Below are 115,343 nucleotides of genomic sequence, written 5' to 3'. Positions count from 1 at the left end.
AACCGTCCGCTCTTGTGATCACCGGATCGTAAATATCCAGCGGTGTTTGTTTGAGCTGTGCCGCATTTTTCAGCGATTCGCGATACAGCGCCACGGTTTTTTCGACAAATTTGGCGCCGTCCCAAACGGCGATATCGTCACCCGCGTCGCCGCTCACTGCGGTACGTTCGTGAATTTGCCAGCGATTTTGCTGGTAATAGCTCCAATACATTTCCGCGATCACGGAATGCAGCACCGGCGTCACCGGAAAACGGCTTTCCGCCGCTTCTTTTTCCAGTTCCGCAATGCTTTTTTCGAGGGTCATTTCTTCAAATTGGCCGCGCAATTCGGTTCGTTTCAGCAAGGCTTTCACGAGTTGCGCCGCGTTATTTTCGGTTTTGGCGATGGTGTAAATCGAATCCACCACTTCCAGCGCCGATTTTGGCAATCCTTTTCCGCTGTGTTGGTCAACCTGTTCCCACAATCGCAAATATTCTTTTTCAGCCATTTTTTTGCCCTGCGATTGCACGTTGAACAGAAATCCCGAAAGCACTAAAACCACAATCAACGCAGTTTGCCAAATATGTTTCATTCAATGATCCTCTTATTATTTCATGATTTATCATTATTATCACCAAACCTGTAATTGTTTCAACCTTTGCGAAAATCTCCGAAATATCGCATAAAATGGGGGGCATATCTACCGGGAAATGAGAAAATCCGCCGCTCACAATTCTGTAAAAAATTGTGATAAATGAAATTTTGTGGTTTCGGTTAATTTAAATGGGGGTTTAAAATTTGTCTGCAGAATAATTATTCGCCATCGCAAAGGGTTGCCGTTGCGATGACGAATTCAATGTGTTCATCAATTTTTCGGTTGGCGATCATCTCTGTCCGATTTTTCCGGTATGTGGATCTGCACATCATCGTTTTTCAGCACGCGGATGGCGTAGATGATGAACCAAATAACGTGTCCAACCAAAACCAAAATGAGCAGCGCAATCCAGAATGTTTTCATTCATTCACCCGGCCGATTTTTGTAACCTATTGTAAATCTTTAGCTTCGATGCTGCGATTCCATACTTCGTTTCCGGCTGTGTCAAAAATGGTTATTTTCAGAACACGTTCCCGGCGTGGTCCGTTCACTTCCAGCACTGCAAAATTGCGGTCGCCGTAAAATGTGCCGTCTTCGCGATAGCGATTGGCTTCGTTGGCAGCGCGCGGGTTTGGTCCGGCGGTCAGCGGCGAAACGGTTAAATCGTAAATCGGGTAATCGCGATAGCGTTCCAGTTTGGACAGTTCGGTGTGGTGCCGGTCGCCATCCAGAAAAAATACGCCGGGAATGCGTTCCTGCGCAATTGCGTTGAGTATCCGCTCGCGCTCAGCCGGTAATGTGCTGAAGGTTTCGTAACGATCGAAGCTGTTCAAAAATTGTCCGCCAACCACCACAAATTTGAACGGCGCAAAACTGCCCTTCAGCGCGTCGATCAACCATTCGATTTGGGCATCGCCAAGGATGGTTCGTTCGCCGGTGGTGCGGTATTCCGGGCTGCGGTTGGAACGATTATCCAGCATAAAAAAATCGAGATCCGCCCACTGAAACATTGTTGTCACGCCCGGTGAACTTTCCAGCCCGAAAGATGGATTTCCCCAAAATAATTTGAAGGTTTCCAGCGTGGTTGCTTTTTCGCGGAAGCTGCGATCGCTATTGTTCGGGCCGTAATCGTGATCGTCCCAAATAGCGAAATGATGGGTGGAACCCCACAACGGCTGCAATTCCGGCAGCGAACGGGTGTGGGTGTAGCGATGCAAAATGCCGCTGCGGCTGAACCAGTCCGCTTCGCGGAGATAGGTGTTGTCGCCCATCCAAATCATAAATTCCGGTTGTTTTTGGTGAATCGCCGTGAAAATTTCGTAATTCGCGCCATACGGCGTGCCGGGGCGATCGTAAACGGGTTCGTTCACATACGCGCAACTGCCGATTACAAATTTGACCGCCGGCGGATCTTCCCGCCATTGCCATAATTTTTGGGTCTGGAATTTGAGCGGGTAGGGGCGCTTTACCACTTTTCCGTTGATCAGCAATTCGTATTCGTAAACCAATCCAGGTTCCAATAGTCCGATAGGAATTTTAGCCGTATAAGCATCTGATTTTTTGGTGTTTACTTCGTCAGAAATTTTGGCTGAATTGCGTTTACCCGCTTCCCAATACCGGAACGAAATTTTCGCCGGTTGATTGGTTTGCGCCCACAACAGCACTTCGCGCATTTCCGAATATCCGACCATCGGTCCGGATTGTAACAAAGATTCCTGAGCAAAAAGTGTTGCCCAAAATAGTAAAATGATTGGTAAGCAACGTAAGGTGCGCATGTTATCTCCCCAGGTTTTGCAGCGGTCAATATTTGATGCAGTGTTGATTATCTTGGACATAACCGGAATGTTAACAACTGTTTGGCAGGTTGGTTTTGGGCAGAATTCCTGCCCTGATTTGCAAAAATTAAGTGGTTTCTTTACCACGACCATTTTGCGGGTCTTCGAAAATTTCCATCGTATTTGGGCCGCGCTGCTCAGCTTTTCGCAGGGCTTTTCGGGCGTTTTCGATCAATTCATTCACCGATTGCCCCATTTGCGGGTATTCAACAACGCCGCAATTGACGTAAACTTTTTCAACATGTCCGTCGACCCACGGGCGTTTTTGGGCAATTTTGCGATAGATTTCCTGGAATTGCGAGAATACTTCACGCAACACCTGCTCCGGCCACAACAGGGCAAATTCCGAGTCGTTCATTTTAAAAAGATAGGTGTTTTTTCCAAACAATGGAATGGTAAAAGCCAGCACTTCGCGTACCAAACGATCGTAAATTTGCGGGGCGAGATCCGCTTTCGCGGTTGAAATTTTTAGCAATTGCAAACAGAATATTTTGTCGAACGATTTCGCGCGATCGATCTCTTTTTCCAGCTCTTTTAATAGCCCGCGATGATTCCCCAAACCGCTTTCAGGGTCAATTAAATTGTGCTGCTCCAGTTGACGAATCGTCCAGGTTTTGTCCAGGTAATTGGCAACCTGATACGCCATTGTTTCCAGAATATTTTTGTGCTGCTCATCGAATTGGAATGCTTTTTTGCTTTCGATGGACACAACCATTTGGGCATCGCCATCCAAAACCACCGGCACAGCCAACATCGATTTGAACTGGGTGATCGGCGTTTCGTTGAGGCTCATTCGCGGAATGTAGTTTTCTTTCGATGAGAAATCTTCAATCAAGATGCATTCGTTTTTGCGAAGCACCCAGCCCAACAGACCTTCGTTATTCGGAAATACTTCGCCAGCCGGATAAACACCGTTGTTTTCCGAACCAAATGTAATTTTTGCCGTGCTTTTTCCGGCACGCTCCGCGATGATAACGCTATCGGCTTTGAACACAGATTTCAAGGCAATACTGAGCTGTTGCCACAAATCCTTAAGTGATTGTGTTTCCTGAATTTGACGGGTAAAATCATACAACATTTTTGTGGTACGATTTTCAGTTTCGTATTCGTACAATTTGTTACTGCAGGCAAGTTGAATGCTCATCAACGTGCTGAATGATTCGAGAATTTTGAGATCGTCGTTGCTGAATGCGCCCTGAACATCTGAATCGGCGCAGAGCACGCCGATGAGATAATCGTTGTACATGAGCGGAACGCCGATGAATGAGCGCACTTTTGTTTCGGGATCGTGATAGGGGAGAAGTCCGTCGCTTTCGGGCAGGCTATTTTCCAGCAGCGATTTTTTTTCTTTAAAAATGAGTGCCGGTAAACCTTCGCTCAGCCCGAAAAAAATATCGCTGTCCGGTTTTGTTGTGGTTTCAGATGCAAATGAGCGAAGATAAAATTGCTTTTTGTAGAAATTGACCATCAGCAGCGCAACCGTTTTGCTCACGGTTGTGCGTTGAATTTGCGGCAAAAGGGTTTCCAGAAAATCATCGAAATAATTTTCAACGCCACGGGGGTCGCTTTTTTCGGATGATTTGGGAAGGGGAGTGGTGTCCTGTTGAGTGGTTCCGGTGTCTGTTTCTTCGTCTTCGTCAGGTAAAATTCCCACCACAGTTTCCGGCTCAATCCGGAAAAGATAAACATAAGCCCCAACACCCAGCACCGCCGATAACAAAATTTTGATGCTCACAAAAAAAGCACTGTCGTTTGGCAGAAAACCAATCAACAACACTGCTATAAGTATTGCAATTACGATCGTTAAGAGGAAGCTTTTGGTCACCTAAACAGTCCCTGTATTATTTGGGAAATTTTAAACGTTCGCAGATAAACATCGTCAAAATTTCCCAAATATACAAAAAAAAAGCAGATCGCAATAGTTTTAAAAACTATTTCTAATCTGCTTTTTCGTTAACAATCTGAATATTGTCCTTTAACTGCTGGAGCTGTTGATTGCGTTTGGCGTTGATGGAATCTTGTTTCGCTTTGGCAATTGTCGCTTCTTTCGAGGGAGTCAGTTGTTGTTCAGACTGAAGTGGCTTTTGCTGAGCAGCCTGCCCCGAATTAAACGTGGATGAATTGGTGGTCTGCGGTAATTGTTTCGCGGAAGAATCCCCCTCGCTGCCCTGCCACATAAACATCGATGACAGAGATACGACCAGAACCGTTGCAGCTACCGCTGCTGCGTTTCGCCAACTAATAATGTTAGCGAGGGGGGAATCTGATAAAGGGCGGGTTGCCACTCCCTGAATTCTTTGATGTAACCTGTTTTCAAAATCAGGTGATGCGCTAATGGGGGGCAGTTTACGCATCTCTTCCCGGATGATTCGCATCCGCTCTACAGTTGCCCAAACTTCCGGATTTTCTCTGAGTTTTTCCTCTAAAGCCAATTGTTGTTGTGGCGGTAAATCTCCGTCGATATAATCCGAAAAATATTCCTGCAAATTGTCGCTATTCATCATAGGCCGTCCTCACCGTGCTTTTTTAGCCATCTTTAGGTTCACTCTCCAGTAAAAATTTCAAATCTTCTTGCAGTTTTAATCGACCCCGGTTAACGCGCGATTTCACCGTTCCCAATGGAATGCTCAGTATTTGGCTAATTTCCTCATATGCAAATCCCTGCACATCTCTCAAAAGAATCACTTCTTTGAATTTGGACGGTAGCTTCTCGATAGCGCTTTGGATATAATCGTCTTTGATGCTGCCGTCCACCCGTTGTTCCGGGTTGCGGGCAGTATCCGGGATGTCGTAATCGCGCTCATCATTTACAAAATTGCTCACGCTAAATATTTTTCGCCGTTTGCGCCGGCGAAGTTCCGTCTTCGCCAAATTTCCTGCGATGGTGTAAACCCAGGTCGAAAATTTGGCGATCTCTTTGTAGTAATGCTTGTTTTTGAAAACCCGTAAAAAGGTTTCCTGAACAATGTCTTCCGCATCGGTTCGGTTACCGACAAACCGGAAAACATAGTTGAGCAGTTGATCTTTATAGCGCCGAACCAAGACGTCGAATGCCTGAACATCACCCTGCTGAAATCTTGCGATCAGGGTTTCATCAGTTACTTTTTTTATTTCAGACTTTCCACTCATGTAATCGACTTGTGTTTTACCATTGACCATATTCGAAGTTCCCAAATATATTGAATTATTTTAAAGCAACCAACTGGAAAACCAGGCGATCCATTGCGATCTCCGGGGATAGTTGGCTGGATTTCAACATGCGGTCGCAGTCCTTTAGTAACCGCATGGCTTCGAGTAATTGCCCGCCACTCCAGGCCGCCGTTTCGCGGGCATACTGGGCGAAGTGTTTCGGGTAAATTTTCAGGCCGCCCTGAATGGCTCGCTCGTTGCGTTCACCACTTTGATAATAACCACGTATCTTCCATAATATGGTGACGTGTCGCAACAACATGAATAATATTCCCACCGGGCTTTCGCCTTTTTCCAGCAAATTGTGGAGGATAAACAGCGCTTCTTCAAGTTTCCGCTGGGCGATTGCACGGGTTAATTCGAACACATTTTGTGTGCCGTAAACGCCAACAATTGCTTCCACATCCGCTTCGTCGAGCACTGTTTTTTCCGGTGTTCCGTTAACCACCTGCGCAATTTCTGCTTTCAAATCGTGAATTTTATCGCCAACCAAATAAACGAGTGTTTGCACTGCTTCCGGTGTAATGGATTTGTCGTATTTCTGAAATTCCTTTTCGATGAATTCGAGCAATTCGTTTTCGCGAAGCGGCAGCGCCGGAATAGAAACCATCATCTCCTGAAGCGGTTTGTATTTGGCTTGATTCACACTATCCACCCGTGCGATAATAATCAGGCAAATATTGCTGTCCGGTCGTTCGAGGTAGCGTTGCAGACTATCTGTTTTTGCATTTCTCAGCTGCTGGAAATCTTTGTAAACAATCAATTTACGATCGGAAAATAATCCGCCGCCTGCAGTTAGCGAAATCAGATCATCCAATGTTGCATCCGGCGCGTAACGCACAAACAGATTCATTTCCTTTTGCGGTTTCCCGACAAAAGCTTTGGTGATGCGCTCTACCAGATCGTCAATTAAAAAACCTTCCTCCCCATGAATAAAATATGCCGGGTGAACCGTTTTTTTGTTGAGTTCCGTTACAGCCTGGCGGTAATATAATGTTCCGTTATTTGCCATCGTTCCGTATTGCTACGTTTAGTTTGTGTTAACTTTCGCGGGAAGGCGAAAATCCGTTTTTTAAAATTCCACTTTCCCTATAGTTAGACGAATGAATTTTGATTTCATTACAAAAAAAATAGTTCTACTCAAAAAAAAATGAATTTCTTTTGAGCGATGGGCGTAAAAGCGGCAAAGTTGGTGAGAAAAATGAGGCTTTTTAACGATTCTCTTTTCGATAAGCGCGGTTTAGTAAATAAATAAAACCGCCCCAAATTGATCCGAGAATAAGTGTCATGAAAATAATAGTTGTTAATTCCAGCATGTTATCCTCGATTTGTCAACCATTGGTTGAGCTTGTTGTTCATCAAAACCATCAAAATAATTAGAATTCCCCATTGAGCAAGGCATGTGCCAAAGCTGTAAACGTTGAACGGGTTGTACCAGTCATCGCCAACCCACTCCCGGTAAAACCACCACACCAACAATACAACTGCTTCGATGGGGATGAGGTAGCGCATTACCCAATCGTACCAATTGCCAACGTGAATATCATTATGGGCAGTGAGTAAATATTTGTTACGGAAATTTGTAACGCCGGATTTTAGCACAGCAAAAGTGAAAAATCCGCCGCTGATGATCAAGCCAAGCCCCCAAACCCAATCCTGATTGTTGAAGACATCCAGCGAAAAAGCGGATGGCAAACCGACAACAGCTGTGAGTGCACTGACCAGCGGCAGCGCTTTTTTGCGGCTCATGCCGAAATCCATAAACATCCGGGTGGAAAGCTCGAACATGGCGATGAGCGAGCTGATTGCTGCAAAAAACAGCGCCAGAAAGAAAAACGCGGTGAGCAATTGGGCACCGGGAAGTTGTTCAAACAGTTGTGGAATAACGATAAATGTAAGTCCCTGATTACCGGCTTTCAACGATTCTATTGCGGCATCGGGCGAGCCGGAGAGCGAAAAAATTGCCGGGATGATTGCCAAAGCAGCCAGCAGCGATGCCGAATTATTGCCAAATCCGGTGATGAATGCATTGAGCGTAACATCGTCGCGATCGCGCATGTAAACAGAATAGGAAAGCACCAATCCCCAACCTGCGCCCGTTGACCAGGCGGATTGCGAAAGCGCCTCCAGCCACATTGCCGGATCGCTCAGCGATGCACCGTGAAATCCAAACAGATAGTTCAATCCGGCTGTCGCATTAGGCAGCGTGAGCGAACGGATGACCCCAATAACCAGCAATACCAGCAGCGATGGCAGCAAAATCCGGTTTGCTCGTTCGATGCCGTTCACAACACCCTGATAAATTATCAGCGATGTGATACTCAACGCTATCAAATGATAATATACCGGTTGCAAGCTTGCGCCGGTGAAGGTATTCCAATAAGCGTTGTGATCCGCACCGGTTAGCATGCCTGTGGCTGCAGCGACAAAATAATGCAACGCCCATCCGGTTACGACGGAGTAATAAAACATAATCATCATTGTGCAAATGACAATAAAAGCACCCATCCAGGCATATTTTTTTCCGAGAAAATTAGCGAACGCGCCAATGGGACCTTTGCGGGTTTCCTTACCGAGTGAAAATTCTACCATCAGCAACGGGATCGACCACAAAATCAGAAAAATTGCCCAGGGAATCAGAAACGCGCCGCCATATTGTCCGGCAAGTCGCGGAAAACGCCAGATATTTCCGGCGCCAATTGCCATTCCCATCGTTGCTAAAAGTAAAGCCCATCGACTTGAAAATTGTTCTAATTTTTCCATATTACCAGTTGTTTTGGGTGAATATGTTTCCCGGATTTAGAAAACCAAATCTGTAAAAAGCTGCTAAAGTTACCAAAAATAAATGATTTGCGGAAGGGTTGCGGCGGGAAAAATTTTGTGTCCGGAATTCCGGCGGTTTGATTTCTTCCCAAAAACAAAAAGAGCGATGACCGGCACCGCTCTTAATAATCGAATTTAAATAGTAATAAAATCTAAAGCTTAGAAGAAATTCACATACACGATTCCGATAAGCGCGACGGTAACGCAGTAAACACCGAACCACTCGAGCTTTTGTTTGCGGATAATATCCAGCAGTAAAATGATGGCAAAATAGCCCGATATCGCCGCAGCGATGGTTGCGAATGCAATATTCATCATTTGATCAGAAGGCGGGGGAGCTTCCATAAAATCTTTTACCTGCAAAATTGTCGCACCCAAAATAACCGGAATGGACAGCAGAAATGAAAACCGTGCGGCGGTTTCGCGTTTTACGCCCAGCCACAATGCCATCACAATCGTGCTGCCGGAACGGGAAATACCGGGAATGATAGCAAATGCCTGTGCGCAACCGATCAAAATTGCTGTTGCGAGGTTAAAAAATTTGCTGTCTTCCTGAGTGTAACGAGAGCTCCACATTACTGCACCTGTAAACAGCAACGCACCGAGCACCAGCGTTGTGCTGTCGAATAGTGACTCGATGGTGTCTTTGAAAAACAGCCCGACAATTACCGCAGGAATGGTTGCAACGATAATGTAAAAAGTTAACGCACAGTAGCGGTCTTGTTCATTGGTGATGCGCATACCGTTCATCAGAAATTTGGGGATGCCGGGCAAATAGCGCAGCATTCCGAAAATATCTTTGTAATACACGGCGAAGACGGCCGCCAGCGTGCCAAAATGCACAAAAATTTCAAATGCGATACCCGCCTGTTGATGATCCAGCATGGCTTCAAATAACACCAGATGTCCTGAACTGCTAATAGGCAAAAACTCGGATAATCCCTGAACGATTCCCAGAATGATAGACTTAACTGTCTCCGGCAAGTGTTTCTCCTTAAATTAACTGGCGATCCAGCGTGCGATGTCGTTGTAGAAAACAAATACAATGAACGTGAGCAAGATGGCCATCCCGACCTGTTGAACCATGATTTTTGCTTTGAGCGGCAGCGGTTTGCGACGGATGCCTTCGATGAGAATGATGATCAGGTGTCCGCCATCCAGCGCCGGTATCGGTAAAATATTGATGAATGCCAACACAACGCTCAAATATGCCATAAATGGAAGTAAATCCCATATGTTACGATCTGCAATATCGCCGGCCATTTGGGCGATTGCCAGCGGTCCTGCCAGCGATTCTTTGGCGGAATCTTTCCCGCTGAGAATGCGCCCGAAACCGCGTATGTTCAATTGCCCGATGCTGATGCACTGGTTAAATCCGCGAACCATTGCCGCTGCAAAACCGACTTCCCGCGTTTCTGTAAAACGGGTAATGCCGATGCGGCCGACATTTGTTTCCGTGCCGTCCTGCATTTTTGCGGCAACGCCTGTTGGCGTGATGCTGGTTTGCAGAGTATCGCCATTGCGTAAATAGGTGAAATTCAGCGGCTGATCGGGATGTTTAACCACAATCCCGGTCATTTCAATCCAGCTTTGGATGACGGAATCGTTCACGGCAATAATGCGATCACCTTTTTGTAAACCGGCTTCTGCTGCCGGATATCCTTCCGAAACATCGCCAACCATCGCGGGCAAATATTCAAAAATGCCGAACCGCTCGAAGTCGTTCATGGTCATATTGTCCCAGTTCAGCACAAATTCTTTTTGCTCGCCATTACGCTCTATTGTAAAGGTTGTATTTTTACCGATGTTTTCGAAAAATAGCCGTTCAACTTGCTGCCAGTTTTCCGGCGTGTGTCCGTTGATTGTCAAAATTTTATCGTAAACCTGAACGCCGATGCTGTCGGCAATGCCGCCTTCGGCAACGTAACCGATGGTAGTGCTGGGGTTGTACGGCTCGCCATTCATAAAAACCATGCCGCCCAAAATTCCCACAGCCAAAATAAAATTCATGATAACGCCGGCGGTAATAATTACAACCTGCTGATAAACCGGTTTTGCCCGAAATTCATACGGCTCCGGGGCTTTGTTCAGTTGCTCCGCATCCATGCTTTCATCGACCATTCCGCTCAGTTTTACATATCCGCCCAGCGGCGTTGCCGAAATACAGTAATCGGTTTCGCCGTATTGAACACCAAACAATCTGGGTGGAAAACCGATCGAAAACCGTTCGACGCGAACGCCAAACATTTTCGCAGCCAAAAAGTGCCCCAATTCGTGAACAAACACCAAAATACTCAACACAACAATCATGGAGATGATGTAAATCATTCTTTCATCCTCAATAGATTCATTTTTTGGAACCGTCGCAATTTAAATGCTAATCATATGTTTTTCAGTTAGATAAAGATTAGAAAACTAAATTGTGACGATCCATTTTTTTCAATTCAAAATATACAATTGGATCGCTCCGATTCAAACAACCAAGCGAAAAGTCACCGGTTTCCCGATAACCGTTGCGATAATAAAGTGTTATCGAATTTTTTTGGAAAAACCAAAGCAGGTAAGAAATATCCGTTAAAATTAGTCCGCTTCCAGAAAGTTCTCCAACAGCATTTCAGCCTTTTCGTAACCGAGCTGGGCAGCGTTTTGCAAATGTTCCTGCGCTTCCTCGATGCAGTCATTGTTGATCAGGAATTTTGCATAATAATAATGATTGGCGCCTTTTTCCGGTGAAATTTCCAGTGCTTTACGAAAATGCGACTCTGCTTCCGTGTGATTGCGGGCTTTTTCAGCCAACATATTTGCAAAAAGAAGGTGCGCTGCGCTGTTTTCTTCCAGTTCGGAAATGATGAAACGGAAGGTGTTTTCGGCATCTTTGGTTTTGTTGAGCAACCGGTAAGTGAGTGCCAGCAACAATTGTTTGCGTACATTAATAATATCGCTGATGACGCTGGTTTCCAGCAATTCCCGGGCTTGCTGAAAGCCGGTGCTGCCAAATTGCCACAGCGCGATGGTGAGTAATTCTACCGCATCCGCGTATCCGGGGTTAAAATCCAGAACCATACGCAAATGCTTTACCGTACGCTCGTAATCGCGATGGGTGTAATACCAGCGTGCCATGTTGTAACGTGCTTCAACATCCTGCGGATCAATTTGCAACGCTTTCTGGAAATATACTTTCGCTTCGATGCTGCGACCCTGTTCGTTTAGCAATACGCCCAGAAAAACGCAGGTTTCCGTGCGAGGATGTGCATCCAGCGATTCGCGGTAATAGCGTTCGGCCAGCACTTTGCGTCCGGCCTCGTGATGAATGCGTCCCATCAGGCAATCAGCAATGGCCAGCAACGGTTTGGATGGCACTTTAAGTGCTGTATTGCGCATCTTTTTTGCCGCGCTCAAGCCTTCGCGATATTCACCTTTTTGCAGCATGGACCATCCCAGCAAGCCCCATCCACCGGGATTTTGACGTTTTACCAACGCTGCTTTGATATGTTTTACAGCGCCGGCAATATCGCCTTTTTTAAGACAGGATTGCGCCTGTTCGTATTGTTCGTCAAGTGATAAAAATTTGGTTACTTTTCCCATAATCTACATAGTTTCGTTTGATGACCGGTTAGCTATTTTTTGTTTTTTACGAATCCAAAAAAACTGCCACAGATACCGCCGACAATATGAGCGAACTCTGATATCTGATTATCGTCAAAAGCGTTAATGACTTGCGTTCCCATGAAAAACAACATGATGAAAATGAACGTCAGCGGAATATGACCGGAGCGAACATTCGTAAAAGAGCCCAGCAAAATCATCATAAAAACGATGCCGCTGGAGCCAACAATGCTCGACGGTTGGGCATTTGGCGCAACGACCAAAAACCCCAGATACAACAAACTGGTTATCACTGCCGTAAACAGCGCCATGGAAAACACGCTTTGGCTGCCGTATTTTTCCTCCAAATATGGTCCAATCAGCAACAGATATATGAAATTGTCGATCAAATGTTCCCAACTGCCGTGACCAACGGCATAGGAAAATAACCGGAAGTAGAATAGCGGGTCTTCGTAACTATAATAGGGTTGAAGGGTAAAGTAAAACGGAATTACCGTAGGGTCGACGAATGTGTTATAAGCTATCACCGAAACAGCAACCAGTGCGTATGTTAACACAAAAGGTGCGTTGTATGTTATTCCCATCTGAGATTCTCTACCGTCAACATTGCTTTTGAGGTTTCACTGGTGCTATTACCGTCCCTTCATCTGGCAAATATAACGAATCACTTTGTGGAATTCCAAACATTTATAGGCTTGCTATTTACTGCCTTAATTTTCATGCAACAATCTTGTCCAAAATCAGTAGGATGAAATTGATTAAATGATTAATTTTACAACTGCTTGAGATATCAACGCGTTTTAAATCATACATTCTAAATACGAACGGAGGCCTGTAATGAAACATCGCAACCGATTGGGTTTGTTTGTGATTGCATTTTGCGCAATCCTGCTTTCTCAATCGTTTGGACAGCAATTTTTTCCGTATCAATACGAAAATTATACGCTGCCAAACGGTTTCAAAACGATCCTGATTCCCATGAAGGGAAGCGGTTTAATTGCTTATTATACGGTTGTAAGAACCGGTAGCCGGGACGAGTGGGAGCCCGGAAAAAGCGGATTTGCCCATTTTTTTGAACACATGATGTTCCGCGGTACCGAAAATATTCCCGCTGAAGAGTACGAACGCACCATTACCGAAATGGGTGCAGATAACAACGCTTACACAACCGATGACTACACCTGTTACACGATGGTTATTTCCAGCGAAAATCTGGAAACGACGATGAATCTGGAAAGCGATCGCTTCCAGAATTTATCGTATGCGGAGGGTCCGTTCCGCACGGAAGCCGGTGCGGTTTACGGCGAATATCGCAAAAACCGGGTGAGTCCGTGGTCCGTTGCGTACGAGGAAATTTCCAACCTCGCATTTGACCAACATACCTATAAACACACCACAATGGGTTTCGAACGCGATATCAAAGAAATGCCCAATCAGTACGATTACAGCAAATCATTTTTCAATCGCTATTATCGCCCGGAAAATTGTGTGTTGCTATTGGCAGGCGATTTCGATGCAGCGGATGCCAAATCGCTGATCGAAAAATATTACGGCGATTGGGAAAAAGGTTATACCCAACCTGAGATAAAACAAGAAGATATGCAAAAAGGCGAGCGTCAGAAAACCATCGAATACGACGGCCGGACATTGCCGTTGGTTTGGCTGGCATACAAAAGCGAAGCGTTCGATGCAACATCCAAACGCAACGCAGCCGGATATTTGTTGTGGGAATTCGCGTTTGGCGAAAACAGCGAGTTGTACAAACAATTGGTGATTCGCGAACAAAAAGTGCAGTTCATCTCCGGCGGATACGGGTTGAACCGCGATCCGAAATTTCACTCCGTTTATGCGATGGTAAAATCGCCGGATGATATTAATTACGTCATCGAGCAGGTTGATGGCGCTGCAGAAGAATTCAAAAAAGAACTGGTGAGCCAGGATGATCTGGAAAACATCAAAAGCCGGATTCGTTACGACTTTTTGATGGGACTGGACACGCCGGAAAATGTGACATCCAGCCTTGCGCGGATGGTTGCTTTAAACGGCGATCTGGAATCGGTTGATCAATTTTACAAAACGTTGGAAAGCGTGACGCCCGAAGATGTGCGCGCTGCCGCCGAATACTATTTGCAAAACGATCGCCGAACCACCCTTATTTTGAAGGAGAAACAAAATGACGCTGAATAAATGGATAACCTTGCTGATCGGCGCGCTGATCCTGTTTTCCTGCCAGCAGAAACCGGCAGTTGAAACAGTTGCGATGCCGGTTCCCGAAGACCCGACTGTTGCATTCCGGGTGATGTTCACGGTTGGCTCGATGGATGATCCCGCCGGAAAAGAAGGGCTGGCTGCACTCACCGCATCGATGCTCACCGAGGGCGCAACCCAAAATTATACATACGAACAAATTCTCGAAAAATTGTATCCGATGGCCGCCTCAATCAACAATCAGGTGGATAAGGAAATGACCGTATTTTACGGTCGCACCCACAAAGATAATCTGGATGCATATTACGCATTACTGAAAGATGTTCTGCTTCACCCTGCATTTAACCAGGATGATTTTGATCGTGTGAAAACAAATACGCTCAATTATGTAGAAAAATCGCTGCGCTATGCGCAAGATGAAGAATTCGGCAAAGAAGCGCTGTATGAATTTATTTTTGCCGGAACGCCGTACGAACATTTGGAAGAAGGGCACATCAATAGTTTGCAGGCGATTACACTGGACGATGTGAAATCGTTTTATCAAACCCATTACACACAGGCAAATCTGGTGTTGGGTTTGGGCGGCGGATACAGCAGTTCATTCGCCAAAACCATGCAGCAGGATTTGCTGGCGCTGCCCGCCGGAACCCCGGATGCAACAGTTGCCATAAACCCGCCTGCGATTGATGGCATGCATGTCAAAATTATCGAGAAAAATGCCAACGCGACGGCGATCAGCTTTGGCTATCCGATCGATGTGTTGCGTGGCAGCCGCGAATTTTACGCGTTGGCAATTGCCACCTCGTGGTTGGGTGAACACCGCAATTCCAGCTCACATTTGTATCAGATTATACGTGAAGAACGCGGGCTGAATTACGGGGATTATGCTTACATCGAGCACTTTCCGCTTGGCTATGCCCGCCAGTTTCCGCCCCCCAACGTGGCGCGTCACCAACAAATTTTCCAGGTCTGGATTCGTCCGGTGCCCAACGAAACACGGGTTTTCGCATTCCGTGCTGCACTCCGCGAATTGCAAAAACTGGTGGATAACGGGATGAGCGAATCGGATTTCGAACTGACCCGTAAGTTTTTGAAAAACTATGTGTTACACTATGCACCGACGACCATGTTGCAACTCGGTTATGCGTTGGATGACAACTATTACGGCATCGATGGCGATCACTGGAAAAAATTCCGCAGCCTGCTCGACGAAATCACATTGGAAGAAGTGAACACCGCACTCAAAAAGCATTTCGACTATAAAAATGTGAAAGCGGTTTTCATCACCGCAGATGCAGAAGGGCTGAAAGAAACGTTGGTAAACAACACCCCAAGCCCAATCAGCTACGATTCGCCAAAGCCGGAAGCAATTCTGCTGGAGGACAAAGAAATCCAATCGTATCCGTTGCAGATCGCTGCTGAAAATGTAAAAATCGTTCCGGTTGACGATATGTTTGTTGGAAAAGGGGCACCGGCCGAATAGAAAAAAAATGGCGCATGGACAGAAAAATTGTTGACAAGTTTCTGCACATCGCATATATTTCTCCCACAGTGGTGCTGCGCCGGGAATGTTACCAGGGAAATTTCGGGTGCGCATATGAATACCCTGTGAAAGGAGGTGATCCTGTGATAGAATGTAAATCAGGAGCCTCGGCGGTGGTTTGCTAGCAACAAATTACCTGAGGTTCGATGAAGTTTAGCCCCGCGCCGTGCGGGGCTTTTTTTTGTACCGTGGAACTTTATTGTGCCAATATGAATTGATGTTCAAAAACATTGGAGAAACGCATGAAACTTAAAAAAATCAATAAATCTGATGACGAATGGCGTAAGGAATTGACGCCGGAGCAATACGAAGTAACCCGTAAAAAAGGCACAGAACGTGCGTTTACCGGGAAATTTTATGATCATAAAGAAACAGGCCTTTACCGCTGTGTGTGCTGCGGCGCGGAACTGTTTGAATCCGATACCAAATACGATTCCGGTTGCGGATGGCCCAGTTTTTTCAAACCTGCAAACAATGAAAATATTGATATGGAAACGGATACCAGTTACGGGATGGTGCGAACAGAAGTACTTTGCAGTCAATGCAACGCACATCTGGGACACGTTTTCCCGGACGGTCCCCAGCCAACCGGACAGCGCTATTGCATCAACTCTGCATCGCTGGATTTTGAACCGAAAAAATCTGATAAATAATGAAAGGGTATGTGAATGAGCAATCCAAAACTTACGCTGCACACCAGCAAAGGCGATATCCGAATGGAATTATATGCCGATAAAACGCCGCTAACGGTAGCAAATTTTGTAAACTTGGCCAACCGCGGATATTACGACAACCTGATTTTTCACCGGGTGATTCCCGATTTTATGGTTCAGGGCGGTTGCCCGAACGGTGATGGGCGCGGAGGTCCGGGCTATCGATTTGAGGATGAATTTGTGCGCGATCTGAAACACGATTCGCCAGGGATTCTGTCGATGGCCAATGCCGGACGCGGAACAAATGGCAGCCAGTTTTTTATCACGCATGTTCCCACGCCTTGGTTGGATAACAATCACACAGTGTTCGGAAAAGTGCTGGATGACAGCGATCAGAAAGTGGTTGACAGCATCCGGCAAGGCGATACGATCACCAAAGTGTCCATCGATGGCGATACGGATGCAATATTCGAACCGGTGAAAGATCGCGTATCCGAGTGGAACCAGACGCTCGATCGCAATTTTCCGAATCTGAGCTGATTAACCGAAATACTCGATCCGGTTTTTTTCATTACATTTATTTCCAAAAAGGTGCGACCACATTGATCGCACCTTTTTTTTGCGAATACGTCTCTTATTTGCTATTCCTCTAAAAAAAATAACTTTCCGAAAATGTGAGTTGCAACGAGCCAAAACAGAAATGATTTTGCATTTTTTAGCATCAGGCTGTGGTTCACAAGATTTTTGTATCTATGCACAAAGGATTGTGGGCGAGGGATTAATATCAGGAAAGAGGTGGCATTTGGTTGCATTAGCTGTGGTTTGTTTGAAAGGTGGTGTTGGGAAAACAACCTTAACAGCCAATTTGGGGGCAGCCCTTAGTTTGATGGGCAAAAAGGTTCTATTGGTTGATTTGGATCCGCAAAACGATTTAACCCGCAGCTTTGGTATCGATTCGTTCCAAATTAAGGGCATCGAATATTTGTTGGAAAAGCACCTGAAATTTGAGGAAGTTGTTCAAACCTACAGCGAAAAACTGCACATTTTACCGGGTGGCAAAAAGCTGAAGGGCATGGAATTATCGCTTTCCAATATGTTTGTGAAATCGCAGGATACTTACTTTTGTTATCTGTTAAAAAATGTCCTCGAACCGCAACACCCGAACTACGATTACGTACTGATCGATTGTCCGCCTTCCTCCGGTTTTCTTACCATTAATGCACTCGCTTATGTTAAAGATGTGATCATTCCGGTGCAATGCCAGTTTTTAGGTTTCGAGGCAATTAAACGGACGATCACCCTCATTAGCAAAGTGCGTAAATTCAGTAATCACAATATCAAAGCTTCTGTTGTTGTTCCGGTGATGTATGATGCCCGAAGCAAGCTTTCCATTAAAATACGGGAACGATTGGGGCAAACATTTAACGGAACGCTCACCAAAACAACCATCCGGGTGAACGCATCATTGGCGGAAGCACCGGCACGCGGATGCACCATTTTTGAATACAAACCGCGCAGTCGTGGCGCTATTGATTATTTTAGATTGGCAAATGAAGTGATTGAAAGATACGAAAAAAAGGCGCAAGAATTGATTCCACAATAACCTACTCTTTTTTATGGGACATTTGTCGGTTTCTCCGGCAGCGTTCGCTGCAATATTTAACACTATCCCAACAGTTTTTCCATTTTCTGCGCCATTTAAACGGGCGGTTGCAGTTAATGCAAATTTTTGTAGGAAAATTTTCTTTTTTCATGTCAACTTTTCAGGAAATTTGAATAAATAAATTAAGTTCAGTATCTTACTTCGGTCTTTATCATGTGACAATTTTTGCCTTTTTTCTAACTGGACAAGTGTTTAACTGTATGTCGCAACTTGAAAGGGCAATCTGAAAAAATACTTCAGGGAACGGTGATTGGGCATCTCGCCGGTTCTCTTCACTCATTTGCAACTTCTGCAATACTTCAGTTTTTATCACTTGCAAAATGTTAATTCTATTGAATTTGCCAAAACTACCGTTGAATACAAATTATACGCAAGGAATGTAAAAATTGCCAAGAATGTTAATGTTTACCAACCGTTTTTCGCATGCTGTTGTTCTGTTTTGTTTTACTTTGGCATTCGGTTTTAGCGCATTTGCACAGGATTCTCTGGTCGTCAAAGTAAACAAAATTGCCACCAACGGCATTACAGTCAAAGGAAAAACAGCAACTTTTCCGTATCCCGTTTTAACATTTATGACGATTTCTGACACTTCGGGAAATCACATCGCCGGATTGGCGGATACAGCCGCGTGGCTCGGCCCGGATGATGTTGCGCCGGTTGGCAACATTTCGGATTTGTGGCAGCCGCTATCCGAATATCATTTGGCTGACCCGTCGCAGCCGGCAGATGCGAATTTGTATCGTCAAAAACCGGCACCGCAATTTCTGGAGGTGAACAGGAATAACGTAATACCCACCAGCATTATGCTGATGATGGACAACAGCCGCAGCCTCAGCACACCGGATCTGGAATTTGCAAAATCTTCGAACATCAATTTTATCAACAATTCCGGTGATGCGGACAGGATCGGATTTATGCGGTTCGCCAGAAATAACGAGGCGATCTGGTTCACTGATGATAAAGATTCGCTGACCACTTTTATCGCAGATACGGAAGACGATCCCGGCACCCGAATTTACCGGGCATTGATTGAAGTTGTCGATTCGATGAAAGCGGAAACCTCCATCCGGCGCCAGATTATCCTGTTCACCGATGGGCGAAATAACGATCCGACCGGTCCGGATATCGATTCCGTTCTCGCCGTGACAAATGAAGAAAACATCACTGTTCATACGATTGGATTGGGATTGAGCGCGGGTGGCATCGCCGATCTCCGCAAAGTTGCCAGTGAAACCGGCGGGTTGTTTTTTCATGCGGATTCCGGCGCACAATTGCTGGATATCTACGCGCGATTATCGGAAATCACCAACAATTTTTATGTGATGGCACATACCTCGCCGGAGCCCTGCGGTGATGAAATTATCGGCGGCGACTCTACCCGGGTAGTCGATATTACCGTAACAGATTTGTTGCGAACCGGTAGCGCAACCGGATTTTACAATCCACCGGAAACCGTTAATAATTATGATGTTAGCCTCATGAAAACCGCATCGGATAATTCGATTGGGGTTGGCGAAACATTCAGTTATGAGCTATTGCTGAGCAATGACGGCCCGAACACAGCGTTTAATGTTTGGGTGGTCGATAGCCTTTCCGCAGAGTTGACAACCTCCGGTTTCAGCCGTGTGCCGGATTCGACATCGGGTAGCGTTCTGTTTTGGCAATTTGATTCGATTAGTCCGGGATTAAGTGGAAATATTTCAATTACTTATGATGCAACAGTAAATCCGGCGCTTTCTGACACCGTCACCGAAATTTCCAGCCGGACAACGGTTTTGGTTGCCTGCGATAACAACAGCGCCAACGATTTTTTTGTTGATACGATTACGATTGATCGACTTACCACGTTGGGTGTCACCACCAAAATTCGCACCGATAGCTTCACCGTAAGCGGCAGTGATACGACCTGGTTTGCGGCAGAAGGTGATTCGGTGTGTTTTATGGTTACCGTGAGCAATACTGGCGCAAATGTTGCCCAAAATGTTTTGCTCACAAATGTGCTGCCGGATTCCGTTTTTGGGGATACGTTTGTTTCAAGCGATACCCTCACTTACAATTTTGGCGCGATCCCGGCGCTTGCGGATACTACGGTTGAGATTTGTGCGATTGTCAGCAGCGATCTGCCATTTTATCCATTTCCGTTGGAAAACACGGCTACTGTTGGTGCGGATAACGTATCAGGAACTATTGTTGACATTGCAACGGCGTATGGAGTTGCACCGCCACCAACCACCACGATGCTGGATATTTCGTGGAAAGTGCAGACCGACAGCTTCACTGTCGACGGCTCGGACACAACCTGGTTCGCCGAAGAAGACGAAACTTATTCCTATAATATTACCGTTCGGAATACCGGCACGCTGACCGCAACGAACGTATTGCTGCGGGATGTGCTGCCGGACTCGGTCATCAACGCGGGCGATACGCTGAGCTTCGCGATTGGCGATCTACTGCCATCGGCGAGTTCGACGATTTCGGTCAACCCGACAGTGGTGAGCGACCTGCCCTTCACGCCGTTCCCGTTGGTGAACACGATCATCGCGACGGGTGACAACGCCGATCCGCTCTCGCAGACATTTACCGACACGGTTTTCGCGATCGAGAAACCATTCGGCCCAACCGATATTATTGTCATCACAACCGTGAGCACAGACACATTTATCGTGGACAACGGCGATACAACCTGGTTTGCATTCCCCGGCGATTCCGTGTGTTTCAAAATCACGGTTCGCAACAATGGGCCGGAAATTGCCAGCAACGTCATTTTAACAAACTTTTTGCCAGACTCGCTATTTGGTGCAACCTTCGGCAGCGGCGATACGCTGGTGTTCAATTTTGGAAACATGCCCGCGCCGTCCGATACGACGGTGGAATTTTGCGCTGTGGTCGCGGACAGCCTGCCGTTTTACCCGTATCCGTTGGACAACGATGTGATTCTAATCGCCGACAACGGCGGTCCGGTAACTGCCAGCGATACCGTTTATGCGTTGGAACCGCCGCCGGTGCTCACGGATATTTCGGTCACCCAATTTGTCGAAACCGATTCGTTTACGGTAGAAAACAGCGACACAACCTGGTATGTTGCTCGCGGTGAAACATTTACCTATCGATTGAAAGTAACCAACGAAAGAGACGTTATTGCGGAAGATGTTGTTTTGGTCGATTATTTTCCGCCGATATTGTCGATCATTTCGGGCTCGATTAATCCGCCATTTGGGGTGCTCAACGGCGATTCCATCAAATGGGATCTCGGCGATTTTTCACCAAACGAAACGCGCATTCTCAGCTTCGATGCGACTGTGCCGACCAATATGCCGCAAGGTGAAAATTTGCTCACCAACAGGGTTGTTGTGCAGGCAACCAATCAGGATCCGCTCACGCTGGCGAATAATTTCGCGGAATTTTCCGTGCTGAATATTGTGCCGCCGTTCCGCGAAGGCTGCGAATTTTTCACGCTCGATTTCAATGTGTTTGAACCGCAAAACGGACTGCCGTTGGGCATCAATTTTGAGTTGGAATATTCCCGTGAAGCGACGCTGGAACTGCTGGATATCAGCGGATATCGCGTCACAACCCTTTACCGGGAAGTGTTCGATCCCGGCATCAACCGCCGCGAATGGGACGGAACCACCGAAAACGGATTACAGGTTGGCAGCGGCACTTACATTGTTACGCTGAAAACCTTTGATAGCAAATTAATCTGCTGGAAGAAAGTGATCATAAGAAGATGAGACAACCATTGAAACCATTATTTGCTCGCTCAGCCAAACGGTTGTTGCAGATGGCCATGATTTTGCTGATTTGCGGAACCGCAATTGTATCAACCGAAATCAACGCGCAGGTGCGCTCCGGTGTGGCGTTTTTGAAAATTTTACCCGGCGTTCGCAACCAGGGATTTGCCGGCAGCTATTCCGGCGTTATCGACGAAATGCACTCGTTGGTTTCGAATCCCGGTGCGACCGGATTTTTGCGGGAGTGGCAATGGTCCACTTCTTACACCGAATGGATTGCCGATAGCTACAGCTTATCGTGGATGTACGGACGGCAAATTGCCACGCCTTTTAGCCAAAAAAGCAAGTTTGCGCTCGGGATTCATTATCAGGGTGTGCGGGAATTTAACAGCACCGGCGACCCGACTCAGGCAATGGCTTCCGCCAGCGATGCATTGTTCACGCTCAGTTTCGGCAATCCGCTGAGCGCCATTTCGCCAAACCTCGCTTTTGGGGCGAACCTCAAATATTACCGCAGCGATCTGGATGGCGTTGTTGCCGGTTCGTGGATGACGGATTTGGGATTGCTTTTTAAAACCAATCGATTCAAAACCCAAATCATGAATTTCGATTACGGCTATTTTTCCGCCGGATTTTCCGTGAACCAGTTGGGGCAACCCATTAATTTTATTGCAGTTGACACACCGTTGCCGCGAACGTTTCGCGGCGGTGTCGCGCTCAATATGGGTTCGCACGATGGCTTCCAATTGCAGTTGAATACCGATTACAATAAATATCGCGACGAAGTCAGCCACGTCAGTGTCGGTGCGGAACTGACCTGGAAATACCTGCTCGGCGTTCGCGGCGGCTACAATTTCAACGATAATTTGCTCAGCAAACTTACGTTTGGATTGAGCTACCGGATCGGGAATGTCCCGCCGCTGGCCGGAAAAGGCAAAGCACTGCGGCTCGATTTTGCCTATCTTGAAGGCAACGATTTTTTCTCTCCGCCGCTGCGGGGCGGGATCAACCAGTATCCGGTTTCCCCGGAAAAATTTGATATCGAATCGACGGATCAAACGGAATATGAGGTGACCGATCCGATCGGGTTAGCGTGGTCAGAATCGATCGATCCCGATTTATACGACGACGTTCGCTATTTGCTGTTTATGAGCCAAAATGACGAATCGGCGTTAGCCCAATTTGTGAAAAACGCCCGCGAAGATGCCGATCTCACTCTGCCGTTTTTGATCGATTCGACCCGGAACAGTGGCAATTTTTTGGTGTGGGATGTGCCGGGAATTCGCAGCAAAACGGGCAATATTCCATTCACGTTGCAGCCGACGCCGGAGCATCAGCCGGGCGAATATTTCTGGACGGTTTTGGCATATGATCGCGATCAGAATATTCGCTTTGTGGAATCGATCCGCAATTTCAGGATTAACGCACCGGTCATTCCGCCGCCGCCCGATCCGGCATACGATTTGATGATTTCGCAACAGATTGCGTTTACTCCGTTGCGCCCGAAAGTACTGTTCGAATTCAATAAATTCGCATTGACCGAAACCTCGAAAAAACAACTGGATATCCTCGGTGAAGCATTCGATTCTCCGGCGCTTTCCAACGTATTTATTAAACTGGGCGGACACACCGACCAGCGCGGCAGCCAAAAATACAACCAGAAACTGTCGTTTGGTCGTGTCAACAGTGTTGCGGAATATCTGGAATCAAATCACTCGATTTCCGAAAGCCGGATTTTCGCATACGGCTACGGCAAAAAATTTCCGCTGCGGGATGCAAATTTGCTTAACGAAAAAGCAGAAAAAGATGCCGCTCACACGCTCAATCGTCGGGTGGATGTTTATTTGCTGAAATCTGCAAATCGCGATACGACAAATCAGCCGATCGATAATGTTTCGCTGGTTCGGGCAGTGTTTCAGGGTGAGCCGGTGTATTATACGCTAACCGTGCGTAATGCTGGCGCAGATACCGCCAAGTCCGTTACCGTTTCCGGCGAAATTCCGGAACTTGCCGAATTTGTTCCGGGCAGTTTCAGCACCACAATTGCCCCAGCGTCCGATGAAATGTCTGCAACGGAATTGCGCTGGCAATTTGCTGCCATCGCGCCGGGCGAAACGCTGGAAATCAAATATGCGCTGGTGGTCAACCGGCAACCGCCGTCCAATCCATACCAGTTGGTACACGCCGTAACTGTTCAATCAACATTCGATATCGAATCGGAAAATAACCGTTCGATGGAATCCATTTTTGTGATTCCGATTTTGCGGGATTAGCGTAAGTTTTTTAAAAACAATAATTAACAAAAGAGGGAATGACAGTTGCCATTCCCTCTTTTTTATTGTCCTGTAACGACCTTTTTATTGCAAAATTGGATGGGTAATCAGAAAAATAGCAGGTAATAAATCATCCCGAACAGAGAAGTTACCGCAAGCACCAGTAAATTGATGCGATAGCGATCAGATTTTCGGCGACTGCGTTTCATATTCATCACAAAACCGTAGGTGCCGAACAAAAAACCGCCAACTTGCAGAAAAAAAATTGCCCGGGCCATATCCATATCCCAGCCACCAGTTCTGTCTGCTGCACCGTTGCGTTGTTCAAAAACGGTCACATATTTTGGCTTTGCGAGGTCGATAAACACCATCGCGCTCAGCAAAAACAACCAGCCGATAATCGCAACAATCCGGATCGATTTGGACAGCGTATCCGGTCCGCGCCTGCGGTTTTCGGGACTTCCGCCGCGCCGTTCCCCGGTTCTGTCGCTCGACCGGCGGCGTTCCACATTTTCACTTAACCGATGATCACTCATCGCCACACCTTTTTTAGTTGAACTTAACTAAACATACCATCGGCAAAAGTGCCGAAAAGTTAAGTTCAGCAGGGTTTAGCGGAGCAACATCATCTTTTTTGCAGCAGAAAATGGGCCTGCTGAAATGCGATAAAAATAAATTCCGCTGGCAACCGTTTCGCCGTTATCGGCGCGACTGTCCCATCGAACGGAATGAACCCCGGCTTCGCGATGCCCATTTTCCAGCGTGCGGATTTTTTGCCCGATTGCTGAATAAATGGTGATGGTTACCGTTGCCGGTTCCGGCAGCGAAAAGCGGATGTGGGTTTCGGGATTAAACGGGTTCGGGAAATTTGGAAAAATTTCAAACCGTTCCGGCAGCAGCGCTGTCGTTTGCAAACTCGCTTTTCGAATGTCGGGGTCTGAAATTGTAAATGTTGTATTTTCAGCGATTTGCTGTCGTTTTTCTGAGCCGTCGGGAAGTATTTCCACCCATTCGAAGGACTGATTTTCCGGCAAATTTATCAACGAAACGGTCAGCGGAAAATTAGCTGATTGCCATTCGATGTGTGAATTTTCCGCCGTTGTGGCAAATGTGTGATCGCTGAAACGGGCATCGAATGCGCCGGTCGGTGGCAGCGGCGGCAGTGAAAAATCCTGTTGCCGGAAAGCTGGCGGTAGTGCAAAATAGAGGGTTTGCGTGCTGTTTGCAGCGTCGCGAATCTCAATTTGCGGCACATTTGCAAACGATTTTCGGAGTGCGTTTGTCCGCAATTCTGGCGCAGAATTCGCAGCGCTGTTGATATCCAAATAGATAGCGCCGTTGCCCGAGGCTTTGATCCAGTAACCTTCGCCCTGCCGAATGGTATCTGCGAAAACATAGCCGTTGCGATAGCGTTGCAGCGTTCCCGGAACGATGATATTTGATGGATCGCTCACATTTGCCAACGGCACATCGCCGGAAATGCCGGCAATCAGGTTCCAGCCGCTGTTCAGATGGATGGTTGCAGCGGTCGCCGGTTTGCCGTAAATCGTCACATCCGAGCCGGTTTGGCTGTGCAGCCAATAGCCGCGATAATTTTCCATCCGATTTTGGGAGCGATATTTCGTGTCAAAATCATACAGGGAAAAGGGCGTTGCGCTGCGATAGCTCATCCAAAAAGTAGTGTTTTCGCGATGCAGCGGCAGCCCGATGAGGTTCCAGCCCGTTTCCAGCGATTGCAAAAATGTGCCCGCAACGGGATAGCTGCGCTGCAAATATTGGTTGACCGGCGGGTTTGTCAACGTCTCGGTAAGTCCGTCCGGCCAGACAATTTTTAGCGAATCGAGCGCAAAACTGCCCAACCCGATATGCGCCGCCAGCTGGTTCCCGGCACCGTGGCTGGAGCCGGATTTTACTTCGTGCATCAGCACTTCGCCATTGTTCAAATAGGCATAAACCCGGCTGCCGATGGCATCGCGATTCACCGGTCCGCCGCCGGTCAGTTCAACGGAAATCCAGTGGTTACCGCTTCCGGCGATGTGCTCGTTTTCATACAAAATATAGCCGTTATCGTGATTGCCGACGACCACATCCAGCCAACCGTCGCGATTAAAATCGGCATATGCCGTGCCCATCGTTGCCAGCGGGTCGTTCAGTCCGCTGATGCTGGAAACATCCGCAAAACTGCCGTTTTGCTGGTTGGCGTAAACGATACACCGGACAACACTTAGCACATTTGTATTTCCGGCTGCGAGGAAAATATCTTTCCAGCAATCGTTGTCGTAATCGAAGAAAAATGTGCCCCATGAAATCGCATTATTGGTTACGCCTGCGGCGATGGAAACATCGGTAAACACGGGATTTCCCTGACTGGTCTGGTTTTGTAGCATCACCGGCGGACCAATATTCGAGAAATACAAATCGAGATCGAGATCGTTATCGTAATCGCCGACAGCCAGCCCCATTCCGAACAGCGCGATGTTCGCGCCGCTTTCCTCGGAAACATCCGTGAATTGCCAGTGATTGCGCCCGGGACCGTCGTTTCGCCACAACTGATTGCCGATCGGGTTGATGTATTTATCGTTCACGAGATAAATATCGAGATCGCCATCGTTGTCGTAATCCAGAAAACTGGCGACAAATCCGGCGCCCGTCAAATTATCGATGCCCAGCGCATCACTGATATCCGAAAACGTGCCGTTGCCATTGTTGCGATACAGCCGATCCTGATTTCCGGCAAACGGAAAACCGGTTTGGCAGGTGTCGCAAGCCCAGTTGCTCACATACAAATCGGGAAAACTGTCGCCGTCAAAATCGCCCCACGCGGCGGTTTCGCCCTTTCCGTTGTCGCCAACACCGGCGGCGGTTGTTACATCGGTAAATCCGCTGCCGCCATCGTTGCGGAACAAGGTATTTTGCCCGAGTGCCAGCACATACAAATCCGGCCAGCCATCGTTATTGTAATCGCCGAATACTGCGCCGCCGCTTTTGGCATTCGCGAGCGCAACCTGCCCGTTCAGTGGCGAAACACTAAATGTGCCATTGCCGTTGTTGCGATATAATGTGTTTTGACCAATCGTGCTGGTTACATATAAATCCAACCAGCCATCTCGATCGTAATCACTCCAGGCTTGCCCGGTGGTGTAATATTGGGGAATTTTGCTGTGCGTCGCGTTTATACCGGTTCGGGAATTGGCATTGGAAAAATAAGATTGCGCATCAGAAATCGAACCTAAACAAACCAGAAAAATCAGAACGATTCTCAACCACATAATCTACTCGCAGTATGTTGAAAGGGAATTTTAATGTTGCAGAAGTTACACTATTTCGGTGATTCTGAAAAGATTTTTTGTGCGGGTGAAACATTTTTTCGATAGGTTTTCCCTAACCGGTTTCGCCAAATTATTGAAAAATTTGGTTTTGAAATGGACGAATTTTGGTTATCATACATGCCGCATCGCAATGGTGTTGGGGGTGTTAATCCACAAATATTTCGGATCCGGGTTCATTTATTATCGAAGAATAAACAAAACCAATGGGATTTATGCAGAACGAGCAGTCGAACAAAAAGATAAAAGTTGCACACGTGATGAACACGATTGGCGGCGGTGGAAAAGAACTCGGGATTTTAAAGCTGATTCGCCATATGGACACCTCGCAATTTCACAATGAACTGGTGATTTTAAATAAAATTTACGAAAACCAGGTGCCGGATCTCGATCGATTTAATATTGTAGAATTGCAAATTCCCGCCGGAAATCACCCCGGAACGCCGTTTAAACTTGCCAAATTGTTCCGCGAAAAACAGTATGATATCGTTCACACCAGATCCTGGGGCGCTTTGGTTGAAGGCGTTTTGGGTGCGAAATTCGCCAGATCGCCGGTGATTATTCATGGCGAGCACGGCACTTTTCCGGAAAAATTTCCGCATTCGTTGATACAGCGCATCTTCTGGGATCGAGCAGATTGTATACTGTCCGTATCCGATGTTCTGGGCAAAAAATTATCCGCCGTAACCGGTTTCGACAATCGAAAAGTGCAGGTCATCCTCAATGGCGTGGATGAGAATTTGTTCTTTCCGGACACCGATTTGCGAACCGAATTTCGTCGCCGGTTTGGCTTTGGGGAATCCGATTTTATCGTGGGTGCGGTTGGGCGATTCAATCCCGTGAAAAATTTTCCCATGATAATAAAAGGTGTGCAACCGCTGGTTCAAACCAATGATATTATTGAACTTGCGCACGTTGGCGGCGGCAACATGTCCGAGAAAATCGGGAAAGAATTGCAAACGCTTTCCGAATCGTTAAACGTGACCAAGCATGTTCATTTTTTGGGATTTCAAAAAGAAGTGAATCTGATGTATAACGGTTTCGATGTGTTTACGCTGACCTCATTCAGCGAAGGGTGTTCCAACGTAATTCAGGAAGCGATGTTCGCCGGAAAACCGGTTGTGGCAACCGCTGTCGGCGGAAATGTGGAATTGGTGATCGACGGAAAAACCGGATTTCTGGTGGAAAGCAACAATCATCAGCAATGGGCAGATGCAATTCGCAAATTGCGCAACAATCCGGATCTGCTGCGGGAAATGGGCGAAAATTCCCGCAAATTTGCACAAGAAAATTTTTCGTTGAAAAAAATGGTGAGTTCGTACCAACAGCTCTACCGGAAGATGCTGGAAACGAAACAGGGTTAAGGGAAAAATGGATGTGTGGGGATAAACAAACGTAGGGCAGGATAGACATTTCTGTCCGGAACGATTGATTTACCCAACCAAAAGGTGACATGGGAGCAAATTTTAAAATTGCCCTGATGGGCGATGCCATGCTCGACCGGGATGTTCAAACGCATTTTTTTAGCAATCCCGGCGATTTCCATTTTACGGAAATCAACGCGATATTGGCAGATTATGACCTGCGGTTTCTGAATCTGGAAAACCCGTTGGCTGTTAACGGCTCGCCACATCCGCAACAACAGCCGCGCGTAACATTCCGCAGCCATCCGAAAACGGTGCAAATTCTGCAAAATTTGAACATTGATGCGGTTACCTTAGCCAATAATCATATTCTCGATCACGGTCCGGATGCACTCGCCGAAACGCTGGAACATCTGGACAGGGTGAATATTCGCCACGTTGGTGCCGGTCGCGATTTTGCAGAAGCCAACGCCCCGCTGAAAATTGAAACCAATGGTGTAAAGCTCGCAATTTTAGGTTATACATATATTTACTCGCTCAGCTCGGATATCGCCAAAGCCGGTCGCCCCGGTCTTTCGGATCACCGGATTGAACACATTTTAACCCAAATTAGACAGCTAAAATCGGATGGTTACATTGTGCTGGTAACGGTGCATTGGGGCATTAAATATGGATTTTTTCCGGTGCCGTATAAACAGCGGCAGGCGCGGGAAATGATCGATGCCGGTGCATCGCTGATTGTAGGGCACGGCCCGCATTATCCCAATGGCATCGAAAATTACAATGACGGACAAATTATTTACAGCCTCGGCAATTTCATTTTTGACGAACCCTATTTTTACGCCAACCGCAGCTTTGTTTATGGGGTTGAAATTGACGAATACGGGAAGATTTTACACGCGGAAATGTATCCGTACCGCATTTCAAATCAGGTGCCGCAGATGATGCACGGTCGTGAAAAGCAATGGCTGGAAAATCGTATTTGCATTCTCGGCAGATTGTATCAGCAAAAAGATGCGGCGTTCTGGCAAGGTGTCAGCGATCGCTGGTTTCGCGAATTGTTGTATCGCAGCCGGTTTATGCGATCACTGAAATTTTTAAAATTGCCACCCAAAGAATTTTTCCTGAAGGAAGTCAGCTATTCAAATTATGCCAAATATGTGTTGGCAAAAGTTAAATCTCATGTTCTGTAAACGGCGTTTTTTGAATGAATTTATGGTATGTTTACATCGTTCGCTGTGCTGATGACACACTATATGCCGGAATAGCAAAGGATGTGGAGCGCCGCATTAACGAGCACAATTCCGACAATCGTTTGGGTGCGAAATACACCAAATCCCGCCGCCCGGTTCAACTGGTTTACACCGAATCCTGCACCAGTCGCTCCGAAGCCACACGCCGAGAAGCTGAAATCAAAAAGATGCGCAGATCCCGCAAAGAAAAGCTGTTTCAGACGGTCGGTTGAACAGCCGAAATTTTCGGAAATTTCACCGGTTTTTTCATAAAACCTTTTCTTGAGTTGGTAAATTAGCCTTAATCTCTTAAATTGCGGGGTATATTATAAATGGAGGACGCGTTTAGCGATGGCAATAAAAAATTCTTACACTTACGAAGATATTATTCGATGCGGACACGGCAAATTGTTTGGCCCTGAAGACGCCCGATTACCACTGCCAAACATGTTAATGTTTGATCGCATTACGAATATCAACGCCGATGGCGGCGAACATGGCAAAGGCGAAATCATCGCTGAGCTGGATGTAAAACCTGATTTGTGGTTTTTCGACTGTCATTTTGAAGGCGATCCGGTGATGCCCGGTTGCCTGGGATTAGACGCGCTTTGGCAACTGGTTGGATTTTTTCTGGTTTGGAGCGGTCACATCGGTAAAGGGCGTGCGCTCGGTGTCGGCGAGGTTAAATTTCGCGGGCAAGTGTTGCCTACGGCAAAAAAAGTGACGTATCATTTGAATATTAAACGGGTGATGGCATCCAAATTAATTCTTGGCATCGCCGATGGCACAGTAAGTGTCGATGACCGGCAAATTTATTCTGCCACTGGGCTGCGCGTCGGATTATTCACTTCAACAGAGGATTTTTAATATGAGACGAGTAGTCGTAACCGGTTACGGGGTGGTTTCCTGCCTCGGTAACAAAAAATCGGAAGTTTTGAATTCATTATTAGAAGGCCGCTCCGGCATCTCATTCAACGAAAAATATAAAGAATTGGGATTTCGTAGCCAAGTTGCCGGCAGCATTCACATCGATATGGATGAATTGATTGACCGTAAAGTGCGGCGATTTATGGCAGATGCTGCGGCTTACACTTACATTTCCATGCAGGAAGCGATCGATCACGCCGGGCTGAGCGAAGACCAGGTGTCCAATCCCAGAACCGGGCTAATTGTCGGCACCGGTGGTGCCTCGCCGGTGAGCACTGTGCTCGGTGCGGATACGCTTCGCGAAAAAGGCATCCGCCGGGTTGGTCCGTACATGGTTACCAAATCGATGGGCAGCACTGTTGCTGCGTGTTTGGCTACACCCTTTAAAATCAAGGGTTTAAACTATTCGATCAGCTCTGCATGTGCCACCAGTGCCCACTGTATTGGTAACGCGATGGAGCAAATTCAATATGGTAAACAGGATGTCGTTTTTGCCGGTGGTGGCGAAGAAGAAGGCTGGGAATTGACCCTCACTTTTGATGGAATGGGCGCACTTTCCTCCAAATATAATGAAACGCCCACAACTGCTTCCCGCCCGTACGATGCCAATCGCGATGGATTTGTTATCGCCGGCGGTGGTGGCGTCATTGTTTTGGAAGAACTGGAACATGCTAAAAAACGTGGTGCCAACATCATCGCGGAAGTGGTGGGTTACGGCGCAACATCCGATGGTGCAGATATGGTTGCACCTTCCGGCGAAGGTGCTGAACGCTGCATGAAAATGGCACTGGAAACAGTCGATGGCAGCATTGATTATCTGAATGCCCACGGCACCAGCACGCCGGCCGGTGACATTACCGAACTCGGCGCGATTCGCAATGTGTTTGGCAAAAATGTTCCGCCGATCAGCTCTACAAAATCGCTGTCCGGTCACTCACTCGGCGCAGCCGGTGTGCACGAGGCAATTTATTGTTTGCTGATGATGGAACACAAGTTCATTGCGGCATCCGCAAATATCGAAACGCTGGATGATGGCGCGAAAGATATGCCCATCGTTCGCGACATTCGCAAATATGTTAAATTGAACCGGGTGCTTTCCAATAGTTTTGGCTTCGGCGGCACCAACGCCAGCCTGGTTTTTCAGCGCTACGAAGCATAATTTTTTGACACAATTTTCGGGGTGAACAGCTTTTCACCCCGTTTCATTTTATCATTCCTAAAAACCAACCTTAAATTTTGCCAACCTCGCCACAGCAATTGCTTTAAAATTGTTGATTTTTTCTACCTTATTTCTATAACCGGGTCATTAACTTACGTTGATTTATATTTGGGATTGGCAGCACATCAATTACTGAATATTCTTGCATTTTATTGATAAAACGTCGCTTAAATGATCAATATTCACATTATTTTGCCGATAATTCAATTTTTGACAACCGGTTTGCCAATATGAGTGGGTAACATAAAAAATTGCCGTGGTTCAGAAAATCAAACAACCAATCTGTGATAAGTCGTTGAAAAACATGTTTTTGAGAGGAGCTATTGTCGATGAAAAAAATCATAAATGTCGTGGGTGCTCGCCCAAATTTTATGAAAATCGGACCGATACAACGCGCGATGAGTGCTCGACCGGATGAATTTCAACCGGTTTTGGTGCACACCGGGCAGCATTACGATGAAAAAATGAGCAAATTGTTTTTCGATGACTTGCAATTACCTAAACCAGATGTGTATCTGGGTGTCGGCTCCGGTTCACATGCCGTGCAAACGGCTAAAATCATGGTCGATTTCGAAAAAGTTTGTCTCGATGAAAAACCCGATATGGTGCTGGTTGTTGGCGATGTAAATTCTACAGTGGCGTGCAGTTTGGTTGCTGCTAAATTACACATTCCCGTGATTCACGTGGAAGCCGGATTGCGCAGTTTCGATCGCAAAATGCCCGAAGAAATCAACCGATTGGTGACCGACGCACTGTCGGATCACCTGTTCATCACCGAAAAAAGCGGGTTGGAAAATCTCAAAAATGAAGGCGTGCCGGACGAAAAAGTGCATTTTGTCGGTAATGTGATGATCGATTCGCTGGCATTTTTTATGGAAAAAGCCCGCCAATCGAATATTCTCAACGAGCTTGGTTTGCAGTCAAAAGGCTTTGCGCTGGTAACGCTGCACCGCCCCTCCAATGTGGATGATCCCGATAATTTCAAAAAAATTCTCGCCGCGTTTGAAGAAATTCAGCGTGATATCCAAATCGTTTTCCCGATACATCCGCGCACCCGCAAAAATATCGAAGTGCTCGGATTAGACGATCGCGTTAAAGCAATGAAAAATCTGAAGTTACTGCCGCCAATCGGCTATCTGGATTTCGCAAATCTCACTCAAAACACCAGTTTCGTGATGACCGATTCCGGTGGCATTCAGGAAGAAACCACGTTTCTGGGCATTCCCTGCATGACGCTGCGGGAAAACACCGAACGCCCGATTACCATCGAAGTTGGCACCAACGAAATGGTGGGACCCGATACCGAAGCGATTCTCAAAAATGCCCGCCAAATGCTCGCCGGAGAGTGGAAAAAAGGCGCAATTCCCGAATTGTGGGACGGTCACGCCGCCGAACGGATTGTGGAAATATTGTCGAAAGCATAACCATTTGCCACGCTTTTATCCGGTTTTGGTTAAAAAAAAGAACGTCATTTCTGCGAATGCCGGCATCTCAAAACTGGATAAATCGATTCAATATTAACGTGGCTAAACCTAATAAAATATGAACTTAGCGAAATACGTTTCAAAATTGCGAAAAATGTCCACTGCGGAAATCACCTTTCGGGTGAAGCAAGTGGCACGCAACCGTACCGAAACCCTGCGTTGGAAAGCAAGTGGCGGTAACGGCAATGTACCGGATTTGTTCGTCCCGCGTTGGGTCGCCAATTGGGATGTTCAAAAGCACACGTTTCCTGCACCGGATTTGCAATTTTTCGGGTTGTCTGGTGACGCATCCACGCTGAACTCGGAATTTAATTCAAGTTTTTTTGGGAAACTCGATGACGTTCGTGTTGCCGCCGATTTGTTGCTGGCTCACAACTTCAATTTGCTCGGACTGCAGGTGCAGTTACCGGAAAAAATTCAGTGGAATGTCAATCCGCAAACCGGAAACAGCTATCCGCTGAACCATTTTTCGCAGATGGATACCTTCAATACCGATAAATTCGGTGATGTGAAATATGTTTGGGAGCTCAATCGCCACCAGTTTTTTATCGAAGTTGCCAAAGCCTATTATCTCACCGGCGAAGAAAAATACGCCGAAAAAATCTGGCAGTGGCTGGAAAGTTGGTTTGCACAAGTGCCGCACAAATATGGCATCAACCACACATCGGTGCTGGAGCAAGCGGTGCGCATTTTTTCGTGGATTTGGTCGTATTATTTCACCCAAAATTCCCCGGTTTGGACGTCCGAACGCCGCGCAGAATTGGCCAAACAATTGTTGCTGCAGGGCGATATTATCGAAGAAAATTTGTCCTATTTTTACAGCCCGTACAATCATTTGATTGGGGAGTTGGCTGCACTGGCGTTTTTGGGAACGGTGTATCCAAATTCGCCGAAGATGCAGCGCTGGCGCGATCACTATTGGGCGGAAATGGAAGCACAACTCCCGTTGCAATTTAACGAAGACGGTTTTACGGTTGAGCAGGCAAGTTACTACCATCATTTTACCACCGGATTTTATCTGCAACTGGCGTTATTGCGAAAGAAAAACAATTTACCGGTTTCGGAAAATGTCTGGCAGTGGTTGGAAAAAATGCTCGAATTCCCGATGCATCTCACCCGTCCGGACGGACAGTTGCCGATGCTCGGTGATATCGACAGCGCGCGTTCGATTTATTTTTATCGCCCGGAACCGAAATGGGACTTACGTCCGTTTCAGGCATTGGGCGCGGTGCTTTTTCAACGCAGCGATATGAAATTTGTCGCACACGAACCCACCGAAGAACTGCTCTGGCTGCTCGGCGAAAACGGCATCGCTGATTTTGAAAAATTACGCACAAAAAAGCCAGCGGAACATTCGAAATTTTTTGCGCCAAGCGGTTATTTGCTGATGCGCGATGGTTGGGATAAATCCAATAATTACATAATGTTTGATTGCGGAGAAATTGCCCACGGTGTGCACAAAGATGACACGCCATCAGCGGCACACGGGCACGGCGATATTTTGGCATTCGAACTGTTTGCCAACGGAAAACCGCTGATTGTCGATCCGGGATTTCACACCTATTTTGGCGATTTGGAATGGCACCGCTACTTCCGGGATTCGCTGGGACACAACACAATTACGGTCAACGGCTGCGGGCAGGCGGTTCACGAAGGGCGCATCGGTTGGTCGCGGGTGTCGTCGCCGAAGCTGCGGCATCAGCTGATTACGGAATCATTCGATTATGCCTACGCAGAAACCGATCGATTTGCAAATCTGGAAAAAGACGCCATTCACAGGCGCCACATTTTTTTCGAAAAAGGCAAATATGCTATTGTTTTTGATGAAGTTAGCGGAAACGCAACGGATGAACTCAACATTGTTTCATCGCTACATTTTCATCCGGCGGAAGTTCAGTTGAAAGAGCAAATTTTGTTTGTTGATCAAAAACCCGCAGCGATTTTTGCGCTGCCGGATGCTGCAACAATCGCAGTAAATTCCGGTGGAAAGCTACCCGAAGACGGCTGGAACGCGCCCGGATACGGCGAAAAATTACCGGCTCCGGTGCTCCGAATTTCCGCAACCCAGAAACTGCCGTTCGCCGCTGCAATGCTGTTTCCGTTCGGTGAAAATGTGCAGAAAATGAATGATTTTCAAATCATCGAAACCGGAGATATCTCAATTTTTCAATTAAATATGGTTGAAACTACCGTGCGATTTTATCTCAATGCATCGCGCCAGAATTTTATTCCGCGATGTGAAAATGCGCCGGAAACGGATGCACTGTTTGTGGTAGAATCACAAAATACCGGAGAAAATCCCGAATGGCATTTTTTGAAAGTGAGCCATTTGGCAAGCGATAAACTCGATATTTCATTGAACTTAGGCAGCGATATTGCCGATGGTGTATTTGTGCAATTGACGGATGCCGGACAGTCCAAAGTAAAAATTTTGGGAAACGAAAATAATTGATCAGGAAGTAGAATGTCTTTTTCGACCAACGGAAGTGCTAAAAAAATTCTGGAAATCAGCAGTTATCCGCCACCGCGCGCGGGTTGGGGCGTTCGGGTCTCGTTTGTGAAAGATGCGCTCATCGAAGCCGGACACGAATGCCAGGTGGTGAATATCGCGCCTGAAAGCCGGATGATTCCCAGCCCGGAATATCTGACTTCGCTGAGCGGTATCGATTATGTCAAAAAGGTATTTTTGCACAGCTTGAAAGGCTATCGCGTGCACATGCACCTCAATGGCAATTCGCCGAAGGGTTTTGTGCTCACCATTTTGGCGGAAATTTGCAATCTGCTCACGTTCAAACGCCCGATTTTAACAGTGCACGCCGGACCGAAACAAATTTATTTTCCGCGTGAACAGGCACCGCATCTCATCCCGATGTTCAAATTTATTTTTGGCGTTGCCAAAAGCATCATTTGTAATGACGAAAAAGTGAAAGCCAAAATTGTCGAATACGGCATTTCGCCGAAAAAAATTGTGCCGATCCAGGCATTCAGTCGCCAATACCTGCAATTTTTTGAGCAACAACCCGGCACCGAATTGGCGAAATTTTTGAAAAACAAAGAAATATTGATCAGTTCGTATGTCTTTTTTCGCCCGGAATTTTTTATCGACAGCATGGTAAAGGGTATTGCCGAATTGGTGAAGAAATACCCGAAACTGGGATTGATGATTCTCGGATCGCACGATAATTCAGAGGATATCCGCGCGCTGGTGAGTGAATTGGGCATCGACGATCATGTGTTTTTCTGCGGCGATCTCGATCACGATATGTTTTTGACGCTGGTTGCCAAATCAGATATTTTTCTGCGCACGCCCATTCGCGATGGCGTCAGTTCATCGGTTTTGGAGGCGTTGGCGTTGGGCGTTCCGGTGGTTGCCAGCGAAAACCATCGTCGCCCGCCGAGCGCAATTACGTACGATCACGAAAGCATTCCCGATATGGTTCGGGTGCTGGATGAAGTGATCCAAAATCTCGAAACGGTAAAATCGAATGTCATTAAACCGGAAATCCGCGATACGGTTGCGGATGAAGTTGCGGTGTTGATTGCCGATTAATTTGATGGATGAATGTTAAGTCAAATATTCAATTCAGGGAGGAATTGTAGTGTCAGAAACAACACTCTACTTAAACCTTTTCGGTGGCATTTTATACTTAATCTTGTTTGTCACGCTGTTCGGCATTATCGGAAAAATGGCAGATAACATCAAAAAAATCAGGGAATTACTCGAAACCGGGTTCAATAAAAATGAGCAACAAAAATAAGCTGAAAATTCTGTTCCTTTCCCAAAGATTCCTGTTTCCGATGGATACGGGCGGGAAAATTCGCACCGGAAATATTCTGCGGAAGTTGAAAGAGCGCGCATCGCTGACGGTAATCAGCAATGTGGAATCGCCGAAAGATGATCAATATGTGCCGCAAATGAATCAGCTTTGCGACAAATTTATCCCGGTGCCGTGGAAGGAAATGGAGCGTTACACGCTCAAATTTTATCTGAAAATTCTGGCGCAATCGTTTTCAAAATACCCGATTAATGTGCTGAACGATTATTCCAACGAGCTGGAAAAAGCGGTTCTGGACGAACTGAAAAATGAGCAATACGATCTGGCGATCTGCGATTTTTTGCAATCGACGCTCAATTTTCAGCATGTCAACAGCGGTGTGCCCACGCTGATGTTCCAGCACAATGTGGAGGCGGATATCACCCGGCGGCATCTGGATCGTGCCGGGAACATCGTCGAAAAGATTTTTTGGGGATTGCAGCACAAACGGATGATGCGCCACGAAGGCGAAATGTGCAACAAATTTGACGGCACGATCGCGGTTTCCGCGACCGATAAAGAGCGGATGGAAGAATATTTTGGCGCGACTCGTGTTTACGACATCCCGACCGGCGTGGACACGGATTTTTTTAAGCCGAATCCGGAAATTCAGGAAAAACAACGACTTGTGTTCACAGGTTCAATGGATTGGCTGCCCAACGAAGATGCGATGCTCTGGTTTGTGGAGAAAATTTTCCCGCTGATCAAAAAGGAAGCGCCGCAAACTGATCTGGTGATCGTCGGGCGCAAACCGACACCGGCAATCCAGAAATTGGTGGACAATCACAGCGACATCACGCTGACCGGCTGGGTGGAAGATACCCGCCCGTATATGCACGAAAGCGCCGTTTTCATCGTCCCGATCCGCATTGGCGGCGGCACGCGAATGAAAATTTACGAAGCGTTGGCGATGGGCAAATCGATGGTTTCGACAGCAGTTGGCGCAGAAGGGTTGCCGCTGGAACACGGCAAACATTTGTTTTATGCGGACACGGAAGCGGACTTCGCCAAATACACGTTGCAATTGCTTCGCGATGATGCGCAGCGCAAACAAATGGGCAAAACCGCCCGGCAATATGTGTACGATCATTTCCGTTGGGAAAAAGTGGCGGAAGTTTTTGAGGATGTTTGCCAACGTGTGATTGATTATTCAAACAACGAAAAATCCTGATTTCATTTTAACCAAAGGCGATTTTTTTTCAAAATAAGGTAGATGTGAATGGGCAAAATCATCGTTTTTACAGGACCTGTGGGAGCCGGGAAATCATTCTGTTCGCGATTGGCTGCCAGCCGGATCAACGATCAGGGTCTCGATGCCTATTATGTCCGGTTTCGCCTGATTACGCTGAAATCTTTTTTCGAAAAAAAGCGGAAAATTCGCAAAGTAAACGTCAAATACGATAAACCGGAAAACGAACATCCCGAACCGATGAATCGCGACCGGTTTGCCAATTTCAGACTGCGCAGCCATTGGCAATTCCCGGTTTTCGCAATCGTTTATTTATTGCGCAGCTATTTATTTTTTCTGCTCATAAAGTTGCGCTATGCCAACGATATTGTATTAACAGATCGTTTTATTCACGATCACTTAACGCATTATCCGCTTCACGAAAGCAATTATTACTGGATGTACCGGCTGATATTTAAATTTGCACCAAAAACGGATTTAGTTTTGATTTTGAATTCATCAACCGAAGTATTAATGGCGGCACGGCCGCGCCATAGCCAAAAATATCTGGATATTGTTTCCAGAAATTACCATGCGTTGGCAGATATTTTTCCGGGAACGATACTGGTTGAAAACGATTCCGTTTTTGCCAAAGCAGATGCCGCTTTGGGTGCGGTGGACAAATTGCTTTCGAATAGCGGCATGGTTGAAGCTGCAGCCATTGAAGCACCGGTTTATTTCGCAAATTATTTGAAAAGTAAAACAGAAATTTAAAAATGATAACCAACTCAGGGAAACGGGAATATCACCCGTAAAAACGGAGGTTCGCATGAAAATTGCTGTATTTGGATTAGGCTATGTTGGCTGCATTTCTGCAGCATGTTTTGCTCGCGCAGGGCATAAAGTTACCGGTGTGGATGTAAGTGAAGACAAAGTGAACATCATCAACGATGCCAAAAGCCCGATTATTGAGCCGGGTCTGGAGGACATCCTGTCCAGCGTGGTAAAATCCGGACAGCTTCACGCGACGACAAATTTTAAAGAAGCCGTCGCAAATTCAGATATTTCATTGGTTTGCGTGGGCACGCCGAGCGCAAAAAACGGCAGCGTTACGCTGGATTACATTTATCGCGTGGCGCAGCAGATTGGCGAGGCTTTGCGAGATGTCGATCATTATCACGTGTTCGTAATTCGCAGCACGGTGCCGCCGGGAACCCATGAACGTTGTCTGCAAATTATCGCGGAAGCATCCGGCAAAAAAGCCGGCGAACATTTTGGGGCATGCTCCAATCCGGAATTTTTGCGCGAAGGTTCTGCGCTAAAAGATTTTTACAATCCGCCTTACACAATTATTGGTGAAATGGACGAAAAAAGCGGTCAATATCTGGCGGAAATTTACAGCCATCTTGATGCACCGCTGGTTCGCACCGATGTAAAAGTTGCGGAAATGGTCAAGTATGCCAACAACACATTCCATGCGCTGAAAGTGGCGTTCGGCAACGAAATGGGCACCATCTGCAAAGCGGAAGGCGTGGACAGCCACAAGCTGATGGACATTTTCTGCATGGATACCAAACTGAATCTCTCGCCGTATTACCTGAAACCGGGATTCGCATTTGGCGGCTCATGTTTGCCCAAAGATGTGCGCGCGCTAACTTATCGCGGACGTGACAACGATCTGGATTTGCCGCTGCTCAATTCGATCATGCCGAGCAACCAAAGCCACATCGAACGGTCGATCGAACAAGTTATCGATTCCGGCAAAAAGAAAGTTGGCGTGTTGGGACTGAGCTTCAAAGGCAACACGGACGATTTGCGCGAAAGCCCGATGGTGGATGTTGTTGAGCGCCTCATCGGAAAAGGATACGATCTCAAAATTTACGATAAGAATGTGCACCTCGCCCGGCTGTTTGGCGCGAATAAAGAATATATCAACAACAAAATTCCCCACATTTCCAGCCTGATGGTTGCGGAAATGCAAGACGTTGTGGATCACGCCGAAGTGCTGGTGATCGGCAACCACAGCCCGGAATTTAAAGAGCTGGTGCAAACGCTGGAAGGCGATAAATTGGTGATCGATTACGTCCGCATCGTCAAAGAACTGGATAGCATCAAAACCAAATACGACGGTTTGGCGTGGTAAAAAATAACTGGAAACGGTAACAAATGATTGTTCTCGAATACATTTTTTGGGTGCTGGTTGTGCTGCTGGTTTACCCGTATCTCATTTATCCGGCGTTGCTTAAGCTGATGATAAAATTGGGCTTACGCGCCGGTGAGCCGCAGTCTGATTCATCCAATTTGCCACGAGTTACCTTCATGATTTCCGCATATAACGAAGAAGCGGTGATCGATGAAAAATTGCGGAACACGATGGCGCTGGATTACCCCGCAGACAAATTCGAGGTGATTGTTGTTTCCGATGCCTGTGACGATCGCACGGATGACATCGTTCGGGAATGGTCTGCGAAAGATGCGCGCATCAAGCTCGTTCGCCAAAACGAACGGCGCGGCAAATCCGCCGGACTGAATCACGGTGTGGCTGCAGCAACCGGCGATGTGATCGTATTTTCCGATGCCAACGCCATGTATAAAAATGATGCCATTCGCGAACTCGTGAAATATTTTGGCGATGCCAAAGTCGGTTACGTGATGGGCGCTGCGCTTTACAACCAAAGCGAGGGCGATACCGAAGCCACCGAAAGCGAAGGCTTGTATTGGAAATTTGAGCTGTTGCTCAAAAAACTGGAGAGCGAATTTTATTCTGTTGTTGGCGGCGACGGCGCCATTTACGCGATTCGCAAAGGGCTGTTTTTTCCGCTGCGCGATGATGACATCAACGATTTTGTGAATCCGCTGCAAATTGTGTCAAAAGGCTATCGCGGCATTTTCAACGAAAAAGCGATTTGTTACGAAGACGCTGCAGAAGAATTTGGCAAAGAATTCAAACGAAAACGGCGAATCGCCAATCGCAGTTGGCGGGCGGTAAAACGAACCATCGGTTCGTACGGGATTTTACGGGATGCACCATTTCTGTGGGAATTGGTGTCGCACAAAGTGATTCGCTGGTTCAGTATGCCGATGATTATCCTATTGTTTTTGATAACTTTAGCTTTGGTGATTCCATCCCAAAATGTGTTTTACACCGTTGCGCTGGCGGCACAAATTTACATGTTTGCGGCAACGTTTATCGGCGCAAAACTGGATGCACAGCAACAATCGATTCCGAAATTAATCTATCTACCATACTATTTTTACCTCGTTTATTACGCAGCAATGCTCGGCATTTGGGACGAGCGGAAGGGAATCAAGCATGCAGTTTGGAATCATGTACGAGATGCTGAAACAGTTGAAAGCGCAGCAAAAACCGCAAATGGCGCAACAAAACAATCCGGCGCCGCAACCGGAAATCCGGCAAAAGCCTCGCAAAATTGATGCGTCCACAATGGTTTGTTTTACCGAATGCGGTGGTTTTGTGATTACCCGTTCAAAAGAATAAGCATTTGTTTTTTATGCTCTTACAAGTTGAACGATGTTTTGTAATTGGGGTTACTGCCCATGCAGTAATGACCCAAAAGTTGTAACATCGTAAATCGCAAAAATTGATTTAACCATATATTTTTTATCCTTTTTCTTTTATCACTTATCCTTTGAAAACAGGAGTTCTCGCAAATGTGCGGAATTGTTGGCATATACCATTTTGATACAGAAAAACACGTTGAGCAGCCGATCCTCAAACGGATGAACGACGCCATCGAGCATCGCGGACCGGATGACGAGGGATTTTTCACCCAGTTCAACGTCGGGTTGGCAATGCGGCGATTGAGCATCATCGACCTCAGTGGTGGGCACCAGCCGATTTTTAGCGAAGACCAGCAAAAGGTGATCGTGTTTAACGGCGAAGTGTATAATTTTGTGGATCATCGCCCGAAATTGGTTGAAAAAGGCTACAAGTTCCAGACAAAAACCGATACCGAAGTGGTGTTGAATATGTATCAGGAGCACGGGCTGGATTTTGTGAAACAGCTCAACGGCATGTTCGGTTTGGCAATTTGGGATAACACCGAAAAACAACTCGTGCTGGCGCGGGATCACATTGGCATCAAACCGCTGTATTATTATCGCGATGATGAAAAAGTGGTGTTCGCTTCCGAAATCAAAGCCATTTTGCAACACCCGGATGTGAAAGCAGAACTGGATATGCAGGGGCTCAGCGCATTTTTGAAATACGGATTTACACCTGCGCCGTTTACGATGTTCAAAAATATTCACAAAATTCCGCCTGCGCACTTTATGCGGATTCGCGGGCGTGATATCCAAATCACCAAATATTGGGATGTAGCCTATCGCGATAAAATGACGGGCAGCGAAGAACAAATCGGCGAACAACTGTATGATCTGCTGAAAAGTGCCGTGAATTATCAACTTGTTTCCGATGTGCCGCTCGGCGCATTTCTCAGTGGTGGCATCGATTCCAGCGGCATCGTGCATTTGATGAAAGAAATTGGCACGAAAACCATCAACACTTATTGCATCGGTTTTGGTGAGGGTTTCGATTCGTATAACGAATTGGAATCTGCAAGCCGCTTTGCGAAAGATTACGGCACCAATCACCACGAAATTCTGGTTCGTCCGGATGTGGTTGATTTATTCCCGAAGCTCATCGGGCATCTCGATGAACCGCTGGCGGATTCCTCTTTTCTGGTTACATACCTCGTTTCAAAATTGGCGCGGGAAACCGTCACCGTAATTCTTTCCGGAGTGGGCGGGGACGAGCTGTTTGGCGGCTATCGCCGATATTTACAATGTGCAAATGAACAAATATGTGAAGTTGATGCCCGTTTGGTTTCGCCGCAACGTGGTAAAACCGATGGTTAACCGGTTGCCGGTCGATCGCAACAGCACGGTGCTCAATTATTTCCGGCTGGCGAAAGCGTATTTCAATACGGCGGATATGGCGTTGCAACAACAATACGGCGAATACACCTCCGTTTTCAAAGATGATTTCCGGTCGCAACTCGCGTTGGAAAATCGCGATGTGCCCGATTTTTATGATCAATATTTTGACGGCTGCGACTCGGATGAACTGCTCGATAAAATCATGTATTTCGATTTGAAAACATCGTTGCCGGAACAATTACTGATGCTCAGCGACAAAATGACCATGACCGTTTCGCTGGAAGGGCGGGTGCCGTATCTGGATTATCGCGTGGTGGAATTTGCGGCGCGAATTCCCTCCAATTTGAAATTGAACGGATTCAAACTTCGGCACATCCAAAAACAGATTTTCCGCAACAAATTCCCGGATTACGTGTTCGAACAAAAGAAAAAAGGTTTTGGCGCGCCGGTTGGTGTGTGGATTCGCGAAGAACTTCGCGATATGTGTTACGATTTGCTCGGCAGCAGCTACATCCAAAAACAAGGTATTTTCAACCCGAAAATTGTGCAGGAAACCCTGGATGACCATTTTGGGATGAAAGAAGATTATACAGACAACCTGTTGGCGCTCATCGCATTCCAGATTTGGTATGAGCAATATCTGGCGTAACTGTTCCCAAACGTGGGATTTTTTACTCCTGTAACCGTGATTTTACGCAAACCGGAATTGAGGTTTCATGCTATTTTATCTCGATATGCTAATTGTTCGGGTCGACTATTCATTTAATTCTCCGGGATGAGATAAATTGAGCAAAAACATACTCAAAACACTGATGTTAGTTCAAGTTGTGCTGGCGCTGTTTGTTACGGCTTTTATGGTTTTTAACCCCATCGCCTTCCTCAAAGCGAACACGATTCAAACTGCAGATATGCAACAAATGATGCAGTTGAACAATGCTGAAGCCGCTGATGTTTCCGAAGTTATCAGCCAAATTCCCTATCGCAGTGGTCAAACCTACACGGTGGAGCCCAAAGCCAGATTCGATGAAATTTTGGCATCCGGTCGCGGAAATTGCTCAAATAAATCGTATGCGTTGGCATATTATTTACAACAGCGGGGCATCAACTACAACATAGTGCACTTGCTAATTCCCAATAAATTTCTGGATGGGGAAGGCCATGTTGCGATTCAAACCACTTATCTTTTGGATAGCACCGCTTATGATGGCGTTGTGGATATGTACGAGGGTGGTTTACCGAGCTACCAAAATCGCTTCATAAATGTTAACGATATGATGACTGCCGGATTCAATGCGGACGAATTTAAAATTTACGGACTCAATCCAAAAGTGAACGATCGATCCAGATACTATCTGGATTTTCTGGATAGCGCAGTTGTCGGATTGACACCCTCCAGCGAAGTAAACGCACATTTCGATTGGATTTCATCGATTTTTATACCGTTGGGCAATCGGAAACTGGAAAAGTTTATTTATGACGGGCTTGCGCTGGAATTTGGACGGCATCCCAAAATTTATGTTTCTGAAGCCGATTATCAACGATTATTTACCGAAACCTCGCTTCGGCGATTCTTGAATATTGCCGCACTTTGGATTATTCGCATTTTGAACCTGACATTTCCGCTAACATTATTATTTTTTGTGGTTCGCACTAAAAAATCCTGATTGCATTCCGACAATTCAATAATGTATAATTATCAGCATTATCGAAATTCAACTGCAAAACAACCGCTTTTATGAAACAACAGCTATCACTTATCATCAAAAAATTGTTTCTGCAAATTGGCGTTTACGGTTTGATCCGTAAATTTTCGCCAAATCAAAACATTTCAATTTTGCGATACCATGCGATAGTTTCTCCGGAAGATAATTTTTACACATCGCCGCCGATTGCGCTTTCCGCAGTTGAATTTGAGGCGCACGTCCGTTATTTTGCAAAATATTACACCGTGCTATCGCTGGACGAAGCTGTGGACATCGTTCGCAGCGGACAAACGCCGCCGCCAAACAGCGTGGTTTTCACATTTGATGACGGTTATCTCGATAATTTGGAAGCCGCGCGACTTTTGAACAAATATGGTGCGAACGGCACATTTTACGTTGTCACGGAAGTAATGGGGCGCAAAACACGGTTTTGGCTGGCAGAAGTGACCTATTTGATATTGAAAACCGGAAAACCCGAATTATCGATAACCGCTGCGGATGAAACGTTTCACTTTACATTGAGCGATACATCATCGCGCTGGAAGGCGATTCGCACACTGGTGCGACTGATCAAATCGAACAATCGCGCCGTTCGCGATGCGGTGATATCGCAACTGGTCGAGCAGCTTGGCAGCGATCAGTTGCTGCAGGAAGTTACCGATTTGATGCTCGATTGGTCGCAAGTAAAGCAAATGCATGAGATGGGAATGGTGATTGCCGCACACACGCTGTCCCATTTAAATTTGCCAAACGCAGATCCCGAAGATGCACAAAAAGAAATCTCCGGCGCAAAAGCAGAACTCGAAAAACAGCTTGGCAAACCGTGTCGCCATTTTTCCTATCCCAACAGCGGCCCGTACGAATATTTTAATGAACGTATTCGCCAATATGTTATCGATGCGGGATTCGACAGCTCCTGCACTTCAAATCAGGGATTTTTTCATCCCCAGAGTGATGTGTTCGCTATCGACCGGGTACGCACCGTGCCGGAACTTGCCGAAGTTATTCATGGAATGGAGTGGGAGCGCATTTCCGGCGCGAATAAATAATCGCTAAACAAACTGAAAAATAGTATCGAAATGGATCACACAAAAACGATGGAAAACATCGCGACTTATAAAGAAATTGTCGAAGTGCTGAAAAACAGCAACGTTCGCTACAGCCTGTTACGGGACAAAAATCCTGACGATCCGGCGTTGGATGAACTGGATGTCTTGATTTGGCCGGAATCAAAAGATGAATTTGAACAGCTCGTTCAGCAAAACGGATTTGCGCTCCGTAACGATGCACCATCGAAAGCAGTGTTTGGTAAATTTGACAACGGAAAATTGCTGTTGCTCGATGTTCACTATGCCCTTATCCAAAACGGAATCAATTATTTGCCGCTCGATGGCATTTACGAACGGTTGGAACATTCAGCGCAAGGGTACCATTTGCTTTCTCCGGAAGATGAACTGTTACATCTGTTTTATCACAACCTAATTGGCAAAAAGTGTTTGCAGGTAAAGCATTTGAGTATGGTCGAAAAATGTTTGGTGGAACCGTTGGATCAACATTATCTTCGGAAAAGCATGGGTAATCCGGTTGTCCAATCGGTTTTTGAGAAATTTTGCGCAGATCCTGCAGCGTTTTGTAACGATCTGGCTTTTGCAAATTCACAGTCGCAAATGATTGCTGATGCACTGAAAAAAGATGGACAATCCCAAAATCATTCAACAATACCTTCATCCGGGAAACAAAAACGCGGTGTGCATATCGCATTTATGGGTGTAGATGGCGCCGGAAAAAGCACTACGGTGGAGCATGTTCAGCGTTTGCTGGATGAAGCTGGAAAAATTAAGTACCAATTTGTTTACATGGGTCCGTGGGGGTTTGTCCGTTCGCCTTTGCTCAAAAAAGTGTACGAATGGAAGCTGTTCCCGCCGAAAGATGATTGGTTTGATTTGATTCGGCAAAAATTATCCGGTAAAAAAGTATCACATTCTTTACTGCCGATGGTTGCCAAATGGCTGAGTGGGACGCTCAAAGGATTTATCTATTATTTTGCAGTATATGTAGAAATGTGGTATCGCTACCTCCGGGAAGTAAAGCCGAATGTGGCGCGTGGGCGCATTGTGCTGAGCGATCGCTATGTTTACGACCTGCGCTATATTTACAAAAAACGACCGATCAACCAGTTTCGCACCTGGCGCTGGTTTGTCTGCAAATTTTTTCCCCAACCCGACCGTGTGGTGTTTATCTGGAACAATGCAGATGATATCATTTCCCGAAAACCGCAGCTTGGAGCGGAGGAAATCAACGAATTTCAGGCGTATTACCGCAAAGTTTTGGCAAATATCCCGACCATCGAAAAACAATCGAACCGGGCACCGGAAGAAATCGCGGCGGAAATTGTTGAAGAAATCATGAAAATTTACCTTAGTCAGTAAATCAGAGGTGTTTCAAGAATGATTATTTTTCAAAATATGACATAACGCACCTATCCATCTGGGTGCGTTAATTATTTTTGCACCTTCGTCTTAAAAAAGGGAAACCTGAAACAACATCAACTGCCAGAGAAAAATTTCTGTCAGCTAAGATTTTGTTTCAAAAGGAAATAGGGATATACGCACAGGAAAGTTACGCTACGCCATGAATGATAGAACTGCACCCCGCCTCACACTGTTTGTTCTCTGTATGATTTTATTTTCCATTTTATCGATAACAAAGATTTTTGCTCAGACCGTTGGGTATCCGATTTCTGGCATATCTAATGAAACGATGCGCGCTAATCAGAGCAAAGTTTTTTGGCATGATGGCTATTGGTGGGGATTATTCCACAATTCTAACGAGAAAAGAAGAGCCGTATATAAGTTTGAAAATGGAAGCTGGACAGAAGCTTACGTTTTCAACACTTCGTTGGGAACTGCATTGTATTTGGATGGATTCATCGATTCTCAAAACGATAAATTATACGTCGTCGATACCCGGCGATCAAAATTTTGGCGGTTGGATTATGACGGAAGCAATGGCACCTGGTCAACCGGTGTTGATAATGTTACCGTTACCGTAAATAACAGCTCAGATAACGTGGGGTGTATCGTTAAAGCGAACGATGGTGATATCTTTATTTTTACAACAGATTCCGGTTTAAAAGGGTGGCATAGCTCGGATGATGGAAGTAATTGGACAGCTTTTACGATTGATGGTTCATTGCCCGGCGGCCTAACAGATGCAGTTGCCTTTCGATATAATAACACAGATTATGTTGGAATTTTGCTTGCCGAAAACAGCACACCTTATGATTTCAGATTTTATAAACTGGCTGATAGTGACAGTCCAACAAGCAGCGGAAACTGGAATAGCGAAACACTAAATATCGGAACGGATCGCGCGGATAATCATTGCAGTTTGATCAAAGATTTTGATCAAAACTTATATATGATTGGCAAATACACCAGCGGGCCTACGCCACTTGTTTTGTTTGAGAGAAGTAGTTCTACCGGCAATTGGACTAAATATGATGTCGGTGTCAATTTCTTACCCAAAGGATCAGGCGTTGACGATATTTTGGTGGAAGACGGGCGCCCTGCACTCAGTTTCGATGAAACCAATGATAAGCTATACTTATTTGCCCAAATTGGTTTTTTTATTAAATATGCTACGCTGGATAAAGGAAATCTTGGAAATATCAGCAACTCAAACTGGTCAGTTGTTTTGCAAGAAGGCGAAGATCAGTTTACGGACTTGTCTGTTTCCTACCAGCAACTCGGAAGTGCAACAGATATGATGGTTCTTGGCTCAAATAATAATAGCGGAGAGGTCTGGTATAATACCATTGATTTGAGCTTTTCAGCATCGGATCCGCTCATTATTTCAGAAGTGAACAGTACCGATAATCCCGATGCTTCCTATCTCGAAATCTACAACACTTCCGGATCAGTTATCAATTTGGCAAATTACGAATTGCGGTATTACAATAACAATAGCACTTCTCCAACAACACAATCACTGAGTGGTACGATTTTAGGTTACGGATATAAAGTGCTCGCAAAAAACGGCTCAACATATAATTCGACGTACGGCGGAACGGCCGATTTTACAAATTCCGGTTTCGTCTTTGATGGCGGAAAAGACGGTATTGCATTGGTAAACAACAACGCCGGCAATCTCGAAAAAAACGGGATTAACAAAACCAACGCTGTCGAAGTTGTTGATCAATTCAATGATGCCGGTGGCGAGATGGAAAGCTGGTCTTCCGGGCAACTGTTTGAGCGCACCCGCTGGCCAAACGACGGCTCCAATATTTATCTTGATTATGATCGCTCCCGCACCACCAGCGCCGGAACCCCCGGCGGAACAAATGATACCAGCCTGCCGGTGCTGCTCAGCTCCTTTGCCGCAACGGTTGAAAATAACCGGGTAAATTTACAGTGGGCAACTTCCGCAGAGCTTGATAATTTTGAGTGGATCATCGAACGGCGAATGAACACAGACGAAAATTTCCACGAAATCGGGCGAATGGCCGGCAACGGAACCACCAACGAACGACATGAATACGACTTTCTGGATGCCGCGGTTCTCGAAGGCAATGCATACGAATATCGCCTCTCGAATGTGGATTACAGTGGGCAAATTAATCAATATCCCCAAATTGTCCGGGTGAACATCACTGCAGGCAGCATCGAAGATTTCCAATTGTATGCCAACTATCCCAACCCGTTCAACGGCGAAACCAACATTCGTTTCCGCATCGGCGAACCGACCAAAACCACACTGGTGGTTTACGATATCAACGGTCGGGTGGTGAAAACGATTTTCTCCGGCGAGTTGAATCAGGGCGAGCATATTTACAGATGGGATGCCACTGATAACCTTGGCAATACAGTCGCTTCGGGATTTTATCTCGTGCGATTGAGAACAGATAATTTCTATAAATCGGTAAAAATGATTTTGGCGCGCTAACAAGCTGTAAAATATAATTTTATCAATGTTTACAAACGATAAATAAAACCCTGCAATAAAACATTCACGATTTTATTATCCTTTAAATTCCCGTTACGGATTGTCGCGAACGGGAATTTTTTTGCCAACGAAACCCTTCAATCAACATTTAGTGTGTGCATATCCAATCGCATTTCCAAATTGCGAAGCCAGCTTCATTGTTGGAATTCTGCTGCTGAACGCTTTGAACGGGTGAGCCAATCGATGATAAAAAACTGCTCACGGAACACCGGTACACCAAAAAACATAAAATAATAGTCATAAAAATCAGCTGCCGGTTGTATTTTATTGATACATCACAGGGTTGTTTTATCGATTATGCCTGAATAATTGTGGCAGCAAAATATTTCACCTGCTGGGGAACAACGCACCGCTGATGCAGTAATTCCGGGATGAATCAAACTGCCTCTTTTAATCCAAATATCATGAAAAGAATAAACGAATGAACGACAGCTTATCCCGCCATAGCGTTCGCATTTGTTGCCAAATATGTTTCGCCATCTGTTTTTGGCTTGCAACAGCAAACGCGCAAACCACCGGTCGGGAAATTCCGGGTGTTGCCAAACAAACCCTGCGTTCAAACCAAAGCAAAGTGTTTTGGCATGACGGGTTTTGGTGGGGACTTTTTGTGAAATCCGGCGACGGTAGCAATCGCTATATTTACAAATACGATAACGGAAATTGGGTTGAATCCTTTTTATATGATAACAGCCTGGATGAGGTATCGTATGTTGATGGCTATATCGAATCGAAACTCGATCTGCTGTTTATTGTGGATACGGCACAATCCCGTTTTTGGCGGCTGGAATACAATAATAGCACCAAAAACTGGTCGCTCGGGGTTGGCCCGGTTGCAGTTACGACGACTTCAAATAACAATCATGCCGGATGCATAACCCGCGCAAACAATGGCAGATTATTCATTTTTACATCAAATACTGCAAATTCATTGCAGGGTCAATTCAGCGATGACAACGGCGCCACCTGGCAATTTTTTGATATTTTGAACGAATTGAATTCCCGGAGCATGACCGATGCAGTGGCCTTTCGCGATCAACAAAATGATTATATCGGTTTGGTTCTTGGCGAAAACAGCAACTCACCCGAATTCCGGTTTTTCAAATTGAAAGATGGCGATGATCCGGCAATTCCCGGTAACTGGGTAGAAGAAGGTTTAAACTATGGATATCCAGAATTTACCGGCGATAACCACGTTAGCATCATCAAAGATTTTGAGCAGAATTTGTATCTGGTCGGGAAGTATGGCGGGCTAAGCCCGGCCGGCGTTACGTTTGCGTTGTTCCGGCGCAGCATCAGCGATGGCAACTGGTCCGTGTTCAATGTTCAGGCGCCCGGTGGAACCCGCCCGGCGTTAAGTTTGGATGAAACCAATGACAAATTATACATCTTTGCAACGTTGAACAACAGCATCCAATACGTTGCGTTGGACCGAAACAGCCTCAGAGATATTGTAACCTCAGACTGGATTCCCATCATTCAGCACGATACGGACGGATTTAATGACCTTTCCGTATCGTATCAGCAGTTGACCGCAACCAGCGATGTAATGGTTATCGCCGCGAACGATAGTGCCGGCAGTGTATGGTGTAACATCCTGCCGCTGAATGCCGAAAATGCTCACCCGCTGGTAATTTCCGAAGTTAACAGCGCGGGAAATATCGATGCTTCATTTGTGGAAATTTACAACACCACTGCATTAGCGATAAACCTTACCGGATATTCGATGATCTATTCAGATGACGATAACCCGTCCCCGGCAACCCAGGCTTTGAGTGGCACGATTGATGGATTCGGTTACAAAGTAATCTGCCGGAATGCCACCGCTTTCGCAGCTGAATATGATATCACTCCCGATTTCACAAATCCGGGATTTACGTTTGATGGCGGAAGTGACGGCATTGCGTTGATAGCTGATGATCTATCCACCGCTATCGACTATTTCAATGCGCACGGAAACGCAAAGCCGGAATGGTCACCGCGACAACTGTTCGAGCGAAACCTGATACCCAACAATGGCGAAAATATTTATATCGATTACAACCGTTCCGGCATAGCCGGTGCCGGAACGCCGAGAGCACCGAATCTCACCAATCGTCCGGCGGTGCTCACTTCTTTTTCTGCAACTGTGGCGGATAGCCGGGTAAACCTGCATTGGGTCAGCGCAGCGGAATCGGGAAATCTGGAATGGATTATCGATCGTCGTGAAAGCACCGAACCCGAATTTCGGGAAATCGGGCGGATGCCCGGTGTTGGCGATATCGCCAAAGTGAGCGAATATGACTATCCGGATGGCGCAATTTTCAGCAATAGCAGCTACGAATACCGTTTATCCAGCATCGATTCCGATGGACAAAAAATTGCCTATCGCCAAATTGTCCGGGTCGTTATCGCGGCGGGCAGCATCGAAGATTTCCAATTGTATGCCAACTATCCCAATCCGTTCAATAACGAAACCAATATTCGTTTCCGCGTTGGCGAGTTGCTACAAGCCCGGTTGATAGTTTACGACATCAACGGACAGGCGGTGAAAACCCTTTTCTCCGGTGAACTGAATCCGGGTGAGCATATTTACAGATGGAATTCGACCGATAACTTTGGCAATACAGTCGCTTCGGGCTTTTATCTCGTGCGATTGCGAACAGATAATTTCACCAAAACGATCAAAATGATTTTAGCCAGATAATTGCGCTTGCGCACCGGCTGGTTCCAAAAATCAACTAAGTTTTCACAGAAAATACGCCGATAATTTGATTTCCCCAATTATCGGCGTATTTTGTTGACCCGATTTTATCGTCGCAATCTGATTCAAAAAATAGCGGCAAGACAATCATTTTACAGAACAAATCAATGGAAATTATCGCAACCGCACCAACTGAAACACAATCTCCGGAACTGACGCAAATTTTTGACGCAGTTGCAGCACACTACGAAACGCTCCGCGATGGCCAAAACGATACATCCATCGAAGCGGGAGAGTTGCGCATCGACTATTTTCAAAGTGGGCGAAATGTGGTTTATCGCGTGCACGGCGAGCGGCTGTGGTATCTCAAAATACCCAAAAATGGCAAAACAGACGGACTGATTGGGGAGGCACGCGGCTATCGTTTTGCGAACGATGTTTGGGAACAAACGCCCGCATATTTGCCGGTCGAAGCCGTTGGTGTTTCGCATTCACCGGCGTTTATTGTTTCAGCGCAGGTGCAGGGTGAGCAGCTTAATCAGGTGATTTATCGGTCATGTTGGCAACCGGGCAGCGGCATTAAACAAATGCGCGCCGTTCTCGGCGATTTTGGCGAAATGCTGGCGTTATTCCACAAAAACGGTATTTCGGCGAATGCGCCAACCATTTCCAAATCACTCCATCAAAAACTGACCGATCGCCTCAAAAAAGCTAAAAAGCTCGATGAAACCGGTAAAAAAATAGAAAAATGGCTGGCAACGCATTCGCCGGTCGATCCGCAACCAACGCTGATTCACGGCAACTGTACTTTTCGGAATGTGCTGGTTCACAACCATCGCGTTCATCTATTGGATTACGAAACCTGCGGTACCGGTTCACGTTACAATGATTTGGCAAGAATGTGCAGTGATATTCTTTTGACACGGACCGCGCTGATTTTCCCGTGGCGAAGGGCGTACCGTTTGCTGGATGTGTTTTTGCAACGCTACCACGACGTTTATCCGATCGAGAAATCGTTATTGATGCAGTTTGTCAGTTTATATTTATTCGAACGATATGTTCAAGTGTATCTCGTCAAAAAATCGAGCGAAAGCATTGCCGGAATGCCGGTTTCCAAAGCTGCTCTGCGCCGGTTGCTCGATTCGTTAATTGTTGAAAATATTGAAGATGTATTCAAGAATATTTCATTATGATTCATGCCGTCAAATTATTACTGTCATTCGGGTTTTCGGGATTTTTCCTGTATCTCGCATTCGACAAAATTGATATCGGCAGCTTTTGGAGCTCGCTGATGCGGGTGAGCTGGCTGACGATTATCGCTGTTTCGGCGATGGCGGTGATGTCCATGTTTTTGCGGGCATGGCGCTGGCGAATACTGCTCCGCCCGGTAAAAGATATCAGTTACAGCACTGTTTTCACCTACACGATGATCGGTTTCATGAGCAATAATATTTTACCGGCGCACGCCGGAGATTTCCTGAAACCGTATCTGCTCGGGCTGAAAGAAAATGTCAGTGGATTTGCGACGCTCGCAACTGTACTCGTTGAACGCGTATTGGATGGCGTTGGACTGATCATCATTTTTTTGCTGGTGCTGCCATTTGCACCGTTGCCGCAATCATTGCAATTGGGTGGTTTGGCAATTGGCGCGGTTCTCTTTTTGTTGATAGGATTGATGATTATCCTTTCCTCCGAGAAAAGCCGTTTGCGCAAAATGTTGCTGCAGATCGTCGAAAAGTTGCCCAATCGCATCCGCAAAAATGTTGCAGAAAAAGTGCAGATGTTTCTGTTTGGGCTGACCGTTTTTCAAAATCGCGCTCAGATTTTCAAATTATTGCTCATTTCTGCATTCGTTTGGGCGCATCTCGCAGCCACAATTTTCATGATTTTGAAGGGCTATCCGATGGGCTTGGACATTCCCGGCTGGGAATTGGCCATCGCATCCGTGATAACAATTGTGGTGCTGGCGTTCGTGATTGTCTTGCCATCTTCGCCCGGATATGTCGGTATTACACAAATTGCGTTTATTTTTTCACTCGGTTATTTTGGCATTCCGGAAGCGGACGCCGTTGGCGCATCAGTCATTTTTAACCTGACTCAATATATCCCGATCACCGTTTTGGGCATCATATTCTTTTTCAAAGAAGGGTTGTCTTTCCGGCAAATCCGCAAAGAAGTGCGACAACATTGATAAAGGATAAAGAATAAATTTTTAAGTATGAATTTGTATTTTTATTCTGAAATGTAAACTATTTTCCCAATCGCCAACCGCAGATATTTCCCGCCCCAAAAGTATTTTTCAATCAAATCTCGAAATATTTTTTCCAAAATATTCATTTTCAAATAGCTGTAATTATTGAGTTTATCTATTTATATAATCTGACCTTTATCCTTCACCCTTTATCCTTCATCCTTTCTTTTACCTGACTGGCAACCCTTTTGCAATAGCTGCATTCGGAATAAAAATTGGGAGCGGAAAATCGTGAAACGGATTTTATTTATTATCATTTTAGGGATTTGGGTGGGCAGCGTTGCCGGGCAAACCGGACAATTGACAATCGTTTGGGATCAAAATACAGAGCCGGATATCGCAAGTTATCGCGTTGAACGGTCGGTGAATAACGGCAGTTTTGGCAGCCTGCAGAATGTCGCACATCCCGCAACGCAGGTTGTGGACAACAATGTTACGCCCGGAAACAGCTATCGCTATCGGGTGATTGCCATCGATGATGGCGGGTTGCAGAGCAATTTTTCCAATACAGCCGAAGCGGGCATTCCGCAAATTTCGCTGTCGATCAGCTCCGTCAGCAACGGCGGGGATACGACCATCGCTTTCAGCAGTTTTTTGAGCGATCCGGACGGTTCGCCGGGTGATTTGACCATCACCATTTCGCAGGAAAGCAATATTTCAGTTGCGGTTGAAAATACTGCGCTGCGATTAACGCCGCCATCAGGATTTACGGGTGCGGCTTCGTTCACCATTCGCGCTGTCGATGACGATGGTTTTTTCGATGAACAGACCGTCAATTTTTCGATTGTTGAAGGAATTGAGCCAACGCAAATTAGTGTGTCGATTCCGGATGTGCAATTTGCGGAAGACGGAAGTTTCGCAATCACGATGGATACATGCGTCACCGTCGACAATTTTACAGCATCGCAAATCAGTTGGCAATTTAGCGGCGATGCAATGCTCAATCTGCAATTTAACGCTGGCATCCGGTTGCTGACCATTCAGTCCACCCAACCGGATGTTAACGGGCAGGCAAGTTTTACAGCCACGGCAACCGCGCCGGATAACGCCAGCGCAACCGATAATGTGGCTGTCACCATTTCTGCGGTGAACGATCCGCCGGTGATCAATTTGTCGCAGCTCAATCTCACCAGCGATCCCAATCAAAACGAGATCGATTTGAAGCAATATGCCAGCGATGTGGACGACGCGACGGTCGATTTGCGCTGGGAATTTTTGAATTTCAACGATTTCAGTTTTGAGTGGGTTGATCAAACCAACGATATCGTTCGGATAACGCCGCCATCTGCCGGTGGAACGGAAACGGGCACGTTTCGTGTTCGCGATGTTGCCGGTGCAACGGTTTCCGCGCAGGTGACGCTCATCGCGCCGGGCGTCAGTAATTCGACGATAACCATCACTATTCCGCCACTTGTATTCGAAGAAGACGATTCGCTGATTCTGCAACTGGACGATCACGTAACGGTTACCAACTTCACACCTGCGGAGTTGCTGTGGAGTTTTTCGGGAGGTAGCAATTTACGGTACACGTTTCGTGCGCTCGATCGTTCGTTAAAAATAGAATCGCAATCGCCAAACTGGTTCGGGCAGGACGCTTTTCAGGTAAGCGCCACTGCCCCGGATCAGAGCATCGCCAGCGTGAGTGTTTCGGTGAATATCCAATCGGTGAACGATAGACCGGTGCTTTTTTTGGATGAATTGCGGATTCCGGATATTTCCAGCAACACGTTCGATTTGAAAATTTATGCGGATGATGTGGACGATCCTGTGCGCTCGCTTAATTGGTCGTTTACCGGTTACAGCCAGTTCACGTTTGAGTGGGAAAACGAATCGGAACGCATTTTGCGCATCGTTCCGCAGGGCAGCAATGTTGTTGAAAGCGGCATTTTTGAAGTGACTGATCCGCATGGCGCAGCATTTCAAAAACAGGTGACCATTTTGTATTCGGAGCAAAATACGCCGCCGCATCTGGTTTTTTCCGGTCCGCTGACGATTGCGGAGGACAGTGTGCTGGTGCTCGATTTGCGAAATCACGTTGTCGATTCCAGCAATGTTTTTACTGAACTTACGTGGGAATTTGCCGCATCTGAAAATCTGGATATTATTTACAGACGATCAGACGGAACGTTGACAATCCAGCCAAAACCGGACTGGAGTGGTGAGGCAAATCTGGCGGTTCGCGTGGGCGATCCGTTCGGCGAAACCGATAACGCGACGGTGCAGGTATTCGTTTCGCCGCGCAACGGTATCTTTAATTTGACGCTGCAGGATTCAGATAACGGCGATATTCGCATCAGTTTCAACAGCGAATTGTCATCGCGATCCGAGCTGCGATATTGGCGAAATCCGGCTCAGATTGAGCAGTTGGGCAACAGCAATCTGGCGACCCAACATTCATTTCTGATGACAAATTTGCTGCCGCGACAGCAATATTTTTACGAAATCCGGCTTCGCGATGAACAAAATGCGCTGACCGTTTTACTGGATTCGCTAACCACCGGCGTTTTCCGCAATGAGCAAGACCCGAAAGAGGTGACGGAGCTGATTGTTTACCCGAATCCCATCAAAACGGCGAAAGGTCATTCGGAGATGATTTTCCGCAATCTGCCGGAAACCGTGCGGCGCATTGAGCTGTATTCACTGGTCGGGCAAAAAGTGTACGAAGCCAGCTTGAGCGGGCTTGAATCAGATTCCTACCGCATCGATGTGCTGGAAAATGCCGACCGTTTGCCCAGTGGTATTTATGTGTATCAGGTGAAGGATGAAAATTCGCGAGTCCTCAAACAGGATCGCATTGTGGTGATCCGATAAGATATATTGCGGGGCGGGCTTTGGTTCGCCCCGTTTTATTTGCGGGCGCGAATCATCAAAAACAATCCGCCGGCGAAAAACACCATGTTGCCGATCCACGCACCCAGCCACGGTTCCAGTGTTCCGTTGTGCCCGAGCACCTGCCCGCTGCGCATAAACAGGAAGTAAACAAAGCTGATCAGCAGTGCCAGTGCAAATCCCAATGCCGGACCGCTGCGGCGTTTCCGCGATGCGAGTGGTGCGCCAAACAACACAATAATGAAATTTGCGAGCGGATAGGAAATTTTCATGTATAAATCGACGATCCATTTCCGGGCATCCGCACCGATCGATTCCATTTTTTCGATAAAGCTTTTCAGTTCGACAAAATTCATTTCTTCCGGTTTCAATTGCAAGTCGATGAGGTCTTCTGGCAAAATTCGGGTGTCCATATATCGGGCGCTGTCCACCCGGGTTACGCTTTCGCTGCTGTCGCGGAACACGCGTTTGGTGACGTCGTGCAGTTCCCAAACATTCAGCGAATCTCGCCAGAGCATGTATTTTACATCCCAGCGTTCCAGAATATTGGTGCCTTCTTTCCAAACGATGTTCACATTGTTGGCGCGCTGTTTCCCGACATCGTAATACAGAATATTTACCTGCCGGTCATCGTAATCCTGAACGGCAATTTGTCGCTCGGTGCCGCGTTTTTCGCGCGATTCGTTGCGGATATCGTATCGGTAAATATCCAGCCTCAGGCGATTGGTTTCCGGCACCACTGTTTCACCGGCAAATCCGGAGATGCAACTGATGATCAGCGCCAAAATTAATATCGGCAGCACCACGCGATACAAACTGATGCCGGCAGTGAGCGTCGCAACCAGTTCGTTGTATTGCGCCATCGTACCCAGAGAAAACAAGCTACTGAGTAGCATGTTTACCGGCAGCGTTAGCTGGATGATGTAGGGGATGTAATACACGTAATACAACGCAACATCGACAAAGGTGGCGTTGCCGCCCAAAAATTTATCGAGATGTTCGACAAAATCCACCACAATAAAAATGGCGATAAAAGCCATTGTTGTGTAAAAAAGGATCGCCAAAAATTTGGAGATAATGTATCGGTCAAGAATTTTCATAAGTGTATTGTTAACAATCGTTTTTGCGAAAAAAACAGCGCAGTTTATTCGTTTGATTTAAAGAAAAACTGCAAAAATTTGGGCAGTTTTTCCCATTGGATAAAAGTGGTTTCGCGAACCGTGCGAATGGTCAGATACAGACCGAACACCCCGACAACGATGTTGGGGAACCACATCGCCAGTGCCGGATGGACCATTTGCCGGTCGGCAAGTTCTTCGCCGCCAATCAGGCAAGCCCAATAAATCAGGAAAAACCCGACGCTGAACGTAACACCGACGCCCAGCGAACCTTTGCGGGCGCGAATGCCCAACGGCGCGCCGATGAGCACAAACACGATGCAGGCAAACGGGATCGAGAATTTTTTGTAAATTTCAACCTGATATTTGTAAATCTGGCGATTGTAGTGATCGAGGTTGCTTTGCTGATTTTTCATGCGCTGGGTGGTCGCCTGTATCTGGCGCATGGCGCGCGCGCCGGAGCGGCGGTACGTCATTTCCGGCACTTCTGGCATGGTCGATTTTTCGGTGAGCCAATTGGCAACGCTGTCCGGCTGGGGCACCAGCTTGGCAATTTCCCTATCCAGCGATGAATCGGTCTCAGCAATTTTTTTGCGATAGCTGAGCACTTCGGCGTCCATCATCGCGATGGTCATTTCCCGGTCCCCGCGACTGCCGGATTCCGCTCGTTTGAACACCTGCTCGGAGGCTTCCACGTTGAAAACATTTTTGTTGAAACGGAGTCGCCGATACTCCGTATAATCTTTAGCATCAACTTCGTGAATTTCGCCGTCGAACAGGTTAAAAATCAACTGTTCGCGCTGAGCATCGAACACCAGATAGCCATAATCCGCGACAACCGTACGCTGCATTTGCGGGTTGCTGTAATCAAAAATCGTGATATGCTTCAGCCTGTCCGCACCCGGTGGAAAATAATCCGGGCGGACAATATCAACATTCTGGGATTCAAAATTCGCCATCGGACGGTCAATTTCTTCAACTAAAATATTGATATTCTTGATTTTAAGATAAATGCCTTCTTCCAGTTCGAACGTCGGTTTTTTTTGGGAAATGCTTCGCGCGAGAATGCGGGCACGGTGGTTAAATTCCGGCAACACGCGATCGTTATACCAAATCATCAACAGCGTTAAAATCGTTGCCCACACCAGCGATGGCGTAATAATGCGATACAAATTGATGCCGGAAGATTTGAGCACGGTAATTTCGTTGTCTGCGGAAAAGCGCCCGAATGCCATCAGCGCGGCAATCAAAACAGACATCGGCACCGCCAGCGCCATCATCCATGCGAGGTTGAGATAGACAAATTCAAAGATGGTGGAAACCGGCAAGCCTTTGCCAAACAATCGCCCGATGTGCTGGACAATAAATTTGGTAACGAACACAAACATGATTACCGCCAGCGCAAAAAAGAACGGACCGAGGTGTTCTCTGATAATGTATCGTTGTAATATTTTCATTCAGTTCACTTTAATAGCGTTTCGCTGACGCTGAATTTCAGAAAAAACAAATTTATACCTGATGAACAGATTACCCAAATGAAAACACTAATTTTTTTTGAACCTAACACTTTAACAAATTGCGTCCGGCAAATTTCATTACTACATTGAACCATAACGGATTTGGATTCCGGCAGATATTAGCGACCTGATTCAGAATTAATCCGCATCCTCAAATGCTTCGCTTCCAATTGCCAGTTAGTATGGTTTTTTAATAAAAAAAGAAATGTTTTTTGATAAAAACTAAAGTTTTTTGTCAAAAATACGATCAGTAAATTATTCCAGATCTTCGTCATTAAGCCGTTATTTTTACTCAAATTTAGACACATTAATTTTTTCTCATTTAGCCACAGGTTTACCCATGTTTCCCGAGTTACAAAACACACTCAATCTGCTCGATCGTTTTATTGGCGATTACCCCGTTTTTATGTATCTGACGGATGCAGACGATAGTATTGTGTGGCTTAACCGGTATTTTTCCAAAGAGTTTCCTGAGATTAAAACGGGGCAACCATCCCAATGTTTAAATATTTTGGAGCCCTGTGAGGCGGTTTGCGAAGGTTGTGAAAAAGCAGATCCGGTAGATACGCCGGGCGCGTTTTCCCGTACAATTTACAGCAGCAACAAAACCGCAACGCCGGGAACCAGCTATCTGGAATTTTTCAGCTTTCCGGTTTACAACCGCGAAAAGCAAAATCTGGGCACGCTTCGGGTCGGGTTCGATGTCACCCAAAGTGAAGAAATGAAAGATCAGCTCCGGGCGAAGGAAAAACGCTATCGTGCGATTGTCGAAGGCACGTCTGATGCCATCATTTTTATCGATCACGAAAACCTGATTCGCGAATGGAATGCCGGCGCTGAAGAAATTTTCGGATACTCGACGGATGAGATTGTCGGGCAATCCATCGAAAAAATTATGCCGGCAGAACTGATTGAAATGGGTGAGTTGACCTATCTCAACAGCGAAGTCCGGCGACGTGGCGTGCTCAAGAAATACGAAACACAGCGCCGCTGCAAAGATGGAAAATTGGTGTATGTGGATATTTCCCGGAACGAAGTTTACGACGAAGATGGCGATTCGATCGGCGTTTCGGAAATTTTAAAAGACATTCACGCCCGCAAAGATCTCGAATTCGAACTGCTGCGCACCATTCTGGAATTGTCCAAACTTAATGAATTGAACGAAATTTTATACCGCATCCACGATGAACTGGATATCATGCGGATCACGCTCATCGCGATTACCGCGGGGCAGGGATTGCGATTTAACCGTGCGTTTATTTTACTTGCAGATCAGGAAAATAAGGTGCTCAAGGGGCACCTCGCCATTGGCCCATCGGATGAAGATGAAGCGAACCGCATTTGGACGGAGCTGAATCACGAACACCATTATTTGCGCGATATTGTCCAGATTTACAAAATTGACCTCAACGGCGCTGATAAAAAAGTGAACGAAATTGTCGGGCAAATTTCTGTGCCGATGGATAGCAGCCCACATATTTTGTTGGAAGCGATGGAAAGACGCAGGGTGATTCGCGTAAAAGAAGGCAAGGTAATGGGCATCACCGATCCGCTGTCGATGGTGATTGACGACCGGAGTCTTCTCGAACTGCTCAACAGCCGCGATTTTGTCATCGTTCCGATATTCACCAAAAAAGAGCAACTCGGTGTTATTATTGCAGATAACTGCATCAACAATCGCGAAATCAGCGGTGAGGATGTGGAAGGGTTGCGTCTGTTTGCCAGCCTGGCTGGTTCTGCGCTGGAAAATGCGCGGCTGTATTCGGCGTTGGCGGAACGCATTAACGAATTGCAATCTGCCTACAAACAGTTGGAAGAATCACAGGAGCAATTGTTACGCGCTGAACGGTTGGCGGCGATTGGCGAAATGTCTGCCAAAGTAGCACATGAAATCCGTAATCCGCTGGTTTCCATCGGCGGTTTCGCCCGGATTATCGAGCGCAAAATTTTGGATGACCCGAAATTGAAGCAATACGCTGGCATCATTCGCGAGCAGGTGGAAAATCTGGAAAATATTTTGAACAATCTGCTCGGTACTGCCAATCCGCGTCCGCCGGAAAAACGTACGGTGGATGTCAAACAATTGTTGGAGCAGGTTGGGCACACGATGTCGCATGTGATTGAACAAAAAAATATTGCGCTGAATTTCGCGTGGTCGCCGGATGAGCAGCACACCATTTTGGGTGACCCGAAAATGCTGTATCAGGCATTGCTGAATCTGATCAAAAATGCGGTGGATGCGTTGGAAGCCCGCGAAAATGAAGCGGAAATATCGCTGCAATCGCAAATCGAAAATGGTCAGGTTGTTATTTCCATCGCCGATAACGGTCCGGGAATTCCACCGGATCAAATGAATAAAATATTCGAAAAATTTTTTACCACAAAATCTCAGGGAACGGGGTTGGGATTATCCGTCGTTCAGGAAATTGTAAATTCACATCGCGGAACGATTTCTGTGGAAAGCGATCCGCAATCGGGCACCGTTTTTCGCCTGCTTTTCCCGCTAAACCCTGAGTTAAGTAACGTTCTTACACCATAATTTCACAGGAGGAATCGACATGTCAAAAGTCTTGATTGTCGAAGATGAAGTCGCCCAACGGATGCTGTATGAAGCAGAAATCTCCGAAATGGGCTTCCAAGTCGTTTTAGCCAAAGATGGCGTAGAAGCAGTTGAAAAACTGCGCGAACATCAACCGGATGCCATCATTTTGGATCTGATGATGCCAAACATGCATGGGCTGGATGCCATGCGCAAATTGTTGAGCATCAACCCTAATATCCCGGTGATAATCCACACGGCGTATTCGCACTACAAAGATAATTTCATGAGCTGGGCTGCAGAAGAATATGTCGTAAAATCATCTGATCTTACCGAATTGAAAAGTGCATTAAAGCGCGTTTTAACAACAGGTTATGTAGTTCGGTAATTCCGCTGTTTTTTATTCTGTTGATTTTAATATATTCGCGACATATATTATTTTTTTGCAGGATATCTTTGAAATAACATCTACGCTCAATTATTGACGCAGATGAAAACTTGCACCAGTGAACGGGAAGCGCGGTTAAAATCCGCCACTGCCCCGCAACTGTGAAGGTGTACGAAAGCTCAAAAGAGCCACTGTTCCGGCTAAACCGGAATGGGAAGGCGAGCGAGTAGGTTGAAGCCGAAGTCAGGAGACCGGCTGGTGCAGGTGACCCAAATAAATCTTCGAGGGGAGATTGGGGTTTCTATAACACGGAATTTATAGAGTTGAGTGAATAAAACCCCAATGTTGCTTCGGTACAACCGGACAGTGGGGTTTTTTTATGTACCGCACATTGTTGAAAATTGCAAAACGGATAATCCAACAAGTCCGGTTTTTCGGCATTGCTGGGCTGCTCGGTTGCTCCGGTTCTGTGCTGGCACAACCGGCTGTCGATTCGCTGCATGTGTTCAAATCGGATACGGTGAGAATTATCGGCAGCGCGCCGTTGCTCTCCGAAATGGATTTACCGACTGATATATCACGCATCCACCTCTCGAAAACGCCCCAAGATGCCGGGCTATCCGAAGTTCTGTCTCACCAAAACGGATTATTTCTGAAAAGCTACGGTGGCAATGAAGCCACCCAAACCATCAGCATGCGCGGACTTGGCGCAGAGCATACCCTCATTTTGCTGGATGGTGTGCCACTAGGTAACGCCCAGTTGGGTGTGTTGAGTTTGGGCAATTACAATTTGACCGGTTTCTCCGAAATCGATATTTATCGAGGCGGCAATTCCAGCCTGTTCGGGAGTGGCGCGGTTGGCGGTGTGGTGAATATCCGGATGGCGCCGCCGCAGCAGGATTTGCAATATCAACTGACTACCGGCGTCGGTGCGTATGGGCAAAAATCTGTATCGGCGAGCCTCGGGGTGCCGACAGGTAAATTGCGGCATTCTTTCGGATATCAAAAAAACGACAGCGAAAACCAATACGCCTTTTTGCTCGATTCCCAAAATTTCAATCGACGAAACAGCGATTTTTCGAAAACCCAGCTGGATTACGCCGGATGGCTGCCGTTGGGCAGAAAACAGATGTTGACCTGGCAGGCGCTTCACATCAACAATGAACATGGCGCACCAAATGCCATTACCGCTGGAGAAGGATTTCAGGGGCGCGCCCGGTTTGTTGATGAGCAATTGCTGCTGCGATTAAAATGGGATGCCAGATTTTCGGGAAATAGCCGGATCAGCGCGCAATTGTATCGTCGAAAAGATTGGCAGCAATTCAACGATCCGGATCTGGTGATCAACGGTGATCCGCTGAACAGCCGCCACGTGAACGAAGAATGGGGCGGAACCCTGCAATTCCGCCATAAAATATCAGCGGCATGGCAGGCGTTTGCAGGGTTAGAAGCTAGCAGCGCAACTGCGACGAGCAGCGATCTCGATGAATCGCCGGAGCGCCAAAGGGTAGCCGGATTTGCGCTGATCGAATGGCTGAAACCGTTCAACTCGCGCTGGATGTTGTCTGCGCAGGGCACTGTTCGCGGCGAATATTTTTCAGATTTTGGTTCAGTGGCGCTGCCAAAAATAGGCACGAAACTGCATTACCGGAATTGGTACGGATTTGCATCCGTCGGGAAAAATTTTCGAGCGCCAACCTTCAACGATTTGTATTGGCAGCCTGGTGGCAACCCGGATTTGCAGCCGGAATCCTCTGTTTCCTCGGAAATTGGTATTGCGGGTGAGGTGCGCTGGCACGGAAAATGGCAGCCAAAAGTGAATTATTATCACACCACTTTGGATCAAATGATACGCTGGGTTTCCGCTGCGAACAACATTTGGCAGCCGCAAAATCTGGATAATGTGCGTTCTCGCGGCATCGAAACCAGCCTGAATTTCACAACTCCGACTGAGTGGCTAAATGCAAGTTTTCATTACAAATACGGGCTTTCCGAACTGACCGGAACCGCAGCTGCAAACAGCCAATTGGTTGGCAATCGCTTGCCTTATCTGCCATCCACCGAAATCAGCGGTATGGTACAACTGCAGTTCGCAAATGTGCAACTGGGCAGCGACTGGCAGTTTGCCAGTTTCCGATTCACAACGCTGTCCAATTTGCCTGCGCAAGTGCTGCCATCGTATCAATTGCTGAATGTATTTGCGAGTTACAACATGCCGCTTGGCACATATAAATTTACACTTTTCGGGAAGCTGGACAATCTGCTGCGCGAGGAATTTCAGCTAATCAAAGGGTATCCCATTCCACTGCAGCAATGGAAAATCGGATTGAAAATCGCATATAAATAAGCTGTTCAACTTCAATATTTATAATAGTTTAGAGGATAAATTGATTCTGTTTAAATTCAACCGGATAAAACATTTTGTGATCGCGTTGACCGGGCTACTGCTGATTATATCTTGCGAACGCGACAGCACATCAACCGGACCTGACCAAACCGTTTTGCCGTTGATCACCGGCGCATTCATTATTAATGAAGGGAATTTTCTTCAGGGCAATGCATCGATTGATTTTTACAGTGCGGATTCCGGAAAAATTTTCCACAATTTATTTAACGCCGCAAACGGCACTGCGCCCGGCGATGTGGCTTACAGCATGGTCATCGACGATACGCTGGGATATATTGTGGTCAACAATTCCCATAAAATTGAGGTGATCAGCATTTTGGACGCTGAGCGGATTGCAACCATCCGGCTGCCAAACGGTGCCAGCCCACGCAATTTGGTGCTGGACGGCAACGGCAACGGATATGTGAGTGCGCTCTATAAAAACCTGATATATCAGCTGAATATGGACAGCTATACCGTGCAAGACAGCATTCCGGTTGGTGCAAATCCGGAAGAAATTGCCCTCCACGGCGGGAAATTGTTTGTGGCAAATTCCGGTTTTGGCAGCGGAAATACAATTTCTGTGATCGATCTTTCGACAAAAACGGTTACAGAAATCATCACGGTGGGCGATGGGCCGCAGTGGATTCGTGAAAGCGGCGGTATGTTGCAGGTGCTGTGCATCGGCGCATACGGCGATTTTTCCGATCCGAATGACGACACACCCGGCGGCATCTGGCTGATTGATCCTGCAACCAATAGCGTGGTTGATTCGCTGGTGCTGGCAGCCGGAATTCACCCGTCGGATCTGGCGATTTCGGCATCCGGGAAAGGCTATTTTTCCAACGGCAGCGGCATTGTGGAATACAATCCGGCAACCATGCAAGTTGTAAATGCCAATTTGATCAGCGGATTTTTTTATCACGTGAGCGTCAATCCGGCAAACGGCCGATTGTTTGTGCTGGACGCCAAAGATTTTATTTCGCCCGGCGAACTGATTATTTTTGACGAAAACGGCGCAGAACTGGAACGCCACAGCACCGGAATTATTCCCGGCGATGTGCAATTTATTTATCTAACCAATTGATAAAAGGGAGTTTCGCGAATGAAAAACGGAAATTTGAAAAACACACCGGAACTGCCGGTTTCGCCGTGCATTCGGGTGTGCAAAATCGATGCGCAAAACGGGTTGTGCACCGGCTGTCTCCGCACGCTGGACGAAATCGCAGCGTGGTCGCGGCTGGATGATGCCGCAAAATCCCGGATTTACAACGATCTGGAGCTTCGCAAACAGCGCCGGAAATTTCCCAAAGGCGCATAAAAAAGTGGTGAAAATGAACGCTAAAAATAATGGTTTTTTGCTGATCCTTGCAATGTTGATAATTTCGTCGATGGCAATAAATGCGCAACCGCAGCGGGTTATTTCGCTGGCGCCGCACATCACGGAAATGGTATTTCGCATCGGTGCGGGCGATCGGCTGGTTGGCAGAACCGAATACTGCAGCTATCCGCCTGCTGCGGCGGAAATTCCCTCAATCGGTGCGTATCTCAATCCAAATTATGAAAAAATGGTGGCGCTGAAACCGGATGCCGTGCTCATTTTCCCCAACGCAGAAATGCAGGCAAAACTTGAGCAACTCAATCTGAAAGTTATTTCCGTGTCCAACGAAACGATCGCGGAGATTTTTTCCGGCATCCACCAACTGGGTGAATTTTTCCAAAAAACCGACGAAGCAGCGCAGGTGGTTTCCGGGCTGAAAGATACGCTCGACTGGATTCGCAGCCAAACTGCGAAATGGCCGGCGCGCGATGCCTTAATTTTGATCGGCCGGGAATCGGGCAGTTTGCGCGGATTGTATGCCGCCGGTGAACAGACTTATCTCACAGAATTGGTAAATTTATGCCACATCCAAAATGCATTTTCCGATGTACGGATGCGCTATTTCGAAGTTTCGAAAGAGGATTTGGTGCGCCAGCAACCGGACATCATCATGGAATTTCGGGTCGGGACTGCCAAAACGGATGTAGCCGCATTGCAGCGAGATTGGCAACCGTTGAACATTTTGGAAGCGATCAAAAATGATCAATTGTTCATTTTTACGGAAAAAGCATTTCTGATTCCCGGTCCGCGAATCGGCAAAACCGCGATGGCGTTATATCATTCGCTGCGGGAAAAAATGCGATGATCCGGCTGGAAAATGTATCGTTCTCATATCTGCAAACGCCTGTATTGCAAAATATAACCCTAAATATCCAATCCGGCGAATTTGTGGGAATTATCGGGCCAAATGGTGCCGGAAAATCCACATTGCTGAAAATAATGGCGGGGATGCTGCATCCCGCATCCGGCGAAGTGCGGCTGGGCGAAGCGTCGCTTTCCCGGATTTCCCGCCGGGATTTGGCGCGAAAACTGGGGTTTGTCGGGCAATCCATTCGCAGCGAATTCGATTATACGGCGTACGAAATGGTGGCGATGGGACGTTTTCCGCACACCACCGCTTTCGCGCCGGAATCCCGCGAAGATCGCCGGATTATTCAACAATGCATGACCCAAACGGAAGTTTGGCAGTTCCGGGAACGGGCGTTTTCGCAACTCAGCGGGGGGGAGCAGCAACGGGTGATTTTGGCTTCTGCGCTGTGCCAGCAGCCCCAAATTTTGCTGCTCGACGAGCCGACAGCGTCGCTGGATCTGCATCATCAGCAACAGTTTTTCGGCATTTTGCGCGATTTGCAATCGGCAGCACTCGATTCGATTGTGACGGTGACGCACGATATCAACCTGGCGATTCGCTTTTGCCGGCGATTGCTGGTGCTCAAAAACGGGCAAATTGTTGCGGATGATACGCCGGAGCGCGTCGTAACCGAATCGCTGATGGCGGAAGTTTACGAAACGCCGGTGGCGATCACGACCCATCCGCGTGATGGGAAACCGTTGGTGAGTTTGCCATGAAACGCTCCCGCCGCGCATTATTTACGCTCATTTTTTCGGTGCTGCTTTGCATTGCAGCGCTGATCATTGCGCCGTTGCTCGGCAGTGAATCGCTGAAATTGAGCGACGTACTGGCGCATTTGTCCGGTCCGGATACGAGTGCCGGAGTCATCTTTTTCCGCATTCGTATGCCCCGGGTGCTATTGGGATTGCTCGCCGGCGGCGCGTTGGCGGTCAGCGGCGTGGTGTTTCAGGCACTGCTGCGCAATCCGTTGGCAACGCCGTACACGCTCGGCGTTTCCGCAGGAAGCGCGTTTGGCGCGTTGCTGGTCATCAAAACCGGCGTTACGTTGCAGTGGCTGGGCTTTAGCGCTGTGCAGATCGCTGCGTTTGCTGGCAGCCTCATCACTATTTCTGTGGTGTATTGGCTGGCGCGAATTTCCCGCCGCCGTTCCATTTACGCGATGATTTTGGCGGGCGTTACCCTGGGCTATTTTTTTTCCGCGATGATATTGATTTTACACTACTTAGCTGATTTTACCGAAACGCACCAAATGATCCGCTGGACAATTGGCGGGCTGGATATTACCAGCTATCGGGCGTTGCTGCAAAGCTATCCGGTGGTGCTCATCGCGATTTTCGGGCTTTGGGCGATGGCGAAACCGCTCAACATCATCAGCGCATCCGAAGAAATGGCGTTGGCAAAAGGTGTAAACGTGCAGCGGGTGCAAAAGTGGATGTTCGTTGTTGCATCGCTGATCACCGGAACGGTGGTGGCGCTCAGCGGACCGATCGGTTTTATCGGTCTGATTGTGCCGCATACGCTGCGCATGCTCGGCGGACCGGATCACCGCTATCTCATTCCCGCCGCGTTATGTTTTGGCGGCGGATTTCTGATCATCGCAGATACCATCGCCCGAACGGTGCTCTCGCCGATCGATTTGCCGGTTGGCATCATCACAACCTTGCTCGGCGGTCCGTTTTTTCTCTGGCTGCTGGCGCGCAGCCGCTGATCGCGAATTGATAAATCCACACCATTTCATCAGATAAAAATAGCGTTTTCCGTTCGGACAGAATTTTCTGCCGGAACGGCAACCGGTGCATTTCATTTGAAATTGTCACCAAAATCCAACCGGATTTACATATATTTCGCTTATACTATTGGGATTTTCGGCGATTGTTTTATTATATTTCGCAGCTAAATAAGTAAATGAAAATCTGAACAACATACAGGATTTGACATGTCAACATTGGAAAGATGCTCCGGAATTTTGTTACACCCAACCTCTTTGCCCGGCGGATTTGGGGTAGGGGAGCTCGGCGAAATGGCGTATCGCTGGATCGAATTTTTGGAAAAAGCCAAACAGACCGTCTGGCAAATTTTGCCATTGGGACCCACCGGATACGGGAATTCGCCATATTCCACATCCTCCGTTTTTGCAGGCAATCCGATTTTAATTGATATGTCCCGGCTGGCGTTCGAGGGATTTCTGGATCATCGCGATCTGGAAAATGCACCCGCGTTCTCAAAAGACCACGTCGATTTCGAAGCTGTGATAAACTGGAAAATGCCGCTGTTGCAGCGCAGCTACCAAAAATTCCTGGTGAGCGCCAACGAAACCTCGCGGAAAGCGTTCGAGCAATTCTGCAATAAATTTGACGATATGTGGCTGGACGAATTCGCAACATATATGGCGATTAAAAATCATTTCGGCGGATCGTCGTGGCACACCTGGGATGAAGAACTCCGGCTGCGCAAATCCAAAGCGTTGAAAAGCATCAAAAAAGAGCTGGCAGATGAAATATTGGCAACCAAATTTATTCAGCACCAATTTTTCAAACAATGGGCCGGCATAAAAAAATATGCCAACGAAAAAGGCATCCAAATTATTGGCGATATTCCTATTTACGTCAATTTCGACAGCGCCGAGGTTTGGGCATCGCAGGATAAATTTTTGCTGGATGAATCCGGTAATCCCACCGAAGTTTCCGGCGTGCCGCCCGATTATTTCAGCCCAACCGGGCAGTTGTGGGGCAACCCGTTGTATGACTGGAAACGCATGAAAAAAGGTGGCTACACTTGGTGGATCGATCGCATAAAAATGACGATGGAAACTGTTGATATTTTGCGAATCGACCATTTTCGCGGATTTGAATCGTATTGGGCAGTGCCGTTCGGCGAAAAAACCGCGGAAAACGGTTTGTGGCGCAAAGGTCCCGCAAACGATTTTTTTGATGTCCTTTTGGAAGCGCTCGGCGATGTGCCGATTGTCGTCGAAGACCTCGGATTCATTACGCCCGAAGTGCGCAAACTGCGGGAAGATTACAATTTTCCCGGCATGAAAATCCTGCAATTCGCTTTCGGCGGCGATACGGAAGAAGCTTTTCTGCCGCACAATTACGATCAAAATTGCATCGTTTACACCGGCAGCCACGATAACGATACTACCCGGGGTTGGTTCGAGAAATCTGCACCGCATGAACAACAGTATTGTTTGGCATATCTGGGTGGAATAAAAAACGATATTTCGTGGGATATGGTCAGACTTGCCAGTTCGTCAACTGCGTTGATGAGTATTTTCCCCTTACAGGATTTGCTCAGTTTGGGCAGCGATGCCCGGATGAACATGCCCGGAAAACCGGACGGCAACTGGAGTTGGCGATTACTGCCGGATCAACTTCAGCCGCATCATGCGCAACGAATGGCAGAAATAACCCACATTTTTGGGCGAGATCCAAAATCACGAAAAAACAAAACTTCCAATGAATCTGTGAGTTAAATGTAAAGTGGATTGTATTTGACTTTTAACACAAAACTTTACTAATTAAAACACATGAATTCAAAAAAACGGAGGATCAAATGTTATCAAACAAAATGATAGACGCACTTAATCAACAAGTTGCCATGGAAGCATATGCTGCCGCATATTATCTCGCGATGGCTTCGTGGTGCGACCAAAAAGGCTATAATGGATCCGCAGCATTTTTTTATGCGCAGTCTGATGAAGAACGCGAACATATGCTCAAAATTTTTCGGTACATCAACGAAATGGAAGGCACCGCGGTAGTTCCGGAAGTGAAAGCGCCGCCGAAATCGTTCGATAAATTCGTGGATCTTTTTCAAATCGGGTTGGATCACGAACGCAAAGTGACCAAATCTATTTATGAAATCAGCACACTTGCCCGCGATGAAAATGATTTTGCCACCCTGCAACTCATGCAATGGTTTGTCGATGAGCAGCGCGAAGAAGAAACCCAGATGATCACCATTTTGGACAAACTTAAACTAATTGGCAACGATGGTGTCGGCTTATACATGCTCGATAAAGAGTTGGCGGAAAAAGCAGCCCAAAAAGCTACCGAAGCGCCCTCAGAATAGATAATAACATTTTAAAATAAAAAGCCCGTCACTGAGCAGTTAGTGACGGGCTTTTTTTTTGGAGAGCAGGTCAAGGGAGACGCTAAAATTTTGTGATCAATTACCCCAGCGCAAATGCCGGTAGTATTGGGAAACCCGCGCAACCAATTGACGGGTTTCCCCGATGTTGGGCACACCGCGACTGCGTTTTACATTTCCCCAACCGGCGTTCCAGGCTGCTGCGAGCAATTCCACCCGCTGCATCAAATCTGCATCCGGAAAAAACTGTTGCACTTGTGCGCGCAATCTCGCCATGTGTTGTGACGCTATTTCGATGTTAATCTCCGGATCGTGCAAGTCGCTGATGGTTGCGTTGGGCATGTAATCCCGCGCTGTGCTGATTTTTAGCTGGGTTAATCCCCGACAGTTGGAAGTGCTGATTGCCATGGTATTTCCGCGCGATTCGGCTTCAACCAGCGCCATCATTAAATAATGATCGATGCTGTATCGCCGCGCTTTTTGCAAAATCAGATCTTCATAACGAAATGCGCCATACGTTTTATCAACTGTATTTGAAACTGTGGTGTAAAAAGATTCGTTGGATTGACTCGCCTGCTGCTGCTTTTCCTGTCTGACTTGCGGTGTCGATTCTCCGCGACCCGATCGCCAATCGGGATCATAATTATCGGACCGGCTGCTGCCGCGCGACGGCAAATCGTCAAAGCGCGTTTGGTAATGCACGGTTGTGCAGTTCTGGAGCATCATGCTGAGCATGATAACAAATCCACCCTGAACGACACGATTGAGCAACTTCATATTTCACCCTCCCTGGTTATTGAAGTTGGACGTTGATACATAACGTCAGAATATCAACCTCTGGCTACTTCCCTGTAAATAAAGTCTTTTCAACGGCTTATGTGTTCGCTGCCGGTTGTTGCAGCGCAGCAGGTCCGTTAAGTCTTGTCAAATATCGCAGTCTTCTAACGCTTCATTTATCACCTTCGGCAAGTTCGCGGATTCACTAAAGAAAATAATAAGAATTATTTTGATAGCTGAAAACTGTGCGTATTTTTGGCTTTTTCCAAAGCAGATAGCGAAACTAACGTCTTAACATTCAGCTAAATAACCGGAACAGGAGTGAGGAAACAGCATGCAGGGATTGATTTTGGCCGCCGGTCGCGGCACGCGATTGCAACCCTTCACCAACACCCGCACAAAAGCGATGGCACCCATCGCCGGAAAACCGATTGTCGAACGCGTGATGGCGCCAATGGCAGCCAACGGGATCACCGATTTTGTGGTGGTTTACGGACCGGACGATCCGGAAATCCAATCGTATTTTCAGAAAAATGCGCCGGCTGAATGGCGGATTTCGTGGGCAGTGCAGCGTGAGCGGCGCGGAATGGGCGATGCACTGCGCAGCGCGATTGAGCAGATTCACGATGATTTTATGCTATCTGCCTGCGATAATCTGGTGCCGGAAGGAACTGTTGACGAGCTTCTGAGAATCTGGCGGCAAACGCCCGGTTTGGGCGGCGTGCTGACGCTGATGCAGGTCCCTCGCGAAAAAATCAGCCGTTCCGGAATCGTTGAATTGAGCGACAATCGCATTACCCGGATTGTTGAAAAACCGCATCCTGACGAAGCACCGACCAATATCGCCAGCATGCCGCTGTATATTTTCGAAAAAGAATTGATGGCGCATATCCCGAATATCCCGCTTTCCAAACGTGGCGAATACGAGCTACAGGATGCCATTCAAATGCACATCGATTCGGGTGCGGCGTTGCAAGGGCACCGCATCGAAACCCGGCAAACCCTCACCAGCCCGGCGGATTTGTTGAGCATCAACCTGCGTTATCTCGAAACCGAAAATCCCGATTATTTTTCAGTGAGTGCTAAACTCGGTAAAAATAGCAGTTTAGTGTCACCATATTTTGTCGAAGATGGGGTTGTAATCGGAAATGATTGCGAAATCGGCAGCAATGTTTTTATCGAAAATGGCGCACAAATTGGATCTCGCGTTACATTAAAAAATTCGGTTGTACTCCGCAACGCCATCATTCCCGATGATACCGTTGTTCAAGATGAAGTAATTTTTTCTGAATAATCCGATCGGGAGGGTGAAATTAATTACGGTGCACATGCGACAGGCGCAAAATTAGCGGCAACGGCCGTTGCCGGATTGGCAATTGCCGGTGGACAAGTTGAACTTTCGGCAGATAAGTTAATCGAATTTGCCAATCATCCGCTGCACGACGGTGACGTGCGAACACTGCTCATTTGTATCGCGTTCACTTGGTTTATGGCGCTTTTCCCGGATGTCGATACGGAATCCCGTCCCCGTAAAATGTTTCATCGCGCAGCTTTTGTTGCGATAACTATCCTGTGGTATTTTAATGCATATGACCTGATGGCGTTGTTTGCGCTGGTGGCAATTGCACCGCTGTTACATAAACATCGCGGGTGGACCCATGCATGGCCAACGCCGTGGTTTTTCGCCCTCATTTTTGCGGTAGCGTGGGAATATGCCCGCGTTCAACAAGGCTGGTTTCGCAGCTTTTCATGGGAAAATGTGCTTGATTTTTTAACCCACCGCTGGATTTTTGTTGCCGCTATCATCGCCGGACATTACACACACCTTTTTCTCGATCTGCCTGTTTTTTCTTATTTTAAACGCCGTTTGAGCTAAACTTCCCTCTGAATCCCCAAATCGTGTATGTTTTTGAATTCAATTGAATAATCCGCTGAATTTCGATATATTTTTATCGAACCAACAGGAGCAGATAACAAAATGAAACATAAGTTGAACATTTTTTTTGCAGCACTGATGATTTGGGCGGGCACCGCTGCCGCACAAGTCTATCATATTGAAATTTCCGGAACAATCGATCTCGGGCTGCCGCCATACATCGAAAGGGTTATCGAAGATGCCAAAGCTGCGGACGCCAAAGCCATTGTGCTGGAAGTGAACACATTTGGCGGGCGGGTGGATGCCGCCACGCAAATCAAGGATATTTTGTTGAATACGGATCTGCCGACGATCGCGTATGTGAATAAACGGGCGATCAGTGCGGGTGCGTTGATCAGCTTGTCCTGCACCAAAATCGGGATGACGCCCGGCAGTTCCATCGGTGCGGCGACCGTTGTAAATCAGCAGGGTGAAAAGGGTTCCGAGAAACAGATTTCCTATTTTCGTGCGGAAATGGGCGCCACAGCAGAACGCAACGGGCGCAACCGGATGATCGCCGAAGGCATGGTTGACGAAGACGTTGTTGTGGAAGGATTGTCCGAAAAAGGTAAACTCATCACCCTCACCGCAGACGATGCCATAAAATGGAAAATTGCCGATGCAATTACGCCAACACTCGAAGCATTTTTGGACAGTCTTGGCTATGGCGAAGAAGAAATTGTTTACAATAGTGTGAACTGGGCGGAAGAATTGGTGCGGTTTTTCACCGGACCGGTAATCAGTTCCCTGCTGATTTCGTTGGGATTATTGGGACTTTTTATCGAGATAAAATCGCCCGGCTGGGGATTGCCCGGGACGTTGGGATTGTTGTGTTTGGGGCTGTTTTTCGGAAGCCATTACATCATCAGTCTGGCCAGCGCTGTTGAAATAATCCTGTTTTTTGCTGGCGTTGCGTTATTATTGGTGGAGATTTTTATTTTGCCGGGATTTGGCGTCGCCGGGATAGCCGGCGTTTTAGCATTGGTTGCAGGTATTTATCTCAGTTTAATCGGCAGCTTCGAAACGGTGACATTCAGCGATTTTTCCAATGCGGCGTATCGTATTTTCGGATCGCTGACATTGACGATGGTCGCGGCGGTTATCGTCGCGCGATTTTTGCCCAACACCAGCATTTGGCGAAAAATCAGCCTCGGCGATGAACAAAAACGCGAATCCGGATATGTGGTCAACAAAGATTACAGTCGCCACGTTGGCAAAACCGGTGTTGCGGTTACGCCGTTGCGTCCGTCCGGTATCGGGCAATTTAGCGGCGAACGGCTCGATGTTGTCAGCGAAGGCGGATTTATCGAAATAAATACGCCCATCAAAATTGTGCATATCGATGGTTACCGGCTGATTGTTCGCGAACAAAAAACCGGAAAAGAGATAACAGAAGATTCGTAATACAACAAAACACATTCTACTGGAGGCTATATGAGTTTTTTAGGACCGTTTTTAGGCATCGGCGGATTTATTGCTGTCGTCCTTTTGCTGATGTTGTTTTTCTATTTTATCCCCGTTCAGTTGTGGGTTACTGCCATTGCATCTCGTGTGAGAGTAAGTTTGTTGAGTTTGGTTGGTATGCGTTTGCGGAAAATTTCCCCTGCGCTTATTGTGAATGTACTGATCAATGCTCGTAAGGCCGGTTTAAATGTAACCACAGAATTACTGGAAACCCACTATCTCGCCGGTGGTAATGTAAAGCGGGTTGTTGATGCGCTCATTGCAGCGGATAAAGCGGGAATCGATCTCGATTTTAAATTAGCAACAGCTATCGACCTTGCCGGCCGAAATGTGCTGGAAGCGGTGCAAACCAGTGTAAATCCTAAAGTTATCGATAGCCCCAAACAGGGAAAAATTTCGGCAGTTGCCAAAGATGGTATCCAACTGAATGCCAGCGCCCGCGTTACTGTTCGTGCCAATTTGCAGCGGTTGGTTGGTGGCGCAACAGAAGATACGATCATCGCGCGGGTCGGTGAAGGTATTGTATCGGCAATCGGTTCAGCAGATTCTTACAAAGTTGTGTTGGAAAATCCCGATCAAATTTCCAAAAAAGTGCTCAGCCGGGGATTGGATTCGGGCACCGCGTTTGAAATTTTATCCATCGATATCGCGGATGTGGATGTGGGCAAAAACGTTGGCGCATTTTTGCAGGCAGATCAGGCTGGTGCAGACCTGAAAGTGGCGCAGGCGAAAGCCGAAACCCGCCGCGCAATGGCAGTTGCACAGGAACAGGAAATGAAAGCCCGTACTCAGGAAATGCGCGCGAAAGTGGTTGAAGCGGAAGCACAAGTGCCGCAAGCGATTGCCAAAGCATTTGAAGAAGGAAAACTGGGTGTGTTCGATTATTACAATTTGAAGAACATCCAATCGGATACTTCCATGCGTCAAAGCATCGCTGATGACTCCGAGAAAAAGATGACAAAAGCTGAAAACCCGAATAAAATGAGTGATTGATGGAACAATTAATCGGTATTTTAATATTTTACGCCATTTATACGTTGTTCAATTTGCTGCAGAAAAAATCCGGTGGTGCCCCAAAAGTGCCACCGAGACAGCAACCAGCAAACCCGGACCAGTCCGCCAGGCGCAGAAACCGGCTGGCAAACCGGCAGGTGAGCAAAACCGGGAACACCTTCCGGATTTTTGCGACGCTGGATAGAAGAAGCCGAAAAGCTGGAAAGGGAGCATCAGCAACCGGAGCCTGTTGTCGTTCAAGAGCCAGTTGAGAAGCCGGTTGATAAACAGGCTCAACGCAAAGCTGCATCGATGGCCGAAGGTGGCTACGCCGAGCAATCGCTGCAGGAATTGCAGCAAAAAAGCGGCAATTAGCAGAAGAAAAAGCAAAACAGCAAGAGCTGGAAGAAATGTTAACATCAGGAATTACAGTTTCAACCGGCAAAAAAGATCCAATTTGAGTAACTTGCTGAAAGATACCGATTCGTTACGTAACGCAATTTTACTCAATGAAATTCTAAAAAACCGGTATTTTATCGTGGACCGGGGATTCCATTGGATAGATAGTAACTGTATCAAATAATTGTTTTTACTGATGTTAAAAGGCGCTATTTTAGCGCCTTTTTTATTCGCAAAAAATGAAAAAATAAATTATTTTTGAGAAAAATAATAATCTCAACGGCTCTTTACTTTTATGTGATAATTGAGAAATATCTCGGGGAGCTGTAAACTAAGGAGTACCTATTCACATCGGGGGTTGATTGTTGACCCCCGTTTTTTTTGCCGCCATTATGCTGTTTCGTCATCCCAGCTTGCGCATACAACCGTAATATTGTCAATCCCACCCAATTCATTCGCCCGTTGAATTAGTTGCGCAGTTGTGCTGGCTATATCGGAAGAAGCGGTAACAATTTCCAGCAGCTCATTTTTGGGAATCATCCCGCTTAATCCGTCGCTGCAAAGCAGCAATTTATCGCCGGATTGTAATTCTTCCTCAGAAATCACGACGTCAAGTTTTTCCTCGTTTCCCAATGCCTGCAAAATAATGTTGCGGCGCGGGTGAATTTCGGCTTCTTCTTCGGTAATTTTGCCTGCTTCAACCAATTGATTCACAAAAGATTGGTCGCGGGTGAGTTGCCGGATTGCGTTATTGCGAATGAGGTAGGCACGGCTATCACCAACCTGTCCGATCACCAGTCGTTTACCAAAAACAACCGCCAGCGTTCCGGTTGCACCCATCCCGTATTTTCCCTGATGTGTTTTCGCATATTCGATTATATTTCGGTTTGCCTGCTGTAACGCATCATCGATGGCTGTAATGGGATCGGAGAACTCATTTTCAGATGATTTAAACCACTCGGCAACCGTATTTACTGCCATCAAGCTGGCAACTTCGCCCGCTGCCGCACCACCCATTCCGTCGGAAACCATCAAAATTGCTGGTGAAACAGTGGTTGGGACTGCGAATATTTGGGGTAATTTATCGATACTGTCGCTGGTGGTTTGCATCACCAAAAAGTGATCTTCATTATTGTTTCGTACTTTCCCAACATCGGTTTGACCAAAAATTTTCAACATAATACTTCCAGATATCGATTTTTTGTAAACCGCCTATTCGCGGAGCTTATCCCGTTTTGTTTCCGGGGGGCAAATTAGTTTTGCAATATATTTGCAAATTTAGTGAAAATCAAGTAATCAACCAATAAGCAAAACGCCAGAAGTGAATTCCAAATCCATAAATTTTCTATTCGAAAATTTGAATCTGTTTCGAAAAATTGATAACGGAATCCAAGACCATTCAATAAAAATGAGTCAATTTCTCCCATAAAATCTCAATTTTCAGGCATTTTTTCATAATTTAAAATTGGCAGGAGAATTGCAAATGATGCAGTATAAATTGATAAATCGGTGATTGGCTGAAAAGGAGATTGTGATGCGTTATTTGCGAAAATGGCTGGCGTTGGGGGCAATTTGTCTGTTCACGGGAATTGTAAATGCACAGTTTATCGGGTTGAAAACGGTGCCTGTCGCCACCGGAGATCAGGGGTTGGTTTCACCAACAAAAAATTTGGGCATTGGTGGGGTTGCAATTGCGTTGGATGATCCCTATTCTGATCCGTTTGTAAACCCCGCGAAAGGTGCACAGATTCAAAAAATACAATTGTTTAGCTCGCCTACTTATTACAACATATCCGATGAAAACGGCAGCGCGCTTACCATGCCGTTGGGCGTGATGGTGCGGCACAAAAACATTTTTGGCGGCGTGATGCTCAGTGTCCAGCAAATGAAAGAACCGCCCCGACAAACCTTTTTTTGGGGACCCTGGATCGAAAATTCGTTTGTTGACGGCAGCGCTTTACGTAACAAACAGCGGCACAATTTTTATGCACAAGGCTTTTTGGGAAAACAAATTTCTGAAAATACTGCTCTGGGGTTGGGCATCGCATATTCCGGGCTCAAAGCTGTGGAAGGTACCGAATTTTTGTATGCCAACAGCAATAGTGTGGAACAATCGGGAAAAGTATGGGACATGCGGCTGGGATTGTTGAGTGATCGTCCGTCACGGCAAATGGAGGCAGTGTTGTTTTATCACACTTACGATATGACACAAGATGCAAAATATCCCTACTGGTGGGCGAATCCGGACCCGATTTTCGGGTACCAAAATTTTGAGGATATAACCGTCCATAACCGTGATCTTACCCGAACGATGGGTTTGCATTTGGGGTATCGCCAGCCGATCAACCGCGAAACGGGGTGGAATATCGGTGGCATTTTCACAGCGAATTACAAAGATCACCCCAAAATTCCCAATTATGAAATTATGAACATTCCGCGCGATCCCGGTAACACCTGGGCATTCAATTTTGGCGTGGGCATCTCCCGGGATTTTGCGCCGGTACGCTTCGGCATCGATCTCATTTTTGAACCGGTTTGGAGCCATACATGGGCAAATGCGGAAAGCGAAATGATTTCCGGCATTGGCACGATCATTTCTGCGGGCAATAAAACGGTCGAGAATCATTTTGAATTTACCAACTGGATTTTCAGGATGGGACTGGAGCAACACCCGATAAACAATGTTTTCGGATTCCAGATCGGGATTGAAATTTTGCAGTATCAATATTGGCTGGATCAGGACAATTATGTGGTGCCGTTTTCCCGGTCACAGCGGGAAAGCTGGACGGAATGGTCACCGCGAATTGGGCTAAGCTGGCATTTCCCGACGGTCGAAATTGGCTATACGGCAAAAGTAACCGTCGGCACCGGACAGCCGGGTTTGGCATTTGGCAACATGTTCGTCTCCCGCGCGGAATTTGATACCAGCGATATTATTTTGGCACCAGCCGGTTCGCTCTCGTTGCAGGAGGCTCATGTGTTGACCCATCACATTACACTGGCGATACCGATAAATTAATGTAAATATTTAGTTTGGGGAAGTGCAGGTTTGGTGAAATAAAAAAGGCGAACAACTTGTTCGCCTTTTTTTATTTATCAACATATAAATTATTTGATGTGCTCAAAAAGCTTTTTAACCACATCCATCGTGGTGACACCTTCGGCTTCGGCGTTGAAATTGGTGACGATCCTGTGCCGCAACACTGGAATAGCGCATGCGCGGACATCTGCCTCGGATGGCGTATAACGTCCCTGCAAAGCCGCACGGGTTTTGGCACCCAAAATCAAATATTGCGATGCCCGCGGTCCGGCGCCCCAATTGATCCATTTTTTGACAAATTCCGGCGCGTTAGCGTAACTCGGGCGGGTGAGGTTCACCAATTTTACAGCATATTCGATCACATTATCGGCCACCGGAATTTTACGCAACACATTCTGGCTGGCGATAATTTGTTCCGCATTCATCACTTTTTTCAGTTCCGGACGGAAGTTGCCGGTTGTGGCTTTCACAATATCCATTTCCTCCTGAAAACTCGGATAATCAATCCACAAATTGAACATGAAACGGTCCAACTGTGCTTCCGGCAACGGATACGTGCCTTCCTGTTCGATCGGGTTTTGGGTAGCCAACACAAAAAACGGTTCGTCCAGCCGCATATCTTCGCCGCCGCTGGTAACTTTGTGTTCCTGCATCGCTTCGAGCAGCGCAGCCTGCGTTTTTGGCGGGGTTCGGTTAATTTCATCCGCCAAAATGATGTTCGCAAAGATGGGTCCTTTGATAAAACGGAACGCTTTTTTTCCGCTTGACCGGTCTTCTTCGATGATTTCTGTGCCGGTGATGTCCGACGGCATCAAATCCGGAGTGAACTGGATGCGGCTGAATTTTAAATCCAGCACATCCGCAAGAGTGTTGATGAGCAGCGTTTTTGCCAATCCGGGCACGCCGACTAGCAAACAGTGGCCGCGCGAAAACAGCGAGATGATCAGCTGTTCGATAACTTCCTGCTGTCCAACAATCACTTTATGAATTTCTGAAAGAATTTGGCTGTTCAAATCGGTCAGATTTTCCAACAATTGAACTTCTTCGCGGGGTATGTCGTTTTGTGTGCTCATGAATTCCTTTCTCAGTGCAAGTTCAAAATCAGTGCTTTTGGCGATCATCTTTGCAACATTCTTTACTGCAATTGTGATAGCACTGTTTCCGGATTGCAATTAAATATCGACTCGATTATAATGATTGCCAACGCATGAGTCAATGGTTATTTTTTACGCAATTCGTGCAGTTAAAATAATGCGATCAACAGTTTCCTAACGTTAATTAGCGACAAAATTTATGAAAAAGTTCCATAATCCAATCGATGGCGCCCGGAGTACCGCTGAGCCGCGATTAATTGTTCACGGCGGCGCATGGAGCATTCCCGATGAATATGTGGATGCCCACATCAATGGTGTGAAAAATGCGGTGAAATCCATTTTCCCGCAAATGCAAAACGGGCTTTCCGCGCTCGACGCGGTTGAAAAAGCGGTCAACTTGTTAGAGGCTGATCCGACATTTGATGCGGGACGCGGTGCGTTTCTGAATGAAATCGGAGAAATTGAGCTGGATGCGATTATCGCCGATGGCGCCGCGTTGAAATTTGGCGCGGTTGCGGCAGTGCGAAATCTGTTGCATCCGGTCAGCTTGGCCCGATTGGTGATGGAAAAAACGGAGCATTGCATGCTCGTTGGCAGCGGTGCACAACGCTTTGCAGAACAAATGGGCATCGTTGAAACGCCGATAGCAGAATTGTTGACCGAACGCGAGTTGACATATTTTAACGAAATTTCAAAAAATCCCGATTTTCGCACCAAACAGCCATTTGAAAAGCCACCGATGGGCACAGTTGGTGCTGTTGCGATGGACGTTTTCGGGAATCTGGCCGGCGCAACTTCTACCGGCGGGACACCCCGGAAATTGCCCGGACGCGTTGGCGATACGCCGATATACGGTGCCGGCGTTTTTGCAGATAATTTATCCGGCGCAGCGTCGGCAACCGGTTGGGGAGAATCCATTATGCAATCCCATTTATGTCTGAAAACTTGTGATGCATTTGGAAATTTATCGCCAATGATCGCCGCAAAACAAGCGATAGAGCGGTTGCACAATCGTTTTAACGGGTTAGGTGGAGTGATTGCAATTAACGCAATTGGCGAATACGCATTTGCTCACAACACATCCAGAATGGCGTTTGCATTTGCTATGGATAGTGGGGAAGTGGTTGCGGAAATTTGTCGGAGTGAATAAAAAAATGAGGGACATTGCCTGGAGGAGGCTAAACAATTTACTGGCAACGCCCCCCTAATTTCAGATAAATCAGGATTCTAAATCATTGTTATCATCGATGGGTGTCGATTGATCTTTTTCAAAATGCACACATGAGTCGCTTAATGCAACGTTAATATTGCGCAATCCGCAGCGATAATAAAAATTTTCTTCGTTCTCGCTGGTTTGGCTGGTGTTGATATATGCCAATCTGTGTTTACAGAACTGGCAGGTTTTTGCCATTTGTATTTTTTCTGTATCTTCAGTTTTTGCTTTTTCTTTCTGGTTCAAAAAGCGCCGCAGAAAATAGATGATCGAATCAAAATTCATTGCGACAGCTTGTAAAACGTTGCGTATGCGTATCAAAACATAAGCCTGGATTACCAACATAACGACCATAATGACCAGCATAAAGTGAACCAGGTTTACATCTATCGAAATTCCCTGCATAATTTAAAACTCCTTAAAAACACAAGATGTTGATAGATCCAAAATGCCTGAAAGACATTTTTTTATACTTATAATTTACCCAAGAATCAATCCCCGCTTGTGTTATAATACTCGAAATTCTTTTTGAAAAGTTTAATGATTTTTTGCTTCTTATTTCAGAAATGGGACAGCAAAGCCGATGCCACCGCGCACAAAAAAACCGGAAAGATCGAACGACGATTCTGACGTTGTATCAACGTTACCGGAGGTTTCGAGTGTGCGTACTTTACCATCCATACGTCCGGGATTTCCAACCAGATAACCGCCCTCCGCCCATAATTTAAAAGCCGGCGCCAGTCGGATTTCTCCGCCAAAATAACCCGAGGCAGATAGGGTTGTTCCGGAAAATTCTCCGGTTGTATTTATTAGAGAGTTATTGTCGGCAATGTAAACCGTTTCTGATGTTGCGCTCACTTGCATTATACCAACGCCGATGCCAAAGTATTTATTAAAACGCCGCCAGGAGCTGTAACTGAAATATTGGTGAAAATTGACTTTCACATCAACCATGGAAATATCCCGGAGGTAGTCAAACTGAATCGGTGTTGGGGATGTGGATTTAAAACGTGTATCAGCATCGTCGTTGTAAAACATCAATTGGATTGTTCCGAAATAATCTTCGCTGAGATGATATTCGATTTCACCGCCAAAAATAACTTTGTTGCCAAATGTTGCAGCGGTCGGAAGTGGCAGACCACTATTATCCCTGAAATCATCAATAGCATCTTCGATTCTCATATTTACATCGGTTAGGCGCGGTAAATAATATGCCGCAATGGGTTTAAAAAAAATTGACTGCGCAGAAACCATCGCCGATAACAACATCAGCCCAAAAAGTATACGGTGTAAAGTCATGCTTATTCTCCGTTTATGGTTGTTCGGATGTGTGGGTAAATTCCGGAAACAAGGATCCGGGATTGAATATTGGCGGCGGATTTTACAGACGGTAAAAGTAGCTGAATATGAATGAAATCGGCAAGAAATTTTTTTTTAATTGAAGTTATTTTATCATTGATTCTGGTTTTTTTTTTCTTATAATACCCACGAATTCAGTAATCAGTTTCACATTTTACTTAAGTTTTTTGATGTTATTTCGAAGGCTATCAATCAATAATTGATATTTAGATATAAGTATTTTTAAGCAGGAGAATATGTATGGAATTTCCAGATCGCATGAACCACAAGGTCGTCAGTCGCGACGAAGCGGTGTTTGAAGAAGTATGCGAAATGCTGGAATTAGATCATGAGCAGGTTGATTACTTGATCTATGAAGATTTTGACGAAGTCGATTACAGCATGTACGACGAATTTGACGATGCAGATCCAACAGAAAATTGGACGCCAGAGCATCGTCTCATTGAAATTTACTTTCTCGACGGCACCCGCGAAGAGATTGAAGTTGAGTTGGATTCCGAAATGGATGAAACACTCAAACGGCTGTTAGGCGATCTTTAAACAGCACTGTTTTTAATCACCCCATTGAACGAAGATATTGCGGTCAAATTAATTTTTTGGCCGCAATTTGTATTCCCCCCATTTTTATCCCGATATTGAATATTATCTTGAATGTACCAAACGGTACACCGTGCGGTACACTTTCCGATGCTAATCATCTATTGCATGATTTCTTGTCGATTGTAAACTACTGTATTTATTTGATTTCGGGAATTCGTGATATTTTGGCATATCATTTGTTCTAGTTGATGTGGGATAGCGAAGGAATTACTAAATGTTTACTTTTATGAAACATCATTTTTTGTTGGGATTGGGTTTGATCTGGCTGATTTGCGTTGGGAGCCTGAGTGCGCAACAACGTGGGCTGGAAAACGAACTGAGCAGATTACAATCGACCATTGAACGAACAGAGGCGTTTGTACGGCTGCTGCCGGCTACGAATATCAATGATACCCGGAACCGGATCGACAATTTGTTGAATGATGCACGAAATAATTATCAGCAAGCTGAGCAGTTGGCATCGCAAAACAAACCTGTTATGGCGCGGCTGCGGATCCGGGAATCGTTTGCAGCACTTCGCCAGATCGAAATGTTGCTGAAGGATAACCCTGTGCTGAAATTCAAATATCAGGAGCAGCTCGATCAAAAAATTCAGGAAGCAGAGGAACTGGTTCAGCAACAGCAAATTGATGAAGCATTGTATTTACTCAATCGTGCGAAGTATTTCCGGCAACGGGCATACAGCCTCTTTCGCGAAGGGCAATCGTTTTCTGCGATCGAATATTACCGGTTGTCGCTGCATTTTGCGGAAGAATCCATCCAATTATATCGCACAACTGACAAACGCAATTCCGGCGAGCGAATTCGCCAATCGTTTCTCGATGCAGAATTGTTGATATCGCAAATTCGCGCAAAACTCGACGGAAACAACAGTGACGAAACCCAAAAACGGTTGCTGCAATCGACAGAAGCGGAATTGACAACCGTAAAACGGCTGTTTGAACAGCGCAATTTCAGCGAAGCACAACAGCGTTTGGCCGGCATAAACCGGGTGCTGTATCGCTTGCTGGAATCGGTTGAGAAAATGCCGCAAACCGACGACGAGCAGTTACAACTCGATTTGCAATCGCTGCGTTATGCTCTCAGCCAGGTTCGCGAAATGTTGCAAAATAACGAATTACCTGCTGCTGAAACTATTTATCAACGGGCATCTGCGTTGGCAGACCGGAGCGAAATGTTGCTTAATCAGGGCAAAACTGTTCAGGCGCGCCGGAACCTGTTTTTTGCCAATCAAATGATTGTCCGGTTGTACCGATTGCTCGAAAATCAGCAGGATAGCCAGCCGGAACAATTGCAACAGCAAGTTGAGCGAACCCGCGAAAATGTGATCACAATGCGCAGCCAGTCCGCAAATTGGGACGAAAACAACGCTTTTGCAGAAATGACAGAACGGAATTTCGCGGTAGCGGAGCAGGCATATGCCGCCGGCGATTACGGAAGGGCAGCGCAATTTTTGAATATCGCGAATAAACTGGTGCTGCATTATAATCGTTTGCAATTGGAACAAACGAATAGCGACATCGCATCGGCTGTTGTTCAGGAGGATTTGCTGCGGTTTCAACAAATGCTCGATCGATTGCAGGATCGCGGTGCGAACGACGCTGTATTTGGGGTTACATTCCAAAATGCCCGTCAATTGTATCAAATGGCGGAAACGGCTTTCCGTCGAAACCGGTTGCTTGTTTGCCGGGAACTCACCCGATTGGGCACCCGAATGTTAACCGAAAATTAGGCTTTAACTAATTATTAACATTAAATTTAACGTATTGCCATAATTTGCCGGGCCCGCAAGTTGTGAGTGATTTTTATAAAACCACAACACCATGGATCAGGAGGATAAAATGAAACGTTTATCGATAATTTTAAGCACAATCGGTTTCCTATTATTAGCAGCGACAGCCTGTGAGGAGGACGGAAACTCCCCGATAGCCTCGCTGGAAAATGATGAAACGACGATCGAAGAATTAGCGGTATCGGATGAAAATGAGTTGCTGTTTGACGCGCTGGTTGACGACGGCAACGAAGATAATATGTACGACGGTTTCAGCACGTTTGATAACAATATGGGCAAAGTGACAGCGCCGATAGACTCTGTTTGGCGATTCGGACGCCGTTTCAATCCACAGCCGCGCCGCGCAATCCGTGATTTCCGACGGATCTCCGAAGATACTGCGTTGGTTGCTGTTCACCGGCTGTTCACCGGGCAATTTGTAATTTTCGAAAAAAACGCCGATAGCACAGGCCGGCAGGCGATGATTCACCGCAAACGATTAAATCACGCTACCCATCGCAACGCCATTTTTGTGAAACGCGAAACGGATACCGGTAGAATGCGCTGGCAGCTCGATGCCGTTTCGTTCGGGCAGGGCGAAAGCCGGCCGGAAACCACCATCGATATTTTGGAAACGCACATTACCAGCGATCGCGGGCTGGATTTACTCATCACCAATCCACTGCAAACATTTTTGAACTCACGTAACGAAATACCGACAGTTGTGCCGGGTGAAACCATAACTGTGCAGATCAAATTGAACAATTTAACGGCAAACCCGGTGGATATGGGCAACGGCGCAACCGAAACAGTGTTGCTGCATTACGGCATCAATTTACGCCATCACGCCCGCGCCCGATTTGAATATACCGGCACAGATCCGGTAAACGGTGCGCAAATTTATGTGGGATCGTGGACGATCAATCAGCGTCCGGGACATGTGTATCATGCGGCGTTCGATGTGATCGACAACGGCACTATTTTCGATGACGACGCAACCGTTTTCCCATACAATTCGATGGTCTGGAGTTTGCCATACCGGGTTGCAGAAATTGATTAACAATTTGTTAATATTGAAGTTGAACAGGTGATAGATTTGCCCTTGTTCTGCCTAAATTTTCAAATGTGAACCACGTTCCCAAATGCAAATTTGGGAACGGTTTTTTCCAAAAATTTGTGGATTTGATGCGGGATAAATTATGCGCGAATGTATAAAATGGATGCTGATGCTGTTGTATTTCGCGATTGGAATACCGGTATTCGCGCAGCAATCCGGCAGCACAAACGATGCGATTGAACACACCATTTATCTCACCAATTTGCTGCAAATCGAAAATTTACAAATGACTGCCGACGATCCCGACAGTTTAATTGCGCAGATGGTATCGGATGCAGAGTCACTTGCGGCAGAACAAAACTGGGACGCTGCGAACACCGTTTTGGAAACAATTATTGATATGTTTGCGATACCGGAATTGTCGCAAGTTTCGGAAAAACAGAATGTTACATCGTTAGAAAATGATGCCGGAAATTATTCGCCAATCGCAGCAAAGCTGCAACCCCGTTTCGAAATCGAAAGCGGCATCGATTATTCCCAACAGGAATTTGAGGTTTCGTTTCTGGAAAACGACAGCGTTTTGACGGATGAATTGCGCAGCCCGTATGTCAGTTTCAACTGGTTCCAGCCGTTTGAATTTGGCGCAGGAAATCTTTCGTTAAGCCAGCGATTCCGGCTGGACGACACATTTTTATCGGTTCAGGCATTTGCCAGTTTTGAGCGGCGAAACGGCAGCAAGTTGTTCCGGCTGGAAACGGATCACAGTTTTTATCATCCCCAAAACGGTTTTGGCAGTGATTTTCTGGATCAACGGTTGCAAATTTTGTTCGGAAAACCGATGGATTTGCGCCGCCGATGGTATGTTTCCGGACGTGCCCGATACAAATGGTTTTCCCAAAATACAGCCACGGATATCCCCGAAAATAATATCATTTCTGCTTCCGGAACGTTCTTTTTCGAACCGGTAATTGCTGCCGGGCAATCGTTCCGACTGAGCTGGTCGCCAGCATTTTACCGCGAATCGGACGGTTACGGGTACAGCCAGAACCGGTTTTCGGGCGGATATCGGTATTTGGCACATTACAACCGCTATCTGGATGCGACGCTGCAACTAACGCAATATAGATTCAAAAACCAGACCGGCGAAACCGATTACGAAAATCGCTATTGGGAATTTCAGCCGGAAATTGAAACAGAATTTGGAACGGGTGAAAAATGGGGCGTTGAAAGCCGGTTGGACGCGCTGTTCCGCCGGAATAAAATTGCCGATAGCGTGATGCCCGATTTCGATAATTTTTCCCTGCGGGTGTTGCCGAAATATTATTTGAGCAATTTTCAGTCATTTGGTGCGGGATTTTTCTGGGAAAAACAGGTGCATTCGGTGGATGATGCAGCCGAAGCTGACTTTGCCAAAGAAGGTGATTATCACTCGAAAGGTGTTACTTTGTCTCTGGAAGTGCTGAATAATCAGGGGCTTATGTTAAGTCTTGTTTATGAATTGAGTTGGCGCGATTATCCGAATGTGGACGCAGAAACATTTTTGGACAGCTATTATTCCGATCGCAGGATTCACTCGCTGATGCTGATCGGTTGGGTGCCGCTCACTTCGTCACTGCAATTGCAAACGTTCGCCAATTACGATAACGATCAGGACCGCAGCGAGCTGCGGAATGACTCCCGCAACACGCTGCTCAATCTGGGATTTCTCTATTCTTTTTAATTATTCGCCTGCTGCATCTGCGGATTTTTTGGTTTTGTTTTTTGTTGTTTTGCGTTTGGCATTTTTTATTTTCAGGAATTTGTCATCGTCGATCAAATGTCTGAAGCGCTTTTCAAAATCATCGATAGAAACACCGCAAGTTGCCGCATATTTCGCAATAGCGTGGGGATCGGCAAAATCTTTTTCATTTAGCCGGATCATGTAGCGGCGTGCCGTTGCAAAAGCTTCGGAGGTGATATCCACCATCCGCATCTTCGCCCGACCGGTTTCTTTGTCCATAATTTCTTCAAACGGGAGAGGGCGGAAGTGCCCGCGTTCGATGCTGACCATCACCCGGTTGCCGCCGTTGAGAATATGCTCTGCCGCACACGAGCCAAGGTTTCGGGTATATTCCATATCGAACGGAATCGGGTCTGCGCAGCGCAATTCGTAGCCGATATTTTTGGACACGACGGTGGTATCCACCCGAAATTCGGACATCAAATATTCAACCTGCTGTTGCAGCACTTCGCCAAAATTGACCCGCCCCAATTTGATGTTTCCGTGCGGATCGCGCTTTACCTGAAAATATTTTTCCAGATCTTCCGGATGCAAATGCTCAACCAGCCCTTCGGCTAAAATGGCGACGCCATCGCGACGGCCGTAGCTCAACCGTTTAATGATCGATCCGGCCAGAATATCGACGATGTGTTGCAATCGAATATAGGGTCCGTTGAATTCTTCCGCGATCAGCGAAATGGTTGCTGCCGCAGCGTTTCCGATGCCCAATGCGAGGTGCCCCGCTTTTCGTCCCATCGAAACCACAAAATACCAGCGAGAGGTTGTGTGAGCGTCCACCATCAGATTCTTGATAATTTCGCAGCCGTGATGCCGCGCGGTTTGATAGCCAAAGGTGGATAAACCATGCGGTAAATCGAGATCGTTATCGATCGTTTTGGGCACATGCACAACTTTAATGCGCCCGTTGGCGATCTCCTCAATTTTTGCGGCTGTGTATGCGGTGCCATCACCGCCAATGGTGATAAGCTTGTCCACATCCAGTCGCAGCAGCGAGGTTACGGTTTGTTCCATTAATTTGGGATCGTAGGTTGGATTATCACGCGCGATGCCGATATACGATCCACCCCGGAAGTGAATCCGGCTGACAGTATCGATATGCAGCGGCCGCACATGCGAAATATCGCCCCGCATGATCCATTTAAAGCCATCCAAAATGCCCAACACGTCAATATCTTCCAGCGATGCTCGAATAGTAGCTGCTGCAATAACGCTGTTTATGCCGGGAGCCGGACCGCCGGCAGCCATAATTGCTAACTTTTTTGGACTAATTTTCATAACCCCTCGTCAACGCTTTTGGTTAATGCTTTACCGGAAAACCGGTTCGTAGTTGTAAATTTTTTCAATAGATGCCACGCGTTTATTTTCGCCAGAACGATGGTGAAAAAAGAATGACAACCGTAAATAACTCCAGGCGACCCATCATCATTAAAAAAGAAAGCAGCCATTTACCGATAGTGGGAATGTGCGCAAAATTATCCGTCGGACCAACGCTGCCCAAACCCGGACCGATGTTGCTCATCGTTGCAACAACCGCGCCATATGCGGATGAAAAATCGAGCCCCAGTTGCGACATTGCGAAAACGCTCAACGTGAAAATGATAATGTATAAATTGAAAAATCCGAAGACATTCATCAGAATATCCCGGTTGATAATCGTTTTGCCTACGCGCACCGGAACCACCGCGTGGGGATGGAGCAGCCGCACTATTTCCGAATAAACGAATTTGGTGAGCACGTAAATGCGAATCATTTTCATGCCACCGGCAGTGGAGCCGGCACAGCCGCCGCCGAACATCAGAAAAAAGAGGATCATTTGCGATGCGAACGGCCACTGTTCGTAATCTGCGGTGCCGTATCCGGTTGTTGTGGAAATGGAAACCACCTGAAAGAGGCTGTCGCGAAAGGTTTTTTCCACGCCCGTATCCAGCGCGATAAAATTATTGATGCAGATGAGCAACGCCGTAAATCCGATGATCGCCATGTAAAACAGGAACTCCGGATTTTTGAAATATACTTTAAAATCGCCGCGCAAAAAACGGTAGTGCAACGCGAAATTGGTGCCTGCCAGCAGCATAAACAGGATGATCACATAATCGATATATGCGCTGCCGTATGCACCCACACTGGCGTTCCGGGTTGAGTAGCCGCCAGTTGCAAGTGTCCCGAATGCGTGGCATAGCGCTTCAAATAAATTCATGCCGCCAAACATGAGCAGCACGGTTTGGGCAGCGGTAAAAACGAGGTAAACACCCCACAAAATTTTGGCAGTTTCTGTTACGCGCGGTGTCAGTTTGTCCGCAACCGGACCGGGAACTTCGGCTTTAAACAGCTGCATGCCGCCAACGCCCAAAAAGGGCAGAATTGCCAGCGACAGCACGATGATGCCCATTCCGCCGATCCAGTGGGTAAGGCTGCGCCACATCAAAACGCCTTCGGGCATGCCTTCAATTTGGGTGAGAATCGTTGCCCCGGTTGTGGTGAATCCGGACATCGTTTCAAAAAATGCATCGGTAAAAGAGGGGATTGTTCCGGAGAAAACAAACGGCAGGCAACCGAAAAAGGAGAGAAAAATCCAGCTGAATGCCACAATCGCAAAGCCTTCTTTCGGGCGGAGATCATCGCGAAATTTGCTCAAGCGGTAAGCCGCAAACCCGACGCCAAAGGTAATACCCGCTGCGCTGAGCAATGACAAATAATCCGTTTGCCCGTAATACAGCGAAAACGGCACGGGAATGAGCATGCTGCCCGAAAGGAACATCATCAACAGACCAAGAATGTAAATGACACTGGAATAATGCATTTGGGAACCGGTTTATTTAAATAATTTTTCGACTTTCGATAATGCGGATGGCGTTGAGAAAATAACTACTTTGTCACCCGGCTCGATTTCCGTATCACCTTTGGGGATGGTCACTTGTTCTCCGTGTAAAATGGCGCCGACAATCGCGTTTCGCGGAAAAGAAATATCCCGCAGCGGTTTGCGGGTAATTTTGGAACCGGACGCCGCAACAAGTTCCACAATATGGGCATCGACACCGGGAATATTTGCAATTGCGGCAATTTGCTGGTGGCGAATAAAGCGCTGCACAGCGTTAACCGTCAGCAACTGCTTGCTGACCACCGCATCCAATCCGATGGTTGGTGTGATGGGCAAATAATCCGTTTTGTTGACGAGCGCAATGGTTCGCGGCACGCGCAGGTGATGCGCCACAAGTGTCGAAATAATGTTGGTTTCGTCGTTCCCGGTAACAGCTATGAATGCGTCCATATCCATCAGTCCTTCCACCGCCAGCAGATCGATATCGGTGCCGTCGCCATGAATAATCAGCGAGCGCGGCAGCAAATCGGCAATCATCACGGATTTTTCCTGATTGCTTTCGATGATTTTTGTGCGAATGTTGCCGGAAAACATTTTTCCCAAAAATTGCCCGATCAGCCCGCCGCCGAGAATCATCACATCCTGAATTTTGGTGTTCGATTTGCCAATCATGTCCAGAAATTTGGCGGTGTGGTTTGGATCGCTCACCACAAAAATCTGGTCACCGGGAATCAACACGTCGTCGCCTTTCGGAACGATGGTTTGCTCCTTCCGGTTGATGGCCACAATCCGCAAATTCAGTTGGCTGAAATTTTGACCCAGATTTTTGAGCGGCACCCGCAACGCCGGGGAGTTGGATTCCATCCGGATGCCCAAAACCTGAATTTTGCCCTCTTCAAATTCGATGACATCTGTGCAATTGGATTGCCGGATCAACCGGCTGATGGCGTTTGCGGTTTCCTTTTCAGGATGCACCATCAGGTCTACGCCCAAATCTTTCAGCGAAAGGGGGAAATCCTGCAGATCGAATTCCGGATTTCGCACCCGGGCAATGGTTGTTGCGACACCCATTTTTTTGGCGATCTGACAGCTGAGCAGGTTCACTTCATCCCGGTTTGTCATCGCAGCGACCACATCGCAGGACTGAACATTAGCTTCCCGAAGGGTGGAAATACTGGTTCCGCTGCCTTCGATGACAAACGCATCGAGTTGTTCGCTGGCGCGTTTCACGCGGTTGGGATCATTTTCGATTAGAATGATATCATGTTCGACAGAAAGGCGTTTGGCGAGTTGAAACCCAATATCACCCGCACCTATTATCAATATTTTCATAGTCTTATAATGGATAATAATTTGTTAAAAATTATATGAAAAAAACATTCGATTTTTTGTTTTGTCAGCGTTTCGCATCGATAATTTGGTGTTTGCGAACCGGAAAATCTGGGGATTTCTGAATTTGCAGGAATCCCAGATTTGTTATCACAAAGTGATAATTCGCTACCCAAATACCGTTGGCTTATCTCAAGTTATATAAAAATTTAATATCGGCACATATTACAAAAGGTAAATGACTCATCAAATTAAATAGATTCAGAAGTCAAAAACCGGTTAGGATTATGCCAGTATTTTTCGAAAAACAGGTAGCGCAAACGCCACATCTTCGTCGGTTATGTGCAGATGCATTACCGCGCGAATCCGGGTTGGACCAAACTGGAACATCAGCACACCGTTCACCTGCAACTGGCGAACCAGATCCGCAGCATCAATTTTTTTAGGGTCAACTTCGAAAATGACAATATTGGTTTCCACAGTTTCCGGCGGCACATGAATGCCGGACATTTGGTGTAGCGCTTCTGCAAATGCCTTTGCCCGCCGGTGATCTTCCGCCAGTTTTGGCAACTGATGCTCGATGGCGTGCAGCGCCGCCGCTGCCAAAATACCGCCCTGACGAATACCGCCGCCGTAGGCTTTCCGGTACAAATGCGCCCGCTGGATGAACGCTTTATCACCCGCAACAATTGAACCGACCGGCGCACCTAAACCTTTGGAAAAACAAAGGGATACGGAATCCGTATATTGGCAATATTCTTTCAGCGAAATGCCAGTAGCAACGGTTGCGTTCCACAGCCGTGCGCCATCCAGGTGCACCGGTAACTGCTGCGATTGCGCAAATTCGTAAATGCACCTCATTTCGTCGAGGGGATAAATATTCCCGCCGCCGCGATTGTGGGTATTTTCCAAACAAATTAATCCGGTTTGGGGGTAGTGATCATCTTCCGGACGGATGGCTGCTTCAATCATGGTTTTGTTCAGCAGCCCGTTTTTGCCGTCCAAAGCGTTTAGCTGTACTCCGGCGAGCATTGCCGCGCTGCCGCATTCATAATTGAAGATGTGACAATTTTTATCACAGATCACTTCCTGTCCCGGACGGGTTTGGGCGTTCAGGCTAACCTGATTGCCCTGTGTGCCGCTGGTTACAAACAACGCGGCTTCTTTGCCGGTCATTTCGGCAATTTTATCCTGCAATTTGTTGATGGTCGGATCTTCGCCAAACACATCGTCGCCCACTTCTGCGGTCATCATCGCTTCGCGCATGGCCGGCGTTGGACGGGTTAAGGTATCGCTGCGTAAATCTACGGTTCTCATTATTTTCCCGAGCTTTCTGCCTCATTTATTTCGGCGTGCAAAGTTATCACGCCTATCCCAACAAATCAAGCACCGGTGCGGATTTCCTGACTTTTTCACCAAATATGAAACTTGCACTAAATTAAATAATTGATTTGCCGATTTGTGAACTGAATCCGCTTTACAAACCCAAATTGTTTGGAAATTGAGAAAATAGAGAATCGGCTCTGCCATTTGAGTGAAAAATTATCAGGGAACGTCATGAGTTCAAATTTACAAACCGCATCTACCGTTTTAAAAAATATTTCTCAAAGTGTTATCGCCGCTTTGATGTACGATATCGCTCTGCAAGATATGCCCGAATCGGATATCGATGCCGCAGAGAGTATCTTTTACGAAAGCATCGATATTGCATCAGAAGGCATTTTGAGCAGCCGACGAACCAAAGAACGGATGCTGCGAACGCTTCAACGCCAAAAGCTGTCGATTATCATCAACAAATTTAAAAAAGACGGAAAGCCGGTACCGGATAATTATTTTGCGAAACGCTTTTCGCAAGTTATCAGCTTGGGAAATTCTGAAAAAATTGTGCCGGATTTTCTGAATGCTTTCCGCGAAAAACTCGCCAAAAATGAAAAACTGGCTACAACGGTGATGACTCGCTATTTGGGTGAAGCACTTTCTGCCGATTCGGAAGGTGAAAAAGAATTTGTGGATGAATTTGATGAATTGTTTTCCATGCTGCCGGATGAACCTGAAGAGATTCCTTCGGAACCCGTTATAAAACCTGCCAAAAAAGTTGCTCCAAAAGCGCCGCCAAAAATAGCGTCGCCGCCAAAACAAAAAGCCAATTTGCCCGAAGAAGAGGTTGCCGAAGAGCGTCCTGATACAATTTTACCAAAACAACCCGGCTCGGCGCAAATGATTTACTGGCAACCGCAACGGCATGCGCTCCCGGTTCGGGGATTGCGAAATCTGGAACCATTGCTGGCGGAACACCCGTTGTTGTTTATCACCGGTTTTGCCGGTTCGGGAAAATCGGTGCTCATTTCCGCATATATTTATCAGCAGGTTTTCAATCGCTCGCTCGCCATCGGGAAGGTATTTTATTACCGTTTTAGCGAAAGCCACTCAACCTACGATGTGTTTCTGAAAAGTATTGCTGCGTTTTCCGAACTGCAAATTCCGGGCTCTGCTGTGGGATACGAGGCGGAAATTGCATCGGCAATTGCAGCTTCCGATACCATTTTTGTGCTGGACGATATTCATGCGTTAAAAGATTATCGCCTGCGGGATTTTGTGCAACTGTGCTGGAAAAATATTAGCGAAAATGATGAATTCGGCGGTAAATTTTTGATGCTGGATCGCGATTTGCCGGAGATCGAAACCAACCAAAATATCGCGTTTTATCGATATGACGGATTGGCAGTTTCCGAAAGCAGCGCGCTATTGCGCGATTTGTGGAAGTTGTCGCTGCCGCGAATGTTGGCACGGCAATTGGCGAGCAAGCTTTGCGGCAATCCGGAACGGATGCTCATCTTCCGCGGCTGGTTCCAAAATGAACAGCATACGGATACCGAGCTGGAACGCTTTGTTGAACAAATGCCCGAATCGGATGGCACCGCAATTCAGGAAGTTCAGTTGTCATATTACGTTGCTAACGCATTAAAAGAAGGCTTTGCTCGCACAGATAGCCGGTTGAACAGTTTTTGCACCGCGTTGAGCATTTTCGAGATTCCCGAAGAGGAACGTTTCCTGAAGGCAGTTTACGATAAAATCGGGGGTGGCGATTTTCAGGAAAAACTGGAGGAACTGGTTGAAGAATTCCAGCTATTGGAATACGATAACCAGGCTGTTCGTTATAATTTGCCGGACACATTGCGAACATTTTTTAACTCACAAATGGAAGATGACCACATTCGCCGGGCGTTGCACAATCAGGCCGGGCAATTGTATCGCGAGCGTTATTCCGTCAAAAATGATTCCCGGGATGCGGTATTGGGTGCCGGGCATTTTTATTTTGCCGAACGTGAAGAAGATGCGATCGGGCTGATAAACGCTATCAGCAAAATCGAGGATTTAACGGTTCAGCAATGCGAATACTTACTCAACCTTTTGAAAAATTTGAGTTTACCGACCCTTGAGACCGTTGAAGAGCAGAGAGCTGCACAGCTGCGAACCGGCATACTTTATTTCCGGTTGGGTAAATGGGGCGAAGCTGAAACGACACTGGTTTCCTGTTTGCAGGAGGACACCGACAGCCAAACCCGTGCGGAAACGCTGTTTTATATCGGACAAATCGCAAAACTTAAAGGCAACACCACCCAAAGCGCTCATAATTTGCAGGAAGCCGCGCAACTGTATCAGCGCGAAAAAAATATTGCCAGATTGGCAGCCTGCCACCAGCATTTGGCTGAAGTTTATTTGATCGAAGAAAATCGCCAGAACGCCTATAATCACTACCAACGTTCGCTGGAATATTTTCAGGATATAAAAGATACACGTGGTGAACAAATTATTCTGGATCAGTTGGGTCAACTGGCAAAAGCGCAGCACAAACTTGTGGATGCCCAAACCTATTTTGAACGCTCAATGGCAATTTGCAACGCACACGGCGATCGCATCGGAAATGCACGAACGCTGATGGAAATTGCCAGATTGCAAGAGATGCAGAAAAAATGGCTCGAAGCAATTGACACATACGAGCAAGTCGCGGAAAATTACCGGAAGTTGAACAACCCGATTGCGTTCGCTACCGCATATCAACACATGGGCGCAATTTATCTGCAGTTAAACGATTTGGCGCATGCCCGGGTTCATCTCCAAAATGCGCACCAGATTTTTGAGGAAAACGAACACCGCGCCGGATTGGCGGAGGTTTACGAATTGCTGGCAAAAATTCATCATCGCCAAAAGGAATGGGAACTGGCGATGGAAAATTACCATCAGGCGCAGGAGCTGTTTCACGATACCAAACAGGAAAGCAGATATGCCGAAATTTTTGCCCAAATTGCCCGTGTCTATCAGGAAATGGGTGAAACTGATCGCGCGTTGGAGCTGTTTGAGAAAGCGCTTGCCATTAATGAACGGTTGGGCGAATCGCCAGGTGTAGCCCGCATTTTTGAGGAAATTGGCGATATTTATCAACAACGTGAAGATCTATCTTACGCAATAGATATGTATAGAAACGCAATGTCTCTGAAGGAAAATTTGAACAACCAGCTTGGCGTTGCGGAGTTGCTTTCAAAAATTGGCAACATTTACAAAGCGCATTTGGATTGGGAAAAAACGGTGCCCTGTTTTGAACAGGCGTTGGATATTTTTACCAAATTGGGTAATGTTCGGGGAATGGCTTTTTGTCATAATTCGTTGGCATTTGTTTATCATGCCCAAAAAAGTTGGGATATCGCCCGGCATCATTATGTTGAAGCGTTAAAAAATTTCGAAGCCAGTAATGATTTTCAGGGTATGGCGGAAGTCAATTTCAATTTGGGAAATGTGTTCCACGATTTGGGCGACTGGGAACGCGCGCTGAACCGCTATAATACCGCGTTGCCGTTGTTTGAAGAAACCGGCGATTTTTTCAATATTTCGCAGGTGTTGGGGAATCTCAGTTCCATCGAATTTGAGCAGAAAACCCATACCAGCGCTATCGCCAAACAGGTTGAAATTTTGCTTTATTTCCAAAAAAATCAGCAAACCCAAATGGTCGAAAAAGTGCTGGCAAACCTGGTTTCCTGTCATCAGGAATTGGGTGCCGATACTTTTCAGCAATTGTTGGCAACCTGTCTGGAAGAATTGATGCAGAATGGCGTGCAATGGGGGAAAAACGAAATTATTTCACCCGAATCGGCAACTGAAATGATTGATAAAATATTTTATAACAACTGAGTTAATTTTAATAAAATTATGCAGATACAAAAAAGGAACGCGACTGTCGCGTTCCTTTTTTTATTGGCTGGTTATAATGCCGTTTGGTAAATCCGGTATCGTTTGTGAACGTAACCGCCCAATAATTGCGCTGCTTTGTTCATCAAATCGTTGTCTTCCAAAATCCATGACATTTCCGCAGAGTTAAAACCGTTCGGCGCCGCATTTTTGATAATTTCCTGATAAAACAGCGAGCCGATGCCAAAGGGTTGATACTTTTGTTTAATGCCAAGGGTAATCACCCGCAAGCTGTTGATTTTACTTTTGTTAAACAAAAAAGTAAACAGCCCGAACGGGAACAATCGACCGCTGCGAATCTTTTTGAAAACCTGGTTGTAATCGGGGAGCGCCAGCAAAAAACCGATCGCTTCGCCGTCGTATTCGCCGATGAATGCAACGTTGGGATTGATAATCTGTTTAAAATCGCTCGCTACATAATCAAATTCTTGCGGCGTCATCGGAACGAAACCCCAGTTCGGTGCCCACGCATCGTTGTAAATTTCCCGGACAACTTCCAGTTCGGCGCGAAAATTTTTCATATCCACTTTGCGAATCTTTACCGGATATTTTTTGGCAATCGCGTTGGCAACCCGGTCCAGCTTCGGATTTTTGGTGAGATTTTCGTAAGCAATCATGTATGCCAGCAATTCTTTGGCGCGTTCATAACCGAGCGCTTCCATTTGTTCGATGTAATATGGCGGCGTGTGCGTCATCATTAAATAGGGCGGCGTATCGAATCCGTCTGAGAGAAAACCGACTTCATCGTTGGTGCTGGGATTCATCGGTCCGATCATCAAATCACGATCACGTTCTTTAAGCCACATTTTTGCAGTGTTTAGCAGCGACTCAAAAACGTCGCGATCGTCCACTGCTTCCAAAAATCCGAAAAATCCGGTTTTATCTTTGTGGTAATCGTTATGCAATTTGTTGATAATTGCCCCGATTCTGCCGACCAGTTCGCCATCGCGATACGCCAAAAAGAGCTGGGTCGGATTTTCGTTGAAAAACGGATTTTTATCTTTGTTAAAAAACTTTTTGCGATCCATTAACAAATGGGGAACCCAGTTTGGATCGTTTTTATAAATTTTCCACGGCAATTTGATAAATGCCGTCAGGTCTTTTTTGGTTTGCACCGGTCGTACGTCAATTTTACCTGCCAATGCAGCCTCCTTTTTTGACGGTAACAATACACGATTTTTTGTTGATGCCCTGCCCAAACAGGCTAATATTTAAGCAAAAATATTGATTTAAACAACACGCCCGGAAATCCCACCGGCAAAAAAAAGCCACCAGTGGTAAACCGGTGGCCATCTGCCAAAAGGGTAATTTTGGGTAAAATCAAATAATATCCATTTGTTTGGCGATTTTTTTGACGCGATCGAGCACTTCATCGAGATCGGCATCGGTGTGGGTTGCCATGTAGGTTGTGCGTAGCAACGAACGATCCGCCGGAACGCCGGGCGGGACAACGGCATTGGTGTAAATGCCGGCATCGAACAGCGCTTTCCAGAATGCCAGCGTTTTGTCGAAATCGCGGACGAGCAGCGGAACGATCGGCGTGTGTTCGGATTCGCCGGTATCGAAGCCCATCGCCTGAAATTCGCGACGCATTTTGGCACCGTTGTGCTGAACGCGATGCACCAGTTCTGGCTCCGTTTCGATGATTTCCAACGATTTGATCACCGCTGCGGTATTTGCTGGTGGCATTGCTGCCGCGAAAATCAGCGCTCGCGAAAAATGTTTGATAAAATCGACCACTTCTTTTTTCCCGGCGATAAATCCGCCCAGCGATGCAAACGATTTGCTGAACGTGGTCGTCACCAAATCAACTTCGTCGATCAGGTCGAAATGTTCCAGCGTTCCGCGCCCGGATTTGCCGAGAACGCCCATGCCGTGCGCATCGTCAATATACAACCGCGCGTTGTATTTTTTGGCGATCTCCACCAATCGCGGCAGTTGCACAACGTCGCCTTCCATGCTGAACACGCCGTCTGTGGCAATCAGCTTGGGTTTGTCGATGTCAACCGTGCTGATGACGCGCTCCAGATCATCCATATCGTTGTGCTGATATCGTTTCAGCGTGATGCTCGGGAATGTGCCTTTCGCCAGTAAAATGCCGTCGTTGATGCAGGCGTGGTTGGTGCGATCCGAAATGATCACACTTTTGCGATCCAGCAATGTTGACACGGAACCGAAATTGGTGAGGTAGCCAGTGGTGAACATCAACGCCGATTCTTTGCCGATAAATTTTGCCAGCTTGTGTTCCGCTTCAACGTGCAATTCCAGCGTCCCGTTCAAAAAGCGAGAGCCGGAGCAACTGGTGCCGTATTTTTCGATCGCTTTGATGGCGGCTTCTTCCACGCGGGGATCTTTGGTGAGTCCGAGGTAGTTGTTCGATCCGATCATGAGCATTTCTTTGCCGTTCATGTTCACACGTGGACCGTGGTTGTCGGCAATCGGGATAAAGTAGGGATACAGCCCTTTGTCACGGTATTCGGTTGCTTTGGTAAATTCCAAACATTTGTCAAAAATGTCCAATTTCATCTCCTTTATACTGTAAATCCGGATAATTCCCGTAAAAAAATTGCGTTTGATAACAGCCAAACGCGTGGCGGGATATCGCTTTTTTAATCGCTGAGAAATTACAAAAAAGAACTTGAAATATCAAAAGTTTAATTTTTGTGATCTGAAAATTTTTGCGGATAGTGAAATTTCGCTGGAAAAATTTGGCGGGCTATCGAAAAAAAAGTGCGATCAAACCGATGAGCATATCCAGTTTGAGCAAGTTGCTAAGTTTATTTAAAACATCGGGTTGCGTTGTCTGAAAAATGCGAACGGATACAAACGCGATTACCGGCCAAACGCCGATGACCACTATCGAAAAATATATTCGCCCGTAATCGCCCAGCGAAAAGGGGATGATTGTCGCAATGAGCAGCGCCGCAAAAATGGCCCACACCAGCCGGATCGCCGGACGCATACCATAGCGGATGGGCAGTGTGTCAGCACCGTTTATCTGATCACCCGCCACATCTTCCATATCTTTGATAATTTCCCGGGCGAAATGAAACAGGAATGCCAGAATTGCCGGAAAAATTCCTGCAGCAGGATTTCCGACCGCCAGCGCACCATAAACAAACGCCGCCGCCGTCGACAAACTGACTGCCAGATTTCCCCACAGCGCGATGCGTTTCAGCCGGGCGGAATACCAGTAAATCAGCGCTGTGAAAAACAGCGCCATCAAAAATGCCGCATCAGAAATGAACACGGCCAGAAAATTTCCGGCGATAAATTCCAGATAAGCGAGCAGGCGAGCCGCATTCGACGTGATGCTGCCCGATGGCAGGGGGCGCTGTGGTTTGTTGATCCGGTCGATGTCGATATCGAAATAATCGTTGATGGTGTTGCCACCCGCCATAATCAAACCGGCGGAAAGGCAAGCCAGCACAACCGGCAGCCAGTGGAAATCCACCCGGGTGATCATTACGGCAATCAATACAGAAAGCATCGCAATAGCGACGTTTAACGGGCGGGTGAGTTGGAATGCAGCTGTTGATGTTCGCATCGGGACCGGTTAATTAGTTAGGTTGTTATGGGAATTCATGAGCATATTTATTCCCCCTTGTTCAAAGCAGCGCTTTTTTGAAAATAGCGTTCAAGGCAGGAGCCTGGAACGAGAATTAAGCCGGTCTTTAATCTCCCTCGTTCAAAGCTCAGCCTTGAACGCCTATTTTAAGGAAAGCGCCTGCTTTTTTCGCTGAATTCAATTATTCCTTTGTCGATTGCGTTTCAAAAAACTATCGCCAGAGGTGGGCGTATTTGTGTCCGCTGCCGGTGTTGAACAGCACCACGGTTTCGTGATCTGCAATCCAGTCGAGTTCGCGCAGCATCCGGAATGCCGCCAGCGTTGCGCCGCCTTCCGGGCTGACAAACAAGCCTTCCGATTTGCCGATCAGGTTGGCATTTTCCAGCATCATTCCGTCTTCCACGCTGACGGCGTTGCCGTTGCTTTCGCGGAGGGTGCGCAAAATCAGAAAATCGCCGACAGCAGCGGGAACCCGCAAACCGTCCGCGACGGAGTGTGCATCTTCCCACGGTTCGGCAAATTCGGTTCCGGCGTGAAATGCCCGGACCATCGGCGCGCAGCCGTCGGATTGCACGGTGACCATGCGCGGGCGTTTGCTGCCGATCCAGCCGAGCGCTTCCATTTCATCGAAGGCTTTCCACATGCCGATCAGTCCCGTGCCGCCGCCGGTGGGATAAATAACCACATCCGGCAGTTGCCAGTTCATCTGTTCCGCGAGCTCGTAACCCATTGTTTTTTTTCCCTCTAAGCGATACGGTTCTTTGAGGGTTGAGATGTCGAATCTGCCATATTTTTTGACGCCTTCGGCGGCAATTTTGCCGCAATCGGTGATCAATCCGTCCACCAGATTAACGGTAGCACCCAACGCTTTGCATTCCGCGATAAACGGATGCGGCACATCCTTTGGCATAAATACATGCGATTCCAGACCGGCAAGCGCAGCATACGCGCTCATCGCACCGGCGGCATTTCCGGCAGAGGGAATGGAAACGGCTGTAACACCAAGTTCGTACGCCCGACTGACTGCCACGGAAAGTCCGCGCGCTTTAAACGAAGTGGTTGGATTCACACCTTCTTCTTTGATGAATAAATTGGGAAAATCAAGGGTTTGGCCGAGTCTTTTGGCGTGGATGAGCGGTGTCCAGCCTTCGCCGAGAGTGAGGCGATAGCGCTCGTCGCGAACCGGGAGCACTTCTGCATATCGCCACAAATTCGGTGCACGATGCCGCAAATCATCGCGGGAAACGGCATCGCGGATTTTTGCCAAATCGTATCGCGCGAGCAGCGGCTTGCCGCATTCGGTGCACAGATTCCACAGTTGATCTGCCGGATATTCTTTTGCACAATATCCACATTCGAGATGGGTCAAATAGCTGCTCATAAAAACCTCCGGTTTTGGTGATCATTTTGTTCGGCTAAGTTATTCGCGCAGCACCGGAAAATCAAAGCGTTAATATATTGGATGAATCAAAAATCGTTGATCAGCCGGATGTGCAATTTCCCCTCGCGAAAGGGTGCACCGCGTTCCAGCCCGAAATCGATTTGCATCACGCCCAGCGGTGCGGTGAGGCGCAATCCCATGCCGTAACTGGTTAGCCATTTTTGCAGGTTGTCCGGCGATTCGCGTTCAAAATACCCGTTATCGGTGAACACAAATAGTCGGGTGTCCGGACCGAGCAAAAAACGATATTCGCTGTTCAGCCAAAATACCCGTTTGGCAAAAAACTGGGCTTCGCGAAAGCCGCGAATAGTGGTTGCGCCGCCAAACCAAACCTGGTCGGTGAGTCGCAACACCTCGCCGTTGCTTTCGATAAAATTGGCGTGAAAATTATTGGCGATGAGCTGATTGCGAAATGTGGGCAGAAAAACGCCCAGATCCGCCCGCATTTTTTGCAGCGAAACCGAGGATTTCAGCGAATCTTCCGCGAGCAGGTAATCCGGTCCGATGTTGCTCTGGCGGCTGATGCCGAATGCTATCTCCAGAAAAACGCCGCGCCGGGGATTTCGAAAATCATCGCGGGCATCCCAGCGAATCCCGGTTTCGGTGATCACGCTTTCGGTGCGCGGCAGGCGTAACACGCGACTCGCCAGCGAATCTGGTGACACATTGCGGCTCGATAAATCCACGAACGCGCTGAGCGCATCGCTGAGTGGCAGCTCCAACCGACCGAGATATTGCCATTCGATATACGTTGTATCGCGCACCAAGCGGTGCATGCCCGCCTCAAAATGGAAGGGCAGACCCGCCACAAACGGTTCGCGATAACCCACCCGGAATTCATCGGAAAAGCGATCTTGCTTTTGCCAGAACACGTGAATCTTGCGCCCGCCGCCGAATAAATTGCGGATGCCCACATTCACCAATCCCGTAAAATAGCCGCTCGCTGCCGGATCAGTCGCGGGTGGGGGAATGTAGCCAACAATGCCGTCAAACGTGGTGGAGGGCGTTTCCTCAAAATCGATGGAGAGAAAATAATTGCCTTTTTTGTCCAGCAGCAGTTCCGGGCGGCGCACGTTTTTCAGAAAATCCTGCCGCCGCAGCGTTTCGCTGTACCGATCGACCCGTTGCGCATCGAACAATTTGTCCGGCTGGAAACGCAGCAATCGCTGAAGATAGCCGGTGATGTCATTTTTCTGTTTCGGGAATTTGATGTATGCGATGCGCACGGAATCGCCCGGCGAAATATGCAGCGAAAGATCGAGCCGGTATTCGTTTTCGTTGGGTAATTCTCGGAAATCGAATGATTGCGTCTGGATTCGCGCCAGCGGAAAACCGTGATTTTCAAAAATAGTGGTCACGTTGCGGAGGATCGATTGCGACAGCGAACCGGTGTAAATCTTTCCGGGATACACCGCGAGCGCATCGTCCACATCGCCGAGCAGCGTTTCCGGCAGCGAATCGCGATTGGTGATGCGCAAACTGTCCAGCCGCAGCACGCCGTTGGTTTTCACGGAAATGGTCAGGTCGACGCTTTGCAGCGCCGAATCGATATCCGTGCTAACTTCAGAAAAATCAGCAAAATAGTAGCCCTGTTCGCGGAGCTGCTCATCGGCTTTGGCGCGAATATTTTTCAACAATTCCGGCGAAAACGGGCGATTGACAAACTGCTGCTGAAACCTGTTCTGGGCAAATTTCACCCGCGAATCGAAGCGCAATTGCAACGATTTCAGAAACAGCGGTTTCTGCGGCACCTGCCCGAACGCCGTCAGCGAAACGAGCAGCATCGCAAACAGGATGATTTTTTTTGTCAATCGATTCATTTGTTTATGCCGGTTTTGGGCATTCTTTTAACCGCAGAGGTCGCGAAGATCGCAGAGAGAAAATCAAATAAATTTATTAACTGATGTTACGCACTGGTCAAAAAACTTCTCGGAACCAGCATCCTGAGTAACGCCGAAGGCGTGTATCGAAGGGTGCGGCATTTCACTGATTTACCGCACCCTTCGATACGCCCGAAGCGGGCTACTCAGGATGCTAATTTATCGATAATCGGATGCTTGTGCGTAACATCAGTTATTAAATGCTCAAGACAAGCTATACCACCGCACCCCAACATTTATCCTTTATCTTTTATCCTTTTTCCTTTTCTTCACCTTCGGCGGCAAGGTTGCCACAAACGCCATCGCGCGATCGACCCATTTTTTCAAATCCGCGTCTTCGGCAAAGCCTTCGGGATCAACATAAACATAGCCTTTCAGCGGTTTTCCGGTGAAATCCATCGGGCGAACGTGCGGTTCGGTGAGCGCGGCTTCGTAATTTTCCGGTCCGACCCGCACCATCAATTCGCCTTTGGCGATGCCGCAAAACATGTAATCGTTCATCATAAACGCGATACCGCCGAACATTTTTTTCTCATCCAGTCCAAGCTGCGGTTGTAATATTTCGCGAATCCGTTCTGCCAAGCCTTCGTCGTAAGCCATTGGTTGCGCTCCAATTTTGAATTGTTAACTGAGGTTACGCATTTTCGCCACTGAGACACAGAGCGACACAGAGATTCTTTAAAAAATCTAAAAAACGGTTTTGAGAAGAAAAGGTATTGTCATATAAAACGAGCATTTACTATAAAAATGGTTACTGTAATATTTCTCTGTGATTCTCCGTGGCTCTGTGGCAAAACAGTTTCTGCATAACATCATTGGTTAAAAAGTCTGACCGGGGGAGATTCCTGAATTCTGCTTCGCTCCATCAGGAATGACAATATTAGCGCGGTCATTCCGGTTTTTTCCGACGCCTTTTTCGGAAAAATACCGGAATCTCCCGAAGTTTATTACGTCCTATTAAATTGTTTATCGCTCATCAAAAAAACGCCCGCACTTCCGCTTTGCCGAGGTGAATCGTGCGTGCGGTGCCCGCATCCCTTCGGCCGTTGTAACTGGCGTTGATCGTCACGTTCTGGCTGATAAAATAATCAAACCGGAAATTCCACAGCCAGGAATCACCGGGCTTTTTGCCGCGCGCCATCTCAAACGGGATTGCACGATCGCCGGGATTTTCCGCTTCCTGAACGGTCAGATAGCTCAAGTTTGCCGTCGCCCGCGCTTTGCTGCGCAGCGAAAAGGCGATCTGCGGTTTCAACTCCCAAAAATTCACCCGCAGCGGATTCACCGTTTTCCGGTCGTTATCCAGCCCGCGTTCCGCTTCCAGTTGAAATTGCCAGCGAATACTCGGGCGATAGTTCAATTTTGCGGCGATAACCTGCTGTAAAATATTCAGGTTACGCGATGGCAGCGCCGCTACCCAGCGTTTGTTGAATCCGTGCTGATAACTGGCGGTAACGTTCAATTTGCGGTTAAAAATGCGACGCCGGGCTTCCATTGAACGCTCCCAGACGATGCGGGTTTCGTTGTCGTTGGCGTCCAGAAACTGGTTGGCAAGGTTATCGCGATAGCGGCTGCGCAGCAACACGCCCCAATCCGGATTGCGCTCGTTGTAATGCAAATCCTGGTTCAGCACGTAAACGCCCTGCAGCGACGATTGCAAATTGTGGAACTGGCTCAGGTTCATCAAATAAATATCCCAGATATTTTCCGGGCGGCTCTGTTCTTCAATTTTAATGTAGGATTGCATCGCGGTTTTGTTGAGGAAATCGCGCCAGAAACCGAGCTTTTTTTTCGATGCTTTGGGGCGATACTGCACCTGCAGCGCCGTTTCCAGCCGGATAACGCTGCGGAAATCGCCGGTTTGGAAGAAAAACCGCAGATAATCGCCCTGCGGATCGGGAACGTATTCGCTCAGCGTGGAATCGAACCGGAAATTGCCGCGATTTTCCTCCACCTGCAAATAGCGGATTTCGCGAATCGCCTGCAATTCGCTGGCAAGCTGGTAATCGAGCTGTGCGGTCAGCGTGCCGCTCTCGTTGCGATATTGCAGTTGCACGTTTCCGAGATGGCTTTGGCGATCTGTCCACGTGGTATCCTGAAATTGGGCGTCGGTCTGGTAAATCGCCAGACTGTCCGACGGCAAATTCTGGAAAAACGGTGTGAAATCCTTCTCGCGAAACGTGACGCCAAACTCGCCGCGAAGTTGTTTCTGGCTGTTCAGCGTGCCTTTTAATTCATACGTTTGGGTGGCGGCGTGCCGCAATTTTTCCCCAAAATTGCGGGGATTGTAGAGGTAATCAACGCGATATTGCGCCAATGCATCCCAATCCAGTCCGGCGAATTTACGGAGCGAAAATTTGCCCAAATGATCGTCGAACAGAAAACCGGTGCGCTGCGATTGCGACAAATTATCCACCGCGCGATCTTCCCGCTGAAAGCGGTATTGCGGCGTGGTGCTGCCGATATTTTTGATGAGGTTGACGCTCTGCCGCTGCCAGTCGCTGTCGAAATTGCCGGTTTCGCTGCGAACGTTCTCCGCGCGAACGGTGATGTCCGGCAGGATTGGTCGCCGGTAAACCCGTGCCTGCGAATTCCATCGCACAGAATTCACGGATGCGCCTTTTTCGATATTCCCGTAGCCGCCGCTCAGCTCCAGCCAGCGTTTCGGTTGATAGGCGCCGTTCAGTTCCAGGCTGGTTTCTTCGGTGGTGAGTTGGTTTTGGCCGAGATTCCATTTGTAGGCGTACTCCGGCTGCAGCGGGCGATCCAGCGGTGCAAATGCGGAATCCTGACGCTGCCATTGCAGCGATAAGTTCAGCCCACCAATGGATTTACCAAACATTCGAAAGGTGCTGTCCCGCAGCGTACTTGCGAGTTGAAACGCACCGCCCTCATTGTCGCCATCATCAATATCGCTGAAAATATTCTGGTCGAACGATGAAATTGCAAACTCGCCGTTCACCGAAAAATTGTCGGTAACGCGCCAATTCATGCCCACATCCGCAAAATTTTTCTCCGACGCCAACGGCACCAGTCGCACCGGTAAATAGCTGCCGCGACCCGGACCGACGTAGCGATAATTCTGCAAACTGACCCGGCTGTAATCGCCGTTGCCGGCACCGACACCGGTGAATCGCACCAGAAAATTGCCGTTGCGTTCGTCCACAAACCGGAAGTAGGGGAGCGATTGACCGTTGATCAGCGTGTCCGCTTTCACGTAATTACCGCGACCAAATCCCACCGAATCCGCACCGCTGACCGCTGCGGCAAAGGGATCATCGCCGGCAGTTGCCAGCGCGGCGGTTTCCACATCGGAAAGCGGTGCATCGTCTTCCAGCAGATTGTTGGTGTCGTCCCATTCGCGGAACGCCCGCACATCGTAGCTGAAGCGTTTGCCGAGCGGTTTTCCGGTGGACGACGCGCCGATAAACGTTTTCCCGTATCGCTGGAACGCGCTGGTGTATTCGAAATCCACCTCGATGCGGTTTTCCGAGGTGATCAATTTTTTGTTGGTGAAGGTGATTTGTGCCAGCCCGTAGTCGATCACGTAATCGTTATTTTCGCCGCGCGTTTGCAAAATACCGTCCACATAAACCCGCTCCGTGCCCGCCAAAACGATGATTTCCCGCTCGCCGTTGCGCCCGTTCAGCAAATACGGACCCTGATTTCCCTCCTGCCCGAGCAGCCGGTTGGAGTGAAAAAATCCCCGCGATGTGCCGTAAGTAACTTGCTGCTCAAAGGTTTTCGCCGTGTGTGTGGCGCTGATGCCCTGCAATTTTCGCTGCAAATTGCCAAACATCGATTCGCGATATTGCATATTAAAATCGCCGAGCGTGCCGCCGAGATGCGGGCTGGTGAGTTTGATAAACACCTTGTCCACTTCGCGCAAGGTTTGGGTGTTGCCTTCCGGCTGGATGGGTGTGCTTTCGTCCGTGAGGGCGGCAAGGATTTCCACATCCGGCGCTATTTGACCGGATAGCTGCAAGTTCAGCCCGGAATTGAGCGTGAGATCCTGATTGTTGCCAAGCTCGATACCGCGAACAATGCTCCCGCTTTTTTGCAGATTGGATTGATATGAATCGAGATCATCAAAAAAGCCGGGGCGAACGGCGCGGGCAATGGCGGCGGTGCTGTCGCCGTTGGCGCTGTCGGACGGTTGGGCAAGCTGCAGCTCTCGATGAAAATAATCCGCAACCAGCGGAAAAGGATATTTCTGGTAAATGATGCGCAGGCTGTCGCTGGCGGGCATCTGGCGATTGAGCCAGATTTTCCCAGCGTCGTAATCCACCCGATAATGAATCCCCCGCAGCAAGGCAAAGGTTTTGAGCTGCAAACTTTCGCTGTTGGGAATGATAAATTTATGCGGCAATTGGTAGCCGTTCAGCAGGGAATCTGTCGATGCGAAAACCGTATCCGACGGCACATCCAGCAGCACATCCGGCAGACGGGTCTGCGCCCGGGCGCAAACGACGGTCACCACCAAAAATATCGATAATTTCGAAATAAAGTTCACTCGATGCCTGTATCGTCAATTCTACGTGGTAGCGATGCCCGTCGTCAAATTCCTCCGCAATATATAACCGGTTTAGATTAAAAAATTTACGAACGAAATTGAAGGCAGCAAACCGATTTTTTTACGAAGCGGGTGTTCTGTCTATTGATGGTTCGCAGTAATGGTTCGATGCCGCGTTGCATTCTGATTAAATAGATCAGATCTGTTGACCATTACCCAAAAAATACCTTACATTAAGTTGATTTCGGATGAACCCATTACCCCATTATTTTAATTATGGAGAATAAGTTATGGAAACTGTCAATGTAAAAAACGCGCCGAAAGCCATTGGACCGTATTGCCATGCCATGAAATCTGGTAACCTGGTTTTTTGCTCCGGGCAAACCCCGTTGGATCCGAATTCGATGAAAATCGTGGGAACAACCATTGAAGAACAAACCGAAAGGGTGCTGAACAATCTTTCCATCGTTTTGGCAGAAGTAGGATTAACCCTGAAAAATGTGGTCAAAACAACGGTGTATCTCAAAAGTATGGATGATTTTAAAGGGATGAATCGCATTTATGAAGAAATGTTCGCCGGACATAAACCCAGCCGGACGACCATCGCGGTTAAACAAAATCCTTTGGATGCGTTGGTTGAAATCGAGTGTATTGCGGAGCTGGATGGATAACACTTGTTTGCAGATATTTTCTGTTGACGGATATTATTGTACCCAATAATTGTTCGGTAGTGTTGAAAAGGAAATGCTGAGATTCCTGCCTTCGCAGGAATGACCGCTAACGGACTGTTTCTTCCATGTCATTCCGGCTTTATGCCGGAATCCCCTTCGGGTGAATCGATTATTATTTGTTTAATACCACCAATTGTTTTATACCAGAACACCGGAGCGCCAAATGCCACCGTGGAAAAACACCGATAAACAGGAATACCGTAACCTGGATTTACGGGCACATGCGTTGTTGAAAGATGTGCCGCTATACGATGTCTGGCAAGTTGACCTGCCGGGCGGCGGGGAAGGGCGAACGGTTTTGGATATTCTTAACCTTGCCAAAAGCAGTGAGCCATCCGGCGTTGTAAAAGCCCTTTTCGGGTTACGCTGGTTTTTGGGGCGGATATTTCGATGGGACGCTGAGCCGCCGGACAAAGATGTCCTTTTCCGGGCACGGTTAAGCGCAGATGATATCGCTAAATCCGGAATTGCTCCCGGCAGTAAACAGGGGCCATTTACGATTCTTTACGTGTTTCCACAGGAAGCGATGAGCGAAATCCGCAACAAAACGGTTCATGCTGCGCTGGTGTGGGTGTTGTTGCCAAAAGGGGATGGGTATCGCTTATTGTGGGGCATTTATGTCCGGCATACCGGGTGGTTAACCCCGATTTATATGGGGCTGATAAAACCGTTTCGGCATTGGATTGTTTATCCTTCTTTATTTCGCCGGTTGTATAATGCGTGGCAGAAAGCTTATAATGGGGTGGGTTAGTGGTTGAAAATTATTTTGAAAACAATCGGCTCGCCTATCAACGTGTGTAAGCGATATTAGCGCAGGAGGACGCGTTGAAAGATGCCTATAATTTGCAGCAGAATCGCATCGGTTCTGCCCAGCAGGCAACGGTTGACCGCGATGTAAATGTTTCCAAAGCTGTGCGTTGGCGGGAAGAAGTGCTGGCTGTGGCAAATATGGCGCTGGCGGATAAACCGGAACTGCGGGACAAACTGGGGCGGTAATTCAAAAAAACACAATACTATCGCAAATGTTACAAAAGGGCAAGTTTTACACTTGCCCTTTTTTTGTAATGTCTATAATGGTCACATATCCAATCAATACACCAGCGTTTGAATGGAATGCGGCAGTATTTCCGTCGATGTTTGTTTGCTGCCCACAATCAATTTGTAGGTGATTGGCAAATCGCTTTGGTTGAGCACAACGGTTGCCATTGTGCCGTCCGTATTCAGGAAAGAAGTTGCCAGCAAATGGCTGCGGCTGGGTGCTGTGCTCACCCGTTTGGCTTCGGGACGGATAAATTTGGAGAAATGCCCGATGTAATAATACGACAGCGTATAAAACAGTTCGCCGGTGTTTACATCGGCATGCATCGGTGCAAAACAAAAGTTTTCGACGTGATTCGGGCCGCCGCGCTGGTCGAGCAATATGTTCCAGTCTGTCCACCCGACGGTGCCGTGGTTAAAATCGTTGATCATCGAAATGCCGTAGCGCTCCGCATTTTTGACAGACATGTAATTATCCGGGATAAACCGTTCCGCACAACCTTCGGTGAACAACAGGTTTTTGGTCGGATAAGCTTCTTTCACCAAACCAAGGTTGGTGAACATCGGATCGCCGCCGGCCCAGGTTTCGTACCAGTGAAAACCGATGCCCCAGGCATATTTCGCCGCATCCGGATCGCCGAAAATAGTGTTTGCCCGGTGGTTGATCAAATCGCGGTTGTGATCCCAGACCACAATCTTCTTGTTTTTCAAACCGGCTTTTTGCAGCGTGGGTCCGAGGTGTTTTTTGAGGAAATCGCGCTCTTCTTCGGCGGTGTAAATACAGGATTCCCAACGCTGAACAGCCATCGGCTCGTTTTGAATCGTCAGTCCCCAAATCGGGATGCCGGCGGCTTCATACGCATGGATAAATTTGATGTAATAATTTGCCCACGACTGGTAATATTCCGGCAGCAGTTTTCCGCCGTGCAGCATATCGTTATTGTCTTTCATGAACGCGGGCGGGCTCCACGGGCTGGCATACATCAACAGCTTTCCACCGGCGGCTTTAATCGCCCGTTTGATCATGGGAATCCGGTATTGCATATCATGTTCGATGCTGAAGGTTTGCAAATCTTTGTCGCCGTCCGCAATATACGTGAAGCTGCCGCTGCTGAAATCGCAGCTGTGGATGGACGTCCGGGCGAGGGTGTAACCGATCCCTTTTTCGGGATCGTAATAGGCTTCGAGCAGTTCCTGCTGTTTCGCTTCGGACAGGGTTGCGAACACTTCGGCAGATGCGTCGGTTATCGCCCCGCCGATGCCCAAAAATGTCTGGAATTGTTCATCGGGATTGACAAACACCGCCACTTCGTTTTCAAATGGCTGGGTGGCATCTTCAAATGCCAGGGTGGCGGACGGGCTTATCCGCATCTCCGATTCCGCTGCGGTCGTGAACACCTGAACCGTTTTGCCTGCCGGTGAATATTCGACGGTATCGGACATGATGCCGCTTTTTTCCACACAGGCAACGGTGATCAATGCCGCTATCAACAAAAGTAATGCTTTTTTCATTATACGCCTCATAATCTGATTTCAGGGAATTTTATGTTTAGCACAATTTGGTTTTTCTTTTCCGGTATTGGTCACATTTGCGTGATTGGTATGGGTTAATAAATAGTCGTATTGTAACTGGACCAATAGTGTTGTTGAAAGCACGGGGATTCCTGCCTTCGCAGGAATGACACCTTTCTTCTGTGGTTGTCACCCCTGCGAAGGCAGGGGGCTCCTGATATTTTTACAGTTTTACATACAATTCGTAATTCGCATAAATAATTCTATATATCCCCTCACAACCATTACTTGTTTTTAATACGGCAGACTGAGATACAAATTGCCGAGATCGTTCAATTCCCCCGGCGATGGGTTAAACAGATTGGTGAAGCGATCTTCCGCACCACGTCCGATAAACCAGGCATAGCGAAATACATCCGAACGGCTTTCGCAAACCGCGACCATTTGCTGCATTTGCTCTGCCATCTTTTCGTACGAATTGATTTGCGCATTCCAGTTGGCCATTTCTGTGATCCAGATTTTTTTGCCATATTTTTGCAGCCGGTCGAGCTGTGCCGCTAAACCGTAATCATACCAGTGAAATGCCAGATAATCAATTTTCGGATCGCGTCCGCCGTTGGCAGCGCGGTATTCTGCGTAAAATGCGTCCAGCCAGACCACCGGATCGGAAAAACCGCTGAGCGTTCCCCAGGTCATCGCCGGACCGACCAGCGCAACCGTGCGGTTTTGGGCAGCCAACTCGCTGATCACCTGCTCATATTTCACCCATTCTACGGCAGCCACATCCGGCGTCAGATTGGCCTGATCGGTTAAGTTCGGTTCATTTAACACCAACAGATATTCGATTTCCGGATGGCTCAAAATGAAGTTTTTCAACTGGGTGTAATCTGCGGAAGCATTCCTGCCCCAAAGCATGGGAATAAATTCCATCTGATATGTGTCGTTGTAATCTGATGCTGCTGTTGTTTTAAAATACCAGTTATACCACCAGCTCACGCCGCTTTTCAGCGCCTCAAGATCTGCCGGTTGGGTTAAGTCGTATGCCAGACCGCGTTTGGCGCTTTTTTCAATTTGCGCCGGCGGGTCGGATTGGGTCGGCGATTCTTTTTTGCCGCATCCGCTGGTTATCAAAATCAACATCGGGATCAGCAAAATTGTGTGGCGAATACAGGTGCGAAAGCGAAACATAAAGCATTTCCTTTACATTATGGCGTTTGGACAACCATCGGATTGGAATACATATCCGATTGATCGCTGAATTTGTAAATCACACGATAGTATTGGCTACCGCTGCCGGCGGCGGTGTCGCGATAGTCAATTGCGGCAGCGCCGAGCCGGGCAATTTCGGTAAAATCCGATGTGTCGGATTTGCGTTCAACGATAATCTGGTTGATAGCGGAGGAACGGTTTTGCCATTGCAGATACACCGTTGCGTTGCCCAAATAGGTCGCTTCAGTCAACACCGGACCGTTCGGATGCCCGTAAATCAGGATATCTTTTACCTCCGACCAGGTCCGGTTTGTCCGGTCGTAAA

Annotated in this window: 91 protein-coding genes and 1 riboswitch (2 of these 92 cut by a window edge); of the genes, 55 read left to right on the top strand and 36 right to left on the bottom strand. The window is 47.1% G+C overall.

Annotated features, from left to right (window positions below; genetic code table 11):
• From H6629_20040 to H6629_19985, 12 genes are all read right to left on the bottom strand, one after another.
• Window positions 1–571, bottom strand: partial view of a hypothetical protein gene (locus H6629_20040; GenBank protein ID MCB9070072.1) — the 5' end (the start) only. 5,555 nt of this gene lie to the left of the window's left edge; only the first 571 of its 6,126 coding nucleotides appear in the window; its start codon is at window positions 569–571; the stop codon falls past the left edge of the window.
• Between the two features lie 273 nt (window positions 572–844).
• Window positions 845–997: a hypothetical protein gene (locus tag H6629_20035; protein MCB9070071.1), complete on the bottom strand. Its 153-nt coding sequence runs from the start codon at window positions 995–997 to the stop codon at window positions 845–847.
• 26 nt (window positions 998–1,023) lie between these two features.
• Complete coding sequence (locus H6629_20030) at window positions 1,024–2,349, bottom strand: alkaline phosphatase family protein (GenBank protein ID MCB9070070.1); 1,326 nt, start codon at window positions 2,347–2,349, stop codon at window positions 1,024–1,026.
• Between the two features lie 127 nt (window positions 2,350–2,476).
• Complete coding sequence (locus tag H6629_20025; GenBank protein ID MCB9070069.1) at window positions 2,477–4,144, bottom strand: GAF domain-containing protein; 1,668 nt, start codon at window positions 4,142–4,144, stop codon at window positions 2,477–2,479.
• 202 nt (window positions 4,145–4,346) lie between these two features.
• Complete coding sequence (locus H6629_20020; GenBank protein MCB9070068.1) at window positions 4,347–4,913, bottom strand: hypothetical protein; 567 nt, start codon at window positions 4,911–4,913, stop codon at window positions 4,347–4,349.
• A gap of 22 nt (window positions 4,914–4,935) precedes the next feature.
• Window positions 4,936–5,538 (bottom strand): sigma-70 family RNA polymerase sigma factor, encoded by a 603-nt coding sequence (locus H6629_20015; protein ID MCB9070067.1) that lies wholly within the window; start codon window positions 5,536–5,538, stop codon window positions 4,936–4,938.
• 55 nt (window positions 5,539–5,593) lie between these two features.
• Window positions 5,594–6,610 (bottom strand): DNA polymerase III subunit delta, encoded by a 1,017-nt coding sequence (holA, locus tag H6629_20010; protein MCB9070066.1) that lies wholly within the window; start codon window positions 6,608–6,610, stop codon window positions 5,594–5,596.
• A gap of 305 nt (window positions 6,611–6,915) precedes the next feature.
• Window positions 6,916–8,361: a sodium-dependent transporter gene (locus H6629_20005; GenBank protein ID MCB9070065.1), complete on the bottom strand. Its 1,446-nt coding sequence runs from the start codon at window positions 8,359–8,361 to the stop codon at window positions 6,916–6,918.
• Window positions 8,362–8,580: 219 nt separating this feature from the next.
• Window positions 8,581–9,405 (bottom strand): undecaprenyl-diphosphate phosphatase, encoded by an 825-nt coding sequence (locus tag H6629_20000; protein ID MCB9070064.1) that lies wholly within the window; start codon window positions 9,403–9,405, stop codon window positions 8,581–8,583.
• Window positions 9,406–9,420: 15 nt separating this feature from the next.
• Entirely contained in the window at window positions 9,421–10,749 is a 1,329-nt protein-coding gene (gene rseP, locus H6629_19995; GenBank protein ID MCB9070063.1) for an RIP metalloprotease RseP, read from the bottom strand.
• 252 nt (window positions 10,750–11,001) lie between these two features.
• Window positions 11,002–12,006, bottom strand: a complete 1,005-nt coding sequence (locus H6629_19990) for a hypothetical protein (protein MCB9070062.1) — start codon at window positions 12,004–12,006, stop codon at window positions 11,002–11,004.
• Window positions 12,007–12,038: 32 nt separating this feature from the next.
• Complete coding sequence (locus H6629_19985) at window positions 12,039–12,611, bottom strand: rhomboid family intramembrane serine protease (protein ID MCB9070061.1); 573 nt, start codon at window positions 12,609–12,611, stop codon at window positions 12,039–12,041.
• A gap of 253 nt (window positions 12,612–12,864) precedes the next feature.
• Between H6629_19985 and H6629_19980 the strand changes: the two genes are divergently transcribed.
• From H6629_19980 to H6629_19960, 5 genes are all read left to right on the top strand, one after another.
• The gene (locus H6629_19980; protein ID MCB9070060.1) at window positions 12,865–14,214 is read left to right on the top strand and encodes an insulinase family protein; all 1,350 of its coding nucleotides are present in this window, start codon (window positions 12,865–12,867) and stop codon (window positions 14,212–14,214) included.
• Entirely contained in the window at window positions 14,201–15,718 is a 1,518-nt protein-coding gene (locus tag H6629_19975; protein ID MCB9070059.1) for an insulinase family protein, read from the top strand. Before H6629_19980 ends, H6629_19975 begins: the two co-directional genes overlap by 14 nt.
• A 302-nt stretch (window positions 15,719–16,020) precedes the next feature.
• Window positions 16,021–16,431 (top strand): peptide-methionine (R)-S-oxide reductase MsrB, encoded by a 411-nt coding sequence (gene msrB / locus H6629_19970; protein MCB9070058.1) that lies wholly within the window; start codon window positions 16,021–16,023, stop codon window positions 16,429–16,431.
• Window positions 16,432–16,446: 15 nt separating this feature from the next.
• Window positions 16,447–16,971, top strand: a complete 525-nt coding sequence (locus H6629_19965) for a peptidylprolyl isomerase (protein ID MCB9070057.1) — start codon at window positions 16,447–16,449, stop codon at window positions 16,969–16,971.
• A 262-nt stretch (window positions 16,972–17,233) separates the two neighbouring features.
• Window positions 17,234–18,034 carry a ParA family protein gene (locus H6629_19960; GenBank protein MCB9070056.1) on the top strand — a complete coding sequence of 267 codons (801 nt, stop codon included), beginning with the start codon at window positions 17,234–17,236 and terminating at the stop codon, window positions 18,032–18,034.
• A 1-nt stretch (window position 18,035) separates the two neighbouring features.
• Here H6629_19960 and H6629_19955 read toward each other — a convergent pair whose 3' ends face one another.
• On the bottom strand, window positions 18,036–18,185 hold the full coding sequence (locus tag H6629_19955; protein ID MCB9070055.1) for a DUF2256 domain-containing protein: 150 nt from the start codon (window positions 18,183–18,185) through the stop codon (window positions 18,036–18,038).
• Window positions 18,186–18,480: 295 nt separating this feature from the next.
• On the opposite strand from H6629_19955, the gene H6629_19950 reads away from it, so the two are divergent.
• Window positions 18,481–21,825 carry a DUF11 domain-containing protein gene (locus tag H6629_19950; protein MCB9070054.1) on the top strand — a complete coding sequence of 1,115 codons (3,345 nt, stop codon included), beginning with the start codon at window positions 18,481–18,483 and terminating at the stop codon, window positions 21,823–21,825.
• 8 nt (window positions 21,826–21,833) lie between these two features.
• The gene (locus H6629_19945; protein MCB9070053.1) at window positions 21,834–24,098 is read left to right on the top strand and encodes a PorV/PorQ family protein; all 2,265 of its coding nucleotides are present in this window, start codon (window positions 21,834–21,836) and stop codon (window positions 24,096–24,098) included.
• A gap of 107 nt (window positions 24,099–24,205) precedes the next feature.
• Here H6629_19945 and H6629_19940 read toward each other — a convergent pair whose 3' ends face one another.
• Together H6629_19940 and H6629_19935 are read right to left on the bottom strand one after the other, a co-directional pair.
• The gene (locus H6629_19940) at window positions 24,206–24,634 is read right to left on the bottom strand and encodes a hypothetical protein (GenBank protein MCB9070052.1); all 429 of its coding nucleotides are present in this window, start codon (window positions 24,632–24,634) and stop codon (window positions 24,206–24,208) included.
• Window positions 24,635–24,709: 75 nt separating this feature from the next.
• On the bottom strand, window positions 24,710–27,367 hold the full coding sequence (locus tag H6629_19935) for a VCBS repeat-containing protein (GenBank protein ID MCB9070051.1): 2,658 nt from the start codon (window positions 27,365–27,367) through the stop codon (window positions 24,710–24,712).
• 263 nt (window positions 27,368–27,630) lie between these two features.
• Here H6629_19935 and H6629_19930 point away from each other — a divergent pair, with 263 nt between their 5' ends.
• From H6629_19930 to H6629_19820, 23 genes are all read left to right on the top strand, one after another.
• Window positions 27,631–28,788 carry a glycosyltransferase gene (locus tag H6629_19930; protein MCB9070050.1) on the top strand — a complete coding sequence of 386 codons (1,158 nt, stop codon included), beginning with the start codon at window positions 27,631–27,633 and terminating at the stop codon, window positions 28,786–28,788.
• Between the two features lie 89 nt (window positions 28,789–28,877).
• A complete protein-coding gene (locus H6629_19925; protein MCB9070049.1) occupies window positions 28,878–29,981 on the top strand; it encodes a CapA family protein in 1,104 nt (367 codons plus the stop codon).
• A gap of 14 nt (window positions 29,982–29,995) precedes the next feature.
• Window positions 29,996–30,253 (top strand): GIY-YIG nuclease family protein, encoded by a 258-nt coding sequence (locus H6629_19920; protein ID MCB9070048.1) that lies wholly within the window; start codon window positions 29,996–29,998, stop codon window positions 30,251–30,253.
• 118 nt (window positions 30,254–30,371) lie between these two features.
• The gene (gene fabA, locus H6629_19915; protein ID MCB9070047.1) at window positions 30,372–30,887 is read left to right on the top strand and encodes a bifunctional 3-hydroxydecanoyl-ACP dehydratase/trans-2-decenoyl-ACP isomerase; all 516 of its coding nucleotides are present in this window, start codon (window positions 30,372–30,374) and stop codon (window positions 30,885–30,887) included.
• A gap of 1 nt (window position 30,888) precedes the next feature.
• Window positions 30,889–32,106, top strand: coding sequence for a beta-ketoacyl-ACP synthase I (gene fabB, locus H6629_19910; protein MCB9070046.1), 1,218 nt, complete (start codon window positions 30,889–30,891; stop codon window positions 32,104–32,106).
• Window positions 32,107–32,495: 389 nt separating this feature from the next.
• Entirely contained in the window at window positions 32,496–33,590 is a 1,095-nt protein-coding gene (gene wecB, locus H6629_19905) for a UDP-N-acetylglucosamine 2-epimerase (non-hydrolyzing) (GenBank protein ID MCB9070045.1), read from the top strand.
• Between the two features lie 118 nt (window positions 33,591–33,708).
• On the top strand, window positions 33,709–36,102 hold the full coding sequence (locus H6629_19900) for an alginate lyase family protein (GenBank protein MCB9070044.1): 2,394 nt from the start codon (window positions 33,709–33,711) through the stop codon (window positions 36,100–36,102).
• A gap of 12 nt (window positions 36,103–36,114) precedes the next feature.
• Complete coding sequence (locus H6629_19895) at window positions 36,115–37,200, top strand: glycosyltransferase (GenBank protein MCB9070043.1); 1,086 nt, start codon at window positions 36,115–36,117, stop codon at window positions 37,198–37,200.
• A gap of 49 nt (window positions 37,201–37,249) precedes the next feature.
• A complete protein-coding gene (locus H6629_19890; protein ID MCB9070042.1) occupies window positions 37,250–37,408 on the top strand; it encodes a hypothetical protein in 159 nt (52 codons plus the stop codon).
• Window positions 37,392–38,636 carry a glycosyltransferase gene (locus H6629_19885; GenBank protein MCB9070041.1) on the top strand — a complete coding sequence of 415 codons (1,245 nt, stop codon included), beginning with the start codon at window positions 37,392–37,394 and terminating at the stop codon, window positions 38,634–38,636. The genes H6629_19890 and H6629_19885 overlap by 17 nt, the downstream gene beginning before the upstream one ends.
• Before the next feature lie 48 nt (window positions 38,637–38,684).
• Window positions 38,685–39,407, top strand: a complete 723-nt coding sequence (locus H6629_19880) for a hypothetical protein (protein ID MCB9070040.1) — start codon at window positions 38,685–38,687, stop codon at window positions 39,405–39,407.
• Window positions 39,408–39,462: 55 nt separating this feature from the next.
• Window positions 39,463–40,776: a nucleotide sugar dehydrogenase gene (locus H6629_19875; GenBank protein ID MCB9070039.1), complete on the top strand. Its 1,314-nt coding sequence runs from the start codon at window positions 39,463–39,465 to the stop codon at window positions 40,774–40,776.
• 23 nt (window positions 40,777–40,799) lie between these two features.
• A complete protein-coding gene (locus H6629_19870) occupies window positions 40,800–42,068 on the top strand; it encodes a glycosyltransferase family 2 protein (protein MCB9070038.1) in 1,269 nt (422 codons plus the stop codon).
• 237 nt (window positions 42,069–42,305) lie between these two features.
• Window positions 42,306–43,511, top strand: coding sequence for an asparagine synthase (glutamine-hydrolyzing) (gene asnB, locus H6629_19865; GenBank protein ID MCB9070037.1), 1,206 nt, complete (start codon window positions 42,306–42,308; stop codon window positions 43,509–43,511).
• The gene (locus H6629_19860; protein MCB9070036.1) at window positions 43,468–44,181 is read left to right on the top strand and encodes an asparagine synthase; all 714 of its coding nucleotides are present in this window, start codon (window positions 43,468–43,470) and stop codon (window positions 44,179–44,181) included. Before asnB ends, H6629_19860 begins: the two co-directional genes overlap by 44 nt.
• 136 nt (window positions 44,182–44,317) lie before the next feature.
• A complete protein-coding gene (locus H6629_19855; GenBank protein ID MCB9070035.1) occupies window positions 44,318–45,196 on the top strand; it encodes a hypothetical protein in 879 nt (292 codons plus the stop codon).
• Between the two features lie 71 nt (window positions 45,197–45,267).
• Entirely contained in the window at window positions 45,268–46,284 is a 1,017-nt protein-coding gene (locus H6629_19850) for a polysaccharide deacetylase family protein (protein ID MCB9070034.1), read from the top strand.
• 30 nt (window positions 46,285–46,314) lie between these two features.
• Window positions 46,315–47,664: a hypothetical protein gene (locus H6629_19845; GenBank protein MCB9070033.1), complete on the top strand. Its 1,350-nt coding sequence runs from the start codon at window positions 46,315–46,317 to the stop codon at window positions 47,662–47,664.
• Window positions 47,665–47,995: 331 nt separating this feature from the next.
• Entirely contained in the window at window positions 47,996–50,179 is a 2,184-nt protein-coding gene (locus H6629_19840; GenBank protein MCB9070032.1) for a T9SS type A sorting domain-containing protein, read from the top strand.
• 481 nt (window positions 50,180–50,660) lie between these two features.
• Window positions 50,661–52,922, top strand: coding sequence for a T9SS type A sorting domain-containing protein (locus tag H6629_19835; protein ID MCB9070031.1), 2,262 nt, complete (start codon window positions 50,661–50,663; stop codon window positions 52,920–52,922).
• Between the two features lie 164 nt (window positions 52,923–53,086).
• Complete coding sequence (locus tag H6629_19830; protein ID MCB9070030.1) at window positions 53,087–54,112, top strand: phosphotransferase; 1,026 nt, start codon at window positions 53,087–53,089, stop codon at window positions 54,110–54,112.
• Window positions 54,109–55,110 carry a flippase-like domain-containing protein gene (locus H6629_19825; GenBank protein MCB9070029.1) on the top strand — a complete coding sequence of 334 codons (1,002 nt, stop codon included), beginning with the start codon at window positions 54,109–54,111 and terminating at the stop codon, window positions 55,108–55,110. Before H6629_19830 ends, H6629_19825 begins: the two co-directional genes overlap by 4 nt.
• Window positions 55,111–55,401: 291 nt before the next feature.
• Window positions 55,402–57,981 (top strand): T9SS type A sorting domain-containing protein, encoded by a 2,580-nt coding sequence (locus H6629_19820; protein ID MCB9070028.1) that lies wholly within the window; start codon window positions 55,402–55,404, stop codon window positions 57,979–57,981.
• A gap of 35 nt (window positions 57,982–58,016) precedes the next feature.
• Here H6629_19820 and H6629_19815 read toward each other — a convergent pair whose 3' ends face one another.
• A complete protein-coding gene (locus H6629_19815; GenBank protein ID MCB9070027.1) occupies window positions 58,017–59,099 on the bottom strand; it encodes an LptF/LptG family permease in 1,083 nt (360 codons plus the stop codon).
• A gap of 44 nt (window positions 59,100–59,143) precedes the next feature.
• Complete coding sequence (locus H6629_19810) at window positions 59,144–60,574, bottom strand: LptF/LptG family permease (GenBank protein ID MCB9070026.1); 1,431 nt, start codon at window positions 60,572–60,574, stop codon at window positions 59,144–59,146.
• 400 nt (window positions 60,575–60,974) lie between these two features.
• On the opposite strand from H6629_19810, the gene H6629_19805 reads away from it, so the two are divergent.
• The 10 genes from H6629_19805 (at window position 60,975) to H6629_19760 (ending at window position 72,255) form a co-directional block, all read left to right on the top strand.
• Complete coding sequence (locus H6629_19805; GenBank protein MCB9070025.1) at window positions 60,975–63,173, top strand: PAS domain S-box protein; 2,199 nt, start codon at window positions 60,975–60,977, stop codon at window positions 63,171–63,173.
• Window positions 63,174–63,192: 19 nt separating this feature from the next.
• Window positions 63,193–63,561 (top strand): response regulator, encoded by a 369-nt coding sequence (locus H6629_19800; GenBank protein ID MCB9070024.1) that lies wholly within the window; start codon window positions 63,193–63,195, stop codon window positions 63,559–63,561.
• A gap of 99 nt (window positions 63,562–63,660) precedes the next feature.
• A riboswitch (cobalamin riboswitch) is annotated at window positions 63,661–63,836 on the top strand.
• Window positions 63,837–63,940: 104 nt separating this feature from the next.
• A complete protein-coding gene (locus H6629_19795) occupies window positions 63,941–65,908 on the top strand; it encodes a TonB-dependent receptor (GenBank protein ID MCB9070023.1) in 1,968 nt (655 codons plus the stop codon).
• Between the two features lie 40 nt (window positions 65,909–65,948).
• The gene (locus H6629_19790; protein MCB9070022.1) at window positions 65,949–67,034 is read left to right on the top strand and encodes a YncE family protein; all 1,086 of its coding nucleotides are present in this window, start codon (window positions 65,949–65,951) and stop codon (window positions 67,032–67,034) included.
• A gap of 18 nt (window positions 67,035–67,052) precedes the next feature.
• Window positions 67,053–67,268 (top strand): DUF1289 domain-containing protein, encoded by a 216-nt coding sequence (locus H6629_19785; protein MCB9070021.1) that lies wholly within the window; start codon window positions 67,053–67,055, stop codon window positions 67,266–67,268.
• Window positions 67,269–67,281: 13 nt separating this feature from the next.
• Window positions 67,282–68,133 (top strand): ABC transporter substrate-binding protein, encoded by an 852-nt coding sequence (locus H6629_19780; protein MCB9070020.1) that lies wholly within the window; start codon window positions 67,282–67,284, stop codon window positions 68,131–68,133.
• A complete protein-coding gene (locus tag H6629_19775; protein ID MCB9070019.1) occupies window positions 68,130–68,897 on the top strand; it encodes a heme ABC transporter ATP-binding protein in 768 nt (255 codons plus the stop codon). The genes H6629_19780 and H6629_19775 overlap by 4 nt, the downstream gene beginning before the upstream one ends.
• Window positions 68,894–69,889: an iron ABC transporter permease gene (locus H6629_19770; protein ID MCB9070018.1), complete on the top strand. Its 996-nt coding sequence runs from the start codon at window positions 68,894–68,896 to the stop codon at window positions 69,887–69,889. The genes H6629_19775 and H6629_19770 overlap by 4 nt, the downstream gene beginning before the upstream one ends.
• A gap of 228 nt (window positions 69,890–70,117) precedes the next feature.
• Window positions 70,118–71,656, top strand: coding sequence for a 4-alpha-glucanotransferase (malQ, locus tag H6629_19765; protein ID MCB9070017.1), 1,539 nt, complete (start codon window positions 70,118–70,120; stop codon window positions 71,654–71,656).
• Window positions 71,657–71,736: 80 nt separating this feature from the next.
• Window positions 71,737–72,255 (top strand): ferritin, encoded by a 519-nt coding sequence (locus H6629_19760; GenBank protein ID MCB9070016.1) that lies wholly within the window; start codon window positions 71,737–71,739, stop codon window positions 72,253–72,255.
• Window positions 72,256–72,351: 96 nt separating this feature from the next.
• Here the strand turns inward: H6629_19760 and H6629_19755 are convergent, their stop codons facing one another.
• Entirely contained in the window at window positions 72,352–73,050 is a 699-nt protein-coding gene (locus H6629_19755) for a transglycosylase SLT domain-containing protein (GenBank protein ID MCB9070015.1), read from the bottom strand.
• Window positions 73,051–73,384: 334 nt separating this feature from the next.
• On the opposite strand from H6629_19755, the gene H6629_19750 reads away from it, so the two are divergent.
• From H6629_19750 to H6629_19730, 5 genes are all read left to right on the top strand, one after another.
• Window positions 73,385–74,344, top strand: coding sequence for an NTP transferase domain-containing protein (locus H6629_19750; protein ID MCB9070014.1), 960 nt, complete (start codon window positions 73,385–73,387; stop codon window positions 74,342–74,344).
• A 75-nt stretch (window positions 74,345–74,419) separates the two neighbouring features.
• Window positions 74,420–74,926 (top strand): metal-dependent hydrolase, encoded by a 507-nt coding sequence (locus tag H6629_19745; GenBank protein MCB9070013.1) that lies wholly within the window; start codon window positions 74,420–74,422, stop codon window positions 74,924–74,926.
• 102 nt (window positions 74,927–75,028) lie between these two features.
• On the top strand, window positions 75,029–76,369 hold the full coding sequence (locus tag H6629_19740) for a nodulation protein NfeD (protein MCB9070012.1): 1,341 nt from the start codon (window positions 75,029–75,031) through the stop codon (window positions 76,367–76,369).
• A 30-nt stretch (window positions 76,370–76,399) separates the two neighbouring features.
• Window positions 76,400–77,422 carry a flotillin-like protein FloA gene (gene floA, locus H6629_19735; protein ID MCB9070011.1) on the top strand — a complete coding sequence of 341 codons (1,023 nt, stop codon included), beginning with the start codon at window positions 76,400–76,402 and terminating at the stop codon, window positions 77,420–77,422.
• Between the two features lie 189 nt (window positions 77,423–77,611).
• Window positions 77,612–77,797 (top strand): hypothetical protein, encoded by a 186-nt coding sequence (locus H6629_19730; protein MCB9070010.1) that lies wholly within the window; start codon window positions 77,612–77,614, stop codon window positions 77,795–77,797.
• Between the two features lie 414 nt (window positions 77,798–78,211).
• Here H6629_19730 and H6629_19725 read toward each other — a convergent pair whose 3' ends face one another.
• Window positions 78,212–79,000 (bottom strand): Stp1/IreP family PP2C-type Ser/Thr phosphatase, encoded by a 789-nt coding sequence (locus tag H6629_19725; protein MCB9070009.1) that lies wholly within the window; start codon window positions 78,998–79,000, stop codon window positions 78,212–78,214.
• A gap of 355 nt (window positions 79,001–79,355) precedes the next feature.
• Here H6629_19725 and H6629_19720 point away from each other — a divergent pair, with 355 nt between their 5' ends.
• Window positions 79,356–80,840, top strand: coding sequence for a hypothetical protein (locus H6629_19720; protein MCB9070008.1), 1,485 nt, complete (start codon window positions 79,356–79,358; stop codon window positions 80,838–80,840).
• Between the two features lie 89 nt (window positions 80,841–80,929).
• Here H6629_19720 and H6629_19715 read toward each other — a convergent pair whose 3' ends face one another.
• A complete protein-coding gene (locus tag H6629_19715; protein MCB9070007.1) occupies window positions 80,930–81,934 on the bottom strand; it encodes a MoxR family ATPase in 1,005 nt (334 codons plus the stop codon).
• A gap of 220 nt (window positions 81,935–82,154) precedes the next feature.
• Between H6629_19715 and H6629_19710 the strand changes: the two genes are divergently transcribed.
• Window positions 82,155–83,105 carry an isoaspartyl peptidase/L-asparaginase gene (locus H6629_19710; protein ID MCB9070006.1) on the top strand — a complete coding sequence of 317 codons (951 nt, stop codon included), beginning with the start codon at window positions 82,155–82,157 and terminating at the stop codon, window positions 83,103–83,105.
• Window positions 83,106–83,174: 69 nt separating this feature from the next.
• Here H6629_19710 and H6629_19705 read toward each other — a convergent pair whose 3' ends face one another.
• Both H6629_19705 and H6629_19700 read right to left on the bottom strand, forming a co-directional pair.
• Window positions 83,175–83,573, bottom strand: coding sequence for a hypothetical protein (locus tag H6629_19705; GenBank protein MCB9070005.1), 399 nt, complete (start codon window positions 83,571–83,573; stop codon window positions 83,175–83,177).
• Between the two features lie 150 nt (window positions 83,574–83,723).
• Window positions 83,724–84,467: a hypothetical protein gene (locus H6629_19700; protein ID MCB9070004.1), complete on the bottom strand. Its 744-nt coding sequence runs from the start codon at window positions 84,465–84,467 to the stop codon at window positions 83,724–83,726.
• Window positions 84,468–84,767: 300 nt separating this feature from the next.
• On the opposite strand from H6629_19700, the gene H6629_19695 reads away from it, so the two are divergent.
• From H6629_19695 to H6629_19680, 4 genes are all read left to right on the top strand, one after another.
• Window positions 84,768–85,067, top strand: a complete 300-nt coding sequence (locus H6629_19695; GenBank protein ID MCB9070003.1) for a hypothetical protein — start codon at window positions 84,768–84,770, stop codon at window positions 85,065–85,067.
• A 274-nt stretch (window positions 85,068–85,341) separates the two neighbouring features.
• Window positions 85,342–86,859 (top strand): hypothetical protein, encoded by a 1,518-nt coding sequence (locus tag H6629_19690; protein ID MCB9070002.1) that lies wholly within the window; start codon window positions 85,342–85,344, stop codon window positions 86,857–86,859.
• A gap of 109 nt (window positions 86,860–86,968) precedes the next feature.
• Window positions 86,969–87,958, top strand: coding sequence for a hypothetical protein (locus H6629_19685; GenBank protein MCB9070001.1), 990 nt, complete (start codon window positions 86,969–86,971; stop codon window positions 87,956–87,958).
• A gap of 139 nt (window positions 87,959–88,097) precedes the next feature.
• The gene (locus H6629_19680) at window positions 88,098–89,675 is read left to right on the top strand and encodes a hypothetical protein (GenBank protein ID MCB9070000.1); all 1,578 of its coding nucleotides are present in this window, start codon (window positions 88,098–88,100) and stop codon (window positions 89,673–89,675) included.
• On the opposite strand, the gene H6629_19675 is transcribed toward H6629_19680, so the two are convergent.
• The 4 genes from H6629_19675 to H6629_19660 all read right to left on the bottom strand — a co-directional run bounded on the left by H6629_19675 (window position 89,676) and on the right by H6629_19660 (window position 95,199).
• Window positions 89,676–91,010 (bottom strand): 6-phosphofructokinase, encoded by a 1,335-nt coding sequence (locus H6629_19675; protein MCB9069999.1) that lies wholly within the window; start codon window positions 91,008–91,010, stop codon window positions 89,676–89,678.
• Window positions 91,011–91,092: 82 nt separating this feature from the next.
• The gene (locus H6629_19670; protein ID MCB9069998.1) at window positions 91,093–92,535 is read right to left on the bottom strand and encodes a TrkH family potassium uptake protein; all 1,443 of its coding nucleotides are present in this window, start codon (window positions 92,533–92,535) and stop codon (window positions 91,093–91,095) included.
• 12 nt (window positions 92,536–92,547) lie between these two features.
• The gene (trkA, locus tag H6629_19665; GenBank protein ID MCB9069997.1) at window positions 92,548–93,885 is read right to left on the bottom strand and encodes a Trk system potassium transporter TrkA; all 1,338 of its coding nucleotides are present in this window, start codon (window positions 93,883–93,885) and stop codon (window positions 92,548–92,550) included.
• Window positions 93,886–94,167: 282 nt separating this feature from the next.
• Window positions 94,168–95,199, bottom strand: a complete 1,032-nt coding sequence (locus tag H6629_19660) for an aminotransferase class I/II-fold pyridoxal phosphate-dependent enzyme (GenBank protein ID MCB9069996.1) — start codon at window positions 95,197–95,199, stop codon at window positions 94,168–94,170.
• Between the two features lie 240 nt (window positions 95,200–95,439).
• On the opposite strand from H6629_19660, the gene H6629_19655 reads away from it, so the two are divergent.
• Complete coding sequence (locus H6629_19655; GenBank protein MCB9069995.1) at window positions 95,440–99,069, top strand: tetratricopeptide repeat protein; 3,630 nt, start codon at window positions 95,440–95,442, stop codon at window positions 99,067–99,069.
• Between the two features lie 71 nt (window positions 99,070–99,140).
• Here H6629_19655 and H6629_19650 read toward each other — a convergent pair whose 3' ends face one another.
• From H6629_19650 to H6629_19620, 7 genes are all read right to left on the bottom strand, one after another.
• On the bottom strand, window positions 99,141–100,268 hold the full coding sequence (locus tag H6629_19650; protein MCB9069994.1) for a GNAT family N-acetyltransferase: 1,128 nt from the start codon (window positions 100,266–100,268) through the stop codon (window positions 99,141–99,143).
• Between the two features lie 178 nt (window positions 100,269–100,446).
• Window positions 100,447–101,652, bottom strand: coding sequence for an aminotransferase class I/II-fold pyridoxal phosphate-dependent enzyme (locus H6629_19645; GenBank protein ID MCB9069993.1), 1,206 nt, complete (start codon window positions 101,650–101,652; stop codon window positions 100,447–100,449).
• A 190-nt stretch (window positions 101,653–101,842) separates the two neighbouring features.
• Entirely contained in the window at window positions 101,843–102,673 is an 831-nt protein-coding gene (locus H6629_19640) for a geranylgeranylglycerol-phosphate geranylgeranyltransferase (protein MCB9069992.1), read from the bottom strand.
• Window positions 102,674–102,905: 232 nt separating this feature from the next.
• Complete coding sequence (locus H6629_19635) at window positions 102,906–104,075, bottom strand: threonine synthase (protein ID MCB9069991.1); 1,170 nt, start codon at window positions 104,073–104,075, stop codon at window positions 102,906–102,908.
• 86 nt (window positions 104,076–104,161) lie between these two features.
• The gene (locus H6629_19630; protein MCB9069990.1) at window positions 104,162–105,955 is read right to left on the bottom strand and encodes a BamA/TamA family outer membrane protein; all 1,794 of its coding nucleotides are present in this window, start codon (window positions 105,953–105,955) and stop codon (window positions 104,162–104,164) included.
• 303 nt (window positions 105,956–106,258) lie between these two features.
• On the bottom strand, window positions 106,259–106,615 hold the full coding sequence (locus tag H6629_19625) for a TfoX/Sxy family protein (protein MCB9069989.1): 357 nt from the start codon (window positions 106,613–106,615) through the stop codon (window positions 106,259–106,261).
• A 376-nt stretch (window positions 106,616–106,991) separates the two neighbouring features.
• Entirely contained in the window at window positions 106,992–110,528 is a 3,537-nt protein-coding gene (locus H6629_19620; GenBank protein MCB9069988.1) for a hypothetical protein, read from the bottom strand.
• Window positions 110,529–110,818: 290 nt separating this feature from the next.
• On the opposite strand from H6629_19620, the gene H6629_19615 reads away from it, so the two are divergent.
• From H6629_19615 to H6629_19605, 3 genes are all read left to right on the top strand, one after another.
• Window positions 110,819–111,199: a reactive intermediate/imine deaminase gene (locus H6629_19615; GenBank protein MCB9069987.1), complete on the top strand. Its 381-nt coding sequence runs from the start codon at window positions 110,819–110,821 to the stop codon at window positions 111,197–111,199.
• A gap of 223 nt (window positions 111,200–111,422) precedes the next feature.
• A complete protein-coding gene (locus tag H6629_19610; GenBank protein MCB9069986.1) occupies window positions 111,423–112,010 on the top strand; it encodes a DUF2867 domain-containing protein in 588 nt (195 codons plus the stop codon).
• Window positions 112,011–112,084: 74 nt separating this feature from the next.
• Complete coding sequence (locus tag H6629_19605; protein MCB9069985.1) at window positions 112,085–112,255, top strand: hypothetical protein; 171 nt, start codon at window positions 112,085–112,087, stop codon at window positions 112,253–112,255.
• Between the two features lie 93 nt (window positions 112,256–112,348).
• On the opposite strand, the gene H6629_19600 is transcribed toward H6629_19605, so the two are convergent.
• From H6629_19600 to H6629_19590, 3 genes are all read right to left on the bottom strand, one after another.
• Window positions 112,349–113,809: a glycoside hydrolase family 30 protein gene (locus H6629_19600; protein MCB9069984.1), complete on the bottom strand. Its 1,461-nt coding sequence runs from the start codon at window positions 113,807–113,809 to the stop codon at window positions 112,349–112,351.
• 294 nt (window positions 113,810–114,103) lie between these two features.
• The gene (locus H6629_19595) at window positions 114,104–114,949 is read right to left on the bottom strand and encodes a hypothetical protein (protein ID MCB9069983.1); all 846 of its coding nucleotides are present in this window, start codon (window positions 114,947–114,949) and stop codon (window positions 114,104–114,106) included.
• 65 nt (window positions 114,950–115,014) lie between these two features.
• Window positions 115,015–115,343 carry the 3' portion of a glycoside hydrolase family 5 protein gene (locus H6629_19590; GenBank protein MCB9069982.1) on the bottom strand. It continues 946 nt past the right edge of the window, so 329 of the gene's 1,275 nt are visible here — the last part of the coding sequence; the start codon falls outside the window, past its right edge; its stop codon occupies window positions 115,015–115,017.

This window comes from Calditrichia bacterium (assembly GCA_020634975.1).
Lineage (GTDB): Bacteria > Calditrichota > Calditrichia > RBG-13-44-9 > J075 > JACKAQ01.
This window is presented reverse-complemented; position numbering and strand designations above follow the sequence as displayed.

What these genes read in the sequence shown, in the direction of transcription:
- H6629_20035 (MCB9070071.1), bottom strand. Translation starts at nt 997, where the DNA reads ATGAAAACATTCTGGATTGCGCTGCTCATTTTGGTTTTGGTTGGACAC.
- H6629_20030 (MCB9070070.1), bottom strand. Translation starts at nt 2,349, where the DNA reads ATGCGCACCTTACGTTGCTTACCAATCATTTTACTATTTTGGGCAACA.
- H6629_20020 (MCB9070068.1), bottom strand. Translation starts at nt 4,913, where the DNA reads ATGATGAATAGCGACAATTTGCAGGAATATTTTTCGGATTATATCGAC.
- H6629_20015 (MCB9070067.1), bottom strand. Translation starts at nt 5,538, where the DNA reads ATGAGTGGAAAGTCTGAAATAAAAAAAGTAACTGATGAAACCCTGATC.
- holA (MCB9070066.1), bottom strand. Translation starts at nt 6,610, where the DNA reads ATGGCAAATAACGGAACATTATATTACCGCCAGGCTGTAACGGAACTC.
- H6629_20005 (MCB9070065.1), bottom strand. Translation starts at nt 8,361, where the DNA reads ATGGAAAAATTAGAACAATTTTCAAGTCGATGGGCTTTACTTTTAGCA.
- rseP (MCB9070063.1), bottom strand. Translation starts at nt 10,749, where the DNA reads ATGATTTACATCATCTCCATGATTGTTGTGTTGAGTATTTTGGTGTTT.
- H6629_19990 (MCB9070062.1), bottom strand. Translation starts at nt 12,006, where the DNA reads ATGGGAAAAGTAACCAAATTTTTATCACTTGACGAACAATACGAACAG.
- H6629_19985 (MCB9070061.1), bottom strand. Translation starts at nt 12,611, where the DNA reads ATGGGAATAACATACAACGCACCTTTTGTGTTAACATACGCACTGGTT.
- H6629_19980 (MCB9070060.1), top strand. Translation starts at nt 12,865, where the DNA reads ATGAAACATCGCAACCGATTGGGTTTGTTTGTGATTGCATTTTGCGCA.
- H6629_19975 (MCB9070059.1), top strand. Translation starts at nt 14,201, where the DNA reads ATGACGCTGAATAAATGGATAACCTTGCTGATCGGCGCGCTGATCCTG.
- msrB (MCB9070058.1), top strand. Translation starts at nt 16,021, where the DNA reads ATGAAACTTAAAAAAATCAATAAATCTGATGACGAATGGCGTAAGGAA.
- H6629_19965 (MCB9070057.1), top strand. Translation starts at nt 16,447, where the DNA reads ATGAGCAATCCAAAACTTACGCTGCACACCAGCAAAGGCGATATCCGA.
- H6629_19955 (MCB9070055.1), bottom strand. Translation starts at nt 18,185, where the DNA reads ATGAAAAAAGAAAATTTTCCTACAAAAATTTGCATTAACTGCAACCGC.
- H6629_19940 (MCB9070052.1), bottom strand. Translation starts at nt 24,634, where the DNA reads ATGAGTGATCATCGGTTAAGTGAAAATGTGGAACGCCGCCGGTCGAGC.
- H6629_19935 (MCB9070051.1), bottom strand. Translation starts at nt 27,367, where the DNA reads ATGTGGTTGAGAATCGTTCTGATTTTTCTGGTTTGTTTAGGTTCGATT.
- H6629_19930 (MCB9070050.1), top strand. Translation starts at nt 27,631, where the DNA reads ATGGGATTTATGCAGAACGAGCAGTCGAACAAAAAGATAAAAGTTGCA.
- H6629_19925 (MCB9070049.1), top strand. Translation starts at nt 28,878, where the DNA reads ATGGGAGCAAATTTTAAAATTGCCCTGATGGGCGATGCCATGCTCGAC.
- H6629_19920 (MCB9070048.1), top strand. Translation starts at nt 29,996, where the DNA reads ATGAATTTATGGTATGTTTACATCGTTCGCTGTGCTGATGACACACTA.
- fabA (MCB9070047.1), top strand. Translation starts at nt 30,372, where the DNA reads ATGGCAATAAAAAATTCTTACACTTACGAAGATATTATTCGATGCGGA.
- fabB (MCB9070046.1), top strand. Translation starts at nt 30,889, where the DNA reads ATGAGACGAGTAGTCGTAACCGGTTACGGGGTGGTTTCCTGCCTCGGT.
- wecB (MCB9070045.1), top strand. Translation starts at nt 32,496, where the DNA reads ATGAAAAAAATCATAAATGTCGTGGGTGCTCGCCCAAATTTTATGAAA.
- H6629_19900 (MCB9070044.1), top strand. Translation starts at nt 33,709, where the DNA reads ATGAACTTAGCGAAATACGTTTCAAAATTGCGAAAAATGTCCACTGCG.
- H6629_19895 (MCB9070043.1), top strand. Translation starts at nt 36,115, where the DNA reads ATGTCTTTTTCGACCAACGGAAGTGCTAAAAAAATTCTGGAAATCAGC.
- H6629_19885 (MCB9070041.1), top strand. Translation starts at nt 37,392, where the DNA reads ATGAGCAACAAAAATAAGCTGAAAATTCTGTTCCTTTCCCAAAGATTC.
- H6629_19880 (MCB9070040.1), top strand. Translation starts at nt 38,685, where the DNA reads ATGGGCAAAATCATCGTTTTTACAGGACCTGTGGGAGCCGGGAAATCA.
- H6629_19875 (MCB9070039.1), top strand. Translation starts at nt 39,463, where the DNA reads ATGAAAATTGCTGTATTTGGATTAGGCTATGTTGGCTGCATTTCTGCA.
- H6629_19870 (MCB9070038.1), top strand. Translation starts at nt 40,800, where the DNA reads ATGATTGTTCTCGAATACATTTTTTGGGTGCTGGTTGTGCTGCTGGTT.
- asnB (MCB9070037.1), top strand. Translation starts at nt 42,306, where the DNA reads ATGTGCGGAATTGTTGGCATATACCATTTTGATACAGAAAAACACGTT.
- H6629_19860 (MCB9070036.1), top strand. Translation starts at nt 43,468, where the DNA reads ATGCCCGTTTGGTTTCGCCGCAACGTGGTAAAACCGATGGTTAACCGG.
- H6629_19850 (MCB9070034.1), top strand. Translation starts at nt 45,268, where the DNA reads ATGAAACAACAGCTATCACTTATCATCAAAAAATTGTTTCTGCAAATT.
- H6629_19845 (MCB9070033.1), top strand. Translation starts at nt 46,315, where the DNA reads ATGGATCACACAAAAACGATGGAAAACATCGCGACTTATAAAGAAATT.
- H6629_19840 (MCB9070032.1), top strand. Translation starts at nt 47,996, where the DNA reads ATGCGCGCTAATCAGAGCAAAGTTTTTTGGCATGATGGCTATTGGTGG.
- H6629_19835 (MCB9070031.1), top strand. Translation starts at nt 50,661, where the DNA reads ATGAACGACAGCTTATCCCGCCATAGCGTTCGCATTTGTTGCCAAATA.
- H6629_19830 (MCB9070030.1), top strand. Translation starts at nt 53,087, where the DNA reads ATGGAAATTATCGCAACCGCACCAACTGAAACACAATCTCCGGAACTG.
- H6629_19825 (MCB9070029.1), top strand. Translation starts at nt 54,109, where the DNA reads ATGATTCATGCCGTCAAATTATTACTGTCATTCGGGTTTTCGGGATTT.
- H6629_19815 (MCB9070027.1), bottom strand. Translation starts at nt 59,099, where the DNA reads ATGAAAATTCTTGACCGATACATTATCTCCAAATTTTTGGCGATCCTT.
- H6629_19810 (MCB9070026.1), bottom strand. Translation starts at nt 60,574, where the DNA reads ATGAAAATATTACAACGATACATTATCAGAGAACACCTCGGTCCGTTC.
- H6629_19805 (MCB9070025.1), top strand. Translation starts at nt 60,975, where the DNA reads ATGTTTCCCGAGTTACAAAACACACTCAATCTGCTCGATCGTTTTATT.
- H6629_19800 (MCB9070024.1), top strand. Translation starts at nt 63,193, where the DNA reads ATGTCAAAAGTCTTGATTGTCGAAGATGAAGTCGCCCAACGGATGCTG.
- H6629_19795 (MCB9070023.1), top strand. Translation starts at nt 63,941, where the DNA reads ATGTACCGCACATTGTTGAAAATTGCAAAACGGATAATCCAACAAGTC.
- H6629_19785 (MCB9070021.1), top strand. Translation starts at nt 67,053, where the DNA reads ATGAAAAACGGAAATTTGAAAAACACACCGGAACTGCCGGTTTCGCCG.
- H6629_19780 (MCB9070020.1), top strand. Translation starts at nt 67,282, where the DNA reads ATGAACGCTAAAAATAATGGTTTTTTGCTGATCCTTGCAATGTTGATA.
- H6629_19775 (MCB9070019.1), top strand. Translation starts at nt 68,130, where the DNA reads ATGATCCGGCTGGAAAATGTATCGTTCTCATATCTGCAAACGCCTGTA.
- H6629_19770 (MCB9070018.1), top strand. Translation starts at nt 68,894, where the DNA reads ATGAAACGCTCCCGCCGCGCATTATTTACGCTCATTTTTTCGGTGCTG.
- malQ (MCB9070017.1), top strand. Translation starts at nt 70,118, where the DNA reads ATGTCAACATTGGAAAGATGCTCCGGAATTTTGTTACACCCAACCTCT.
- H6629_19760 (MCB9070016.1), top strand. Translation starts at nt 71,737, where the DNA reads ATGTTATCAAACAAAATGATAGACGCACTTAATCAACAAGTTGCCATG.
- H6629_19755 (MCB9070015.1), bottom strand. Translation starts at nt 73,050, where the DNA reads ATGAAGTTGCTCAATCGTGTCGTTCAGGGTGGATTTGTTATCATGCTC.
- H6629_19750 (MCB9070014.1), top strand. Translation starts at nt 73,385, where the DNA reads ATGCAGGGATTGATTTTGGCCGCCGGTCGCGGCACGCGATTGCAACCC.
- H6629_19740 (MCB9070012.1), top strand. Translation starts at nt 75,029, where the DNA reads ATGAAACATAAGTTGAACATTTTTTTTGCAGCACTGATGATTTGGGCG.
- floA (MCB9070011.1), top strand. Translation starts at nt 76,400, where the DNA reads ATGAGTTTTTTAGGACCGTTTTTAGGCATCGGCGGATTTATTGCTGTC.
- H6629_19725 (MCB9070009.1), bottom strand. Translation starts at nt 79,000, where the DNA reads ATGTTGAAAATTTTTGGTCAAACCGATGTTGGGAAAGTACGAAACAAT.
- H6629_19720 (MCB9070008.1), top strand. Translation starts at nt 79,356, where the DNA reads ATGCGTTATTTGCGAAAATGGCTGGCGTTGGGGGCAATTTGTCTGTTC.
- H6629_19715 (MCB9070007.1), bottom strand. Translation starts at nt 81,934, where the DNA reads ATGAGCACACAAAACGACATACCCCGCGAAGAAGTTCAATTGTTGGAA.
- H6629_19710 (MCB9070006.1), top strand. Translation starts at nt 82,155, where the DNA reads ATGAAAAAGTTCCATAATCCAATCGATGGCGCCCGGAGTACCGCTGAG.
- H6629_19705 (MCB9070005.1), bottom strand. Translation starts at nt 83,573, where the DNA reads ATGCAGGGAATTTCGATAGATGTAAACCTGGTTCACTTTATGCTGGTC.
- H6629_19700 (MCB9070004.1), bottom strand. Translation starts at nt 84,467, where the DNA reads ATGACTTTACACCGTATACTTTTTGGGCTGATGTTGTTATCGGCGATG.
- H6629_19695 (MCB9070003.1), top strand. Translation starts at nt 84,768, where the DNA reads ATGGAATTTCCAGATCGCATGAACCACAAGGTCGTCAGTCGCGACGAA.
- H6629_19690 (MCB9070002.1), top strand. Translation starts at nt 85,342, where the DNA reads ATGTTTACTTTTATGAAACATCATTTTTTGTTGGGATTGGGTTTGATC.
- H6629_19685 (MCB9070001.1), top strand. Translation starts at nt 86,969, where the DNA reads ATGAAACGTTTATCGATAATTTTAAGCACAATCGGTTTCCTATTATTA.
- H6629_19680 (MCB9070000.1), top strand. Translation starts at nt 88,098, where the DNA reads ATGCGCGAATGTATAAAATGGATGCTGATGCTGTTGTATTTCGCGATT.
- H6629_19675 (MCB9069999.1), bottom strand. Translation starts at nt 91,010, where the DNA reads ATGAAAATTAGTCCAAAAAAGTTAGCAATTATGGCTGCCGGCGGTCCG.
- H6629_19670 (MCB9069998.1), bottom strand. Translation starts at nt 92,535, where the DNA reads ATGCATTATTCCAGTGTCATTTACATTCTTGGTCTGTTGATGATGTTC.
- trkA (MCB9069997.1), bottom strand. Translation starts at nt 93,885, where the DNA reads ATGAAAATATTGATAATAGGTGCGGGTGATATTGGGTTTCAACTCGCC.
- H6629_19660 (MCB9069996.1), bottom strand. Translation starts at nt 95,199, where the DNA reads ATGAGAACCGTAGATTTACGCAGCGATACCTTAACCCGTCCAACGCCG.
- H6629_19655 (MCB9069995.1), top strand. Translation starts at nt 95,440, where the DNA reads ATGAGTTCAAATTTACAAACCGCATCTACCGTTTTAAAAAATATTTCT.
- H6629_19645 (MCB9069993.1), bottom strand. Translation starts at nt 101,652, where the DNA reads ATGAAATTGGACATTTTTGACAAATGTTTGGAATTTACCAAAGCAACC.
- H6629_19640 (MCB9069992.1), bottom strand. Translation starts at nt 102,673, where the DNA reads ATGCGAACATCAACAGCTGCATTCCAACTCACCCGCCCGTTAAACGTC.
- H6629_19635 (MCB9069991.1), bottom strand. Translation starts at nt 104,075, where the DNA reads ATGAGCAGCTATTTGACCCATCTCGAATGTGGATATTGTGCAAAAGAA.
- H6629_19630 (MCB9069990.1), bottom strand. Translation starts at nt 105,955, where the DNA reads ATGAATCGATTGACAAAAAAAATCATCCTGTTTGCGATGCTGCTCGTT.
- H6629_19625 (MCB9069989.1), bottom strand. Translation starts at nt 106,615, where the DNA reads ATGGCTTACGACGAAGGCTTGGCAGAACGGATTCGCGAAATATTACAA.
- H6629_19615 (MCB9069987.1), top strand. Translation starts at nt 110,819, where the DNA reads ATGGAAACTGTCAATGTAAAAAACGCGCCGAAAGCCATTGGACCGTAT.
- H6629_19610 (MCB9069986.1), top strand. Translation starts at nt 111,423, where the DNA reads ATGCCACCGTGGAAAAACACCGATAAACAGGAATACCGTAACCTGGAT.
- H6629_19600 (MCB9069984.1), bottom strand. Translation starts at nt 113,809, where the DNA reads ATGAAAAAAGCATTACTTTTGTTGATAGCGGCATTGATCACCGTTGCC.
- H6629_19595 (MCB9069983.1), bottom strand. Translation starts at nt 114,949, where the DNA reads ATGTTGATTTTGATAACCAGCGGATGCGGCAAAAAAGAATCGCCGACC.